Below are 112,659 nucleotides of genomic sequence, written 5' to 3'. Positions count from 1 at the left end.
TCCGCCACCAGCGCCTTGGGGTGGAAGGAGCCGGGCTCCTCCATCGCGGTCAGCGCGAGCAGCTGGAGCAGGTGGTTCTGGATGACGTCACGGGCTGCGCCGATGCCGTCGTAGTACCCGGCCCGGCCGCCGATGCCGATGTCCTCGGCCATGGTGATCTGTACGTGGTCGACGTACGACCGGTTCCAGATCGGCTCGAACATGGTGTTGGCGAAGCGGAGCGCCAGGATGTTCTGGACGGTCTCCTTGCCGAGGTAGTGGTCGATCCGGAAGACCTCGTCACGCGGGAAGACCTCGTGGACGACCTTGTTGAGCTCCTCGGCGCTCTTCAGGTCGTGCCCGAAGGGCTTCTCGATGACGGCGCGCCGCCAGGAGCCTTCCTTCTGCGCCAGACCGTGGTCCTTGAGCTGCTGGACCACCTTGGGGAAGAACTTCGGCGGGACCGACAGGTAGAAGGCGAAGTTGCCGCCCGTGCCCTGCGCCTTGTCCAGCTCCTCGATGGTCGCCTTCAGCGTCTCGAAGGCCTCGTCGTCGTCGAAGTCGCCCTGGACGAACCGGCAGCCCTGGACGAGCTGCTGCCAGACCTCCTCGCGAAACGGCGTGCGGGAGTGCTCCTTGACCGCGTCGTGGACCTCCTGCGCGAAGTCCTCGTCCTGCCACTCGCGACGGGCGAACCCGATCAGCGAGAAGCCCGGCGGCAGCAGGCCGCGGTTGGCGAGGTCGTAGACGGCAGGCATCAGCTTCTTGCGCGACAGGTCGCCCGTGACGCCGAAAATGACCAGGCCGGACGGCCCCGCGATGCGCGGGAGCCGCCGGTCCTGTGCGTCACGAAGCGGGTTCGCTCCGATCACCGTCAAAATACTCAGTCCTCCGCGGGGGCCAGGCGCACGAGCTCCGCCTCGGTCGACTTCAGCAGGTCGTTCCAGGACGCCTCGAACTTCTCGACGCCCTCGTCCTCCAGCTGCTGCACCACATCGTCGTACGAAATGCCCAGCTTCGCGATCGCGTCGAGCTCGGCGCGGGCCTGCTCGTAGGAGCCGCGCACGGTGTCGCCCGTGATCTGCCCGTGGTCGGCGGTGGCCTCCAGGGTGGCCTCGGGCATGGTGTTCACCGTGTTGGGCGCGACCAGGTCGTCCACGTACAGGGTGTCCTTGTACGCCGGGTCCTTGACGCCCGTGGAGGCCCACAGCGGACGCTGCTTGTTGGCGCCCACACGCTCCAGGGCGGCCCAGCGGTCCGAGGAGAAGACCTCCTCGTACGCCTGGTAGGCCAGACGGGCGTTGGCGAGCGCCGCCTTGCCCTTCAGGGCCTTGGCCTCGTCGGTGCCGATGGCGTCCAGGCGCTTGTCGATCTCGCTGTCCACGCGGGACACGAAGAAGGAGGCGACCGAGTGGATCTCGGAGAGGTCCAGGCCGGCGGCCTTGGCCTTCTCCAGGCCCGTCAGGTACCCGTCCATGACCTCGCGGTAGCGCTCCAGCGAGAAGATCAGCGTCACGTTCACGCTGATGCCCCGGCCGATGACCTCGGAGATCGCGGGCAGGCCGCCCATGGTCGCCGGGATCTTGATGAGCGTGTTCGGACGGTCCACCAGCCAGGCCAGCTGCTTGGCCTCGGCGACGGTGGCCGCGGTGTTGTGGGCCAGGCGCGGGTCGACCTCGATCGACACGCGGCCGTCCTGGCCGTCGGTGCGGTCGAACACCGGGCGCAGGATGTCGGCGGCGTCGCGGACGTCCGCCGTCGTGATCATGCGGAGGGCTTCCTCGACGGTGACCCGGCGGACCGCCAGGTCGGCGAGCTGCTGGTCGTAGCCGTCGCCCTCGCTGATCGCCTTCTGGAAGATCGACGGGTTGGTGGTGACACCGACCACGTGCGACTGGTCGATGAGCTCCGCCAGGTTGCCGGACGTGATGCGCTTGCGGGACAGGTCGTCCAGCCAGATCGCCACGCCTTCGTCGGAGAGGCGCTTGAGTGCGTCTGTCATGGGAATTGCATCTCCTACTGGGTCTTGTACCGGCGTCAGCGCGCGGCGGCGGCGATGGAGTCCCTGGCCGCCGCGGTCACGGCCTCGGGGGTGAAACCGAACTCGCGGAACAGCACCTTGGCGTCGGCCGAGGCACCGAAGTGCTCCAGCGAGACGATCCGGCCCGCGTCGCCGACGTAGCGGTGCCAGGTCAGGCCGATGCCCGCCTCGACCGCCACGCGGGCCTTCACGGACGGCGGCAGGACGCTGTCCTTGTACGCCTGGTCCTGCTCCTCGAACCACTCGACGGACGGCATCGAGACCACGCGCGCCGGGACGCCCTCGGCCTGCAGCGCCTCGCGCGCGGCGACGGCGAGCTGGACCTCGGAGCCGGTGCCGATGAGGAGCACCTGCGGCTCGACGGCCTCGCCCTCGGGACCCTCGGCGTCGAACAGCACGTACCCGCCCTTGGCGGCGTCCTCGTTGCGGTCGTACGTCGGCACGCCCTGGCGGGTCAGCGCCAGCCCGTGCGGGGCGCCCTTGCCGAACACCTTGGTGTGGCGCCTCATGATCTCGCGCCACGCGATGGCGGTCTCGTTGGCGTCGGCCGGGCGGACCACGTTCAGGCCCGGGATGGCGCGCAGCGAGGCCAGGTGCTCGACCGGCTGGTGCGTGGGGCCGTCCTCGCCGAGGCCGATGGAGTCGTGCGTCCACACGTAGGTCACCGGCAGGTGCATCAGCGCGGAGAGGCGGACGGCGTTGCGCATGTAGTCGGAGAACACCAGGAAGGTGCCGCCGTAGATGCGGGTGTGGCCGTGCAGGGCGATGCCGTTCATGGTCGCGGCCATGGCGTGCTCGCGGATGCCGAAGTGGATGGTGCGGCCGTACGCGTCGGCCTCCGGCAGCGGGTTGCCCACCGGCAGGAACGAGGAGGTCTTGTCGATGGTGGTGTTGTTGGAGCCGGCCAGGTCGGCCGAGCCGCCCCACAGCTCCGGGACGACCGCGCCGAGGGCCTCCAGCACCTTGCCGGAGGCGGCGCGCGTGGCGACGGCCTTGCCGGTCTCGAAGGCGGGGAGCTCGTCCTCCCAGCCCGCGGGCAGCTCGTTGGCGTTGATGCGGTCGAAGTCGGCCGCGCGCTGCGGATTGGCGGTGCGCCAGGCGGAGAAGTCCTTCTCCCAGGCGGCCTTGGCCTCGCGGCCGCGGTCGACCGCCTTGCGGGTGTGCGTCAGGACCTCGTCGGCGACCTCGAAGGTCTTCTCCGGGTCGAAGCCGAGCACGCGCTTGGTCGCCGCGACCTCGTCGTCGCCGAGCGCCGAGCCGTGCGCGGCCTCGGTGCCCTGGGCGTGCGGGGCCGGCCAGGCGATGATCGAGCGGGCGGCGATGAAGGACGGCCGGCCGGTCTCGGCCTTGGCGGCCTGGAGGGCGGCGAACAGTGCCTTCGGGTCGAGGTCGCCGTTCTCCAGCTGCTCGACGCGCTGCACGTGCCAGCCGTACGCCTCGTAGCGCTTGAGGGTGTCCTCGGAGACGGCCGTCTCAGTGTCGCCCTCGATGGAGATGTGGTTGTCGTCCCACAGCAGCACCAGGTTGCCGAGCTTCTGGTGGCCGGCCAGCGCCGACGCCTCGTGGGAGATGCCCTCCTGAAGGCAGCCGTCACCCGCGATCGCGTAGATCATGTGGTCGAACGGCGAGGTGCCCTCGGGGGCCTCGGGGTCGAACAGGCCGCGCTCGTAGCGCGAGGCCATGGCCATGCCCACCGCGTTGGCGACGCCCTGGCCCAGCGGGCCGGTCGTCGTCTCCACGCCGGTGGTGTGGCCGTACTCCGGGTGGCCCGGGGTCTTGGAGCCCCAGGTGCGGAACGCCTCCAGGTCCGCGAGCTCCAGCCCGAAACCGGCGAGGTACAGCTGGGTGTACAGCGTGAGGGACGAATGGCCCGCGGAGAGCACGAAGCGGTCGCGGCCGACCCACTCGGGGTCCGACGGGTCGTGCCGCATCACCTTCTGGAAGAGGGTGTACGCGGCGGGGGCCAGGCTCATCGCCGTACCGGGGTGGCCGTTTCCGACCTTCTGGACCGCGTCAGCGGCCAGGATGCGGGCGGTGTCGACGGCCCGCTGGTCCAGTTCGGTCCACTCGAGCTCTGTGGTGGTCGGCTTGGTGCTCACCGTGGGTCAGGGCTCCTCTCCACATGTCTGTTCCCGGTGACGAACGGTGCACCGGCGCGATTCCGAGCCTACCCCCGCCACGGCGTGCAGCTATTCGAGTGCCCGCGGTACGTCACCACGTCGGCAGCCCGCGTTCACCTGCCCGCCAGGGGGCCCGTCCGCCCTGCGTGGTTCGTATGCCCGGTCCGCCCGGTCCAACACGAGCCGACCCCCGCGCGGGGCGAGGTAAGCGCAACGTCTAGAGTGGCGTGGTACGCGCAAGCCCTTGCCGGGCCTTCATATCGGGGGCTCCCGGTCGGAGCTTGCTGGATTCTCTCTCAGGGGTGTGCGTGACGGCCGTCGAATCCCGTCCAGCGGGGGTGCTCGGGACGAGCCCCGGTCACCGGCCGTTCGGGGCCCGGGCCATGGCTTTCGTGGCACTGACGAAGCCGCGGATCATCGAGCTCCTGCTCATCACGACCGTGCCGGTGATGTTCCTCGCCGAGCAGGGCGTGCCGTCGCTGTGGCTGGTCCTCGCGACCTGCTTCGGCGGCTACCTCTCCGCGGGCGGCGCCAACGCGCTGAACATGTACATCGACCGCGACATCGACGCGCTGATGGACCGGACGTCGCAGCGGCCGCTGGTGACCGGCATGGTCAGTCCCCGCGAGTGCCTGGTCTTCGGCATCACCCTCGGGGTGGTCTCGACCCTCTTCTTCGGCCTGCTGATCAACTGGCTGTCGGCCGCCCTCGCGCTCGGCGCGCTCCTCTTCTACGTCGTCGTCTACACGATGCTGCTGAAGCGGCGCACCGCCCAGAACATCGTCTGGGGCGGCATCGCCGGCTGCATGCCGGTGCTGATCGGCTGGTCCGCCGTCAAGAACGAGGTCTCCTGGGCCGCGGTCATCCTCTTCCTCGTCATCTTCTTCTGGACGCCGCCGCACTACTGGCCGCTGTCCATGAAGGTGAAGGACGACTACGCGCGGGTCGGCGTGCCGATGCTCCCCGTCGTGGCGGGCAACAAGGCGGTCTCCCGGCAGATCGTCCTCTACAGCTGGGTGATGGTCGCGGTCTCGCTGCTGCTCACCCCTCTGGGGTACACCGGCTGGTTCTACACCTCGGTCGCGCTGCTCGCGGGCGGCTGGTGGCTGTGGGAGGCGCACGGGCTGAATACGCGCGCCAAGGCGGGCGTGACCGGCGCGAAGCTCAAGGAGATGCGCCTGTTCCACTGGTCCATCACCTATGTGTCGCTGCTCTTCGTGGCGGTCGCCGTGGATCCCTTCCTCCGTTGATTACCCGCCGGTAGCATGCTGTCCATGGCAGATACCGCACAGACCGCACAGGCCACCGGCGCCGAGGACAAGAAGCAGGGCCGCAAGGCGGCCAGGCTCGCCCGCCAGATCGGCGCGTTCGCCCGGGAGCACGGCGGCGCCGAAGGCCACCTGGCCCACATCGGCCAGGCCGGCACCCGCATCGTCCTCGTCGGCGCCGACGGCGCGTGGGGCGACCTGGTGGCCCCCGCCTTCCCCGTGGCGCAGCTGGCCGCCGAAAAGGCCGGCCTGACGCTCCACGAGGAGTTCGACGGGGAGTTCGCCGCACGCGTGCGCACCGGACCCTACGAGTGGACGCGGATGGCCGGCATCCAGATCGGCGGAGCCGCGAACCCGGCGGCCTGACCTGCACCGCCCGCCTCCCCCGGGTCCTTCCCTCCGCGGTCCCCGGAGCCCGGCCGGTCCTTGCCGCGGAAGGATTTCCCGGGCCCCGCTCGCCCGTGCGGGGGGCGGTCGGTCAACAGCGCGAGCAACACCTCACACCCCGCGCACCCGTTAGGACGTGTGGAAGCCCCTTCCTCACGTCCGCAACGGGATGCCCGGATGATCGAAACGCCGCCCCTGGTGGACCAGTACTGCCACGGATTCCTCCGTACGGAGCTGGGCCTGGGCACCTTCGAGGCCCAGCTGATCCGGTCGGCGGGTCCGCCCGCCGCCGGTACCACCTTCTTCGACACCCAGACCGGCTTCGCGGTGCGCCGCTGGTGTCCGCCGCTGCTCGGGCTGGAGCCGCACGCCACCCCCGCCCGCTACCTGGCCCGGCGGCGCGAGCTGGGCACCGCCGAGTCCGCGCGGCTGCTGCTGAGGGGCTCGCGGGTCGCCGCCTACCTGGTCGACACCGGCGTGCCCGGGGACCTCACCGGCCCCAAGGAGCTGGGCCTGGCCGGGGACGCCGACGCCTTCGAGGCGGTCCGGCTGGAGCTCCTGGCCGAGCAGGCCGCGGACACCTCCGGCACGGTGGCCGCCTTCCTGGCCAACCTCGCGCAGGCCGTGCACCACGCCGCCACCGGTGCCACGGCCTTCACCTGCGGCGCGGCCTCGGGACATCCGGCGACCCTGGCCTACGCCCCGGAGCCGCCCGATCCCGGCGAGGTGCGCGGGGCGGCCGACCGCTGGCTGGCCCGGCGGCGCCCGGGCGGGGCCGTACGGGACCCGGTACTGCTGCGGCACCTGATGTGGAGCGCGGTGGCGTCGGGGCTGCCGCTCCAGCTGCACACCGGCGCGGGAGCGGCGGAGCCGGGGCGGCGCCCGGACCGGTCCGACCCGGCGCTCCTGACGGAATTCGTACGGGCCACCGCCGGCGCGGGCACGCGGCTGGTGCTGCTGGGCGGGTACCCGTACCACCGGCACGCCGCCCAGCTCGCCGCGGCGTTCCCGCACGTCTACGCGGACGCGGGCGCCGGGCCGGGGCAGACGGGGGCGCGGGCCGCGGCGGTCCTGGGCGAGGTGCTGGAGATCGCGCCGTTCGGGAAGCTGTTGTTCTCCAGCGGCGGCGGGCAGTTGCCCGAGCTGCGCGCGGTGGGCGCCCTGGTCTTCCGGGAGGCGCTGGGCAGGGTGCTGGCCGGCTGGGTCGGCGAGGGGTCCTGGTCCTGGCGGGACGCGGGACGGGTGGCCGCCATGGTCGCGGCGGGCAATGCCCGCCGCGTCTACCGGCTGGACGAACGGAGCTGAGTGCTGCGACCGGGCCGGGCGGTTCCTCAGACGGCCGTGAGCTGCGGGTCGCCCTGGGCCGGGACCCCGGCCTGGTCGGCGGGCCGTTCGCGCAGGCTCAGCGCGACCCGGAGCACCGAGATCCACACCAAGCAGGAGCCGAGCATGTGGGCGGCGACCAGCAGCTCGGGCAGATCGGTGAGGAACTGCACGTAGCCGACGGCCCCCTGGGCGAGGAGCACGACCAGCAGGTCGCGGGCGCGGGCCCGGGCGTCGGCCGGGGCGTCGGCCACGCGCAGCACCAGCCACATGGCCACGGCCAGGGCGCACACCAGCCAGGCCGCCACGGCGTGCACGTGGGCGGTGGCCTCCCAGTCGAACGGCATCCGCCTGATCTCGCTGCTGTCGCCGGCGTGCGGTCCGGAGCCGGTCACCACGGTGCCGGCCGCGATCAGTACGAAGGTGACCGCGAGCATCGCCCACGACAGTGTGCGCACCGGGCCCGGCACGCGCGGACGGGGCGGGGTGTCGCCCTCCCGGGTGCGCTGCCAGGTCACCGTCGTCACCGTGATCAGGGAGGTGGCGAGCAGGAAGTGCCCGGCGACGCTGTAGGGGTTGAGGCCGGTCATGACGGTGATGCCGCCCAGTACGGCGTTGGCCATGACGATGGCGAACTGGACCCAGCCGAGCCGCGTCAGCACGTGCCGCCACGGCTTGGCCGAGCGTGCCGCGAGGATGCCCCAGCCCACGGCCGCGCAGAGCACGTAGGTGAGCATCCGGTTGCCGAACTCGACGGCCCCGTGGAAGCCCTGGGCGGGCGTCGCGACGAGGCTGTCGTCGGTGCACTTGGGCCAGGTGTCGCAGCCGAGACCGGAACCGGTCAGCCGCACCGCGCCGCCGGTGACGACGATGACCACGCTCATCAGGAGCGCGGCGGACGCGGCGCGCCGGACGATCCGGGGTGACGGGGTCCAGCGGCGGGCGATGTATGCGAAGGGGTTCAACACGGCCACTATCGTAAGCGGAGCCTTGTGCAAAGTTTCACGAGGGGGTGGCAGGTGGTGCGTCGCCCCCCGCGGACAGCCGGAACCGGGCCCCGGCCGGGTCGCCCTCCTGGTGCCACCACAGGAGGATGCGCCACGGGCGGCCGCGGCCCGGGTGATCGGCCGACTCCGTGAAGCCGCGCACCACTTCGGCCCCCACGTCGGCCGCTGTCCGGTCCCTCACCTCCGTGGCGCTGTGCCACGGATGTTCCAGTGCGGCCCACACCCCGTCGGGGCCGCGCACCTCCACCCGCCACACCGCGGTCCAGGGGGTGACCTCCAGCATCGTGCGCACCTGCTCGGCTTCCAGCCGCAGCCCGGCGGCGATGCCGGCCTCCTCCACGCCCTGGACGCGGGCGGCCACCACGGCCTGCGGCAGCAGCCGCTCGGGCAGCAGCCCCCGCGCGCGCAGGGCGGTCAGGGAGTCGAAGGACAGGTAGCGCAGGCGTAATTCCAGCTGCCGTCCGATGTGGTCGAGGGCCTCCTCGGCCTCCTGCGACGCCTGCGAGCCGTGCTCCGCGAGCAGCTGCCGGCGGAAGTCGCACTCCGCGTCCACGGCCCAGGCCACCGCCTCCTCGGCGTGGCCGAGCTCGGCGAGCCGGTCCCCGAGGAAGACCTTGGCCTGGGCGAGTCCCCTGCGGTTGACCGGATCACCCTGGTCGAGCCCCGCCCACACCTCGACGGCGGCCCGGGTCAGGTCGAGGGCGCGCTCGCCGGCCGCCCGCTCCATGGCGCTCGGGCCCTGCGAGGCGGCGGTGCCCAGTGGGTGCCGGGGCAGCCGGTCCCCGTCGCTCAGCGGCCAGGCCAGCCACACGCCGTGGTTGATCAGCCCGCGGGCGTACCAGCGCGCGAATTCGGGGGCGCAGGCAGCTGCCCGCTCGGAGCTGCGCAGTCCCTCCTCGATCGTGGCCAGGGCGCTCGCGCGGTCCCCCTCGGCGAAGCGCAGGGCGGCCCGGTCGGCGAGCCGCAGCCCGAGCAGCGCGGTGCACTCGGCGTCGTCGGGCCGTGTGCGCAGGGCGCCGATCAGCTCGTCGAGCAGCCGTTCGCGCTCCTGCGGCGGCGCGTGCGCGGCTCCCGAGCGGACGCGTGCCCACTGCTCGTCCAGCCGTAGCACGGCCTCTCGCTCCGCCATGTCCGCCCCCCGGCGTCGTGGTCGTACGCCTGCACGCTGTCATCGGTGAAGGGGTCCATAGTCGCGGGGGAGCGGACCTCAGTGGAAGGGTTTCATTCCCAGCGGAACAGGCGCGCGGCGGCGCCCAGCCCCAGCACCGCCCAGACCGCCAGCACGGCCGCGTCGCCCCACGGCATCCCGGCGCCGTGCCGCAGCACCTCGCGCAGACCGTCGGAGAGGGCGGAGACGGGCAGCAGTTCCAGTACGGACCGCACCCCCTCCGGGAACTTCTCCAGCGGCACGATGACGCCACCGCCCACGAGCAGCAGCAGGAACACCAGGTTGGCGGCGGCCAGGGTCATCTCGGCCTTGAGGGTGCCCGCCATCAGCAGGCCCAGCCCCGAGAACGCGGCGGTGCCCAGCAGCACCAGCGCGGCCACCCACAGCGGGTTCCCGTGCGGGGACCACCCCAGCGCCAGCGCGATCACCGTCAGCAGGGTGATCTGGAGCACCTCGGTGACCAGCACGGACAGGGTCTTGGCGGCCATCAGCGCCCAGCGCGGCAGGGGGGAGGCCCCGAGGCGCTTGAGGACCCCGTAGCGGCGGTCGAAACCGGTGGCGATGGCCTGGCCGGTGAAGGCGGTGGACATCACGGCGAGGGCCAGCACGCCCGGCGCGAGGAAGTCCACGGACTTCTCCCCGCCGCCCTGCGCCAGCGGCACCGTCACGATGTCCACGGCCGAGAACAGCACGAGCAGCAACGCCGGGATGATCACGGTCAGCAGCAGCTGCTCCCCGTTGCGCAGCAGCATCCGGGTCTCCAGTGCCGTCTGCGCCAGGATCATGCGCGGGACGGGGGCCGCTCCCGGGCGGGGGGTGAACGTGCCGGCGCTCATCCGCGCAGCTCCTTACCGGTCAGTTCCAGGAAGACGTCCTCCAGGGTGTGCCGCTCCACCGAGAGGCTGTCGGGCATCACGCCGTGCTGCGCGCACCAGGAGGCGACGGTGGCGAGCAGCTGGGGGTCGACGTCGCCGGAGACCCGGTAGACGCCGGGGCCGAGCTCGGCGGCGTCCGTGCCGTCCGGCAGCGCCTTCAGCAGCGAGGAGAGCTCCAGGCCGGGGCGGCCGGTGAAGCGCAGGGTGTTCTCGGCGCCGCCCCGGCACAGCTGCTCGGGGCTGCCGTGGGCGATGACCCGGCCGGTGTCCACGACGGCGACCTCGTCGGCGAGCTGCTCGGCCTCGTCCATGTGGTGGGTGGTGAGCACGACGGTGACCCCGTCGGCGCGCAGTTCGCGCACGAGGTCCCAGGTGGCCCGGCGGGCCTGGGGGTCCAGTCCGGCGGTCGGTTCGTCGAGGAAGACCAGCTCGGGGCGGCCGACGACGGCCATGGCCAGGGAGAGGCGCTGCTGCTGCCCGCCGGAGAGCCTGCGGTAGGCGGTGCGGCCGCAGCCGCCGAGGCCGAGGCGTTCCACCAGGGAGTCCACGTCGAGCGGGTCGGCGTACAGCCTGGCCATGTGGCGGAGCATCTCGACGGCGCGGGCCCCGGAGTAGACGCCTCCGGACTGGAGCATCACCCCGACGCGCGGACGCAGGGCCGGGGCCTGGGCGAAGGGGTCGAGGCCGAGGACGCGGACGGTTCCGGCGTCGGGGCGGCGGTAGCCCTCGCAGGTCTCCACCGTGGTCGTCTTGCCCGCGCCGTTGGGTCCGAGGACGGCGGTGACGGTGGCCGTACGGACGGTGAGGTCGAGGCCGTCGACGGCGGTCCTGGGCCCGTACCGTTTCACCAGTCCGCGGATCTCCACGGCGGGGTCGTTGCTCATGGTGGGTGAGTCTACGGAGCCGGGCGGGGGGTTCCCGGTCCCGGGGTCGGGCCGCGATCGGGGCTGCTGCGGGCCCGGTGGCCCCGGACGGCGCAGTGGCGCCCGGTGGTTTTTCCGCGCTGTGGCATGCCCCGTGCCGCGCGGCGTCGTGGGCGCGGGACCGCTGGTGGGGGCCCTCCAGCGGTTCGCCGGGGGGCGCGCGGGGGTGCGGAGCGTTACCCCCGGCGTGACTCTGCGTCGACAGATTAGGTAACCCTTAGTGATAGAGGCCACCAGGAGTGGCCTCCGTCACGGCTTGTCGGGGCTCGACTAATTACGCAACAATGGTGTTGTGAAATACGGCGAACGGCAGAGCGAGACCCCCCAGGGGGAACTCGCGACCGGGGAGCGGTCCACCCGCAACCGGGTCGCGCGCTCCGTCCTGGACCACGGTCCCTCCACCGTCGCCGACCTCGCGCAGCGGCTGGGCCTCACGCAGGCCGCCGTCCGCCGCCACCTCGACACCCTCGTCGCCGACGGCGTCGTCGAGCCCCGTGAGCAGCGCGTGTACGGCGCCCGCACCCGCGGCAGGCCCGCCAAGGTCTTCGCGCTCACCGACTGCGGCCGCGACGCCTTCGACCAGTCCTACGACGCACTCGCCGCGGACGCCCTGCGCTGGATCGCGCAGACCGTCGGCGGCGGCGAGCAGGGCGAGGCGGCCGTCGCCGCCTTCGCCAGGGCCCGGATGGAGACGCAGGCGCAGACCTACCGCGAGGCCGTCGAGGCCGCCGCTCCCGCGGAGCGCACCGAGGCCCTCGCCAAGGCGTTGACCGCCGACGGGTACGCTGCTACGGCGAAGAGCGCTCCCGGTCCGCAAAGCGGTGAACAGCTCTGTCAGCACCATTGCCCGGTGGCCCACGTCGCCGAGCAGTTCCCGCAGCTGTGCGAGGCGGAGACCGAGGTCTTCTCCCGCCTGCTCGGGACGCATGTGCAGCGCCTCGCCACGATCGCCCACGGCGACGGGGTGTGCACGACCTTCATCCCGCGTAGCGCGAGCACCACACAGACCGACACATCAGTATCTGCAAGTACGGCCGGGAGGAACCCCGCATGACCACGGAGACTGCTCACCCTGAGCTCGATGGCCTGGGCACCTACGAATACGGCTGGGCCGACTCCGACGCGGCCGGCGCGGCTGCCAAGCGGGGTCTGTCCGAGGATGTCGTCCGCGACATCTCGGCGAAGAAGTCCGAGCCGGAGTGGATGCTGAAGCTCCGCCTCAAGGGCCTCAAGCTGTTCGACAAGAAGCCCATGCCGAACTGGGGCTCCGACCTCTCGGGCATCGACTTCGACAACATCAAGTACTTCGTGCGCTCCACCGAGAAGCAGGCCGCTTCGTGGGAGGACCTGCCCGAGGACATCAAGAACACGTACGACAAGCTCGGCATCCCCGAGGCGGAGAAGCAGCGCCTCGTCGCCGGTGTCGCGGCCCAGTACGAGTCCGAGGTCGTCTACCACCAGATCCGCGAGGACCTGGAGGAGCAGGGCGTCATCTTCCTCGACACGGACACCGCGCTCAAGGAGCACCCGGAGCTCTTCCAGGAGTACTTCGGCACCGTCATCCCGGTCGGCGACAACAAGTTCGCCTCGCTGAACACCGCGGTGTGGTCCGGCGGGTCGTTCATCTACGTCCCCAAGGGCGTCAAGGTCGACATCCCGCTCCAGGCCTATTTCCGCATCAACACGGAGAACATGGGCCAGTTCGAGCGGACGCTGATCATCGTCGACGAGGACGCCTACGTCCACTACGTCGAGGGCTGCACCGCCCCGATCTACTCCTCGGACTCGCTGCACAGCGCCGTGGTCGAGATCATCGTGAAGAAGGGCGGCCGCTGCCGCTACACGACGATCCAGAACTGGTCGAACAACGTCTACAACCTGGTCACCAAGCGCGCCGTGGCGTACGAGGGCGCGACCATGGAGTGGGTCGACGGCAACATCGGCTCCAAGGTCACCATGAAGTACCCGGCCGTCTACCTGATGGGCGAGCACGCCAAGGGCGAGACCCTCTCCATCGCCTTCGCGGGCGAGGGCCAGCACCAGGACGCCGGCTCCAAGATGGTCCACATGGCGCCGTACACCTCCTCCAACATCGTCTCCAAGTCGGTGGCACGGGGCGGCGGCCGCACCTCCTACCGCGGCCTGGTGGAGATCGGCGAGGGCGCCCACGGCTCGAAGTCCAACGTGCTGTGCGACGCGCTGCTGGTCGACACGATCTCCCGTTCGGACACCTACCCCTACGTGGACGTCCGCGAGGACGACGTGTCCATGGGCCACGAGGCGACCGTCTCCAAGGTCTCCGACGACCAGCTCTTCTACCTCATGAGCCGCGGTCTGACGGAGTTCGAGGCCATGGCCATGATCGTGCGCGGCTTCGTCGAGCCGATCGCGCGTGAGCTGCCGATGGAGTACGCGCTGGAGCTGAACCGGCTGATCGAGCTGCAGATGGAGGGCTCGGTCGGCTGACCCGGCCGCCCGCTCCCGCAGCGGATTTCCCGACGTAGTCAGCGCTTTACAAGAGAGTGAGCAAGACGACAGCCATGGCTGAGGCTCAGAACATTCCGGCGGGCTCGACCACCGCCGGCGCGATCGCGGTGGCCGCCGAGTCCACCGTCGCCACCCGGATGAGTGCGCCCGCGTCCTTCGACGTGGCCGACTTCCCGGTCCCGCACGGCCGCGAGGAGGAGTGGCGGTTCACCCCGCTCGCCCGCCTGCGGGGCCTGCACGACGGCACCGCGGTCGCCGACGGCACCATGAAGGCCCAGATCGACGCCCCCGACGTCGTCACCATCGAGTCGGTGGAGCGCGACGACGCGCGCATCGGCAAGGCCGGCACCCCGGTGGACCGGATCGCCGCCCAGGCCTTCTCGTCCTTCACCAAGGCCACGGTCGTGACCGTGCCCAAGGAGGCCGTCCTGACCGAGCCCGTGCGCGTCTCGCTGCACGGCGAGGGCGGCACGACCTTCGGGCACACCGTCTTCGACGTGCAGGCGTTCGCCGAGGCCGTCGTCGTCATCGACCACACCGGTGACGGCGTGCGCGCCGCCAATGTCGACTTCCTGGTCGGCGACGGCGCCAAGCTCACCGTCGTCTCCGTGCAGGACTGGGACGACACCGCCGTGCACGTCTCCCAGCACAACGCGCTGATCGGCCGGGACGCGACCTACAAGTCGATCGTGGTCACCTTCGGCGGCGACCTCGTCCGTCTGCACCCGCGCGTCACCTACGCGGGCCCCGGCGGGGAGGCCGAGCTCTTCGGCCTCTACTTCACGGACGCCGGCCAGCACCAGGAGCACCGCCTCCTCGTCGACCACAGTGCCCCGCACTGCAAGTCGAACGTCGTCTACAAGGGCGCGCTCCAGGGGCAGGACGCCCACGCCGTCTGGATCGGTGACGTGCTCATCGAGAAGACCGCCGAGGGCACCGACACCTACGAGATGAACCGCAACCTCGTCCTGACGGACGGCGCGCGGGTCGACTCGGTGCCGAACCTGGAGATCGAGACCGGCGAGATCGTCGGCGCCGGCCACGCCTCCGCGACCGGCCGCTTCGACGACGAGCAGCTCTTCTACCTGCAGGCCCGCGGCATCCCGGCCGACGAGGCCCGCCGCCTGGTCGTGCGCGGCTTCTTCGCCGAGCTCGTCCAGCAGATCGGTGTCGACGACATCGAGGAGCGGCTGCTCACCAAGATCGAGACCGAGCTCCAGGGCTCCGTCTGATGAACTACGTCAAGGCCTGCGCGCTGAGCGAGCTGGAGGAGGACACCCCCAAGCGGGTGGAACTCGACGGCACGCCGGTGTCCATCGTCCGCGCCGAGGGCGAGGTGTTCGCGATCAACGACATCTGCTCGCACGCGAACGTCTCGCTCTCGGAGGGCGAGGTCGAGGACTGCATGATCGAGTGCTGGCTGCACGGGTCGGCCTTCGACCTGCGCACCGGCAAGCCCTCCGGCCTGCCCGCGACGCGCCCCGTACCCGTATACCCCGTAAAGATCGAAGGGGACGACGTGTTCGTCTCCCTCACCCAGGAGTCCTGAGGTATCCATGGCAACGCTTGAAATCCACGACCTGCACGTCTCTGTCGAGGCCGAAAACGGCGCCCGCGAGATCCTCAAGGGCGTCGACCTCACCGTCAAGCAGGGTGAGACGCACGCCATCATGGGTCCGAACGGCTCCGGCAAGTCCACCCTGGCGTACTCGCTCGCCGGTCACCCGAAGTACACCATCACCGGTGGCACCGTGACCCTCGACGGCGAGGACGTCCTGGAGATGTCCGTCGACGAGCGCGCCCGCGCCGGCCTGTTCCTCGCCATGCAGTACCCGGTCGAGGTCCCCGGCGTCTCGGTCTCCAACTTCTTGCGCACCTCGGCCACCGCCATCCGCGGCGAGGCCCCCAAGCTGCGCACCTGGGTGAAGGAGGTCAAGTCCGCCATGGAGCAGCTCCAGATGGACACGGCCTTCGCCGAGCGCAACGTCAACGAGGGCTTCTCCGGCGGCGAGAAGAAGCGCCACGAGATCCTCCAGCTGGAGCTCCTGAAGCCGAAGATCGCGATCCTCGACGAGACCGACTCCGGCCTGGACGTCGACGCGCTGCGCATCGTCTCGGAAGGCGTCAACCGCGTCCGCGAGACGGGCGAGGTCGGCACCCTGCTGATCACGCACTACACGCGCATCCTGCGCTACATCAAGCCCGACTTCGTGCACGTGTTCGCGAACGGCCGCATCGCCGAGTCCGGCGGCGCCGAGCTCGCCGACCAGCTGGAGGCCGAGGGCTACGACAAGTACGTGAAGGGTGGCGCGACCGCGTGACACAGCTGCCTGGCCTCCTCGACACCGAGGCGATCCGCAAGGACTTCCCCCTGCTGGATCGTGTGGTCCACGACGGGAAGAAGATCGTTTACCTGGACAACGCGGCGACTTCGCAGAAGCCGCGCCAGGTGCTCGACGCCCTGAACGAGTACTACGAGCAGCACAACGCCAACGTCCACCGCGGCGTGCACGTGCTCGCAGAGGAGGCCACGGCGCTGTACGAGGGCGCCCGCGACAAGGTCGCCGCCTTCATCAACGCGCCGAGCCGCGACGAGGTGATCTTCACCAAGAACGCCTCGGAGTCGCTCAACCTCGTCGCGAACATGCTCGGCTGGGCGGACGAGCCCTACCGGGTCGACCGCGAGACCGAGATCGCCATCACGGAGATGGAGCACCACTCCAACATCGTGCCGTGGCAGCTGCTCTCGCAGCGCACCGGCGCGAAGCTGAAGTGGTTCGGCCTCACCGACGACGGCCGGCTCGACCTGTCCAACATCGAAGAGGTCATCACGGAGAAGACGAAGATCGTCTCCTTCACGCTGGTCTCCAACATCATGGGCACCGTCAACCCGGTCGAGGCGATCGTGCGGCGCGCCCAGGACGTCGGCGCCCTGGTGCTGATCGACGCCTCCCAGGCCGCCCCGCACATGCCGCTGGACGTACAGGCCCTCGGCGCCGACTTCGTGGCCTTCACCGGCCACAAGATGTGCGGTCCGACCGGCATCGGCGTGCTCTGGGGCCGTCAGGAGCTCCTGGAGGACCTGCCCCCGTTCCTCGGCGGCGGCGAGATGATCGAGACCGTGTCGATGCACGCCTCGACCTACGCTCCCGCGCCCCACAAGTTCGAGGCGGGTACGCCCCCGATCGCCCAGGCCGTCGGCCTCGGAGCGGCCGTGGACTACCTCTCCGCGATCGGCATGGACAAGATCGCCGCGCACGAGCACGCGATCACCGAGTACGCGATCAAGCGCCTCGCCGAGGTGCCCGACCTGCGGATCATCGGCCCGACGACGGCGGAGGACCGCGGGGCGGCGATCTCCTTCGTACTCGGCGACATCCACCCGCACGACGTGGGCCAGGTGCTCGACGAGCAGGGCATCGCCGTCCGCGTGGGACACCACTGCGCGCGCCCGGTCTGCCTGCGCTACGGAATTCCCGCGACCACGCGGGCGTCTTTCTACCTGTACTCCTCTCCGGCCGAGGTCGACGCACTGGTCGACGGGCTGGAGCACGTACGGAACTTCTTCGGCTGAGGCCGGAGAGACGAGGGTGACGAGGACGACGGAGTCGCAGTGAAGCTGGATTCGATGTACCAGGAACTGATCCTGGACCACTACAAGCACCCGCACGGGCGTGGCCTGCGCGACGGCGACGCCGAGGTGCACCACGTCAACCCGACATGCGGTGACGAGATCACGCTGCGCGTGAAGTACGACGGCGAGACGCTGACCGACGTCTCGTACGAGGGCCAGGGCTGCTCCATCAGCCAGGCCAGCGCGTCCGTACTGAACGAGCTGCTCGTCGGCAAGGAGCTGGCCGAGGCGCAGAAGATCCAGGGCGTGTTCCTGGAGCTGATGCAGTCCAAGGGCAGGCTGGAGCCGACCGAGGAGATGGAGGAGGTGCTGGAGGACGCGGTCGCGTTCGTCGGCGTCTCCAAGTATCCGGCGCGTGTGAAGTGTGCTCTGCTGAGCTGGATGGCGTGGAAGGACGCGACGGCCCAGGCGCTGGGCGACGCGGAGAGGGAGACGGCATGACCGAGAACGCGACGCCCGAGGCGTCGATCAAGCCGGCCACCGAGGAGGAGGTCCGCGAGGCCCTCTACGACGTGGTCGACCCGGAGCTGGGCATCGACGTCGTGAACCTGGGCCTGATCTACGGCATCCACGTCGACGACGCGAACATCGCCACCCTCGACATGACGCTGACCTCGGCGGCCTGCCCGCTGACGGACGTCATCGAGGACCAGGCGAAATCGGCGACGGACGGCATCGTCAGCGAACTGCGCATCAACTGGGTCTGGATGCCCCCGTGGGGCCCGGACAAGATCACGGACGATGGTCGTGAGCAGCTCCGCGCGCTCGGTTTCAACGTCTGACGACGGCTCGCGGTCGAGGGCCCCCGGCACGGTCGTGCCGGGGGCCCTCCCTGTTTTCCGGCGCCGCCGCGGTGCCGTGGGCGCCACAGGGGCCGCGGCCCTGCTCCTCGCGGGGCTGACCGGCCCCGCGTACGCGGAGGGGGGATACGCCCCCGTGACGATCGCGCTGTCCGCCGCCCACCTCAGCGGTGCGGTGGGCGGCGCCGGCGGCCCGACCGTGACCGTGGACATCGAGCAGGCCGGCGTGCCGGCCGGATTGCTGAGGCTCCGGGTGATCGCCTCCAGCGACCCGGCGGTGGCCGCGGTGGGCGACGTACGGCAGGAGCGCACGCGGCAAGGCGACCGGAAGCTGACGGTCCGGGCCCGCGGCCAGGGCTGTACCGAGCTGACCCTCCAGGTCACCGGGCGCGGCGGGCGGACCGCCACGGCCGTCCTGTCGTACGCGGCTTCGGCCCGGGACGAAGCCGCGCACGCCACCCGCCACCGCACCGGCTCCGGTAGCGGGACCGGGGCCGAGGACCTGACGCATCCGGAGTGGAAGAAGGCGCGGGCGGCCTGGGTCGCCCTGAACTGAGCGGGGGCCGGGGCCGGGGCCTGGGGGCCCGCCGTCAGGCGGTCGCTGCCGCGCGGACCGCCGTCAGGGCCGTCCGGACGCTGCCCTCGATGTCCGTGATCGGGTAGATGACCTCGCGCACCGTCCGGTCCCGGTCCACCACCAGCGTCAGCCGCTTGAGCCGGCTCACCCCCGCGGCCCGGAAGGTCGGCAGCCGCAGCGCCGCGGTCAAGGTGAGCTCCGCGTCCGAGAGGAGCGGGAAGCGCAGTCCCTCCGACTGCGCGAACTCCTCCTGCTCGTCGGGCCGTTGGGTGGACACCCCGTGGACGGTAGCGCCCGCCTCCGTGAACTGCGCCAGCTGGTCGCGGTAGGTGCAGGACTCGAACGTGCAGCCCTTCGCCCCGGGGATCCCCGCCCACCCCGGCGGGTAGGACCCGGCCCGTGCGTACGCGCCGGGGAAGCCGTACAGGACCGTGAACGGGGTGTCCGCCACCGGGTCGCGCAGCTCGCCGAACCGGTCCGGCAGCAGCAGCTCGGGGACCGCGGTGCCGCGCAGCGCGTGGACCCGCACCGCCTCCCGCGAGGATTCACCGGTGGTGGCCGTCATGTCTCCCTCTCCCAGGACCCAGGTGTCACCCCAGTCCTGGAGGGCCACCAGGACCGGCAGCAGCCCCCGCCCGCGCGGGGTCAGCCGGTACTCGTGCCGTACCGGACGCTCCTGGTACGGCTCGCGCGTCAGCACCCCGGCCTCCACGAGCAGCTTCAGCCGCTCGGTGAGCACCTTGCGGGAGACGCCGAGCTCGCGCTGGAACTCCTCGAACCGGTGCACGCCGCGCGCGGCGTCACGCACGATCAGCAGCGTCCACCAGTCGCCCACGACGTCGAGGGCCTGGGCGATGGAGCAGTCCGCGTCACCGAGGGGCGTGCGCTGGGCCATGGGCACTCCTTTGTCCGTTGACCCCAGGCTGTCATGCTGCCATAGTCAGTTCCCAAAATGAACTGACTGGGTGGGACGGGGGCGGGCGGTCGTGCTCAAGGGGCTCAGGGACGTACCGAGGGTGGTGTGGCTGCTCGCGGCCGGGGTGTTCGTCAACGCCGTTGTCAGTTTCACCTTCGTATTCGTCTTCATGTACCTGACCGGACCGCGCGGCCTCGGAACCGCCCAGGCGGGATTGGCCGTCGGCGTCGGCGGCATCGGCATGGTCGCCGGGAACTTCACCGGCGGCTGGTACGGCGACCGCTTCGGCCACCGCCGGGTGCTGCTGGCCGCGGCGACCCTCGGCGGCCTCGCCCTGACGGCCCTGCCCCTGCTGTCCACCCCGCTGCTGTGCGCCGCCCTGCCCCTGGCCCAGTACGCCTCCGGAGTGATCCGCGCAGCCAACGCCGCGCTCGTCGCCGTCACCGTCCCCGAGGGGGCCCGCCGGCAGGCCTTCGCCGTCGTGCGGTGCGTCTCCAACGGCGGCTTCACGCTCGGCCCGCCCCTCGGAGCCCTGGTCGCGACCGTGCTCTCGTACGACTGGCTGTTCCTCGCCGACGGGATCGGCACCCTCGTCTTCGCCTGGTGGACCGCGCGGGTGGTCCCGGCCCGCGGCGCCTCCCGCGCACCGGCCGCAGGCGGGCCGGGGGGCCGCGGCCTCCGGGCGGAACTGCGGGCGCGGCCGGCGGTGGCGGTCCTGCTCGCGGCGGTCTTCGTCGTGGACCTCGTCTACCGGCAGCAGTACTCCACCTTCCCCGTCTTCCTCGCCGACCACGGCTTCGACGTGCGTGCGTTCGGCTTCGTCATCGCGCTCAACGGCGCGGTCATCCTGCTGCTGGAACTGCCGGCCGCCGTCGCGCTCCGGGAGCGCCCGCCGCTGGCGGTCGTCGGTAGCGGCCTCGTCCTGGTGGGAGCCGGGTACGCGGCGCTGCTCGCCGGCGCCGGAGTCGTGGAGGCGGCCGTGATGATGGTCCTGCTGAGCCTGGGGGAGATCCTCTACAAGACCACCGCCACCGCGTACGTCGCCGACCAGGCGCCGGAGCACGCGGCCGGGCGGTTCCAGAGCCTGTACGCGGGTGTCTCGGTCAGCGGGGTCGTCCTCGGTGCGCCGCTGGGCGGGGCGCTCTACTGCGCCGCGCCCGGGCTGCTGTGGCCGGCGTGCGCGGCACTGGCGGGCGGAGCGGGCGGGGCGGTGCTGTGGATGTCCCGGAAGGCGGAACGGCCGGGGGCGGGACGGGGGCCGCGACACGGGGCGGGACCGGCCGTGCCACACCCGGCCCCGGCGGGGCGCGTGACAGGGGGCGGGACCGGTGGCGCGACACTCGGCCGGGCGGGAGGCGCGACCGGCTCATGAGACCGGTTCGCGACCTCGGGCCGTCGCCGGTTAGGTTTCTGGCATGACTGCTACGCGTACCACCGGCGCCGTCGCCGCCGGACTTGCCACCATCACCCCCGACGGCACCGTCCTCGACACCTGGTTCCCGGCCCCCGAGCTCGCCGCCGAGCCCGGCCCGGCCGGCACCGAACGCCTCACCGCCGAGCGGGCCGTGGAGCTGCTGGGAGCCGCCGCGGCGAAGGCGATCCGCCAGGACGCGGTCCGCGGCGTCGAGGTCGTGGCCGTCCGTACGGTGATCTCCTCCCTGGAGGACAAGCCGCTCGACGCGCACGACGCGTACCTGCGCCTGCACCTGCTCAGCCACCGCCTGGTCAAGCCGCACGGCCAGAACCTCGACGGTCTCTTCGGCCTGCTGGCCAACGTCGCCTGGACCTCGCTGGGTCCGGTCGCGGTCGACCAGGTCGAGACCGTCCGCCTCCACGCGCGCGCCGAGGGCCTGCACCTCCAGGTCACCTCGATCGACAAGTTCCCCCGGATGACGGACTACGTCGCCCCCAAGGGCGTGCGCATCGCCGACGCGGACCGCGTCCGCCTCGGCGCGCACCTCGCCGAGGGCACGACCGTCATGCACGAGGGCTTCGTCAACTTCAACGCCGGCACCCTCGGCACCTCGATGGTCGAGGGCCGCATCTCCGCCGGCGTCGTGGTCGGCGACGGCTCGGACATCGGCGGCGGCGCCTCCACCATGGGCACCCTCTCGGGCGGCGGCAAGCAGATCATCTCGATCGGCGAGCGGACCCTGGTCGGCGCGGAGGCGGGCGTCGGCATCGCGCTGGGCGACGAGTGCGTCGTCGAGGCGGGCCTCTACGTCACCGCCGGCACCCGCGTCACCCTCCCGGACGGCCAGGTCGTCAAGGCCCTCGAACTGTCGGGCGCCGACAACATCCTCTTCCGCCGCAACTCGGTCACCGGCACCGTCGAGGCCCGCCCGTACAAGGCGGCCTGGGGCGGCCTGAACGAGATCCTGCACAGCCACAACTGACCCCTGCCGCGGGGCCCGTACGCGAAGCGCCCTCCTGCCCCGACCGGGGTGGGAGGGCGCCTTCGCGTACGGGGTCAGTTCAGGGGGAAGGTGCGGATCAGGCCCGCGAAGGCCTGCTGTTCGGCCTCGGTCAGCTCCACCGACTCCAACGGGTGCGCACCCGGGCCCCGCTGCGCCGGGATCACCGACAGGCTGTCCAGGGCGCCCGGCTCCGGCTGGTGGAAGCGGCCGTCCCACAGCATGTGGCCGAGACCGACGACCCCGGCGAGGGCGGCCACGAGCAGGATCGCGACGCCGATTTCCTGGGCGAGGGAGATGGAGGGGAACACGCGGTCCTCCGGGGTGTGCGGGGTACAAGGCGGTACAAGATCGGGCGTGCAGACACTCAACACCACAACCGGCCCATTCGGTAGGGGTGTGTCGAGCGTCACGCCACGCCCGAGAGGCGCCGTCGCATCCGTCACGGGGCCTCGGGGCGGCCGGGTCCCTCCCCGGGCGTGGTGCGCCTGGGGAGGGGGGCCGGGCGGCTGCCTCGCGGGATTACGGGCGCAGGCGCAGCACCTGCGGGTCGTGGTCGCTGTTCTGGGCCGCGAACTCGGCGTTGATGTGCACGCTGTCGTAGGTGAAGGACTTGATCCCCGGGCTGGTCAGGATCTGGTCCAGGACCTGGGCGTTGCCCTGGTAGACGTAGCTGTAACGTTCCGCCTTCGGGAGGGACTTGATCGCCGAGTACAGCGCCCCGCCGTCCTCCAGCGCCTGCGCCGTCCCCGAGAACTCGAAGTCGTTGATGTCACCGACCGCGAGGACGATCGCGTTCTTGTCGACGGCCAGGATGTCCTTGACGAAGCCGTTCACGGCCTGCGCCTGGAGCAGCCGCTTGGCCTCCGAGGAGCGCACCGGCGGCTGGTGGTGCGAGGCCAGGCCCTCGTCGCCGCCCTTGGAACCGAAGTGGTTGGCGATCACGAAGACCGTCTTGCCGCGGAAGGTGAACTCGCCCGCCAGCGGCTTGCGGCTGTCCGCCCACGCCGGGTTGGCGGGGTCGATGCGGCCGGGGGAGTGGGTCAGGGCGGCCTTGCCCTTCTCCTTGACCACACCGGTCGCCGTCACCGCGTCGCCCGGGGCGCGCTCGGTGAAGGAGACCCGCGCCGGGTTGAAGAGGAACACCTGGCGGATGTTGCCGCCGGGCTCGCCGCCGTCCTTCTTGTCCTCCGGGTTGATGGACCGCCACTGGTAGGCCGGGCCGCCCGCCGCCGCGATCGCCGTGGTGAACTTGACGAGGGTCTGCTCGGCGGAGACCGTGCCGTCGTTCTTGGCGCCGTTGTCGTCCTGGATCTCCTCCAGGGCCAGGATGTCGGGGGAGGCGAGGTTCTCCACGACGGCCTTCGCCAGCGCGTCGAACTTCTCCTGCGGGTCGGTCGGGTCGAGGTTCTCGACGTTGTACGTGGCCACGGCGAGCTCGTTCGCGGCCTGCGCCTTGGTCTTCTCCGGGGCCAGGGTGCCGGCCTTGACGGTGCCGAGGCTGCGGGCCACCAGGGTGTAGCCGCCGAACTGGTTGAAGTCCAGCGGGCCCTCGGTGGTGCCCGTCAGTTTGTCGCCGACGTTGGCCACCGGGAAGGGCTGCTGCGCGAGCGGCGCGAGCTGCTGGATCTGGAGGCGTCCGGTGTTCTGCGACTCGTAGGAGCCGTAGAGGGTGCCGCCGCGCTTGGCGGTGTTCTCCCAGCCCTTGACGGTGACCCACAGCTCCGCGTACGGGTCGGTGGCGCCGACCACGCGCGAGGTGCCGATCCGGACGTCCATGCCCTCCAGGGACTCGAAGTAGTCCAGGGCGTAGCGCGAGGGGTCCAGGGTCAGGCCGTTGATGCTGCCACCGGCGGCCGGGTCGCCGGCCGGGGTGTACTCGGCGGGCACGGTGTACTCGTTGACCGCGGTGGCCGCCGGGAGCGCGTTGCCTGAGGAGACCACCGTGACGGCCGGCTTCGCGATCTGGGTCACCGACTGGTTGCCGGAGGCGGCGCCGCCGGGGATGTACTCGCCCACGGTGCCGGAGACCTTGACCGCGTCGCCCACGGCGACGGTCGGCGCCGAGCCGGTGAAGACGAACACGCCTTCGCTGGTGGCGGCGTCGTCGTCGGCGTCCGGGTCCTGGATCCAGAAGCCGCGCGAGCCGTACGTCCGCACGCCCGTCACGATGCCCTCGACGTCGGTGACCTGCTTGCCGGCGAGCGGGGATATCCGGGTGGTGCCCTGGATGTCGTGGATGCGTACCGTCTCGGCGGCCGCGGAGCCTTCGGCGGCGTCGGCGGACGCGGAGCCCGCGAGCAGGCCGGTGGCCAGCGCGGTGGCGACGAGGGCCGCGACGGCGGCGGAACGGGGATGCGAGGAGCGCATGGGCGGGAACTCCGGTGTGGGATGAGGGAGACGGAGGGGAGTGCGGCGGGAGATCTGCGGGAGACTCGCGGCTCCCGATACATCTACGCGCGTCAATTTCCTTTGTGCCCGGCGAAGTTGTCAAGGCCTCCAGGGGATACGGCGGTGGACTGTGGGATGAACCAAAGGCGATGGCCCGCCGGACGCGCCCGAAATGCGTCTACGCTGGGACGCCGGCCGACGGTCCCGCCGTGGCCCAGGCCGGGGCCGGAGCGCGATCGCCCGGTCCGGTACCGCTCCACCCGCCCCCACCGCGCCCGCGAGGAGAACCGCCCCATGTCCGCAGAGCCGCACCCCACGCTGCCGCCGGTACGGCTGCACTCCGATGCGGAACTGGCCCGCGACGCCCTCGTCGCCCCGCTGTTCGCCCGCGCCGTGCGGCTGGCCCGCTGGGCCGGTCCCGCCACCCGCGTCGACACCGGCGGCGAACTCGTCGCCGACCAGCTCCCCGAAGCCGCGGCGGTGCTCGGCCTCGACACCGCCGACGCGGACTGCGTCGGGTACGCCGGCCATGCCTGGCGGGTGGCCGTGGACACCGGCCTGGTCGATGTGACCGAGCCGGAGGCGGACGGCGCCGGCGAGGACGGCCGTGACGAGGACGGCCGTGACGAGGACGGCGGGGGCGGGGGCGCGGACGGCGGCGCCGGGGACGCGCGCGGCGCCGGGGGGCGGTTCGGCACCGCCGCGCCCGGCGAGGACCTGGCGCTGATCACGGGCGGCGCCCCCGGGGACGTGCTCGACCTGTGGCTGGCCGCGCTGGACGCCGTGCTGGCGGATGCGGCCGTGCCCGACCTGGACGACCTCGTCGACGCGCTGGACGCCGGCGGCGAGATCGACTTCGACCGGCTGGACTGGAACCCGCGGCGCGAGGCGGACTTCCTCGACGGGGTCCTCGCCAACCTCTACCTGCTCACCGTCGCCGAGGGCGGGACGGCGGACGGCCCGGTCCCGCTGCCCGTGCTCGCCGCGTCCATGGTCGTGCCGGACGGCATGGGCGAGCCGACGGACGCGGTCCTGGAGCAGGTCTCGGACGCGATGATGCGCCTCGACGACCAGTTCCGGCAGCTGGAGCCGATCGGACTGGTCGAGTTCCGGCCCGTCGACGAGCAGCTGATGACGGAGGCGGACGACGAGGAACTCGCCGCCGGAGCGCCCGCCGACGCCGAGGAGGACGTCGCCCGCTACGGGATGGTCCGCCTGACGCCCCTCGGCCTGTACGGGGTGCGGGCCCGCATGCTGGAGGCCGGAGTCGAGGCCCCGGCCATCGGGGACCTGGCCGGCAAGGGCGCGGACGCCCTGCTGGACGCCGTCTCCTCCTACTCCGAGAGCGCCGCCCAGGCCGAGATCGAGGCCTGGATGACCGGCCGCGAGGTGCCGGTGGCCGTCGCCGAGCTGCTGGAGGCAGCGCGCGGGGACGACGAGGGCGGCCCGCTGCGCCGGCTGCGCTGCCAGCAGGCCCTCGCGCCGGCCGGGCCGGAGGCCGAGCCCGCGGTCCGCGCGGTCCTGGACGACGGGGAGCTCGGCGGGCTCGCCCGGGTATGGCTGACGGAGCGCGGGGTGGCCGACGTACCGGCTCCGGACAGCGCGATGGTGTTCTGGCTGACGGTCGACACGATCGCGGCGCAGCTCGCCGCCGACGGGGAGACCGAGGAACTGCCGCTTCTGATGGAGACCCTGACCGCGCACCACGCGGGCTTCTTCGACCAGGTGTGGCGGGTGGAACATCCGGCTACGGCCTATGTCCTGGAGGCGATGGGGCGTCTGCACCCGGACAGGAAGGCGGCGAAGGAAGCCCGCAAAGCCGCCTTCAGGGCCCGTTCCCGCCAGATCTGACCCGGGGCCCCGCCGGGCCGACGACTCACCGGGGCCGCGGCCTGGCCAGGCGCGCCTGGGTGGGGCGCGCCTGGGTGGGCCTATGACCTGGCGGCCTGGCGGCCTGGCGGCCTGGCGGCCTGGCGGCCTGGCGGCCGGGGCGGCCGGGGGCGTCTCGGCCGTCGGGCGGTGCGTCGAGTGCGCGGTGCGTCCGGTGTGCGGCGTGTCGGGCGAGGCGTGCGGTGTACCGGGCGAGCGCTGTGCCGGGCGGGCGGTGCGGCCGGTGTGCGGTGTGCCGGGCGGGTGGTGACAACGCGCCGTTCATGGTCCGGAGTTGGCCATTCCGGGCCCCGGCAAGGGGTCGGCTCCTCTTCGCGGGTAGTTCAGCGGCCGTTCACGTGCGGCCGGGAGCGTGTGCGCCGACGACCGCACGACAGGCGCACCACCTCCCCACCTCTGGAGACCCGATGCCGCTCAGCCGGAGAGACTTCACCGCCCGCACCGTGATCGCCGGCGCCGGAGTCGCGCTCACCGGGACGGTCGGCGCCCTCGCCACCGCCCCGGGAGCGCTGGCGGCCGACGACAACACGCGCCAGGACGCACACGGACGCCCCTGCGAGCCCGGTTACGGCCCGCTCGTCGCCGACCCGGCCGGCCTGCTCGCGCTGCCCGCCGGCTTCACCTACCGCGTGATCACCCACAGCGGGGTCACCACCCTCGAATCGGGCGAGACCACCCCCTCCCACCACGACGGAACGGCCACCTTCGAAGGCGGCCGCGGAGTCACCCTCCTGGTCAACAACCACGAGCTCAAGGGCAAGCGGTCCGGCTGGGCCCGCCCCGTCCCGCTCACCGAGGGCCTCGTCTACGACCCGGCCGCGGCCGGCGGCTGCACGGTCGTCGAGGTCCGCCGCGGCGGCGAGGTCGCCGAATGGGTGGGCGTCGCCGGTACCTCGACCAACTGCGCGGGCGGGTCCACCCCCTGGGGCACCTGGCTGACCTGCGAGGAGACCGAGGACCTGGCCGGCCGCAACGGCATGACCAAGGACCACGGCTACGTCTTCGAGGTCGACCCGCACGACCGCCGCGCCAACCGCGACCCGCGGCCCGTCAAGGCTTTGGGACGGTACGCCCACGAAGCCGTCGTCATCGACCCGCGCCAGGGCCACGCCTACCTGACCGAGGACGCCTCCGGCCCCAACGGGCTGCTCTACCGCTGGACCCCGCCCGCCGGCTTCCGCCACGGCCGCGGCAGGCTCCGTACGCTCGCGGACGATGCCGGCAAGCTCCAGGCCGCCAAGTGCGTCGACAGCGCGGGGCGGTTCGTCGACGACCTCTCGCGCGCGACGCGCATCGGCACCGTCTACGGGGTCGACTGGGTGGACGTGACCGACCGCGACGCGCGGACCGTGCCCGTGCGCAAGCAGTTCGCGGACGGCGCCGTGACGCGCGCCCGCAAGCTGGAAGGCATGTGGTGGGCCGACGGCGGCGCGTACTTCGTCTCCTCCTACGCCCGCGAGGAGAGCCCGGGCGCCGCGCACGACGGCCAGGTGTGGTTCTACGACCCGAAGCGGCGCACCGTCCGGCTGACCGTCCTGCTCGGGGTCAACGCCGATCCGGCGGCGGAGGGCGGCTATGACGGGCCCGACAACATCACGGTGTCCCCGTACGGCGGACTGGTCATCGCCGAGGACGGCTCGGGCCTGCAACACCTGTTCGGCGCGACCGCATCGGGCCGCACCTACCCGCTGGCGCGCAACGAGCTGAACATCGGATCGGCCGAGGAGCCGGAGTACTCCGAATTCACCGGTGTCTGCTTCTCCCCGGACGGGCGCACGCTGTACGCCAACATCCAGGACCCGGGCATCATGCTGGCCATCACCGGGCCGTGGCGCCGCGCACACTGAAGCGGCCGCGGCGGCGCGTCCGGTGACGCGCCGCCGCGACGGCTACTTGGCCGCGGAGACTTCCGCTTGGGAGGCCGTGGCCCACTCGACGAGGAGGAACTCATACGCCTCCGAGGGCCACTCGCCGTCCACCCGGGTCTCGACGAGGTGCCGGATAGCCTCGTTCGCCTCGGCGGCGGACGGGCGGGCGGGCCCCGCGGGATTGAATGACTCGTGCATGAGTTCAAGGCTACGGGCGGGCACTGACAGCCACCTCCGGATTACGCGTGGCATCCATCACCCGCTTTCCAGCCCCCGGGTGGCCCATCCGCCCGCCCACCTGCTCAGAGTGCCTGTGCGGCGGGCTTGACCATGCCGCGCACTGTGCGGGACTTCACAAACTCGCCCATCGCCGTCATCTCCCACTCGCCCGTGAACTGCTTGATGAGCTTCGCCATCATGACGCCGGTCTGCGGTTCGGCGCCGGTGAGGTCGAAGCGCACCAGCTCCTCGCCGCTCGCCGCGTCGATCAAACGGCAGTAGGCCTTGGCCACTTCGGTGAACTTCTGCCCGGAGAAGGAGTTGACGGTGAAGACCAGACCGGTGGCATCGGCCGGGAGCCTGCCCAGGTCCACCACGATCACCTCGTCGTCGCCGGCGCCCTCACCCGTGAGGTTGTCCCCCGAATGCTTGACGGCGCCGCCGAGGATGGACAGCTTGCCGAAGTAGCAGCTGTCGATGTGGTTGCGCTGGGGGCCGTAGGCGATGACGGAGGCGTCGAGGTCGATGTCGCGGCCGCCGAAGGCGGGCTCCCAGCCGAGGCCCATCTTGACCTGGGAGAGGAGCGGGCGGCCGCCCTTGACCAGGGAGACCGTCTGGTTCTTCTGGAGGCTGACCCGCCCCTTGTCGAGGTTGATCTTCCCGCCGGCGGGCGGGACGGGAGCGGCCGGGGGCGCCGGGGCCGGGGTGGGCGCGGCCGGGGTGGGCGTCGTACCGCCCAGCCAGGGGGAGACCGGGTGCACCGGCGGGGCCGGCGGCGCGGGCGGGGCGGCCTGCGCGGGGGCGGCGGCCGGGGCCGCGGCGGCCTCCTCGTCCACGGAGACCCCGAAGTCGGTGGCGATGCCGGCGAGGCCGTCGGCGTACCCCTGGCCGACCGCGCGCACCTTCCACACGCCGCCGCGCCGGTAGACCTCCACGACGACGAGCGCGGTCTCGGAGCCCAGCTGCGGCGGTGTGAAGGTGGCGATCACCGCTCCGCCGTCCGCGTTGCGCACGGTGGCGGTGGGCTCGACGCCCTGGAACGTCTGCCCGGCGGCATCGGGACTGGCCGTGACCACGATCCGCTCGATGCCCGGGGGCAGCGCGCCGGTGTCCACGGTGATGGAGTCCGGCGCCGAACCGCCGCCGGACCGGTAGCCGACGCCGGGCCCGGAGGGCTGGTTGTAGAAGATGAAGTCGGCATCGGAGCGCACCTTGCCGTCCGCCGCGAGGAGGAGTCCCGATACGTCGAGCCGCACCGGGGCCGCGACGTCCACCGTCACACGGACGGCGTCGAGCGGCAGGTTGGAACCAGGGGTCATAGCGGTCATGCCCGGAGAACGACCGGAGGTGCTTTGCCGTTCCCTTACCCTCGCGGGATATTTCAGCGCCGGTTGCGGGGGTGGTTCCGCGCCGTGCGCTCGTTGCCGATCTTGTACGCGCCGGTCCAGCGGGCCATCACCAGCTGCGCGTCGCCGGACGCCACCTGGGCGAGGAACGTGCCGGCCCGGGTCCCGCGCAGGGTGGCTGCGGTGCGGCCCTGGTGGGTGATGACGACGGAGTGGTCCTGGTGCTGTTCGTACGAGAAACCGTGGGGTTTGGCCATGATCCGCAGCCTGCCCCGCCCGGGGCGGAGGCGGCAACGGATTAACCCCCGTCCCGGCAGGCCGCCCGGCATCCCCCGGCGGGCGGCCCCACCGGACCGCCGGCCGGGGCCCTTCGCCCGGTCCCACAGCCGCAGGTCCCCCGGAGCCCGACAGGACGGGGGCCCGGCCGGACGAGTGCCCGGAGACCGAGCGCGCGGGGCCTGGCCAGCGGGGTGCGGGGCGTCGCCGGCTCACGCCTCGTGGCGACCCGGAGACCGGGCGCTGGGGCCTCGGGGCGACCCGGCGGACGCGGTGCGGGCCCCCCGGCGACCCAGAGGTCGGGCGCTGGACCCCGGCGACACGGCGGACGCGGTGCGGGGCCTCGGCGGTCCGGAGACCGGCGCGCGGGGGCTCAGCGGTGGCCCGGGGCCCGGTTCAAGGCCCCGGTCCGCCTCAGCCCCGTCACGCGTCGCCTCAGCCCCCCGTCACGCGTCGCGGCAGCCCCAGCGGGTTGGCCTCGCGCAGTTCGGCCGGGAGCAGCGCGTCCGGTACCGACTGGTAGGCCACCGGACGCAGCCAGCGCTCGACGGCCGTCGCGCCGACGGAGGTGGAGTGCGAGGTCGCCGCCGGGTAGGGGCCGCCGTGGTGCTGGGCCGGGGCCACCGCCACCCCGGTCGGCCAGCCGTTGACGACGATCCGCCCGGCCAGGCCCGTGACCTGCTCGATCAGCTCGGCGGCCGGACCCGGCCCGCCTTCCGTCTCGGCGGCCGACAGCTGGAGGGTGGCGGTCAGGTTCCCGGAGAGCCGCGCCAGCACGGCGGCCGCCTCCCGCTGGTCGGTGTAGCGCACGACGACGGTGACCGGGCCGAAGCACTCCTCCAGCAGCACCTCGTACGCGCCGCCGAGAGCGTCGTCGAGGAGACGGGCGGCCGGCACGGTCAGGTAGCCCGCGCCGACGGTGTGCTCCCCGCCGGAGCCCGGGGTGACGGGCGCCTCGACGCCGGGCAGCGCGGCCCGTGCGAGGACGCCGGCGACGAAGTTCTCCCGCATCCGGTGGTCGAGCAGCACGCCCGGCTCGGTCTCCCCGAGGGCCTTGGTGAGCGCGGTGGTGAGCCGGTCCCCGTCCGCGCCCCGCGGAACCAGTACGAGGCCCGGCTTCACACAGAACTGGCCCACGCCGAGGGTGACCGATCCCGCGAGGCCGCCGCCGATCTCCTCGGCCCGCTCGGCGGCCGCGGCCGGGGTGACGACGACGGGGTTGAGGGAGCCGAGTTCGCCGTGGAAGGGGATGGGCACCGGCCGGGCGACGGCCGCGTCGAACAGCGCCCGGCCGCCCCGGACGGATCCGGTGAATCCGGCGGCCGACACCAGCGGGTGGCGGATCAGCTCCAGACCGGCGTCGAACCCGTGGACCACGCAGACCACCTCCGGCGGGAGCCCGGTGGCCACGGCCGCGCGGCGCAGCAGGGAGGCGCAGAGCTCGGAAGTGGCCGGGTGGTCGGGATGCGCCTTGACGACGACCGGGCATCCGGCGGCCAGCGCGCTGGCCGTGTCCCCGCCGGGCACGGAGAAGGCGAGCGGGAAGTTGGAGGCGGCGTAGACGGCGACCACGCCCAGCGGCACCTTGTAGCGGCGCAGGTCGGGGCGCGGCGGGGTGAGGGAGGGATCGGCGCGGTCGATCCGGATGTCGAGGTGGGCGCCCTCGTCCACGATGTCGGCGAAGGCGCGCAGCTGGCCGGTGGTGCGGGCCAGCTCGCCGGTCAGCCGGCCCGGGCCGAGCGCGGTCTCGGCATCGGCCGCCTCGATGACGTGCGCGGCCGCGTCGTCGAGCAGTGCGGCGGCCGTCCGGAGGAAGGCGGCGCGGGCGCTGGCATCGGCGAGCGCGCCCCCGGCCGCCCGCGCGGCCCGTACGGCCCCGTCCACCTCCTGGGAGGTCGCCTCCACCGCGACCTGTTCCCGCTGCTTCCCGGTGCGGGGGTCCACACTCCAAACTGGTGTCGTTGTCATGGCCCACTGCCTCCTGGAACGTTCAGTATTCTGAACGCCGTTCCGGTGGATGAATGATCACATCTGCTGCGGACTCTATTTCCGCGTCCTTCGCGTGACAAGAGGCGACCAGAGGGGAAGCAGGCGTATGACGACGACCGAGTCGGGGGGCCCGGTTGCTGCGGCGCCGGTCAAATCGGCGGTGCGCACCGTGCTGTTGCTGGAGCACTTCGCGGCCCGGCCGGGGTTGCACAGCCTGGCCGACATCCAGAACGACCTGTCCCTGCCCAAGTCCAGCCTCTACATGCTGCTGCGCACGCTGGTGAACCTGGGCTGGGTGGAGACGGACGCCACGGGCACGCGCTACGGCATCGGCGTCCGGGCGCTCCTGGTCGGCAGCTCCTACATCGACGGCGACGAGGTGGTCGCCGCCGCCCGCCCGACCCTGGACCGGCTCTCCGACGACACGACGGAGACCATCCACCTGGCGCGGCTGGACGGGACCAGCGTGGTGTACCTCGCGACCCGCCAGTCCCAGCACTACCTGCGCCCCTTCACCCGGGTCGGGCGGCGGCTGCCGGTGCACTCCACGGCGCTCGGCAAGGCGCTGCTGGCCACGCACACGGACGACGAGGTGCGGGCGCTGCTGCCGCGGCGGCTGGAGGCGGTCACCGAGCACACCGTGACCGACCGGGAGCGGCTCATCGAGGAGCTGGAGCTGGTGCGGGAGCAGGGGTACGCGGTGGACCGGGAGGAGAACACGCTCGGGCTGCGCTGCTTCGGGGTGGCGGTGCCGTACCGGACGCCGGCCCGGGACGCGGTGAGCTGCTCGGTGCCGGTGGCGCGGCTGACGGCGGGGCACGAACTGGTCATCAAGGCGGCGCTCTTCGAGGCGCGCGACCGGCTGTCGGTGGTCACGCGCCGTATGTGAACGGGGCGGGGCGGCGGAGCAGGCGATTCCTCCCCCGTCCGGGGGAGGCGGTTCCCCTCTGAGGGGGAGGTGGCCGGGCCGCGCGCACGGGACCGTTGGGTCATGACCACACGAGGTGCGCACACGAGGTATGCGACGCGGCCCCCGGCTTCCGGCCCGGCGCCGGGGGCAGGCGCGGGGCGGCGGCTCCTGCAGGTGGCGGCCCTGGCCGCCACCGTGCCGTATCTGGCGCTCAAAGCAGCCTGGTTGAGCGGAAGTCACCTCGGGATACCGGCCGGCAGCCTGCTCCTTGAGCCCCGGCCGTTCTTCACCGTGCTCAACTCCCTCACCCTGGCCATGGACGCCTGCGTGATCCTGCTCGTGCTGGTGCTCACCCGGCCGTGGGGGAAGCGGGCGCCGTCCTGGCTGCTGATCGTCCCGGTGTTCGTCGCCACCGGGCTGCTGACCCCGATCGTCCTCGCGTTCCCCGGGCAACTGCTCATACGCGGTCTCGGCTTCGGCGCCGTACCGGCCGGCCGCGGTGGGCTGAAGCCCTTCCTGGACCCCTGGGTCTTCAACGTCGTCTACACGGGTTTCATCGTCCAAGGACTCGCCCTGGCCGGGCTGTTCGTGCCCTACGCGCGGCAGCGCTGGGGCCGGATCGGGCAGGGCGTGCCGGGGGAGCGGCTGCCGTCGTCCACGGGGGTGGTGGCGGCAGCCGCGGCGGCGGCCGGCCTGATGGTCGCGGGCGTGCACGCCTACTGGGCCTTCGGCGGTACGGCAGGATTGCAGGCCGACCGGGCGGCCGCGTACTCCGCACAGAGGGGCGTGGTGTCCGCGGTGCACGGGATGTGCGCGCTCGCCGCCGGACTGGGGGCCTGGCTCCTGGCCCGGGGCGGGAAGCGCCGGGCGCGGTGGGCGCCGGCCCTGGCGTGGACCGGTTCGGCGGCGACGCTGTGCTGGGGGCTGTGGATGCTGATCGGCTCCCTGGGACCGGAGTTGGACGGGGGCGAGGGGCCTTCCGCCGGGGTGCTGCTGATCTACGCTGGCCAGATGGTCACCGGATCGCTCGCCGTCCTCGTCCTCACGCGGTTCCTCGCCGCCCGCCGCGAGGGGTGATGCGAGGCGCCCTGATCCTGCTGCTGGGGGCACGGGCGCGGCTGCGCTGGGTCCACCTCGTACTCGGCGGGGCCCTGCTGATGCCGTACTTCCTCCTCGCCCAGGTGGTGGTGGGCGTGGCGGCCGGCGGGGTCAACGCCTTCAGCTCCCTGCCCGTCACCCTCGCCGCCTACGCCGCCGCCCTGCCGCTCGTCTCGGCCACCGCCTTCCTGTTCGGGCTGGTACGGCCGCTGTCCGTGGGGGCCGTCCGGGCCATGTGCGCGGTGCCGCAGGAACGGCTGGCCGAGGGACCTGCCCGGTCGTGGGCCGCGCGGGGGCGGGCATCCGCCTGGTGGACCCTGCACCTGGGGGTGGGGGCGCTCGTCAGCGGGGCGACCCTCGCGGTCCCGCCCATGGCCCTGGTCCTGATCTCGCTGCCCTTCGTGCCGGCGCTGCGGCAGGCCCGCAACGGGCTCGGCTGGTTCAGCACCGGGGCCGGTGTGTACGCCGCCCCGCCGGCCGGCCTCGGCCTGCTGGCCGGGCTCGTCCTGTGCGCCGCCGCGGCCGGGGCGATCCTGGCCCGGCTGGCGCCCGTACTGCTGGGGCCGACGGCCGCGGACCGGCTGGCGGTGGCCGAGGAGCGGGCCGCCGACCTGGCCGTGCGCAACCGGCTGGCCCGGGAACTGCACGACGCGGTCGGGCACGCGCTGAGCGCCGTCACCCTCCAGGCGGTCGCCGCCCGGCGGGTGCTCGACACCGACCCCGGCTTCGTCCGGGAGGCGCTGGCCGCGATCGAGGACACCACCCGGCGGACGGTGGGCGAGCTGGACGCCGTGCTGGGCCTGCTGCGCGACGGCGACCCGGGCCGGCCGGAGGCCGCGCCCGCGCCGACCCTCGCCGGCGACCTCGACGGGCTGCTGGCCCGCACCCGGGCGGCCGGCGTCGCCGTCACCGCCCGCCAGGAACCCGGACCGGCGGGCGACTGGGCGCGTCTGCCGGCGATCGCCTCCCGCGAGGCGTACCGGATCGTCCAGGAGGGCCTCAGCAACGCACTGCGCCACGGCGCGGGCCCCGTGGACCTGCGGATCCGCGTGATCGACGGGATCGACGGGACAGAAGGAGCCGACGGGGCCGACGGGATCGACGGGGCCGACGGGATCGGACGGGCCGACAGGGCCGAAGGAGTCGGCCGGGCCGGCCGGGACCACCGGGGCGAACAGGCCGACCGCGCTTCCGGCGCCGGACGCCGTGAACTGGAGATCACCATGACCAATCCACCCGCCCCGCCCGGGGACCGGGAGCCCCGCACCACCGGCGGCCGGGGGCTGCGCGGCGCGGCCGAACGGGCCGCGCTCCTCGGCGGCCGGGTCCAGGCCGGCCCACACCGGGGCCACTGGCGGCTGTGCGCCCGCCTGCCGCTCACCGGGGGCGGACTGTGACCGGGCCGGCGACCACTCCCCGGCCGCCGCTGCGGATCGTGCTCTGCGACGACGAGCGGATGGTGCGCACCGCCCTGCGGGTCATCCTCGAAGCCGAAACCGACCTGGAGGTGGTCGCAGAGGCGGCCACCGGCGCCGAGGCCGTCCCGCTGGTCCGTTCCCTCGCGCCCGACGTGGTGCTGATGGACGTCCGCATGCCCGAGATCGACGGGATCCGCGCCACGGAGCAGATCCTCGCCACCATGGCCGAGCCGCCCCGCATCGTGGTCGTCACCACCTTCGAGAACGACTCCTACGTCTACGGGGCGCTGCGCGCCGGAGCGGCCGGCTTCCTCCTCAAGCGCGCCGGCCCGGACGAGCTGATCGGCGCGGTCCGCCTCGTCACCCGGGGCGACTCCCTGCTCTTCCCCGCCGCCGTCCGCTCCCTCGCCGAGGCCCACACGGCCGGCGCCCGGCCCGCCGCGCCCTGGGTGGCCCGGCTCACCGACCGCGAGGCCGACGTCCTGCGGCTGATGGCCGCGGGCCTGTCCAACCACGAGGCGAGCGAACGCCTCGGGGTGGGCCCGCAGACGGTCAAGACGCACGTCGCCTCGGTCCTGGCCAAGACCGGCGCCCGCGACCGGACCCAGGCGGTCATCGCCGCCTACGAGGGCGGCTTCATGAAGAAAAGCTGAGAACCCGGCCACAATCGGGGCAGAGCGGAACGTCCGGAGGAGCCGGTGCGTCTTTCCGGGGGATGAACAAGACGATCAGGCGTGCGTCGGTCTTCTGTCTGCTTCTGGTGCTGGCCCTGCTGGTCCGTGTCACCTGGGTGCAGGCATACCAAGGCCAGGCCCTCGCAGACGACGAGCACAACCGGCGGAACCTCATCGGGCAGTACGAGAACCCGCTGGGCAACATCATCGTGGGCGGGGAGGCGATCACCGGCTCGGCCAGGACGGGCGGCAAGGACTTCGGCTACAAACGGACCTATGTCGACGGACCGCTGTACGCGCCGGTCACCGGATTCAGCTCGCAGGCCTTCGGCACGAGCATGCTGGAGGGCGTCTACAAGAACATCCTCAACGGCTCCGACAGCCGGCTGAAGACGATGATGGACATGCTCACCAACAAGCGTGCCGCCCCCGGCGACGTGCTGACCACCATCGACAAGGGCGTCCAGAAGGCCGCCTACGACGCGCTCCAGGGCAAGCAGGGCTCCGCCGTGGCCCTCGACCCGGCCACCGGTGAGATCCTCGCCCTCGTCAACAACCCCTCCTTCGACCCCGGGCGGATCGCCGGCGCCAACGACACCGCGGCCTGGACCGAGCTCTCGGCCGACAAGGGCAAGGCCATGGAGAACGTGGCGCTGCGCAAGCCGCAGGCGCCCGGTTCCACCTTCAAACTCGTCACCTTGACCGCGGCCATCGAGAACGGCCTGGTCACCAGTCTGGACACGCCGACCGGCATCCAGGACCCGTACACGATCCCCGGCACCCGCACCCCGCTGCCCAGCGAGGCGGGCTCGGCGGCCTGCAACAACGTCTCGGCGCGCACCGCCCTGCGGCTGTCCTGCAACAACGTCTTCGCGGACCTCGCCTCCAGGCTCGGCCAGGACACGATGCGGGCGACGGCCGAGAAGCTCGGCTTCAACACGCAGATCGACACCCCCGTCCGCACCAACCCGCCGAGCACGTACCCGTCGGCGAAAATGTCCGTCGACCAGGTCGCGCAGACCGGTATCGGCCAGTTCGACGTGCAGGCCACCCCGCTGCAGATGGCGATGGTCACGGCCGCGATCGAGAACGGCGGCAAGCTCGTCGCCCCGCACATGGTCTCCGAGGTCACCGACGCCAACGGCAACGTGCTGGAGAGCTTCAAGGACGCCGAGTCCCAGCAGGTGATGAACGAGAAGACCGCCTCGATGATCCGCGACGCCATGAAGACGGTGGTCGACGAGGGCGGCGGCAGCGGCGCCAAGGTCGGCGGCGCGGAGGTGGGCGGCAAGACCGGCACCGCCCAGCGCGGCGTCGCCAACAGCCTGGACCCGCTCGCATGGTTCACCTCGTACGGCAAGGCGGGCGGCAAGCAGATCGCGGTCGCCGTCGTGATCGAGAACTCCGACACGGACCGGTCCGAGATCGGCGGCGGCAGGCTGGCCGCGCCGATCGCGCAGAAGATGATGGCGGCGTGGCTGAAGTAGCGGCCGCGCCCACCGCACGGCCGGCGCTCCGGGAACCGACACGGTTCCCGGAGCGTTCCCCTTTCCGTGATCAGGACCGCGCGCCCCGCCGACCTCGACGCCATCACCGCCCTGCACGCCCGGGCCCGTGCCACCTACTACCGCGGCCGCGTCCCCGAGCAGGCCTACGGGGGCGGCGCCGGGCCCGCCCGCTCCCGCGAGGGCTGGTCCGCGGCCGTGGCCCGGGCCGGCGCCGGGGGCGGGGTCCTGTGCGCCGAGCAGGACGGTGTGCTCACCGGGGTCGCCGCCTTCCGCACCGCGGACGGTGAGACCACCCTGACGCAGCTCCACGTCGATCCGGCCCACTGGCGCCGGGGGACCGGAGCCGCCCTGCACGCGGCGTGCCTCGACGCCTGGCGCGCCGCCGGGATAGAGCGGGTCCGCCTGGAGGTCTTCGAGCACAACCTGCGCGCCCAGGCCTTCTACGCCGGCCACGGCTGGCTGCCGGCCCCGCGCCCCTCCCGATCAGGTTCCCACCGCACCCTGTGGCTGACGGTCGCGCGGCCGTCCGGGGAATGGGACGCGACCCCGGGTGGTTGAAGCGGTAACCGTTTTGCCCGTGCGAGAGAAGAAGGATCATGCGCGTCGAGATCTGGAGCGACATCGCCTGCCCGTGGTGCTACATCGGCAAGGCCCGTTTCACCAAGGGGCTGGCCGAGTTCGCCCACCGTGACGAGGTGGAGGTCGTCTTCCGGTCCTTCGAGCTCGACCCCGGCGGTCCCAAGGGCGTCACCACACCCGTCCTGGAGATGCTCGCCAAGAAGTACGGCCGCACCCTCGACGAGGCGCGCGGCATGGAGGAGCACGTGGCGGCGAGCGCCCGCTCCGAGGGGCTCGCCTACCGCACCGACGGGCGCGACCACGGCAACACCTTCGACATCCACCGGCTGCTGCACCTGGCCGCCGCCCGCGGCCGCCAGGAGCAGCTGCTCGACCTCGCCTATCGCGCCAACTTCGGCGAGGAGCGCTCCGTCTTCGACCCCGAGGTGCTGGTCGCCCTCGCCGTGGAGGCCGGGCTGGACGAGGCCGAGGCCCGCGCCGTCCTCGCCGACGGGTCCGCCTACGCCGACGAGGTGCGGGCCGACGAGCGCGAGGCCGCGGAACTGGGCGCAAGTGCGGTCCCCTTCTTCGTCCTCGACCGCCGCTACGGCATCTCAGGCGGGCAGCCGGCCGAGGTGTTCACCCGCGCGCTGGAACAGGCGTGGGCCGGCCGCGAGGTCGAGGACCCGGCGGGCGGAGCAGACGCGTGCGGCCCCGACGGCGCCTGCGCCGTCCCCCAGGCATAAGCAGGTCTTTGCCCCAACGCACAAAACCCGGCAATGGACTGCGGGTCGTTCCTGACGCAGAGTGGAACGCATGGACCTCCTGCCGGAAGCGGCCCGTGCCGAGTTCGCCCACTCCACCGCCTACCTCAACACCGCCACCTGCGGGGTGCTCCCACGCGCCGCCGTCGCGGCCGTACGCGAACTGGCCGAGGCGGCGGGGGCAGGGCTCCCCGCCGGATTCGGCGACTTCGACCGTGTGAACCGGGTCCGGGCCGCCTTCGCCCGGCTGACCGGGGTGGCCGTCGAGCGGGTGGCCCTCGGTTCAGCCGTGGCCACCCATGTCGGCCTCGTCGCGGCGTCGCTCCCGGCCGGCGCGGAAGTCCTCTGCCCGGAGGGCGACTTCGCCTCCGTGATGAACCCCTTCGTGGTCCGGGACGACCTCAAGGTCCGCTTCGCGCCGCTGGAGTCCCTCGCCGAGGCCGTCGGCCCGGACACCGTACTGGTCTCGCTGAGCGCGGTGCAGTCCGCGGACGGACGGATGGCGGACCTGGCCGCGGTGCGCGCCGCGACGTCCGCGCACGGCGCCCGGATGCTGGTGGACGCGACGCAGGCGGTGGGCTGGCTGCCCTTCGACGCCTCGCCCTACGACTTCACCGTCACCGCCGGGTACAAGTGGCTGCTCGGCGCACGCGGAGCCTCCTACATGACCTTGTCGAAGGAGGCGCAGGACAGCCTGACCCCGCTGCACGCCGGCTGGGTGGCGGCCGAGTCCATGTGGGACGCCACCTACGGCCCCGTGACGGAACTGGCGCACGGGGCCCGCCGCTTCGACGAATCCCCGGCCTTCCTCGCCTACCACGCCGCCGAGGTCTCGCTGGCGCTGCTGGAGCGCATCGGCATCGAGGCCGTCCACGCCCACGACACCGCCCTGGCCGCCCGTTACCGGGCCGGGCTCGCCCGCCTGGGCCACGAGCCGGTCCCGGGAGGGTCGGCCATCGTCTCGGTTCCGGGCCTCGCCGGCCGGCAGCCCGCCCTCCAGGACGCCGGCATCGCCACCTCGGCCCGGGCGGGCGCCCTGCGGGCGTCGTTCCACCTCTACAACACCGAGGCCGACGTGGACCGCCTGCTGGACGCCCTGTCCTGACCCCTGACCCCTGGCTTCTGACCCCTGACGCTCCCCGGGCCTGCGGGCCGCACCGGCGGCCGGTTCACCCTGCGGGCCGATCGTGTCCTGGCGGGCCGGTCCGGCCCCGTCGGTCACCCGGCCTGTGCGGTCACCCGGGCCTGTGCAGCCCCCCGGTCTGTGCGGCCTTCGGGGCCCCGGGCCTGGGCGGCCCCCCGGCCGGTCCGGCCCCCGTGGGTCACCCGGCCTGTGCGGCCCCCGGTCTGTGCAGCCCCCGGGCCTGCGTTGCCCCCCGGGCCTGTGCGGCCCCCGGCCCGTCCGGCCCTCGCGGGTCACCCGGCTCGGGGACCGGGCCCGGGCACCCGGTCCGGCCCAGCACCCGGTCTCGGCCCCGCGCGTCCGGGTTCAGCCCCGCGCGGCCGTCCAGGCCGACTCCGCCGCCGCGAGGGCCGGCGCCGCATCCGCCCCCAGGGCGGTCGCGAGGGCCGCCAGGGAGGCGCTGACCACGGGCAGCGCGGCCGCGGAGCCGTAGTGATTGACCCGGACCATCTCCCGCGCCAGCGCGCCGCCGCCCGCCGCCAGCGGGACCGACGGGTGGGCCGCCAGGGCCTTGGCCACCACCAGCGAGGCATCCGCGACCCGCAGGGTGGTGGCCACCGGGGCAGCCTCCGCGGCCCGGCCCACATACGGGGCCGCCCCGAGCTCGGCCGCACCCGCGCGGGTCGCCGCCGCCGCGGCCGCGTGCCGCGCCGTCACCGAGGTCAGGCCCTCGGCCGCGATGCGGTCCAGGCACGCCTCCAGCGCCAGCATCTCCAGCTGGGCCGGCGCGTGCAGCAGCGCCGTGCGCCCGCCGTCGATCCAGCGTTCCTTCCAGTCCAGCAGCGAGAGGTAGGAGCGGCGCGGGGCCGCCGGATTGTCCGCGAACCGGGCCCACGCGCGCTCCGAGACCGACACCGCGGACACACCGGCCGGCCCGCCCATCGCCTTCTGCGCGCCGATCACGCACAGGTCCACGCCCCACTCGTCCGGCAGCAGCGGCTCCGCGCCCACCGACGCCACCGCGTCCAGCATGAACAGCGCCCCGTGCGCCCGTACCGCCTCACCGATCTCCGCGACCGGATTCGTGTTGCCGGTCGCCGCCTCCGCGTGGACGAGCGAGACGAAGTCGATCTCCGGGTGCGCGGCCAGGGCCCGCGCCACCTGCTCGGCCGTCACTGCCGTGTCGAAGGGGACCGCCAGGTCCACCACGCTCGCCCCGCAGTCGCGCAGCCAGTTGCCGAAGGTGGTCCCGTAGGGCCCGGTGACGACGTTGAGCGCGGTCGAACCGGGCCGCGCGCCCGACCGGATGCACGCCTCCAGCGGCAGCAGCGCCTCTCCCTGGGTGATCACCACGTCCTGCCGGGTGGCGAGGAGGTCCGCGACCCCCCGCTCGATCGACGCGAAGCGCTCGGGGGTGAGCGCCGGGAGGTCCAGGAGGGGGTGCGTCACGGCGGTGCTCTCTTCGGCCGGTGGGTGTCCGGGGTACCCGCAGAGCCTACCGACCACGCACGTACAGTGCCGACATGAGCGATGTGCTGCACGTGAAGGGGCGGGTGCTGGCCGGGCCCCACGAGGTCCGCGACGAGCTCTGGGTGGTCGGCGGCCGCATCTCCTACGAGCCTCCGGTCGCGGCCGGTGAGGTCACCACGGTGACGGGCTGGGCCCTGCCCGGACTGGTCGACGCGCACTGCCACGTCGGGCTGGACAGCCACGGGCCGGTCGACGCCGGAACCGCCGAGCGCCAGGCCCTGACCGACCGGGATGCCGGTACCCTCCTCATCCGCGACGCGGGATCCCCCTCCGACACCCGGTGGATCGACGACCGCGAGGACCTGCCGAAGATCATCCGGGCGGGGCGGCACATCGCCCGCACCCGCCGGTACATCCGCAACTACGCCCACGAGATCGAGCCCGCCGACCTCGTGGCCTACGTGGGCCGCGAGGCCGTACGGGGCGACGGCTGGGTCAAACTGGTCGGCGACTGGATCGACCGCGAGGTCGGGGACCTGACGGCCTGCTGGCCGCGCGCCGAGGTCGAGGCGGCCATCGCCGAGGCCCACCGGCTGGGCGCCCGCGTCACGGCGCACTGCTTCGCCGAGGACGCGCTGCGCGACCTGGTCGAGGCGGGCATCGACTGCGTGGAACACGCCACGGGCCTCACCGAGGACACCATCCCCCTCTTCGCGGAGCGGGGGGTCGCGATCGTCCCCACGCTCGTGAACATCGCGACGTTCCCGAAGATGGCGGCGGGCGGCGAGGCGAAGTTCCCGCGCTGGTCGGCCCACATGCGCAGGCTCCACGAGCGTCGTTACGACACCGTCCGGGCCGCCTACGACGCGGGCGTCCAGGTGTACGTCGGCACCGACGCGGGGGGTTCCCTGCCGCACGGCCTGGTCGCGGCGGAGGTCGAGGAGCTGGTGAAGGCAGGGATCCCGGCGCTGGACGCCCTCTCGGCGACGACCTGGGCGGCACGCCAGTGGCTCGGCAGGCCGGGCCTGACCGAGGGGGCGCCGGCGGACCTCGTGGTCTACGGTGCGGACCCGCGGGCCGACGTACGCGCCCTCGCGCAGCCGCTGAGGGTCGTCGTCAACGGCAAGGTCCGGGCCTGAAGCGTGCGGTGACGTGGCGTGACGCCGACGGTCCGGCGGTCGTTAACAATGCCCGCTCGGGCGCCGGATCCGGAAAAGCAGGGAACTCCCGTTCCTCCTGAGGCGCTGCAATTCGAATACGTGCGCGGAAACCACCCTTTGGGGTGAAGTCACCTCAGGTGCCTGCCCGTTCACCCACAGTGCGTAAAAATTCCGGGGACGAGGCCGTCGGCGCGCGCACTGTCCCTCATCGGCGGCGCGGCGGCACCCATCTCCCCGGGGGTTCCACCACCTTGAACAGCAACACCTTCCGCATGCCCGCGGCCGTCCTGCTCGCCACGGGAGCGGTGGCCCTGCTGGCCGCTCCGCCCGCCTTCGCGACGGGAGGCGGCGCAGGAGGTGAGGGCAAGGCCGGCGCCGTCGTCCTGCGCACCGGACTGGACGTGAGCCTGCTCAACAAGACCGTGCACGTCCCGCTGAAGACGACCCTCAACGAGGTCAGCGCTCCGGCGAAGGCCGAGAAGACGGCGCTGACCGTCACCCTGGACGGCGTCGAGGGCGGCACGCCGGTCAGCGTGCTCCGCGCCGACGTGGCCACGTCCAAGGCGACCGCGGACAAGGGCCGGGCCGAGGCGGAGGTGAATCTCGCCAAGGCCCGGGTACACGTGCCCGGACTGCCGGCGCTCTCCCTCGTCGAAGTCGAGAAGGTCACCTCCAAGGCCGTCTGCGAGGCGGGCAAACAGCCCGTGGCCACCTCGAACGTCCTCGGGACGGTGACCGCCCTCGGCAAGCGGACCACCTTGACGGCGGGCGGTCCCACCAGGATCGAGGTGCCCGGGGTGGGTCTGGTCACCCTGGAGCTGTCCGGTACGCAGACCACCTCCACCACGGCCGCGGCGGCGGCCCTGCGCCTGAAGGTGTCGGTGAACCCGCTGAAGCTGAACGTCGCCGAGGTGGAGGGCGAGATCGTGCTCGCCGAAGCACACTGCGAGTCCCCTGCTGCGCCCGCACCCGCGCCGCCCCGGCCGGACGTCAAACCGCAGACCGCGACGGGGACCGGGACCGGGTCCGCCATCACCAAGGGCGCCAACCTGGCCGAGACCGGAGGCGGTTCGCCGACTCCGTACGTCGCGGGCGGCGCGCTGGTCCTGCTGGGGATCGGCGGTGGCGCGCTCGCCTTGACCCGGCGGAACAGGACCTCGTAGCGGGGCCGGGCGGCCGGCCCTGCCTGCCACCGCCCCGCCCCACTGCCCTGCCACCGCCCTGCCCGTCCCGGCCGTGGTCTGCGGCCCGCGACGTCGGTGACGTCCGGCCGACGCGGTCAGCGGGTGGCGTGTTCCAGGCCCTCCCCGGTCGCGCCGCGCGCCGTCACGGCCTCGGTGACCTGCCGGTCGATGCGCTCGTACTCGCTCCGCTTGTCCACCGGGAGGGTGGCGTCGGAGGCGGCGCAGGAGGCGCAGACGACCCGGAACGGCGGCCCCATGTCCGAATACTGGGTGAGGAACTCGGCCTTCACCACCTCCCAGCGGCCCGCGCCGGCCGCCGCCGGAGCGAAGGTGAACCGGGGGATCGACGACTGGTTCCCGCGCAGCTTGTCGGCCGGCACGAAGCTGGCGACCTGGTCGCCCATGCCGAAGACCACCCAGGTCCCGTTGATCTTCTCGTACGGCTGCGGCACGTGGTTGTGCGTGCCGAGGATCAGATCGATGTCGGGGAGGCCGTCGGCCCCGCGGGACGCGGTCAGCGCCTGCGCCAGTTCGCGCTGCTGCTCGTCGGGCGCCGTCTGCCACTCGGTGCCCCAGTGGACGCTGAGCACCACCACGTTCGCCCCGGCGGCCCGGGCGGCGCGGGCGTCGGCGATCATCCGGTCCTTGTCGATCAGGTTGACCGCCCACGGCTTGTCCGCGGGGAGGGGGATGCCGTTCGTGCCGTAGGTGTAGTCCAGCTGGGCGACCTTCGCGCCGCCGGCCGCGACCACCGCCGGGGCCTTGGCCTCCTGCGCGCTGCGGGCCGAACCGACGTGCGGGATGCCGACCCGGTCGAGGTGGTCCAAGGTGCGGACGAGGCCGTCGTAGCCGTCGTCCAGGGTGTGGTTCGAGGCGGTGGAACAGCTGTCGTACCCGGCGTCCTTGAGGGCATCGGCCAGCTGGTGCGGCGCCTTGAAGGTGGGATAGCCCGTGTAGGGGCCGCCCGGGCGCCCGTACGGTATCTCGTGGTGGCACACCGCCAGGTCGGCGGCCGAGACCAGGGGCTTGATGCCGGCGAGTATCTTGCGGAAGTCGTACTCCCCGGCCTTGCCCGCGTCGTCCGCCGAGCGCTGGATGATCGACGGGTACGGGATGATGTCGCCGGTCGCCACCAGCGTGAACGGCTTCCCCCCGGGAGCGGCGTTCTGCTCCGGGCTCTGCCCGCCCGCGCCCGCGCCCCCGCCCCGCCCGCTGCCCTGGAGGCGCTGCTGCGTGGCGGGTGCGCCGCCGTCGAGCAGTCGCGGTACGGCGTAGATCCCGCCGCCCACGACCGCCAGTGCGGCCAGGGCCGCGCCCGTCTTGGCCGATGCCTTCATTCCCAACCCCCGATGTCACATGGTCCGCTGCGCGGAGCCGTGCCAGGCCCCGCCCCCGCGGGCATCGTAGACAGGGCCCGGGCGGGGCCCGCACCGGATCGGCACGGTTCTGCGCAGGTCAGGACGCAGGTCAGGACGCGCGCCAGGACGCAGGTCAGGACGCAGATCAGGACGCAGGCCAGCGCACCGGCCGGGACACGGGCAGGCCACCAGTGGCGAGTCGGCCGGAGTCGGCACCGCGGCCGGCGCGATCGGCGCGGCCGCGGCGCCGGCGGCGCCGGTCAGGTGCGGCCGGCGAGGGCCAGCGCGTGGTCCAGGGCCTGGAGCAGCCTGCCCGTCGTGGCCCGGTCGCGGACCGCCAGCCGCAGCCAGGAGTCGTCCAGGCCCGGAAAGGTGTCCCCGCGGCGTACGGCGAAGCCGAGCGCGCGAAGCCGGGTGCGGACCTCCGCGCCGCCCGCCACCCAAATGAGGACGAACGGCCCCTCGGCGGTCCCCGCGACCGTGACCTCGTCGAATTCGGCCAGCCCCGCCAGCAGGTGCGCCCGGTCCACCGCGATCCGCCGCGCGGCCTCCTCCGCCTCGGCCAGCGCCGCGGGAGCCACGCACGCCTCGGCCGCCACCAGCGCCGGGGTGGACACCGGCCACAGCGGCTGCGCGGCGGCGAGCTTCGCGACGACCTCCGGCTCGGCCAGCACGTAGCCGATCCGCAGCCCCGCCAGGCCCCACGTCTTGGTCAGGCTGCGCAGCACCACCAGCCCCGGCAGGTCGGTCCGGCCCGCCAGGGCCTCCCGCTCGCCCGGGACCGCGTCCATGAAGGCCTCGTCCACCACCAGGATCCGGCCGGGCCGGGCCAGCGAGGCGAGCGCCGCCGCCGGGTGCAGGACCGAGGTCGGGTTGGTCGGGTTGCCGACGACCACCAGGTCCGCCTCCTCGGGCACCGCCGCCGGATCCAGCCGGAAGCCGTCCGCCGCCCGCAGCACCACCCGCTCCACCCGGTGGCCCGCGTCCCGCAGGGCCGCCTCGGGCTCCGTGAACTGCGGATGCACCACCACGGGCCGTACGGCCTCCAGGGCCCGGGCGATCAGGACGAACGCTTCCGCGGCTCCGGCCGTCAGCAGCACCCGCTCGACCGGCAGGCCGTGCCGCTGCGCCACCGCCGCGCGGGCCCGGCGGCCGTCAGGGTAAGCGGAGAGGTCCCCGAGGGAGCGGGCGATCCGCTGCCTGAGCCAGTCCGGGGGCGTGTCCGCCCGTACGTTGACCGCGAGGTCCACCACACCGGATCCGCAGTCCATCACCTCCGCGTCCCCGTGGTGGCGCAGGTCGTGCCGCGCCCGGGCCGTGGCCACCGCGCACGTCGCCGCCACCGACCGCCGTTTCGGGACGAGGAGTTCACCGCCCGCCGCGAGCGCCGCCGCTTCCGCCACCGAGGCGGTCCCCGTCGCGGTGTGCGACGCCTCCGAAGGGTGCGGCACGGTGATCGCGGCCAGCTGCCGCGCGGGGTAGGCGACCAGGGGCACGCCGAAACGTTTCGCCGCGCCCGCTATCCCCGCCTCGCCCGCCTTCGCGTCCACCGTGGCCAGCGCCGTCACCGACTCCGTGGCCAGCCCGGCTCCCCGCAGCGTCTCCTCGACCAGTGCGCAGACCTCCGCCACGGAGACCCCCGCGCGTCCGCCGACCCCGACCACCAGCTGCGTCGCGTACTCGCCCACCGGGGGTCCTCCCTCCGTAGTCACCGTCACCGGTACGTCACCGCCACCGGTCCGTCGTCAACACTCCGACCCCGGCCACCCGCGCGCGGACGTGCGTGCGGGGCGAGGAATCGGTATCCAGGGGCACATGGCCGTGATCGTGGCGTTGGGCGCCTTCCTGATGACCCTGGCGGGCGGCTGGACGGCGCAACGCGTCACCGACCGCCGCCACCTCGTGCTGGGCCTGGCCGGCGGGCTCATGCTCGGCGTCGTCGGCCTCGACCTGCTGCCGGAGGCCCTGCACGCGGCCGGATCCGAGGTGTACGGCGTCCCGCTGGCCCTGCTGCTGTTCGTGGGCGGCTTCCTGGTCGCGCACGTCGTGGAACGGCTCCTCGCCGTGCGCCAGGCCTCGCACGGCGCCGGCGAGGGCCCGGGGGACGGCGCCCGCGTCCCCCGCGTCGGTCTCACCGCCGCCGCCGCGATGGTCGGCCACAGCCTCGCCGACGGCGTCGCCCTGGGCGCCGCCTTCCAGGTCGGCGGCGGGATGGGGGCAACCGTGGCGCTGGCCGTCATCACCCACGACTTCGCCGACGGGTTCAACACGTACACGCTCACCAGCCTCTACGGCAACGCCCGCCGCAAGGCCCTGCTGATGCTCTTCGCCGATGCCGTCGCCCCCGTCGTCGGCGCGGCGTCCACATTGCTGTTCACCCTTCCGGAGGAACCGCTCGGCGCGTACCTCGGCTTCTTCGGGGGAGTACTGCTGTACCTGGCCGCAGCCGAGATCCTCCCCGAGGCGCACCACGAGCACCCGGCCCTGTCCACGCTGATGTGCACGGTGGGCGGGGTGGCCGGGATCTGGCTCATGGTGGGGATCGCGGACTGAGCGCAGCGCTCTCACCTGGCCCGTGCCACCGGGGACGGGCCAGGTGCCGGACCCGCCGCCGGGACCGCCCCGGACCGGGGGCCGGACCGCGCCGCCGACTCGACGAAGCGCCGGGCGACGGACGGCTCCGCCGCCCAGTGCGTGTGCAGGTAGCTGGCGTGCACACTTCCCCGTACGAAGCCCTCGACAAGGCGTTCCGGGTGCGTGAACCCCCACGCGGGCGCCTCCCCGGCACCCGGTTCGATCACCGTGCGGTGGAACTCGTGCCCGCGCAGCCGGGTCCCGGCCGCCGCGAGCGCGCTGTCCGACAGCGCCACCGCCTCCCGGTAGCCCAGCGTGAGCCGCTCCGACATCCGTGCGTCGGCGTCGAGCACCCCGCACATCGGCTTCCCGTCCAGGGACCGCGCCAGGTACAGCAGCCCGGCGCACTCGGCGGCCACCGGGCGGCCCGCCGCGGCGAATCGCGCCACGGCCGCGCGCAGCGCGCCGTTGGCCGACAGCTCGGGCGCGTACACCTCGGGGAAACCGCCGCCGATCACCAGGCCGGCGGCGCCGTCCGGCAGCGCCTCGTCCCGCAGCGGATCGAAGGTGACGACCTCGCCGCCGGCCGCGGTGAGCAGCTCGGCGTGCTCGGCGTAGGAGAACGTGAACGCGGGCCCGCCCGCGACGGCGACGAGCGGCCGGCGGCCCGTTCGCGGGCCGGACTGCTGGCCGGCGCCCCCGGCGGCCGCCAGCGCGCCCCGGGGCGACCACGGCTCGCAGTGCAGCGGCGGAGCCGTGCGCGCCAGCGCCATCAGCGCGTCCAGGTCACAGCCCGCCCGCACCTGTTCGGCCAGCGCCGCCACGGAAGCCAGCGCGTCCGCCCGCCGCTCGGCGACCGGCACCAGACCCAGGTGCCGCGAGGGCGCGGCCACCTGCGGCGCCCGGCGCAGCACGCCGAGCACCGGCATTCCCGCCTCCTCCAGCGCCTCCCGCAGCATCACCTCGTGCCGGTCGGAGCCGACCTTGTTCAGGATCACGCCGCCGAGGCGCACCTGCGGGTCGAAGGAGGCGAAGCCGTGCACCAGCGCCGCCACCGACCGCGACTGCGAGGACGCGTCGACGACCAGCACCACCGGCGCCCGCAGCACCTTGGCGACCTGCGCGGTCGACGCCAGCTCACCACGGCCCGCGGCCCCGTCGTACAGGCCCATCACGCCCTCGACCACGGCGAGGTCGCAGCCCGCGGCCCCGTGCGCGAACAGCGGGGCGACCAGCTCCGGCCCGCACATGAAGGCGTCCAGGTTGCGCCCCGGACGGCCCGTGGCCAGCGCGTGGTAGCCGGGGTCGATGTAGTCGGGGCCCGCCTTGTGCGGGGACACGGCGAGGCCGCGCTCCGAGAAGGCCGCCATCAGACCGGTGGCGACGGTGGTCTTGCCGCTCCCCGAGGACGGGGCGGCGACGACCAGCCGCGGCACGCTCGACGACGTCACCACTCGATGCCCTTCTGACCCTTCTGGCCGGCGTCCATCGGGTGCTTCACCTTGGTCATCTCGGTGACCAGGTCCGCGAACTCCAGCAGCTTGTCCGGCGCGTTGCGCCCGGTGATCACCACGTGCTGGGTGCCCGGACGGGCCCGCAGCACCTCGATGACCTCGTCGACGTCGATCCAGCCCCAGTGCATCGGGTACGCGAACTCGTCGAGCACGTACAGCCGGTGCGTCTCGGCGGCCAGGTCGCGCTTGACCTGCTCCCAGCCCTCCTTGGCCGCCTGCTCGTTGTCGAGCTGGGCGTCCCGCTGGACCCACGACCAGCCCTCGCCCATCTTGTGCCAGACGACGCTGCCGCCCTCGCCGGATGCGCCCAGCACCTTGAGCGCGTTCTCCTCACCGACCTTCCACTTGGCCGACTTGACGAACTGGAACACCCCGATCGGCCAGCCCTGGTTCCAGGCCCGCAGCGCCAGCCCGAAGGCCGCCGTGGACTTGCCCTTGCCCGGTCCGGTGTGGACGAAGACGAGCGGTCGGTTGCGGCGCTGACGCGTCGTGAGTCCGTCGTCCGGAACGACGGTCGGCTGTCCCTGCGGCATTACGCGGCCCTCCTGTTGCTGTTGCTCGCGGGTGCGGTGGCGCTCCCCGCGGTACGTACGTTCTTCACCAGGCCGGCCAGCGAATCCGCCCGCAGCCCGTCCAGGGAGACGGCGGGCCCGCCGAGGTCGGCGGCCAGCACCCCGGCCAGTCCCAGCCGGACCGGCCCCGACTCGCAGTCCACGACCACGGAGGCGATCCCCCCGGCCTGCAACAGCCGCGCGCTGCGCGCGGCGAGCTCCCGCGGCGTGCCCGGGGCCCGGCCGCCGGCGGCGCCGGCCGAGGTGGCCCGGCCGTCGGTGACGACCACCAGCAGGGGGCGCCGGCTCGGATCCCGCAGCCGCTCGACCCGCAGCACCTCGTGGGCCTTCAGCAGCCCGGCGGCCAGCGGGGTGCGGCCACCGGTCGGCAGCTGCTCCAGCCGGGCCGCGGCCGCGTCCACCGAGGAGGTGGGCGGCAGAGCCAACTCGGCACCCGAGCCGCGGAAGGTGATCAGGCCGACCTTGTCCCGGCGCTGGTAGGCGTCCAGGAGCAGCGACATCACCGCGCCCTTGACCGCGCTCATGCGCCGGCGGGCGGCCATCGAGCCCGAGGCGTCGACGACGAACAGCACCAGGTTGCCCTCGCGGCCCTCGCGGGTGGCCTGACGCAGGTCGTCCTTGCGGATGACCAGCCCCCGCCCGCTGCGCCCGCGCGCCTTCTGGTGCGGCGCGGCCGCCTGCACGGTGGCCGTCAGGTGCAGCCGGGTCAGCCGGCCCCGGGGGTGCTGGGATCCGGTGGTCCGGCCGTGCGCGGTGCGGGCGCGCGAACGCCGCCCCGCTGCGCCCTCGCCCAGGCCCGGCACGCTCAGCGCCTTGGTCCGGAACGGCTCGGCGGCCCTCACGGCGGCCTGCTCGGGCCCGCCGGCCTCCCCGGCGGAGGGCTGCGGCGCCTCCGGGGTCCGCGGCCCGTCGGGCGCGTCCGGCGTCTCGGGGGCCTGCGACCGCTCTTCGGGGGCGTCGGGGCCCTCGGGGGCGCCGCCCTGGGGCGGGACCCCGCCACCGCCGTCGGGGCCGCCCCCGTCGTCCGGGCCGTCGCCCCCGGAGCCCGCGTCGCCCGGACCGGCGTCGTCGGGGCCCTGCGGCCGTGGCTCCGGGTCGGGTTCGGGCTCCTCGTCGGGGAACCGGTCGAGGATCTCGTCCAGCATCTCCTCGTCCAGGCCCGGCGCGTCGAAGGGGTTGCGCCGCCGCCGGTGGGGGAGCGCCAGCAGCGCGGCCTGCCGCACGTCCTCCTTGCGCACGGAGCTCCGCCCCGCCCACGCCGCCAGCGCCGTCGCCGTCCGGGCCATCACGATGTCGGCCCGCATCCCGTCGACCTCGAAGGCGGCGCAGGTCGCGGCGATCTGCAACAGCGCCGTGTCGCCGAGCGCGACCTTCGGGAGCAGCGCCCGCGCGGCCACCACCCGGGCGCGGACCTCGTGTTCGTCATCGGCCCAGCGCACGGCGAAACCGGCCGGATCGTCCTCGTAGGCCAGCCGGCGGCGCACCACCTCGACGCGCTGGGCGGGCTCGCGGGAGGCGGCGACCTCGACCGTCAGCCCGAAGCGGTCCAGGAGCTGCGGGCGCAGCTCGCCCTCCTCCGGGTTCATCGTGCCGACCAGCAGGAACCGCGCCGCGTGGCGGACGGACACGCCTTCGCGCTCCACGTAGGAGGCGCCCATCGCGGCGGCGTCCAGCAGCAGGTCGATCAGGTGGTCGTGGAGCAGGTTGACCTCGTCGACGTACAGGATTCCGCGGTGCGCGTCGGCGAGCAGCCCGGGTTCGAAGGCCTTCACGCCCTCCGCCAGGGCCCGTTCGATGTCGAGGGCGCCGACCAGCCGGTCCTCGGAGGCGCCGACGGGCAGCTCCACCATGCGGGCGGGCCGGGCAGCGCCCGGGCCGGGCTCGTGCGGGCCGTCCGGGCACGCCGGGTCCGGCGCACCGGGCGCGCACGAGAACCGGCACCCGGGCACCACGTCCACCTCCGGCAGCAGCGCCGACAGCGCGCGTACGGCGGTGGACTTGGCGGTCCCCTTCTCACCGCGCACCAGCACACCACCGACCGCCGGGCTCACGGCGTTGAGCAGGAGCGCCAGCCGCAGGTCGGACTGGCCGACCACTGCGGTGAACGGATAGGGCGTGCTCATGCGTTGCTCACTCCTTCAGTACGGATGTGCCTGCGGCGGCCCGGCTCCGGCGGGCCGGGAGGGACCGGCGCACGGAACCTTCCGCGCACCTCCCCTCCCCGGTGACGGGCGGGCCGGGGGAGGGCCGCCCGCGGGCCCGCGGCCGTCACGGCGCCCCCGGCGGGAGGAACGGCAGCCCCGCCGGCGCCCCGCCCTCGATGAGGCGCAGCAGCGCGTCCGTGTCGGCGTGTTCCTCGATCAGATCGCCGAGCAGGTCGAGCTGACCCTCCCGCAGCGCCTCGAACGACGTGTCCGGGGCCGGTACGAAGCGCCGCCCGGCGGTGGCCGCGACCTCGCGCAGGAAGGCCCGGCGGAAGCCGTCGGACTCCAGCGAGCCGTGCCAGTGCGTCCCCCACACCGCCCCGACGCGGCAGCCGTCCAGGAAGGGCTCCCCGCCCAGCACCTCGGCCACGCCGTGGTGGATCTCGTACCCCTCGACGGGTTCGCCGAGCGCCGCGCCCACCGGGCGGGCGAGGGTCTTCTCCCGCGCGAAGCGGACGCGCACCGGCAGCAGCCCGAGGCCCGCCACCGACCCCGCCCGTGACTCGACCTCGTCCTCGATGTGCTCACCGAGCACCTGGAACCCGCCGCAGACGCCCAGGACCGGCCGTCCCTCGGCGGCCCGCCGCAGCAGCGCGTCCGCGAACCCCCGCTCCCGCAGCCACGCCAGCGCCTTCACCGTGCCGCGCGTCCCGGGGACGACGACCAGGTCGGCGTCGGCCAGTTCCTCGGCCCGGTCCACGAAGCGCACCACGACCCCCGGCTCCGCCGCGAGCGCGTCGACGTCCGTGAAGTTCGACATCAGCGGCACCGCGCAGACGGCGACCCGCAGCACGTCCTCGCCCACCGGGGCAGCCACCACGGACTCCCGCACCGCGCCCCGCAGGGAGACCCTCAGGCCGTCCTCCTCGTCGATGCCGAGCCCGTGCCGGAAGGGCAGGACCCCGTACGTGGACCGGCCGGTCAGCCCGCGCAGCATCTCCATGCCGGGCTCCAGCAGCGAGACGTCGCCGCGGAACTTGTTGACCAGGTACCCCGCGATCAGCGACTGGTCCTGCGGCGACAGCAGCGCCGTCGTCCCGAAGAAGGACGCGAAGACCCCGCCCCGGTCGATGTCGCCCACGACGACCACCGGGAAGCGCGCGGCCCGCGCGATGCCCATGTTCACGATGTCGGTCCGGCGCAGGTTGATTTCGGCCGGGCTCCCCGCCCCCTCGCAGATCACGGCGTCATACGTGCCCCGAAGCTGCTCCAGGCAGTCCGTGACGATGCCCAGCAACTGCTCCTGGCGCCCGCCGTGGTAGCCGCGCGCGCTCATCTCGCCCACCGGCTTGCCCAGCAGCACCACCTGGCTGCTGCGATCACTGCCCGGCTTGAGCAGCACCGGGTTCATCAGCGCGATCGGCTCCACGCGGGCGGCCTGCGCCTGCATCGCCTGGGCGCGGCCGATCTCGGCGCCCTCCCGCGTGACGAAGGAGTTCAGCGACATGTTCTGCGCCTTGAAGGGCGCCACCTTCACGCCCCGGCGGGCCAGCCAGCGGCAGATGCCGGCCGTGACCACGCTCTTGCCCGCGTCCGACGTGGTTCCCGCGACCAGCAGTCCGCCGCCGCGCTTCGCGCCGCTCATGCGCGTCCCTTCCTCGTGGTGCGGGAGACAAGCGTCCGGGCCGCCACGCAGGCGCCCAGGGCGAGCCAGGTGACCTGCCGGGACAGCCGGACCGCCCGTTCGATGTCGGCGGCCTCCACCGGCCGGCCGGCCGCGCCGTTCAGCACCGCCCGGTGTTCGACCCGTCCCGCGTAGGCGAGGGTGCCGCCCAGCCGGACGCCGAGCGCCCCCGCGAACGCCGCCTCCACGGGCCCGGCGTTCGGGCTCGGATGCCCGGCGGCGTCCGCGCGCCAGGCCCGTACGGCCCCCCGCCGGTCGGGCCCGGCCAGCACGGCGGCCAGCGCCGTCAGCCGGGCACCGGGCCAGCCCGCGAGGTCGTCCAGGCGGGCGGAGGCCCAGCCGTAGCGCAGGTAGCGCGGCGACTTGTGGCCGACCATCGCGTCCAGGGTGTTCACGGCGCGGAAGGCCAGCAGTCCGGGGACGCCGGCGACGGCGCCCCACACCAGGGCGCCGACCACCGCGTCGGAGGTGTTCTCGGCCACCGATTCCACGACGGCGCGGGCCATCTGCTGCTCGTCCAGGGAGTGCGGGTCGCGCCCGCACAGGTGCGGCAGCCGCTCCCGGGCGGCCTCGGTGTCCCCGGCGGCCAGGGCGCCGCCGATGGTGCGGGCCTCCCGGCCCAGCGAGGTGCCCCCCACCACGGCCCAGGTGGCCGCGGCCGTCAGGGCGACACGGGCGGCCGCGGGCCCGGAGCGCACGGCGCGGGCGCCCAGGGCTCCGACGGCGGCCGCGCCCCCGGCGCACAGGAGGGTGTGGACGACGCCCCGGGCGCGGTCGTCGCGCCACAGGGCGCGTTCGACGGCGGCGGCGGCTCGTCCGAAGGCGGCCACGGGGTGCCCCCGGCGCGGATCCCCGAGGATCCGGTCGCCGATCAGGCCCGCCGTGACGCCGTACGCGAAGACGCGGTCGGCACGCATGGTGGCAGGTATGTCCTCACTCAGGGTCCGCGCCCTGGTTCGACGTGTCCGGCGGCGAGAGTTCCTGGCTCCCGGGGCGCACCCGCGCGGGTGCTCCCCGGTGACAGTGGCGGGACCGCGCCGGATTCGCACCGGACTTCCTCTCCATGCCGCCGTATTGGCCCGGGCAGTCCACCACGCACCGCGAACGCCCGTCAACTTGCGGTTGACCTGCGGCGGGGAATGCGAAAGCTCCCCCCGGAGGACCCGGAGGGAGCCTTCACCCGCAAGTGCCTCAGGCGACGATCAGGAAGATCCCGTACCCCACGGCCGCCGCGACGAGCGCGAAGCAGGCGTAGGCACCGCTGCGGGCGAGGGGGGCGGCGCCGCCCTGCCCGGTGGCGGTCTCGTGCTTGGACAGGCCCACCAGGCCCAGGGTGAACAGGGCCACGAGCGCGACGGTGGCGGAGAGGCTGACCCCGAAGACGGAGCCGAGTGCTGCCCAGTCGATCTTCATACTGCCGTTCCTCTGTGTGTCTCGGTCAGACCGCGGCGGCCGGAGCCGCCGGGGTGGTCGTCGCGGCCGGGATGGTGGCCTTGAGGTCCGCGTCGGTCACGGCGGCGGTCGTACCGGCCGCGGCGGTGGTCGGCGGGACGGTGACGGCGGCCATGGCCGTGGTGACGACACCCGGCTCCTCGGCCCCGTCCTGCTCCAGGACGTTGACGTTGTGGTGGTCGACGACCTGGCGGCGCGAGATGACCCAGATGGCGAAGCAGGCGGCGACCAGGAAGACCGCGACGGCGGCGACGCCGATGTCACCCGACCGCATGACCAGCTCCGCGCCGGAGGCGACCAGGGCCGCGGCCGGCAGGGTCAGGCCCCAGGCGACGAACATGCGGGTGGCGGTGGACCAGCGGACCACGCCGCCCTTGCGCCCCAGGCCCGCACCCATGACGGCGCCGGAGCACGCGTGGGTGGTGGAGAGGGAGAAGCCGAGGGTCGAGGAGGCCAGGATGACGCTGGCGGCCGAGGTCTGGGCGGCGAAGCCCTGCTGCGGCTGCAGGTCGGTCAGGCCCTTGCCCATGGTGCGGATGATGCGCCAGCCGCCCAGGTAGGTGCCCATGGCGATGGCCGTGCCGGCGCAGACGATGACCCAGACCGGCGGGTTGGAGCCGGGCGCGAGGGCGCCGCCGGCGACGAGCGCCAGCGTGATGATGCCCATCGTCTTCTGCGCGTCGTTGGTGCCGTGCGCGAGGGAGACGAGACCCGCCGAGGCGATCTGGCCGGTGCGGTAGCCCTTGGTGGAGGTCTTCTCGCCGACCTTGCCGCCGAGCTTGTAGGTGAGCCTGGCCGCCAGCATCGCGGCCACGCCGGCCACGATCGGTGCGGCGACGGCCGGGATGAGGACCTTGGTGACGACGACGCTGCCGTTGACCGCGCCGAGGCCGGCGGAGGCGACCGCGGCGCCGATCAGGCCGCCCATCAGGGCGTGGGAGGAGCTGGAGGGGAGACCGACCAGCCAGGTCACGAGGTTCCAGAGGATGGCGCCGACCAGCGCGGCGAAGATCACCTCTGGCTGGATGCCCTCTTCGTTGACCAGGCCCTTGGAGATCGTCTTGGCGACCTCCACGGACATGAACGCGCCGACGAGGTTCAGCACGGCGGACATGGCCACCGCAGTCTTGGGCTTGAGGGCGCCGGTCGAGATGGTGGTGGCCATCGCGTTGGCCGTGTCGTGAAAACCGTTCGTGAAGTCGAACACGAGAGCGGTGATGATCACGATCCCGAGGAGAAGCGTTATGTGCTCCATTTACCCAGGCTTCTGTTTGGCGTCAGTGGCTAGGCGAACGTAGGCAACCTGGATGAACGGAAGGTGAACTGACCCGGGCGGACCGGTGTACTGGTGCGGCGCCCCATCGGCCCCTTCGTCCCGGTTGATTCGCAGATACATCGATTAATGCACGTCAAAGTCGGGTGAACGCACCACTCCGCCCCCGGCCGGAAGTCCTGCGGGCGGTCCGCCGGCGCCCCTGAAGTGAGTGAGATCACTCCGCCTAGGCGCCGCGCCGGACGATTTCCTCCGGTGGCCCTCGCGACCGTGCCCCACGACACTGGAGCGGTGCGAACCGCGACAGCGACGGCAGCGGCCGTCACCACGAGCCTCCTGGGCGCCGGCGCGGCCGCGGTCGCGGCCGGCCGGTACGCCGCCGCCGCGGCCCTGCGGCCCCGCCCCGGTCAGCCCCTGCCCGGCGGACCGCGCCTGAGCGTCCACCGCGCCACCGGCGACCGGGTCACGCTGACGCGCTCGCTCGCCTCCCTGGCTCCCGGAACCCACGGACTGGACGCCCCCGGGGTGCACGCCGTCGTCGGATCCGTCGTCGAGGACGCCGACCACGGTCCCGACACCGTCGTCCGCCGGCTGCTCGCCGTCACCCACGGGCGCCTCGGCCCCGGAACCCGGGTCACCCTCACCCCCCGGATCCACGTCGGCGACCCGCGCACCGCCCTCGGCCTCGACCACGCCGACGTCGACGTCCCCGGCGAGCTCGGCGCCCTGCCGGCCTGGTTCGTACCCGAGGTCCGCGACACCTGGGTGATCGCCGTGCACGGGCTCGGCGGCACCCGGGAGAACCCGATGGCGGTCATGCCCTTCCTGCGCCGCATGCGGCTGCCCGTCCTCGACCTGGCCTACCGCGGCGACCTCGGCGCCCCCGACTCCCCGGACGGCCTCGGCCACCTCGGCGCATCGGAGTGGCGGGACCTGGACGCGGCCATCCGCTACGCCCTGCGCTACGGCGCCCGGAACGTCGTCCTGCACGGCTGGTCCACCGGCGCCACCATGGCGCTGTACGCCGCCGAGCGCTCGGCGCTGGCCGACCGGATCGCCGGCCTGGTCCTGGACTCGCCCGTGCTCGACTGGCACACCACCCTGCGCGGGCTCGCCGCGTCCCGCGGCACCCCGGCCGCCCTGCTGCCGCTCGCGGTGCGGGCCGCCGAGAGCCGCGCCGGACTGCGCGCCGACCACCGCGGCCCCGGTGCGGACCCCGGCGCGCTGCGCGTCCCCGCCCTGGTCTTCCACGGCCCCGACGACACGCTCGCCCCCTGGGGGCCCTCGCGCCGGTTCGCCGCCGCCCGGCCCGACCTCGTCACTCTGCACACGGTGCCCCGGGCCGGGCACGGGGCGATGTGGAACGCGGACCCCGCCGCCTACGAGGAGCGCCTGCGACGCTTCCTCACCCCCCTGCTGTGACGGCCTGTTTGTGTGAAGGGCGTGTGGCGGGAGAGACGCCATGGGCGGCTTGCCCCGGTCTGTGCTGAGGGCGGGCAGCGGTAACGGCCGGTTCCGTTTGGGCTTTCGGCCAGTGACGGGCGAGACTGCTTCCGTGACGTCCCGAAAGCCTGATGAGCAGTTGGCTCGCGACTCCAGACTCCGACTCGTCTCCCCGCGGTCCGTCGCCGCGGCCCGCAAGGCGGTGACGGACCGGCGCACCCGGCCCGCCCCGAGGCCCCCGGCGGGCACCCCCGCCACGGCCGACCTCGCGAACCGGGCACGGGCCTCGCTCGCCGACGCCGTACGCCTGACCCGCTGGGCCGAGCGCAACCTCGGTGCCGGCGACGGCGGCCGGCCCGCGCCCACCGGCGCCCTGGCCACCGCCGACGTCGAACGCGCGGCCGGGGAGCTGAACCTGACGCACGGCCAGATCAGGGTCGGCTGGGACCGCGCCCGCCTCGCCGGCCTCGTCGAGGTCCACGGCGGCGACGCCCGGCCGGGCTGGCGACTGCGCGCCTGGGACCGTGACGACACCGCCGTACTGCGCGGCTGGGTCGCCCTCTTCGACGCCTGGTCCCTCGTCCACCCCGCCCCCGCCGACATCGCCCCCGCGGCCGTCGCCGAGGTCGTGGAGGCGATGCCCCAACTCCTCTCCCTGCTCCAGCTGTCGGCCGGGCCGGTGACCGTCCCCGACCTCCTCGACCTGCTCGGGCAGCGCGTCACCGAACTGCGCGACGAGCGGTGCGAGGTCCCCTACGAAACGGAACCCGCTGCGGCCCGGCCCGAGGACGGCCCGGACGGCGGCCCCGACGGCCGTCGCGGAGCCGGTCCTGAAGCCGGTCCCGACGGTGGCCCCGAGGCCGGTCCCGACGGCGGCCCCGAGGCCGCTCCCGGACCCTCCGGCGCCGCCCCCGCCGAGACCCGGCCCCTCCCGCTCGCCCGGCTGCTGCGCTGGGCGCTCGGCGGTCTCGCCGCCGTGGACGCCGTCACCCTCGGCCCCGCGCAGGCCGCCCTCACCCCGCTCGGCAGCTGGGCGGTCTGGGTCAAGCTGGAGCAGATCTGCGTCGCCGCCCAGAGCCACGCGGGGAACATCGAGCAGTCCGCCGCCGCCATGCTGCGCGGCTGCGCCCGGCTCACCCCCGGCCCGGCCCGCGCCGAATACCAGGCCTGGCTCGCCGCCCGGCCCGTGCGCCACGCGGTCGCCGAACTGCTGCACGCCGCCCGCGGCGAGGACGCCCTGACGCGCGGACTCGCCTTCGAGGCGCTGCGCGTGGTCGGCGCCCCCGCCGAGCCCGAGGTGCGCGCCGCGGTGCGCGAACCGGCTCTGCGCCCCTACGCCCTGCTCTGGCTCGCCGAGCACGACGGGATCGACCCCGAGGAGGCGCAGGACGTCCTCACCCCCGAGGAGTCGACCTGGCTCTGGGTGGACACCGCCGCGGCCATCGCCGACCACGGCGAGGCCGACCTGCTGGCCCGGCACCTGGACTCGGCCGTCCGGACCACCGTGCCCCGGCTGCTGGACGAGGTCCGCGCCGTCGGCCACCCGCGCACCGTGCAGGTCCTGGTCGCACTGGCCGCGGCGCATCCGGACCCCGCCCTGGCCAAGGCGGTCCGCCGGGCCGCCTTCCAGGTGCACACCGGCGGCATGTGACGGCCGGCCCGGGCGCTCCTCGCGGGGCGCCCGGGCCGGCGGCGGCGCCCCCCCGCACCCGAAAGACCCGCGCATCCGGAAGCCCCGCGCACCCGGAAGCCCCTCGCGCGCGTACGCGCCGCCGGCGTCAGACCTGCGGCGCGTACGTCCCGAAGCTCCAGATGTTCCCCTCGCCGTCCCGGGCCATGTAGTCGCGCGACCCGTAGTCCTGGTCGGTGGGCTCCATGAGGATCTCCACGCCGTGCTCGGCTGCCCGCCGGTGGTGGCCGTCCACGTCGTCGACGACGACGTACACCCCCGAGGGCCCGGCGCTCTCCATGGCCTTGTCGAAGACGCCGCCGCGGCCCTTGCTGCCGAGCATCACCGCGCCGTTCCCGTAGGAGAGCTCCGCGTGCATCACGGCGCCGTCGTCCCCCTCGTACACCGCGACCTGGGTGAAGCCGAACGCCTCCGTCAGCAGCTGGATGGCGGCCTTGGCGTCGCGGTAGAGCAGAGTCGGGACGATGGACGGAACACCTGCCATGACGGTCACTCCCTCTCGGTGCGGACGGGCCGGTGCACGACCGTGCGTGTGACCCGCACCACAGCATGGCAGGCGTCGCCGACAGTCAGCGGAAGGTGTTGCACTGGGCCATGTCGCCGGTCCGGTAGCCCTGGTAGAACCACTGCTGGCGCTGCTCGGCCGAGCCGTGCGTCCAGGACTCGGGGGACACCCGCCCCTGGAACTTCTCCTGGATCCGGTCGTCGCCCACGGCGGCCGCCGCGTCGAGGCCGTCCTTGATGTCCGCGTCGGTCAGGCTGGTGATCAGCGGCCGTCCGGTGGACTCGTCGGGGGTCTTCGTCGCGTTGTGCGCCCAGACCCCGGCGTAGCAGTCGGCCTGCAGCTCGACCTTGACGGCGTTGCTGTTCGCGCCCTGCTGCCCGTCCTGGGACCGCTGGAGCGTCCCGGTCAGGTTCTGGATGTGGTGCCCGTACTCGTGCGCGACGACGTACGCCTGGGCGAAGGGGCCGCCGCTCGCGCCGAACTTCGTCCGCAGCTCTTGGAAGAAGCCCAGGTCCAGGTAGACCTTGCGGTCACCGGGGCAGTAGAAGGGGCCGACAGCGGAGGTGGCCGACCCGCAGGCGGTCCCGACCCGGCCGGTGAAGAAGACCGTCTGCGCCGGACTGTACTGGCCGCCGCGCCGGGTGAGGTCCTGCTTCCAGAAGTCCTGGGTGCTGTTGACCACGGCGACCAGCCGGCAGTCCTCCCGTGCGTTGGCGTCCTGCCCCGTCCTGCACGACTGCTGCACCTGGTTGACGGAGGAGGCGGCCGGGTCCGGTTCCCGGTCGCCGGAGGACAGCCCCAGCTGGTCCGGGCCCACACCGAAGAACAGTCCGACGAGCAGCACGACGAAGCCGACGATGCCGCCGCCCACCGTGGCCCTCCCGCCGGGGATGCGGCTGCCGCGCACATCACTGACCTCGGACGTGTCCAGATCGGCGTCGTCGTCGAACTGCATCCCGCACCGCCTCGCATCCACGTGTCCGCCATTGCGGCGAGTATCGACCCGACCGTCCTCGTGCGCGTCCCGGACCGCCGGTGCGATCCGTGGACCCGACGGGGGGACGGGCAGGGGCGGGCCCTGGCCGCCCGCGCCTTCCGCTGGTGCCCCGGAAAGTGGTTGCGCACCCCCGGTAGAATGACTCCCATGGCAAATCTCCTCGCGGATTAGCGGCGTCGAAGCATCGCGTCCTGCCCCCCTTCCGCCGTCCCCACCGCTCTGGAGTATTTCCGTGATCACCGCAACCGGCGTCGAACTGCGCGCCGGCGCCCGAGTCCTCATCGAGTCCGCCTCCTTCCGCGTCGCCAAGGGCGACCGCATCGGCCTGGTCGGCCGCAACGGAGCCGGCAAGACGACCCTCACCAAGTGCCTCGCGGGCGAGGGGCAGCCCGCCGCCGGCAGCATCACCCGCTCGGGGGAGGTCGGCTACCTCCCGCAGGACCCGCGCACCGGTGACCTGGACGTCCTGGCCCGCGACCGGATCCTGTCCGCGCGCGGCCTCGACGTCCTGATCAAGAAGATGCGGATGAACGAGGAGCGCATCGCCACCGGCGCCGGCGGCACCCGTGAGAAGGCGCTGCGGCAGTACGAGCGCCAGGAGACCGAGTTCCTCACCAAGGGCGGGTACGCCGCCGAGTCCGAGGCCGCCACGATCTCGGCCGCTCTCGGCCTGCCCGACCGGGTCCTCGGCCAGCCGCTGCACACCCTCTCCGGCGGCCAGCGGCGCCGCGTCGAGCTCGCCCGGATCCTCTTCTCGGACGCCGACACCCTGCTCCTGGACGAGCCCACCAACCACCTCGACGCCGACTCCATCGTCTGGCTGCGGGACTACCTGAAGAACTACCGCGGCGGCTTCATCGTCATCTCCCACGACGTGGACCTCGTCGAGACCGTCGTGAACAAGGTGTTCTACCTGGACGCCAACCGCGCCCAGATCGACGTCTACAACATGGGCTGGAAGCTCTACCAGCAGCAGCGCGAGGCCGACGAGAAGCGCCGCAAGCGCGAGCGCCAGAACGCGGAGAAGAAGGCCGCGGCCTTGAACTCGCAGGCCGACAAGATGCGCGCCAAGGCCACCAAGACGGTCGCAGCGCAGAACATGGCCAAGCGCGCCGACCGGCTGCTCGCCGGCCTGGAGGCCGTCCGCGTCTCCGACAAGGTCGCCAAGCTGCGCTTCCCGGACCCGGCGCCCTGCGGCAAGACCCCGCTGACCGCCGAGGGCCTGTCGAAGTCCTACGGCTCCCTGGAGATCTTCACCGACGTCGACCTGGCCATCGACAAGGGCTCGCGCGTGGTCATCCTCGGCCTCAACGGCGCCGGCAAGACCACCCTGCTGCGCCTGCTGTCGGGCACCGAGAAGCCGGACACCGGCGTGGTGAGCGCGGGCCACGGCCTCAAGCTCGGCTACTACGCCCAGGAGCACGAGACCCTGGACCCGGAGCGCACGGTCCTGGAGAACATGCGGTCCTCGGCCCCCGACCTGGACCTGGTCGCCGTCCGCAAGACGCTCGGCTCCTTCCTCTTCTCCGGGGACGACGTCGACAAGCCCGCCGGGGTGCTCTCCGGCGGCGAGAAGACCCGCCTGGCCCTGGCCACGCTGGTCGTCTCCTCGGCGAACGTGCTCCTGCTCGACGAGCCCACGAACAACCTCGACCCGGCCAGCCGCGAGGAGATCCTGGGCGCCCTGCGCACCTACAAGGGCGCGGTCATCCTGGTCACGCACGACGAGGGCGCGGTCGAGGCGCTGGAGCCGGAGCGGATCATCCTGCTCCCGGACGGCGTCGAGGACCTGTGGGGTCCGGACTACCGGGACCTGGTCGCCCTCGCCTGATCCAGATCCTTATGGATCATTCGGCTCAGCCGTGATCCATCATCTGAGTGAGACGGTCTCGTATCGTCGCGCGTCGTACGACGGCTCCGGCCGCGCCCGCCAGGGCGCGTGACCGGGGCCGTTCGTCCTTCCTCGCCCCGCCCCTGACCTGCCGGTTCCCGGCGGAAGCGGGGAAGTGTGACGGACGTCATGCAGCGGAGGGGCGGATTCCGCTCTGGTCGGGCGTCCACCACTCGGCACATGCGGCCGCACCGACCTTGCTGAATGGGTGGCCAGGAAGCGTGGGAGGGGTGATCATGAGAAGTCCAGAGCGCACTTCCCACGAGGAGGCACGGGTGGCCGAGACTCTGAAGAAGGGCAGCCGGGTAACCGGCGCCGCGCGCGACAAGCTCGCGGCAGACCTGAAGAAGAAGTACGACTCCGGTGCGAGTATCCGGGCGCTGGCCGAAGAGACCGGCCGGTCCTACGGATTCGTCCACCGGATGCTCAGTGAGTCCGGGGTGTCGCTGCGCGGTCGCGGAGGCGCGACACGCGGCAAGAAGGCGGCCACCGCCTGACCCCGGGCCCAGCGGTTCCGACGCTCCAAAGGCTCCACATGGTCCCACGGTTCCTTCGGTGACCCCCGGTCGGCCTCCCGGTCGGCTGGGTGGTTACTGTGCAGTCACTTAGGCCGGTACCGCGGCCGACTGCACACCGGAGGCACACGGATGACTCTGCTCGACAAGGACGGCGTACGACTCACCGTCGACGACTCGGTCGCCACGGTGACACTGACCAATCCGGCCAAGCGAAACGCCCAGTCCCCCGCGCTCTGGCGGGCTTTGGCGGAGGCCGGAAGGTCGTTGCCGGGCACCGTCCGGGTCGTCGTGCTGCGCGGTGAGGGCCAGTCCTTCTCCGCCGGGCTCGACCGGCAGGCGTTCACCCCCGAAGGTTTCGAGGGCGAGCCGTCCTTCCTCGACCTGGCACGCGGTTCGGACGAACTGCTCGACTCCACGATCGCCGAGTACCAGGAGGCATTCACCTGGTGGCGGCGCAACGACATCATCTCCGTCGCGGCCGTGCAGGGGCACGCGATCGGCGCCGGCTTCCAGCTCGCGCTCGCGTGCGACCTGCGCGTGGTCGCGGACGACGTGCAGTTCGCCATGCGCGAGACCAGCCTGGGCCTGGTGCCCGACCTGGCCGGTACCCAGCCCCTCACCTCCCTCGTCGGTTACGCCCGCGCCCTGGAGATCTGCGCCACGGGCCGCTTCGTGCACGCCGAGGAGGCCGAGCGGACCGGCCTCGCCAACCTCGTGGTCCCGGCCGGCGAGCTCGACGCCGCCGTCCAGGACCTCACCACCGCCCTGCTGGCCCCGGCGCGGGACGCCGTCGTCGAGACCAAGGCACTGCTGCGCGGTGCGCAGGACCGTCCCTACGACGACCAGCGTGCCGCCGAGCGGGCCGCCCAGGCCCGCCGCCTGCGCGACCTGGCGGGTCTCTCCGACTGACGCCCCGGCCCGGGTCCCGCCCCCTGCCGTACGCCGCCCCGCTTCCGTGACCGGAGGCGGGGCGGCCGCATGACCGGCCCGACCGGGGGCAGGCGGTGCCCCGAACAGGTTCCCGCCGACCGGCCTAGTCCCCGGGCACGGCCGGGTCCACACGCTTACCGTGGTGGGGAGTCCGTACCGCGCCGAGGGCGCTCGATCCCAAGGACATGCGATGACCGAATCCGTATCAGGGAGCCAGGGCAAGCCCCCCGCCGAACGGGGCCGCACCTCCATCGCCGACGGTGTCGTCGAGAAGATCGCCGGACTCGCGGCGCGCGAGGTCGTCGGCGTACACGCCATGGGCAGCGGCAGCGGCCTCTCGCGCACCTTCGGCGCCGTCCGCGACCGGGTCCCCGGCGGGACGAAGGCCTCCGTCAGCCGCGGGGTCAAGGCAGAGGTCGGCGAGGTCCAGACGGCCCTCGACCTGGAGATCGTCGTCGACTACGGCGTGTCGATCCGGGCCGTGGCACGGGCCGTCCGTGAGAACGTCATCTCGGCGGTTGAGCGGATGACCGGCCTGGAGGTCGTCGAGGTCAACATCGCCGTCAGTGACGTCAAACTGCCCGACGAGGAAGACGAGGAGCCGGAGTCCCGGCTCCAGTAGCCGTGAGGAGACCCGCAATGAGCATGGCTGTCGTCGGCCTGGTGGCCGGCATGGCACTCGGGTTCGCCGGGTACTTCGGCGGTTTCGGAGCCTTCCTCCTGGTGGCGGCGCTCGGCGCCGTCGGATTCGTCCTCGGCCGCTTCCTCGACGGCGACCTCGAACCGGGCGACCTGTTCCGCCCGCGCGGGCGCGACCGCGACGACCGGCGCCGGTGAGGCGCCGATGAGCACACCCCCGGCCACCGCCCCCCGGGCCACCCCGCCCCGGGTCGCGCCCGCCGAGCGCGGCGCCACCCGCATCGCCGACCGGGTCGTCGCCAAGATCGCCGCCCAGGCCGCCCGCGAGGCGCTCGCCGGGCGGTCCGAAGGAGTCCCGGATCCGCACGCCGCCGTCACCGTCCACCACGACGTCGCCCGCGTACGGGTGAGCCTGGAACTCGACTACCCCGCCGACCTCGCCGACCAGTGCGCGGCCGTACGCCGCCGGGTGGCCCAGCGCATCGAGGAGTGCGCCGACATGTCCGTACCCGAGGTGGACATCGACATCGAGCACCTGCACGCCACCCCCGCCCGGCCCGCCGGGCGCGAGCGGCGGCTGCGGTGAAGGACGCCCCCCGCATCTCCCGCTTCCGCTCCGCCCGCCGCATCCCGGCCGCGCTCACCGCCCTCGCCGTGCTGGCCGTGGCGGGGCTGTTCCTGTACGACCTGGCCGCCGTACGGGCCCACCGGCCCGGCATGCAGTGGCGCCGCGACCTCGCCCGCCAACTGGACCGGCACACCCCGGATGAGACCGGCGTCCTGCTGGCGGGCGGGGTCCTCGCCCTGGCCGGGGCCGTGCTGCTGGTGCTGGCGCTCACCCCCGGACTCCGCCGGATCCTGAGCATGCGGGCCCCCGGGACGGCCGCGGACCCCGGCATCCGGGCCGGCATCGGACGCAAGGACGCCGCACGCGTGCTGCGGGACCGGGCCATGGAGGTGTCCGGGGTGCGCTCGGCCCGGGTCACGGTGAGCCGCTCCCGCGTCGCGGTACGCGTCACCTCCCACTTCCGGGAGCTGGAGGAGGTCCGGCGCGACCTGGACGAGGTGCTCACCGCCGGCGTCGGCGAACTGGGCCTCGCGCACCCGCCGCGGCGGCGCGTGCGGGTCGGGAGGTGACGGCCGGCATGCTCGGGGCGGTGAACAGGACCCTGCTGGCGCTGGCCGGACTGGCCCTGCTGGCGGCCGGGGTCTCGGTGCTCACGGCGTCCTGGCCGTTCGCCGGCCGGCACGCGCCGCTGCTCACCGCGGCGGCCCGGCGCCGTCACTGGCACGCCGAGGGCTGGTGGTGGTGGGCGGTGGCCGCCGGCCTCGCGCTGTGCGTCCTGCTGGCGCTGTGGTGGCTGCTGTCCCAGCTCAGGCGCTCCCGGCTGCGGGCGGTGGCCGTCGACACCGGGGACGGGGCCTACGCCCTCCTGCGCGGGCGCGCACTGGAGGAGGCGGTGGCCGCGGAGACCGGCGCCCTGGACGGCGTCGCCCGGTGCCGCGTCGCCCTGCGCGGCAGACGCGGCTCGCCGGCCCTGCGACTGGTGGTGGAGCTGGAGCCGCACGCGGTGCCGGCCGATGTCCTGGCCGCCCTCGCGGGCCCGGTGCTGACCCACGCCCGCGCCGCGGCGGGGCTCGCCGACATGCCCGCGGAGGCCCGCCTGAAGGTGACCCCGCACCGCGCGGAGCGGGTGGTCTGAGCCCGGCCGAAACCGCGCCGCCCGGCCGCGCCCCGGGAGGCGGCGGGCCCCCACCGCCCCGCGCGTGCCCGGTCAGAAGCCGTGCCGCGAGCCCCCGTCGACCGGGACCATGATGCCCGTCAGGTAGGAGGCGGCGGGGGAGAGCAGGAACGCCGCCGTGCGGCCGAACTCCTCCGGAGTGCCGTAGCGCCGCAGCGGGATGCGGGACTCGTTCCCGGCCCGCGCCGCCGCCGCGTCCCCGGACAGCGCGTCGAGCTCGCGCACGCGGTCGGTGTCGATCCGCGCCGGCAGCAGCCCGAGGACCCGGATGCCGCGCGGGCCGAGATCCACCGACAGGGACTTCGCGAAGCCGGCCAGGCCCGGGCGCAGACCGTTGGACAGGGTCAGCCCCTGGATCGGCTCGTGCACGGAGCCCGACAGGACGAAGCCGATGACCCCGCCCTCGCCCAGCTCGGCGGCGGCCGCCCGGGCGAGGCGGACCGCACCGAGGAAGACCGACTCGAAGGCCGCCGACCACTGCTCGTCGGTGTTGTCCGCCGCGAGGCCCGGGGGCGGGCCGCCGACGCTGATGAGGATGCCGTCGAGGCGCCCGAAGTGCTCGCGCGCGGTCGCGACCAGCTGCCCGGCCGCCGCGGGGTCGGCGTTGTCGGCGGCCACGCCGACCGCGTCCGGGCCCAGCTCGGCGGCGGCCTGCGCCGCGCGCTTCGCGTCGCGGCCGGTGACGACGACCTTCGCGCCGTCGGCGGTCAGCTCCCGGGCGGCGGCGAAGCCGAGCCCGCGGGTGGCGCCGGTGACGATGTAGACACGGTCCTTCAGTCCAAGATCCATGCCGACACGCTACGCCGTGGCGGGCTCCCGCTCGGCGCCGGAGGCCGCTCGGGCCGCCTGCTGTTCGCGGTCGCGCTTCTCGCGCCGTACGAGGACGACCCATCCCAGCGGCACCGCGGCCGTGAAGAGCCACCACTGGACGGCGTAGGCCATGTGCGGGCCGATGGAGTCGTGGTCGGGCTCGGCGACGGCCTCGGGGCTGCCGCCGGCGGGGACCGGGGCGGTGAGTTCCAGGTAGCCGCCCAGGACGGGCCTGCCCAGGTACTCCGCCTGCCGCGCGCTGTTGATCAGCATTACCTGACGGTCCGGCAGCCCCTTGCGGTCCTTGATGCCGCTGCCGCCGCTGGTCTCGTCCGCCTTCAGCCGGCCGGTGACGGTGACCTCGCCCGAGGGAGCGGCCGGCACCGGCGGGTAGGCGCGGGAGTCGTCGCCCGCGGGCACCCAGCCGCGGTTGACCAGCACCACCCGGCCGTCGGAGAGCACGAGGGGGGTCAGGACGTGGAAGCCGACCTTGTCGTCGTTGTCGGTGCGCATCCGGACGACGACCTCGTGGGCGGTGTCGTATGTGCCGGTGGCGGTGACCGCCCGCCAGAAGTCGGCGCGGGGGACGCGGTGGCCGGGGGAGGTGACCTCGGTCATGGGGACCGGCTTCGCCCGCAGGTTCGTCTCGATCAGCCGGTTCTGCGCGACCCGGTGCTCATGGCGGTGGAACTGCCAGAACCCCAGCTTGATCATCGCGGGGATGAGGGCGAGGGCGATCAGGGTGAGGCACACCCACTGCCGGGTCAGTACAAAGCGGTACACGCCCACGACGGTACCCCCAGTGGACCGGCCCCGGACGGCCGGGTGGCCGGTCCGGGGCCGCCGGTGCGGGTCGCCGGTGCGGCGAGGGGGAGCGGGGCGGGGGACTCAGGCGTGGTCCTTGATGCCCACCTTCCCTTCCGCGCGGGCGCAGTGCGCCCCGCAGAACCACTGCCCCCCGACCTCGACGCCCTGTCCGATGATCTGGACCCGGCAGTGCTCGCAGATGGGCGCCATGCGGTGAATGGCGCAGGAGAAGCAGTCGAAGACGTGCACGGCGCCCTGCGCGTGCACTTCGAAGGACATCCCGTAATCGTTTCCGCAGACCTCACAACGTGCCATGCGCCGCATGCTCCGCACGGAGGCGGACCGGAACAAGATCCCTCGGGGTGAGTCGCGGCGCCGACACCCGCCCGGCGCAACGCGCCGGTTCAGTCCCCGGCCGGGGCCACGTCCCGCAGCAGCTGGGTGAAGGCCGCCTCGTCGACGACCGGCGTGCCGAAGGACTTCGCCTTGAGCGTCTTGGAGGTCGCCGAATCCGGATCGTTCGTCACCAGCAGGCTGGTGAGCCGCGACACACCCGTCGCGATGTGCAGGCCCGCCTCGACCGCGCGGTCCTCCAGCAGCTCCCGGTCCACCGAGGTGTCACCGGAGAAGGCGATGCGCATGCCCTGCTTCAGGGGCTTGCCGTCCTCGAAGCGCCCCGGATTCGGGTGCGGGCAGGGCGGCCGCCTGCGCGAGGGCCGCCAGCCGCCGCCCCGGTAGGAGGCCTGCTGGCCGATCCGCGGCGTGACGGGGGAGTCCGACCACTCCGTCAGCGGCCGGCACTCCAGCAGCGGCAGCCGTACGCCGTCGCGGGCGGCCGCGTGGAGCGAGGGTCGGAACGCCTCCGCCAGTACCCGGGCGTCGTCGAGCGCGTGGTGCGCGCGCTGCTGGACCACACCGAAGTGCGCGGCGAGCGACTCCAGTTTGTGGTTGGGCAGCGGGAGGTTCAGTTCCTTCGACAGGGCGATCGTGCACAGCCGCTGGCGGACCGGGGCGGTCTCGGCGGCACGCGCGTACTCCCGGGCGATCATCTGCCAGTCGAAGATGGCGTTGTGCGCGACCAGCACCCGGTCGGCGAGGCGTCCGGCGAACTCCTCGGCGATGTCCTTGAAGAGCGGCGCGTCCTGCAGCAGGTCACTGGTCAGGCCGTGGATCCACACCGGCCCCGGATCGCGCTGCGGGTTGACCAGGGTGTACCAGTGGTCCTCCACATTGCCCTGCGCGTCGAGCCGGTAGACGGCGGCGGAGACTATCCGGTCGTCCCGGGCGAGCCCGGTGGTCTCCACGTCGACGACCGCGTACCCCTGTGGGTACGCGGTCGGCCACATCGTCTCTGCGGTCGTACGGTCGTCGAGCATGGTCACAGAGGATATCGGCACCGACTGACAGCCGGTGCCCGATGCCCCATCAGCCCAGTTCCGCCACCAGGTCCCCGGCGCTCACACGGGCGAAGGATCCGGCCACTTCGGCCGGCCCGGGGAAGAGCCGGTACGCGGTCCCCGAACCCCCTTCCGGGGCCACGCTCGCGTACACCGTGGCCAGGAACGCCCGCCTGCCCGCGGCCACTTCCGCGGCGGCCGCATCCGCATCGGCGGGCTCCAGGCGCTCCTGCGGCTCCTCCAGGGCGCCGATGCGGGAGGCGAATCCGGCCGCGGACTCCTCCGCCCCGGCCCGGTACAGCCACAGCTCGTCGGGCCGGGCGCAGTGGACGCCCCGGCGCAGGACGGCCACCTCGCGGGAGCGGGCCGCGGCCCGCCACACCGCGAGGTCCCACAGGGTCGTCCGGGCGCCGGAGCCGAAGTGCTCCCACACGTCCCGGGCCACGGCCGCCAGCCGGTCCCCGTGCGAGCGCACGCTCTGGAAGCCCCCGGCCGGCGGCAGGTGGACGTCCGTCCACAGCGCCCTGCGGGCGGCCAGGTCCACGACCATCGGCATGCACACCCGGGACTCGCCGGCCAGGTCGAAGCGCTGGCGGACGGTGCGCGGATCGTACGAGGAGTCGTGCGGGCCCCCCGGGGGCAGCGCCATGAAGCCCGCGAAGGCGTCCGGCAGCTCGTCGAAGGGCACGTTGTTGAAGCTGAAGACCAGGGGCACGGCGAAGGCGTCCCCGTTTCGCGCGAGCGCGGCCGGGTCCAGGTCCACGTACTCGGTGGCGCCGGCGGGCGCGGGGGCCGAGGTGAGGTCGCCGGAGTGCGTGGCGGCGCCCCGCGGCCCGTGCCGCAGGGAGGTGTAGTCGCACAGGCCCGTGAAGTTCCATCCGGCGTCGAAGAAGGCGACGGACAGGTCCAGGTCGGTGCGGTGGCCCTCCGGCTCGGTCCAGTGCAGGAACAGTCGCAGCACCTGACCCTCCGGCAGGCTCTGGGCGCTGCCGCGCGGCACGGCCACCAGGGCCCGGGCGGCGGCGCTCTCGGCGAAGGGCACGGTCAGGTCCGCGAGTCCCGAGTCCAGGACGGACACGTCGTACGGTGCGCCCCCGGCGGCCCCGAACCGGCGCAGCACCTCCGCTTCCAGCAGGCCCGTGACCCTCCCGACGAGCGGGCCGGGCAGCGGCGGGCGCGTCTCGGCCACCGACTGGGCCCGGCTCACCGCTCCGCGCGGGAAGAAGACCCGGCGGCCGTCCGTACGGTCCTGGGCCCGGATCCGCAGCGCGCCGAGCGCGGACAGCAGCGGGCCCGCGCCGACGGCGGGCAGCCCGCGCACCAGGGCCTTCTCCAGTTCGGGGGCGGGCTCGGCCCCGGAATGCAGGCGCAGCAGGTGGTCGAGGCGGCGTACGAGCTCACCCGGCCGCTGCCCGGCCAGCGCGGCGGCCGCCCCCGGGTCCCCCTCCGCCAGGGCGTGTTCGAGCCGGCCGCCCCAGGAGGCGGCCCGGATCCGGTCTCCGTCCACCCGTACGGCCCCGGGGTGCGCGAGCGCGGTCTCCAGCAGGGCCGCGCCGAGCGGGGTACCGGGTGACACGGTGGTGTCCCGGAGCACGGCGAAGGCGAGCGCGGCGCGCGGGTGCCGGGTGTGCCGCTCGAACGGGTGCAGGGTCTCGGCGGCCCGCTTCCAGGCCGTCGGGTGCCGCAGCAGGTCCTCGACCAGGTTCCCGGTGGGCAGCGCGTCGAGCAGGCCGAGCAGTTCCCGGCGCAGGGGCCGTCCCGGGCTGTCGAACCGCGGCAGCGTGAGCAGGCCCGGGTGGCCGCCCGACCGGACGGCGAGCACGCGCAGCACATCGGTGGCGGTGGTCAGGTGCCGCAACAGTGCACGCAGCGCGGGACCGTCCGCGGGGCCGTCGCCGAACGCCCCGCCGAGCAGGGTGCCGACGACGAGCGCCTTGGTCTCGCGCACCGGGATCTCCTCGGGCAGCCATCCGAGGTCCGGCGGAGCGACGGGCAGCAGTACGGTCAGGTCGTCGTGGTCCTGGGGCGGGAGCGGGGTCCGGTGGGCGAGCAGGGCCTTGACGACCGACAGCGCGTCGGCGGTCCGGTCCGTGCCGTGCCGCAGCAGCCGCAGCGGGTGCGGGCCGGCCGTCCGGGCCGCGCCCACGGCCCGGACGGGACGAAGGAAGGGGTCGCCCGGGTCGATCCGCCGGTGGCACAGGGGGCAGGCCGCGTAGTCGGCGCCGTCCCAGCACAGCCGGCACACCAGGTGGGCGCAGGGGGACACGGGCAAGACGGTGCGCTCCTCGCCGCAGAGCACGCACGGCTGCTCCGGCTGCTGGAGGAGGTGGGCGAAGACCCGGTCGGTGTAAAGCCGTTCGGTGTCGCGCGGGACGAAGCCCGGGAAGCGGCGGAAGAGGGGGACGTGCGTGCGGTCGGAGCCGAGCAGTTCGTCGACGAGGCCGACCAGCCGGGTGTGCGCGGCGGCGAGCTCCCGCGGGGGCAGGACGCCGAGGGCCGCGTGGAGGCCCGGCGCAAGGGTGTGGCCGCGGCCCAGGAGCTCCGCTTCGAGCCTGCGCAGGGCCGGACCCGGGCCGGGCCGGGAGCCCTCGGGAGCCTGGTCGGCGTAGACGGTCTGCAGCCGGCGCAGCAGCACGGCCTCGATTCCGGACATGCGTGATTCCCCTCCGCGTACGAGAACGGGGGCGGAGAGTGGGCGCGCTGATTCGTCGGAAGAAGGGAGAAGGAAGCGCGCCGGGGAGCCGCCCCCGTACGGCAGATCCCATCACGGCGCGGGCCGCCTGCCAACCGGTTTGTCCGCCGGGGCGGCCAGCAGGGCCGCGACCAGGGCGCGCACGGAGAGCAGGAAGAGCCGCTCGGGATCGGCGCGGCGGGCCAGCGCGCGGGCGAGCGCAGGATCGTCGGGGGCGGCCGCCGGGTCCCAGAGCTCGCTCTCGGCCGGGGACTGGGCGGGGGAGCGCTCCCGATTGCGCTCGACGAGGAGGAAGCCGATGATCTGGAACTGGACCGCGCGCACCGCGTCGGCCGCCCGGGCGCCGCGCAGGCCGGCCGCGTGCACCTCGTGGACGAGTGCCTGCTGCGCGGGCAGGAACATCCGCTCGGTGAGGCCGCGTTCGTGGACCATCGCGATCAGGTGCGGGCGTCGGTGCAGCTCGCGGCGCAGGGTGCGGGCCACGGAGAGGATCCGGTCGGCGGGGGTGCGGCCGGCCGGCCGGATCGCGCCCACCTCCTCCACGGTCCGCTCCACGAGGGCGTCGAGCAGCGATTCCCGGTTGCCGACGTGCCAGTAGATCGAGGTCACCGCCGTGCCCAGCTCGGCGGCCAGCTTGCGCATGGTCAGAGCGGCCGGACCGTGCTGCCCGACCAGGGAGGCAGCGGCGTCCAGGACCTCCCGGCGGGTCAGTGTGCTTCTGGCCATCTCCGCTCTCCGCCAATCTGTTGCCTCGTCAATTCCTGTGCGCGCAAGGGCCTTTACCCTTCATCGAGCACGGTGTAACTGTGTTACAGACCTGCCCCGGCTGCCGCCGGGAGGGTCCCCAGAAGGGTGGTGCGATTCATGGCACGCGTACGGTACGGAGCGCGCACCGAGGCCGAGATCGCGGCGTCGCGCGAGAAGGCTTCCACGCTCCCCGCCATCTGGTCCACCGGCGTGGTGGCCGTGTGGGAGAGCGACCCGGACGTGGTGGCGGCCGTGTTGCCGCCGCCCCTCAAGCCGGGGGAGCGGCCCCTGGTACGGGCCGGCATCAGCAAGGTCGACCTGCCCGGCTACCCCCTCGGCGCCGGGTCGGTGGCCGTCGCCGCCCGGCACGGCGGCGTCGAGGGCTGGTACCCGCTCGTCATGCCGATGACCCACGAACGGGCCCTGATCGGCGGCCGCGAGGTCTTCGGCGAGCCGAAGAAGCTCGGCGAGGTCACCGTCGAGCGCGACGGCCTCGTCGTACGGGCGGCCCTCGCCCGGCACGGCATCGCCTTCGTCGAGGTGCGCGGCGCGGTGGACCGCGCACTGCCCCTGCCCGGCCCCGCCCGCAAGACGGACTTCTACTTCAAGTTCCTCCCCGCCGTGGACGGTTCGGGCTTCGAGGCCGACCCGGTCCTCGTCCACTGCACCCGCAACGAGAAGGTCCGCAAGCTGGAGCACATCACCGGTGACGTGGTGCTCCGCGAGTCCATGTTCGACCCGGTCGCCGACCTTCCCGTCCGCCGGACCGTGGAGATCACCATCGGGGAGAAGACCACCGACCAGAGGGGCCGGGTCGCCGAGCGGGTCAGCGCCCATGCCCTGCTCCCCTACCTCCACCAGCGCTACGACGACCCGATGCAGATCCTCGACGGGCCGCCCGAGGGGAGGGTGTGACATGCGACTCGAACCGGGACAGGTGGCCGTCGTCACCGGCGCCGCCGGCGGCATCGGCCTCGCCATGGCCCGCCGCTTCGCCGCCGAAGGGCTGAAGGTCGTCCTCGCCGACGTCGAGGAGGGCGCCCTGCGCAAGGCAGCCGACGACCTCGCCGCCGACGGCGCCCGGGTCCTCGCCGAACGCGTCGACGTCGGCGACCGCGACGCCGTCGTCTCCCTCGCCGACGCGGTCTACCGGACCTTCGGCGCCGTGCACGTCCTGTGCAACAACGCGGGCGTCGGATCCGGGGCGGAGGGCCGCATGTGGGAACACGAGCCCAACGACTGGAAGTGGGCCTTCTCCGTCAACGTCTGGGGCGTCTTCCACGGCATCCAGGCCTTCGTCCCCCGCATGATCGCGGCCGGCGGACCCGGCCACGTGGTCAACACCTCCTCCGGTGACGGCGGGATCGCCCCGCTGCCCACCGCCTCCGCGTACGCCGTCACCAAGGCGGCCGTGGTCACGATGACCGAATCGCTCTACGCCCACCTCAAGGCGGAGGGCGCGCCCATCGGCGCCTCCGTCCTCTTCCCCGGCCCGCACATGCTGCGCACCGGCCTGTGGGAGTCCCACCGCAACCGGCCCGAGCGCTACGCGAAGCAGCGCCCGCGCAGGACCCCGTACCGCAGCCTGGACCAGTACGAGGCCGCGATGAAGCGGGCCGGACACGAGGTGGACTTCACCCCGGTCGAGGAGGTCGCCGGGCACGTCGTCGACGGCATCCGCGCCGACCGCTTCTGGATGCTCCCGGCGAGCGGGCACAGCGACCGGCAGATCCGCGCCCGGGCGCAGTCGATGCTCGACCGCGCCAACCCCGCCTACCTGGAAAGCTTCATCCTCGACTGAGGGGCCCGCCGTGCCTGACGACACGTACGAAGACCCGTACCTGATCATCTCCTCCGACTGCCACGCGGGCCTGCCGACCGAGCAGTACCGCCCCTACCTCGACTCCCGCTTCCACGCGCGGTTCGACGAGTTCCTCGGCGAGCGCGACGCCCGCCGCGCCGAGGCCACCCGTCTCGGCGTGCGCAACGAGGCCTTCGCCGCGAAGTGGTTCCACGACCACGAAGAAGGTCTCAGGGGCGGCTGGGACCCCGGGCAGCGCCTGAAGGAACTCGACGGCGACGGCGTGGCCGCCGAGGTCGTCTTCCCCGACGCGGACGCCGTCGACAGCCGGACCGCGGCCCCCTTCGGCGTGGGCCTGGGCCTCTCCGGCGACCAGGACCCCGAGCTGGGCATGGCCGGCGCGCAGGCCCACAACCGCTGGCTCGCCGAATTCGTGTCCGGTCAGCCGGAACGCCACTGCGGCGTGGCCCTGCTGCCCATCACGGGCGAGCCGGCGAAGGTCGTCGCGGAGATCCACCGGGCCAAGGCATCCGGGCTGGGCGCGCTGATGATCCCCGCCATGTGGGTGGACAAGGCCCCCTACCACGACCGCCGCTACGACCCCGTCTGGGCAGCCGCCGCCGAGACGCGGATGCCGGTCGTCACCCACTCCGGATCCTCGCCGCGCCACGAATACGGCGACCACCTGGGCATCTTCGTCTCGGAGGTCACCTGGTGGCCGTCCCGCCCGCTGTGGTTCCTGCTCTGGTCCGGCGTCTTCGAACGCCACCCCGGCCTGACGTTCGGCATCGCCGAGTCCGGCTGCTGGTGGCTGCCCAACCAGCTGTGGTTCATGGACCGCCTCTACCTCGGCGCCCACGGCGGCAAGAAGCTCTCCCCGTTCCAGGAGCTGCGCCGCCCGCCCAGCGAGTACCTGGACCGGCAGGTCTTCATCTGCGCGACGAACACCAAGCGGCGCGAACTCGCCCAGCGTTACGAGATCGGCGTGGACAACATCCTGTGGGGGTCGGACTTCCCGCACCCGGAGGGCACCTGGCCGCACACGCGGAGCTGGCTGAGCGACACCTTCCACGACATCCCGGTCGCCGAGAGCCGCCGGATGCTCGGCCTGGCCGCCGCCGAGGTCTTCGGCTTCGACACCGACCGGCTCGCCCCCCTCGCCCGCCGGATCGGCCCCACCCCCGCCGAGCTGGGCCAGTCCCCGGACCAGACGGCGGTGGCGGCCTCCTGGTCCCGCTCCCGCGAGGCAGGCCGGCACTGGCTGAGGGGCCGCGACTTCCCGGTCCTGGGGGTGAACCCGTGACGTCCGGCGCGGACCGCTACACCGTCATCTCGGCGGACTGCCACGCCGGCGCCGACCTCCTCGACTACAAGCCGTACCTGGAAAAGCGCCACCACGAGGAGTTCGACGCCTGGGCCGCCGCCTACGTGAACCCCTACGAGGACCTCCTCGCCGACACGGCGGACCGCAACTGGAACTCCGGCCGGCGGCTGTCCGAGCTGGAGGCGGACGGCATCGTGGCGGAGGTCCTTTTCCCCAACACCATCCCGCCGTTCTTCCCGAGCGCCTCGCTGATGGCCCCCGCCCCGACGGCCGCGGAGTTCGAGCTCCGCTGGGCCGGCCTGCGGGCCCACAACCGCTGGCTGGCGGACTTTTGCGGGCAGGCCCCCGGCCGGCGGGCGGGCGTGGCGCAGATCCTGCTGAACGACACGGACCGGGCGGTCGCGGAGATCCGCCGGACCAAGGAGGCGGGCCTGACCGGCGGCATCCTGCTCCCGGGCGCCCCACCCGGATCGGGCGTCCCCGAGCTCTACTCCGGCGCCTACGACCCCTTGTGGGCGGTCTGCGCGGAACTGGACGTCCCGGTCAACCACCACGGCGGCTCCGCCTCCCCGCCGCTCGGCGACGAGCCGGCGGCCCGGGCCGTCTTCATGGTGGAGACCACCTGGTTCTCCCACCGCGCCCTGTGGCACCTCGTCTTCGGCGGCGCCTTCGACCGCCATCCGGGCCTCAGGCTGGTCCTCACGGAACAGGGCTCCGGGTGGATCCCGGGCGTGCTGGACATGCTGGACTACTACCACGGCCGGCTGGTGGCGGCGTCGGCCACGGCGGAGTCGAAGTTCGGCGCGGGCCTCGCGGCCTCCATGGGCAGGGGTCCGAGCGAGGTCTGGCGCGAGCACTGCTTCGTGGGAGCGAGCTTCATGCGCCCCCACGAGGTCCCGCTGCGGGAGCGGATCGGCCTCGACAAGATCATGTGGGGCAGCGACTACCCCCACGACGAAGGCACCACGCCCTTCTCCCGCGAGGGCCTGCGCATCGCCTACGCGGGCCTCCCGCGCGAGGAGGTCGCCGCGATGGCCGGCGGCAACGCGGCCCGCGTCTACGGGTTCGACCTCGGCCCGCTGGACGCGCTGGCCGCGAAGTGCGGCCCCCTGGTCTCGGAGATCGCACAACCCCTGACCGAGATCCCCCCACGGGCCACGAGCCCGGCCTTCGCGCCGGGGGGCTCGGTCCGCGTCTGGTAGCACGGGGGCGCCTCGGACCGCGCGGACCGCGGGCGCCCCGGAGGCCGGGCCTGTACCGACGGTAACGCGGACGGATACCGATCGGTAACAACCCCTAGCGGCACCCCCGGGAGCGCCTCTATGGTGCGGTCATGCCGAACCTGCCCGATGTCGTGCTGTGGTCCATACCGGCCTTCGTGCTGCTCACCGTCATCGAGGTGGTGAGCTACCGGCTGCATCCCGACGAGGGCGCCACCGGGTACGACACCAAGGACGCGGTCACGAGCGTCACCATGGGGATCGGCAGCATCGGGTTCGACCTGCTGTGGAAGATCCCGGTCGTCGCGGTGTTCACGGCCGTCTACGAACTCACCCCGCTGCGCGTGCCGTTCCTGTGGTGGACCGCCCTGCTGATGCTCCTCGCCCAGGACTTCCTCTACTACTGGCAGCACCGCGGCCACCACGTCATCCGCATCCTGTGGGCCTGCCACGTGGTCCACCACAGCAGCCGGCGGTTCAATCTGACGACCGCCCTGCGCCAGCCCTGGACCAGCGCCACGACCTGGTGGTTCTACCTGCCGATGGTGGCCCTCGGCGTGCACCCCGCGGCGATCCCCTTCTGTTACGGGATCAACCTCCTCTACCAGTTCTGGGTCCACACCGAGCGCATCGGCAAGCTGCCCCGCGCCTACGAGTACGTCTTCAACACCCCCTCACACCACCGCGTCCACCACGCCTCCCAAGGCGGTTACCTGGACCGCAACTTCGGCGGGATCCTGATCGTCTGGGACCGGATGTTCGGCTCCTGGGTCGGGGAGACGGAGCGGCCCGTCTACGGGCTCACCAAGAACATCGACACCCACAACCCGCTGCGCGTGGCCACCCACGAGTACGCCGCCATCGCCCGCGACGTCCGCGCCGCCTCCAGCTGGCGCGAGCGTGCCGGCCGGGTCTTCCGCGGCCCGGGATGGCAGCCGTCGCCGCCCGCGGCCGCAGCGCCGCCCGCCTCCGCAGCGTCGTCCGACGCCTCCGCGACGCCCGCCTCCGCGCTGCCGGCCGCGCAGACCCCCGACGCCTCCGCCCCGGCCGCCGCCCCCGCCCCGTCCGCGCAGACCCCCGGCGCGCACACCACGACCCCGGAGCACGCCGCGTGAGCGCGACCGAGTCCCGCACGCCCTCCTGGGCCGTCCGCCCCGTCGCCGCCGGATCCGGCCCCGCATCCCGCGTGCTGCTCGCCGCCTTCGGCGCGGCCGCCGCCGCCGACCTGGTCTCGCTGCTCGCCGGCTGGCACCTCGGGCACCTCCTCGCCAAGCCGCTGCTGATGCCGCTGCTGGTGGCCTTCGTCCTCACCCTCCGGCCCCCCCGACTGCTCGTCGCCGCCCTGCTCTTCGGCTGGGGCGGGGACGTCGCCCTGCTCTTCGACGCCGAGCCCGCCTTCCTGATCGGCATGGGCTCCTTCGCCGCCGGCCACGTCTGCTACCTCGTGCTCTTCGGCCGCCGCGGCACGAACCCGCTCCTGGGCGGCGCCTACGCCCTCGCCCTGCTCGGTACCGTCGCCCTCCTGTGGCCCGACCTCCCGGCCGGCCTGCGCGTCCCCGTCGCCGGCTACAGCCTGCTGCTCACCGCCATGGCCTACCGCTCCAGCGCCCTCGGCCGCGCGGCCGGGGCCGGCGGGGCGCTGTTCCTGCTCTCCGACACGCTCATCGCGACCGGGGTCGCCCAGTGGCCCCAGCTGCCCCGCCCCGACTTCTGGATCATGGCCACCTACCTCGCGGCCCAGTACCTCCTGGCCATGGGCGCACTGGCGCCGGCGCAGGCGTACCGTAGGCGGGTCATACAAGACTGAACCAACCCCCTGATCGGGAGGGCTGCACCACCATGCGTGCCACCGTCATCCACGCCCCGCACGACATACGCGTGGAGGAGGTGCCCGACGCTGCGATCCAGCGCCCCGAGGACGCCGTCGTCCGCGTCCTGCGCGCCTGCATCTGCGGCAGCGACCTGTGGGCCTACCGCGGCGAGGCCGCCCGCCGGCCCGGCCAGCGCATCGGCCACGAGTTCCTCGGCGTCGTCGAGGAGACCGGCTCCGCCGTCGGCGGCCTGCGCGCCGGCGACCTGGTCGTCGCGCCCTTCATGTGGTCGGACGGGACCTGCGACTACTGCACGGAGGGCCTGTTCACCTCCTGCGCCGACGGCGGTTTCTGGGGCTCGGTCGGCCACGACGGCGGCCAGGGCGAGGCCGTGCGCGTGCCGCACGCCGACGGCACCCTGGTGAAACTGCCCGCCGAGGCCGTCTCCGACGACCACCTGCTGACCGGGCTCCTCGCCCTGTCGGACGTCATGGGCACCGGCCACCACGCGGCGCTGGGCGCGGGCGTGCGCAAGGGCTCCACCGTGGCCGTCGTCGGTGACGGCGCCGTCGGCCTGTGCGGCGTCCTCGCCGCCAGGCGCCTGGGCGCCGAGCGGATCATCGCCCTGGGCCGCCACACCGTCCGCACGGACATCGCCCGGCTCTTCGGCGCCACCGACGTCGTGGCCGAGCGCGGGGAAGCCGCCGAGGCGGCCGTGCGCGAACTCACCGGCGGCCAGGGCGCCCACGCCGTCATCGAGGCCGTCGGCACCGAGCAGTCCATGCGCACCGCCGTCGGCATCACCCGCGACGGCGGGTCCATCGGCTACGTCGGTGTCCCCCACGGCAGCGGCACGGGGCTCGACCTCGGCGTGATGTTCGACCGCAACCTGACCCTGCGCGGCGGCGTGGCCCCGGTCCGCGCCTACATCCCGGAGCTGCTGGCGGACGTGCTCAGCGGCGCCATCGACCCGGCGCCCGTCTTCGACCGCGCCGTCAGCCTGGACGAGGTCCCCGACGGCTACCGCGCAATGGACGACCGCAGTGCGCTCAAGGTGCTGATCAAGCCCTGACCCCGAGCGCGCCGGCAACGCCGGAAGGGGCCGGCGGGAGATCCCGCCGGCCCCTTCCGCGTGCGGGCCCCTTCCGCGTGCGGGCCGGCGCCGGAGGCTCCGGGGGCGGCCGGTGCTCACGGAGCCACCGGTCCCGCCCCCGTCCCCGCCCCCGGCGCCGGTGGAGGCACCCGAGCCGTCCGTGCTACCGGACGGCCTTCAGCGCGTCGACCACGCCGTATCCGTAGTAACCGGTCTGGCCCCACTTGCTGTTGCAGGTGGCGGCGTCGACCAGCGTGCCGGCCGCGTCGTAGATCTTCTCCGGGCAGGCCGCCTTCGTCGCCTGGGCCTTCAGCATCGCCTGGAGCTGCGACGGCGTGGCGTAGGGGTGCGCGCTCTTGAGCAGGGCCGCGACACCGGCGACGTGCGGACCGGCCATCGAGGTGCCTTGCTTGTAGCCGTAGCCGCCGCCCGGCAGGGTGGACAGCACGCGGCCGTTGGCGTCCGGGGTGCCCGGGACCTGGTACTTGTCGCCGCCGGGGGCCGCGACGTCCACGACGCCCAGGCCGTAGCTGGAGTAGTACGACTTGAAGCCCTTGTCGCCGGTCGCGCTCACCGTGACGACACCCGGCAGCTGGGTGGGCATGTCCAGGCAGACCTTGGGGTCGATGGTGCGCGTCACCGCAGTGCTGTCGTTCGGGCTGGTGGTGTCCTCGATGGAGGCGGCCGCCAGGTCGTGGTCGGAGTTGCCGGCCGAGGCCACGCTGAGCACGCCCTTGCGCTCGGCGTACTTCGTCGCCCGGGTGAGGGCCTCCACCAGCGCCTTCTGGTCGTCGTCGTTCTTGCAGGTGTAGTTCCAGGGGTCGACGTAGTAGCTGTTGTTGGTCACCTCGATCCCCTTCTCGGCGGCGAACATGAAGCCGCAGACGACGGCCTCGGTGTAGAAGAGGCTGGTCGCGGGCTCGCTCACCTTGATCGCGGCGACCTTGACGCCGGGTGCGACACCGGCGACGCCTATCCCGTTGCGCGCGGCCGCGATGGTGCCGGCCACGTGCGTGCCGTGGTCGCTGCCGTCCGCGTAGGGCCGCCAGGCGCCCGCGGAGGTGTCGGCGACACCGCCGACGCAGTTGGCGGACTGGTCCGCGGAGAAGTTCGGCGCCAGATCGGGGTGGGTGTCGTCCACGCCCGTGTCGATGACGCCCACGGTGACGTCACGGCTGCCGTCGTTGATCTTGTGGGCCTGGTCGGCCCTGATCGCCCGCAGGTCCCACTGGTTGGGCTCCAGCGGCTCCTCACCGGGTGCGGCCTGCGCCGCGGCCTTGGCGGCGTCCGCCGCGCTCAGCGTCTGCGTCGTGCCCTCTTCCTTCGTCTGCACCGGCGACAGCGGGGCCGTACGCGAGGCGCCCACGGACACGAAGAGGGCGCGCTGCGTCCGCAGCTGCTTGGCGAACTCGGGGTTGCGGGAGTGAGCGACGACGACCCCGATCTGCTCGTGGGCCGTCACCACCGTTCCACCCGCGCGCTCGATGGCCTTCTTCGCCTGCTTCACCGTGCCGTAGGCGGTCAGGTTCGCCACGTACGACAGTTCGGGGCCCGTGGGGTCGGCCTTCGAGGCCGCCGCCGTGTCCGCCGTGTTGCCGAGGGGAGCGGCCGAAGCCGCCACCGAGGGCAGGAAGGCGAGCGAGGCGGTGAGCGCCAGGCCGACCGGAACGGCGTATGCACGCCGGCGGCCGGATCCCAGATGAGCCATGGGTTCTCCAGATCATCCTTGGAAAAGCCGTCCGGTCGCGGTCACGTCGGACGGGTTCATGACACGCGAACCTAGCCTTGACGTTCCCCTCTGCGCCATCAGTTCGAGAAATCAGTTCCCGCTAAATCAATGGGGGTTGAACCGTCCCGACACGCGGGCCGTGCCGTTGACAAGGGGGTATCAGCGTCAACGTCCCCCGACACGGAGGTCGTTTTGTCCGTCGTCCCCACCGCACCCGCGTCACAAGGAGAACCCCCCGTGACCACCGAAGCAGTGCCGCCGCAGGCCGGCGAGGCGAAGCCCCCGGCAGGCCCCACCGCCGAAGAGTTCGGTCGGGTCCAGCAGAGCCCCGAATTCACCGAACTGCGCCGTTCCTACCGGTCCTTCGCCTTCCCCCTCACCGTGGCGTTCATCGCCTGGTACCTGCTCTACGTCCTGCTGTCCAACTACGCGGGCGGCTTCATGGGGACCAGGCTCTTCGGCAACATCAACGTCGCCCTCGTCTTCGGGCTCGCCCAGTTCGCGACCACCTTCCTGATCGCCTGGCTGTACTCGCGGCACGCCGCGCGCAGGCTCGACCCCATGGCCGCGGCCATCAAGGCACGGATGGAGGCCGGGGAATGAGCGCCGCCCTGCACCTGACGACCGTTGCGGCCGGCGCCACCGAGCACCGCCCGCTGATCATCACGCTGTTCGGACTGTTCGTCGTCGCCACCCTGATCATCACGATCCGGGCGGGCCGCCAGACCAAGGACGCCGCCGACTTCTACGCCGGCGGCCGCCAGTTCAGCGGCTTCCAGAACGGCCTGGCGATCTCCGGCGACTACATGTCCGCCGCGTCCTTCCTCGGCATCGCCGGAGCCATCGCCCTCTTCGGCTACGACGGCTTCCTCTACTCCATCGGCTTCCTCGTGGCCTGGCTCGTAGCCCTGCTGCTCGTCGCCGAGCCGCTGCGCAACTCCGGGCGCTACACGATGGGCGACGTCCTCGCGTACCGGATGCGCCAGCGGCCGGTCCGCACCGCAGCCGGTACCTCCACCATCGTCGTCTCGATCTTCTACCTGCTCGCCCAGATGGCCGGCGCGGGCGTCCTCGTCTCCCTGCTCCTGGGCATCACCAGCGACGGCGGCAAGGTCGCCGTCGTCGCACTGGTCGGCCTGCTGATGATCCTCTACGTGACCATCGGCGGCATGAAGGGCACCACCTGGGTCCAGATGATCAAGGCCGTCCTGCTGATCGCGGGCACCCTGCTCATCACCTTCCTGGTGCTGCTGAAGTTCCACTTCAACATCTCCGACCTGCTGGGCCAGGCCGCCGAGAACAGCGGACAGGGCGCCAAGTTCCTGGAACCGGGGATGAAGTACGGCAAGGACGCCACCACGAAGCTGGACTTCCTCTCCCTCGGCATCGCCCTCGTCCTCGGCACAGCCGGACTGCCGCACATCCTGATCCGCTTCTACACCGTCCCCACCGCCAAGGCCGCCCGCAAGTCCGTGAACTGGGCCATCGGCATCATCGGCGCCTTCTACCTGATGACCATCGCCCTGGGCTTCGGCGCCGCCGCACTGCTCAAGCGCGCCGACATCCTGGCCTCCAACAAGGCCGGCAACACCGCGGCCCCGCTGCTCGCCCAGGAGATCGGCGGCGGCGCCGGATCCACCGGCGGCGCCGTCCTGCTCGCCGTGATCTCCGCGGTCGCCTTCGCCACCATCCTCGCGGTGGTCGCCGGCCTTACCCTGGCCTCCTCGTCCTCCTTCGCGCACGACCTCTACGTCAACGTGATCCGCAAGGGGAACGCCACGGAGAAGGAGGAAGTGCGCGCCGCCCGCTGGTCGACCGTGGTCATCGGCGCCGTCGCCATCGGCCTGGGCGCCCTCGCCCGCGACCTGAACGTCGCCGGACTGGTCGCCCTCGCCTTCGCGGTCGCCGCCTCCGCCAACCTCCCGACCATCCTCTACAGCCTCTTCTGGAAGCGCTTCACCACCCGGGGCGCTCTCTGGTCCATCTACGGCGGCCTGGTCTCGGCGGTCGGCCTGGTGCTGTTCTCCCCGGTCGTCTCCGGCAAACCCACCTCGATGTTCAAGGACGCCGACTTCTACTGGTTCCCGCTGGAGAACCCGGGCATCATCTCCATCCCGCTCGGCTTCCTCCTCGGCTGGCTGGGAACCGTCCTCTCCAAAGACAAGGCCGATGCCGCCAAGTTCGCCGAACTGGAGGTCCGCTCCCTCACCGGAACAGGGGCGCACTGAGATCGTCCGAACACCGTGCGTGGCCACGTCGTACGTCCCTACGACGTGGCCATGTCGCGTCTCGTTCGTTCGGGCGCCCCTACGAGCCTCGGCCGTCGCGTAGGCTCGAACACAGCGCATGCGGCTCGTCCACAGCTGCGCGAACCTCTACGGAAACCGGACAGGGAGGGGGCCCACCGTGCTTCTCGACACTTACGGCCGCGTGGCCACTGACCTGCGCGTCTCGCTCACCGACCGGTGCAACCTACGGTGTACTTACTGCATGCCCGAAGAGGGCCTGCAATGGCTCGGCAAGTCCGACCTGCTCAGCGACGACGAGATCGTCCGGCTGATCCGCATCGCCGTCACCGCGCTCGGCGTCACCGAGGTCCGCTTCACCGGCGGCGAGCCGCTGCTGCGCCCGGGCCTGGTCGGGATCGTCGAGCGGTGCGCGGCCCTGGAGCCCCGCCCCCGGATGTCCCTGACCACCAACGGCATCGGCCTCAAGCGTACGGCGCAGGCCCTGAAGGCCGCCGGCCTGGACCGGGTAAACGTTTCTCTGGACACGCTGCGACCCGAGGTGTTCAAGACCCTTACCCGCCGCGACCGCCACAAGGACGTCATCGAGGGCATGGCAGCGGCCCGCGACGCAGGCCTGACCCCCGTCAAGGTCAATACGGTCCTGATGCCGGGCCTGAACGACGACGAGGCCCCCGACCTGCTCGCCTGGGCCGTGGAGAACGCCTACGAGCTCCGCTTCATCGAGCAGATGCCGCTGGACGCCCAGCACGGCTGGAAGCGCGACGACATGATCACCGCCGGCGACATCCTCGCCTCGCTGCGCACCCGCTTCACGCTCACCGAGGAAGGGGCCGACGAGCGCGGCTCCGCTCCCGCCGAGCGCTGGGTGGTCGACGGCGGCCCGGCCACGGTCGGCGTCATCGCCTCCGTCACCCGGCCGTTCTGCGGAGCCTGCGACCGCACCCGGCTCACGGCCGACGGCCAGATCCGTACCTGCCTGTTCGCCACCGAGGAGTCGGACCTGCGGTCCGCCCTGCGCTCGGGCGCCCCGGACGAGGAGATCGCCCGGCTCTGGAAGGTGGCGATGTGGGGCAAGAAGGCCGGGTCCGGTCTCGACGACCCGTCCTTCCTCCAGCCCGACCGACCCATGTCGGCGATCGGCGGTTGACCGGCGGCCGACCAGTGGCCGACCAGTGGCTGACCGGTCGCCGAGCGGCGGCAGACCGCTCAGATGCGTTCCGAGCCCTCGGGCCGGACCCACTCGCCGAACGCCACGACGTCCTTCAGGAAACCGCGGACCCCGAGGAAGTGGGAGAGGTGTTCGCGGTGCTCCTCGCACGCCAGCCACGTCTTGCGCCGCTCCGGCGCGTGCAGCTTCGGGTTGTTCCACGCCAGGACCCAGACGGCGGCGTCGCGGCAGCCCTTGGCGGAACAGGTGGGGGCCTCGTCAGGGGAGCCGGGGGACCCGGCGGAACCGGGGAGATCAGTGGCATTCACGGGCTCAACCCTAGAACGGAAAGGCGACGCCGAGCAGCCACGGGGGGAGCTGCCCGGCGTCGGTCCGTCGCTCCGACGGGGGATGCGGAGCGCGTAGGCAGTATGTCACGCAGGACCCGGTGCGGTGCACCGGAACTTCACGATTGATCTGAGCTTTTCCTGAGGTTTCCCGCGTCCAGCGCAGGCCGCACCGGAGCCGGAATGAAGTGCGAGGGCAGCGAGGGCGCCGACTCGCGCCCGGCGTTGGCGATGACCACGGCGACGTACGGCAGCAGGGCGCCCGCGACCAGCGTCACGACGGCCACGGGGCGCTGTACGTTCCACAGGAGAACCGTCGCGATGACCGACAAGGTCCTGACGGCCATCGAGACCACATAGCGCCGCTGGCGCCCTCGCACGTCCTCGGCGAGCCCCATCCGCGCACCGGTGATCCGGAAGACCTCGGCCCCGTTCGGCTTCTGCCGCTTCGTCCGCTCCACGCTCCACCACCCGATCGACCGCCGGACGCTCCCGGTCCGGACTCCCTCCACGGTACGCCGCCCCGAAGGCGGCGGGCAGAGCGGGTGCCCCCGAACGGGCCCGTCCGGCATGCGCCCTTCCCCCACCCGTCCGACACTGGCCGGACATGCGCACAGCGCGCCGTGAGGAGGCGACATGCATTGGTTGTGGGCGATCATCGTCGGTCTGGTGCTGGGTCTGATCGCCCGGGTGATCCTCCCGGGCAAGCAGCACCAGCCCCTGTGGCTGACCGTGATCTTCGGCATCATCGGCGGTGTCCTCGGCAATGCCGTCGCGACCTGGATCGGTGTCAACGACACCAAGGGCATCGACTGGATCCGGCACCTGCTGCAGCTCGCCGGAGCGGTCGTGCTCGTCGGACTCGGCGACATGGCCTACATGGCCGTGCGGGGCAACAGGCGAACGGTCTGACGGGCCCGGCGGGGGCGCCCCCGGCCGGGGCGCCGGCCGGAGGCCGCGCGGCATGGCGAAGGGGCCGGTGCGGACGCGTTCGTCCGCACCGGCCCCCGCGTCGATGCGTGGCGGGTCAGCCGGTGACCTCGACCGCCGCCAGGTTCTTCTTGCCCCGGCGCAGCACCAGCCAGCGGCCGTGCAGCAGGTCCTCCGCGGCCGGGACCGCGTCCTCGGCGGTGACCTTCACGTTGTTCACGTAGGCCCCGCCCTCCTTGACGGTCCGCCGGGCGGCCGACTTGCTGGCGACCAGGCCGGTCTCCGCCAGCAGGTCCACGACCGGGCCGAGCTCGGCCACCCGCGCGTGCGGCAGTTCGGACAGGGCCGCGGCCAGCGTGGCCCCGTCCAGGTCCGCCAGCTCGCCCTGGCCGAAGAGCGCCTTCGACGCGGCCATCACGGCGGCGCACTGGTCGGCGCCGTGCACCAGGGTCGTCAGCTCCTGCGCCAGCGCCCGCTGCGCGGCGCGCGCCTGCGGCCGTTCGGCGGTCTGCGCCTCCAGCGCCTCCAGCTCCTCACGGCTCTGGAAGGACAGGATCCGCATGTAGGTGGAGATGTCCCGGTCGTCCACGTTCAGCCAGAACTGGTAGAACGCGTACGGCGTGGTCATCTCCGGGTCCAGCCAGACGGCCCCGCCCTCGGTCTTGCCGAACTTGGTGCCGTCCGCCTTGACCATCAGCGGCGTCGCCATCGCGTGCACGACCGCGTCCGGCTCGACCCGGTGGATCAGGTCGAGGCCGGCGGTCAGGTTGCCCCACTGGTCGGAGCCGCCCTGCTGGAGCACGCAGCCGTGGCGCCGGTAGAGCTCCAGGAAGTCCATGCCCTGGAGCAGCTGGTAGCTGAACTCGGTGTAGCTGATGCCCTGGTCGGACTCCAGCCGCTTGGCAACGGAGTCCTTCGTCAGCATCTTGTTGACGCGGAAGTGCTTGCCGATGTCCCGCAGGAACTCGATGGCGGACATGCCCGCCGTCCAGTCCAGGTTGTTCACCAGGACCGCCGCGTTCTCGCCCTCGAAGGTGAGGAACGGCTCGATCTGGGAGCGCAGCCGGCTCACCCACTCCGCGATGACCGCCGGGTCGTTCAGGGTCCGCTCGGCGGTCGGGCGCGGGTCGCCGATCTGCCCGGTGGCCCCGCCGACCAGCGCGAGCGGCCGGTTCCCGGCCAGCTGGAGCCGGCGCATGGTGAGCACCTGCACCAGGTGCCCGACGTGCAGCGAGGCCGCGGTCGGGTCGTAGCCGCAATAGAACGTGACAGGACCGTCCGCGAACGCCTTGCGCAGCGCTTCTTCGTCGGTGGACTGGGCGAAGAGCCCGCGCCACTTCAGTTCGTCGACGATGTCCGTCACGGTTCTCTCGACTCCTTTGGTACGGATGAATGCAGGGCTCAGTCTAGGTGGGTCAGACCCCCTTGCTGACCGAGCTCATGTTGAAGTCCGGGATGCGCAGCGCCGGCATCGCGGCCCGGGTGAACCAGTCGCCCCACTCGCGCGGCAGGGTCTTCTCGGTCCGGCCCGCCTCCGAGGCCCGCGACAGCAGGTCCACGGGGGACTCGTTGAACCGGAAGTTGTTGACCTCGCCGACGACCTGGCCGCCCTCCACCAGGTACACGCCGTCCCGGGTCAGGCCCGTGAGCAGCAGGGTGGCCGGATCGACCTCGCGGATGTACCACAGGCAGGTCAGCAGCAGGCCCCTCTCGGTGCCCGCCACCATCTCCTCCAGCGACTTGTCGCCGCCCCCCTCCAGGAGCAGGTTGCCGAAGGCGGGGGAGAGCGGCAGTCCGGTCAGCGCGGCGCTGTGCCGGGTCGTCGTCAGCCGCGCCAGCTCACCGTCCTTGATCCATTCGGTCGCGGGGACCGGCAGGCCGTTGTCGAAGACGGACGCGTCGTCCCCGGAGCTGTGCGCGATCACGAACGGGGCGGACTCCAGGCCCGGCGCGTCCGGGTCGCTGCGCAGGGTCAGCGGGAGCGCGGACAGCCGCTCGCCGACCCGGGTGCCGCCCCCCGGCTTGGAGAAGACCGTACGGCCCTCCACCGCGTCCCGGGCGCTCGCCGACCACATCTGGTAGATCAGCAGGTCCGCCACCGCGGTCGGCGGCAGCAGGGTCTCGTACCGCCCGGCGGGCAGCTCGATCCGGCGCTCCGCCCAGCCCAGCCGTACGGCCAGCTCCGCGTCCAGCACGGTCGGGTCCACGTCCTTGAAGTCCCGGGTGGCGCGGCCGGCCCAGGCCGAGCGCTGCCGGTCCGGAGACTTGGCGTTGAGCTCCAGCGTGCCCTTCGGCTGGTCGTGGCGCAGCCGCAGGCCCGTCGAGGTGCCCACGTAGGTGGAGACCAGCTCGTGCTGGGCGAAGCCGTACAGCTCCCGGCCGCCCGCCCGGGCCCGGGCGAAGGCCTCGCCGAGGGCCGGTGCGAAGTCCCCGAAGACCGCCGGGGAGGTCTCCGCCGGGGCGTCCGTGAAGTCCGGCGAGGCCGCGGTCCCCGTCACCAGCGGCCGGGCGTCCTCCGCCGGGCCCGCTCCGCGCGCGGCCGCCTCGGCCGCCCGCACCAGCGGCTCCAGGTCCGCCGCGGTGACGGCGGAGCGCGAGACGACCCCCGAGGCCGTGCCCTCCCTGCCGTCGACCGTGGCGATGACCGTGAGCGTCCGGCCGCGGGTGACGCCGTTGGTGGTGAGCGCGTTGCCCGCCCAGCGCAGGTTGGCGCTCGACTCCTCGTCGGCGATGACGACACAGCCGTCCGCGGTGGACAGCTCCAGCGCCCGCTCGACGACCTCGTGCGGCTTGCTGCGTCCGTTCGAAAGCGTGCTCATCGGCCGGCCTCCTGCGTGGTGTTCAGGATGTTGACGTCGCGGAACAGCGCGGACGGGCAGCCGTGCGAGACCGCCGCGACCTGGCCGGGCTGGGCCTTTCCGCAGTTGAAGGCGCCGCCCAGGACGTAGGTCTGCGGGCCGCCGACCTTCTCCATCGAGCCCCAGAAGTCGGTGGTCGTGGCCTGGTAGGCGACGTCGCGCAGCTGCCCGGCGAGGCGCCCGTTCTCGATGCGGAAGAACCGCTGCCCGGTGAACTGGAAGTTGTAGCGCTGCATGTCGATCGACCAGGAGCGGTCGCCGACCACGTAGATCCCGCGCTCCACCCCGCCGATGAGGTCCTCGGTGGACAGCCCGCCGGGATCCGGCCGGAGCGAGACGTTCGCCATGCGCTGGACGGGCACGTGCGCCGGGGAGTCGGCGTAGGCGCAGCCGTTGGAGCGTCCGAGACCGGTCAGCCGCGCGATCCGCCGGTCGAGCTGGTAGCCGACCAGGGTGCCGTCCTTGACCAGGTCCCAGCTCTGCGCCTCGACGCCCTCGTCGTCGAAGCCGACCGTGGCCAGCCCGTGCTCGGCGGTGCGGTCACCCGTCACGTTCATGATCGGGGAGCCGTACTTCAACGTGCCCAGCTGGTCGAAGGTGGCGAAGGAGGTCCCCGCGTACGCCGCCTCGTAGCCCAGCGCACGGTCGAGCTCGGTGGCGTGGCCGATGGACTCGTGGATGGTGAGCCACAGGTTGGAGGGGTCCACCACCAGGTCGTAGCGCCCGGCCGCCACGCTCGGCGCCCGCATCTTCTCGGCGAGCAGTCCCGGGATCTGCTCCAGCTCCGCCTGCCAGTCCCAGCCCGTGCCGGTCAGGTACTCCCATCCGCGCCCGGCGGGCGGGGCGATGGTGCGCATCGAGTCGAACTCGCCCGTGGAGGCGTCCACGGCGACCGCCGTGAGCTGCGGGTGGATGCGGACCCGCTGCTGGGTGGTCGAGGTGCCGGCCGTGTCGGCGTAGAACTTGTTCTCGTGCACGGCGAGCAGCGAGGCGTCGACGTGCGCGACCCCGTCGGCCGCCAGCAGGGAGGAACTCCAGTCGGCGAGCAGCGCCGCCTTCTCGGCGTCCGGCACCTCGAAGGGGTCCACGTCGTAGGCGGAGATCCAGGTGCGGTCCGCGTGCACCGGCTCCGCGGCGAGCTCGACCCGCTCGTCCGAACCGGCCGCCCTGATCACCTGGGCCGACAGCTTCGCCATGGCCACCGCCTGCGAGGCCACCCTGGCGGCGGCGTCCATGGTCAGGTCCACACCGGAGGCGAACCCCCAGCTGCCCCCGTGCACCACACGGACCGCGTACCCGAGGTCGGTAGTGTCGGACCCGCCGGAGGGCTTGGCGTCGCGCAGCCGCCAGGAGGCGCTGCGGATCCGCTCCAGCCGGAAGTCGGCATGGTCGGCGCCCAGGGCGCGCGCCCGGGCCAGAGCCGCGTCGGCGAGCGCGCGCAGGGGAAGCGCGGTGAAGGCCGCGTCGATGGAATGGGGCACGGAAGTCCTCCCGGGGTCGGGGCCGGTCGCCCCGATCATGTCGCGCCCCGGGGCCTCGTGCCTACATCTTTCTGTAGGGACTCGACAGAGCCCGTCCCGAGGCCCTGTCGGAGGTCGATTCTCCGTCCGAGCGCAGTGGCCTATAGGTTTTCGGTATTCAGACCGCTAGCGAAAGGGTGATCCGTTGAGCCGCTCGGTTCTCGTCACCGGAGGAAACCGGGGCATCGGCCTCGCCATCGCCCGTGCCTTCGCGGAGGCCGGAGACAAGGTCGCGATCACATACCGGTCGGGGGAGCCGCCCGAGGCGCTCACCTCGGCCGGCGTCCTGGCGGTCCGGTGCGACATCACCGACTCCGAGCAGGTGGAGCAGGCCTACAAGCAGATCGAGGACGCGCACGGCGCGGTCGAGGTGCTCGTGGCCAACGCGGGCATCACCAAGGACACGCTGCTGATGCGGATGTCCGAGGAGGATTTCAGCTCGGTCGTCGACACCAACCTCACCGGCACCTTCCGGGTCGTCAAGCGGGCGAACCGTGGCATGCTGCGTGCCAAGAAGGGCCGCGTCGTCCTGATCTCCTCGGTCGTCGGACTGCTGGGCTCGGCGGGACAGGCCAACTACGCCGCCTCCAAGGCCGCGCTGGTCGGCTTCGCCCGTTCGCTCGCCCGCGAGCTGGGCTCCCGCAACATCACCTTCAACGTGGTCGCCCCCGGTTTCGTGGACACGGACATGACGAAGGTGCTCACCGACGAGCAGCGCGCGGGCATCGTGGGCCAGGTGCCCCTCGGCCGCTACGCGCGTCCCGAGGAGATCGCGGCAGCCGTGAGCTTCCTGGCGTCCGACGACGCCGCGTACATCACCGGAGCCGTCATTCCCGTTGACGGCGGATTGGGCATGGGTCACTGATCACCATGAGCGGAATTCTCGAGGGCAAGCGCATCCTCATCACCGGGGTGCTGATGGAGTCCTCCATCGCTTTCCACACCGCCAGGCTGGCCCAGGAGCAGGGCGCCGAGGTCATCCTCACGGCGTTCCCGCGCCCGACGCTGACCGAGCGCATCGCGCGCAAGCTGCCCAAGCCGGTCAAGGTGATCGAGCTCGACGTCACGAACGACGAGCACCTGGGCCGCCTGGAGCAGCTGGTCCGTGACGAGCTCGGCGGCCTCGACGGGGTCGTGCACTCCATCGGCTTCGCCCCGCAGGACGCCCTCGGCGGCAACTTCCTGAACACGCCGTTCGAGTCGGTCGCCACCGCCATGCACGTCTCGGCGTTCTCCCTGAAGTCGCTGACCATGGCCTGCAAGCCGCTGTTCCCGCAGGAGGGCGCGGCCGTGGTCGGCCTCACCTTCGACGCGCAGTTCGCCTGGCCGCAGTACGACTGGATGGGCCCGGCCAAGGCCGCCCTGGAGGCCACCAGCCGTTACCTGGCCCGTGACCTGGGCAAGGAGAACATCCGCTGCAACCTGGTCTCGGCCGGTCCGATCGGCTCCATGGCCGCGAAGTCCATCCCCGGCTTCTCGGAGCTGGCGGACGTCTGGAACTCGCGCTCCATGCTGGAGTGGGACATGAACGACCCGGAGCCCGCGGGCCGGGGCGTCGTGGCCCTGCTCTCGGACTGGTTCCCGAAGACCACGGGCGAGATCGTCCACGTGGACGGCGGCCTGCACGCCATGGGCGCCTGACGGGCTCCTGCCTCCGTACGGCGGCGGCCGCGCCTTCCTTTCCGGGAGGGGCGGCCGCCGCCGTTTTCGCGTGTCCCGGCCGGTCCTCGGTGCCCACCTCGATCGGATGTTCGCCCTCCGACCGGATCTTCCCGAGTCGAAAACCACGACAGATGCCTGCAAACTGACCGAGCCGGGATCTGCCCGGCTCCTGCGGGGAGGAGGTACGGGAGTGCGTGCCAGGCCGAGCCGAGCGGTATCTCTGCTGTTCACCTCGCTGATCCTCACCGGGCTCCTGGGCCCGGGCGCGGTCGCGCAGACTTCCGGCAGCGAGCCGGAGCCGGGGCCCGAAGCGGCCGCGCCGGCCGTCGTGGACCTCGCGGAGATCGCCGCCGAGCCACCCGTACAGCCCGCCCGGCCCGCCCCGCGTGACCTATTCGGCGCCGACTGCGACACCGAGATCTCCGGCTCGCAGGTGACGGCGTACTGCCACAACGGCTACCCGGAGACCGACCTGGTGCGGCTGCACGTCGAGTGCGACCGCTGGTGGGACGTGGACGGGGACGGCGCCGCCGTGGCCGTGGACCCGGCGGGCAGTGTCGACCTCGTCGCCCGCTGCTGGAAGGAAGTCCGCTCGGCCTGGGTCAGCCACCAGCGCCGGTGACCGCAGCCCCGGCGCCGGAGTCCTTGCCGAGGCAGGCGAAGGGATAGCCGGCCGCCTCCGAGGCGGCCGCATCCGCGTCCCCCCGGCGGATCGCCTCGATCAGCCGCGCGTGGTCGAGGTGGGCCGAGGGCAGCAGCTCGGTGCCGACGTCCGCCCGCAGCCAGTCCGCCACCAGATCGCCGAGGTCCGCGTACAGCTCGATCAGCACCTCGTTGTGCGACGCCGTCACCACCGCCATGTGCAGGCTCACGTCCGCCGCGACGAAACGCTCCGCGTCCCCGCCGGCCCAGGCCTCCTCGCGCCGCGCCAGCAGCGCCTCGAGCTGTACGAGGTCCCGCCCGGTCCGCCGCTCCGCCGCCAGGCGGGCCGCCGAGGACTCCAGCATCGACCGCAACTCGGCGATGTGCCTGGGATCGGCGCCGGCGAACCGGCGGTGCATCACCCCGGCCAGCTCACTGGTGGCGATCACGTACGTGCCCGACCCCTGCCGGATGTCGAGGAGCCCGTTGTGCGCCAGCGCCCGGACGGCCTCGCGCACCGTGTTGCGGGCGACGCCGAGCAGCTCCACCAGCTCGGGCTCGGTGGGGACGCGGGATCCGACGGGCCACTCGCCGGAGGTGATCTGGTTCCGCAGCTGGGCGATCACCTGATCGACGAGGGCGGAGCGCCGGGGCGAGGTCAGCGGCATGGGTTCCTCTCGAGAGCAACTGGACAGCCAATCATCCCATGATTCTATGATGGTTCAATGTCCGACGAAGAAATCCAGACCCTCAACCGCCCGCAGGTCGTGCGCCCCGCTTCCGGCCGGCCCCTTCCCGCCCCCGCCCACGTCGCCCCCACGTGGCTCGGTCCGGTGCTCATCGTCGGAATCGTGCTGGCCGCCCTCAACCTGCGACCCGCCATCACCAGCCTCGGCGCCCTCTTCGAGGAGACCCGCACGGGCCTCGGCATGAGCGGCACCGTCGCCGGACTGATCACCTCCGTCCCCGCCCTCTGCTTCGCCGTCTTCGGCGTCACCGCGCCCCGCCTCTCCCGCCGCTTCGGACCGGCCGCCGTCGTCTGCGCCGGCATGGCCGCCGTCGCCGCGGGCCTGCTCATCCGGCCCTTCGCGAACAGCGCCGCCGGTTTCCTCGCCGCCAGCGCCCTGTCCCTGGCCGGCATAGCCCTGACCAACGTCCTGCTCCCGGTGATCGTCAAGCGCTGGTTCCCGGACCGGGTCGGCACCATGACCGGCCTCTACTCCATGGCCCTGGCCGCCGGCACCTCGCTCGCGGCCGCCGCGACCGTCCCGCTGACCGGCGCCCTCGGGGGCAGCTGGCGCACCGGCCTGCTGATCTGGGGCGGGCTCGCCCTGGTCGCCGTACTGCCCTGGCTCCCCATAGCCCGCGCCTCCCGGCGCGCGGCACGGGCCGAGACCGCGCAGGCCGCCGGCGGGGGCGCCGGGCGGGCCGACACCGGGCCCGCCGTCCTCCGCAGCCGCACCGCCTGGGCCCTGGCCGGCTACTTCGGCCTCCAGGCCACCGGCGCCTACATCACCATGGGCTGGCTCCCGCAGATCTTCCGTGACGCCGGGGTCTCCGCCTCCACCGCCGGGGTCCTGCTCGCCGTCACCATGGTCATGGGCGTCCCGCTCGCCTTCGTCATCCCGGGCCTGGCCGGCCGGATGAAGAACCAGGGAGCCATCGCCGCCACGCTCGGCCTCTTCGGCTTCGCCGGCTATCTCGGGCTCTACCTGGCTCCCGCCGCCGGCGCCTGGGCCTGGGCGCTCATGCTCGGCGTCTCCAACTGCGCCTTCCCCCTCGTCATCACCCTCATCGGGCTGCGCGCCAAGTCCCAGGTCGGCGTGGTCAGGCTCTCCGCCTTCGCCCAGAGCGCCGGCTACCTCATCTCCATCCCGGGCCCCCTGCTCATCGGCACGCTCTACCAGCACAGCCGGGGGCACCTCCCGGCGGCAGCCGGGGGAGCCTGGGACCTGCCGCTGGCCCTGATGGCCGCACTGCTCGTCCCGCAGATCGCCCTGGGCGTCCTGGCCGGCAGGGACCGCACGATCGAGGACGAATGCGGCATGCGAGACTGACCGGCATGTCGCCCGTACTTGAACCGAACCCCCAGAACGGCCACAGGAAGCTCGGCCTCGTGCTCGGCGCGATGCTTGCCGTCAGCGTGATCATCGCCGTGATCGCCACGATCGCCTCCCCGTGACGTAAGGGTTGGTAGGGGTAACCCCACCAACCCCCAGGGGGGAAGGGTCAGGGTGAAATGGGGTGCGCCCCGGATGGGACCCTCCGTGTCGGATCCGTAGGTTCGACACAGCGAGCAGCCAGTCCCGTCAGCACCCCGGAGGCGGCCATGTCGGCCCCCACGCACCCCCGCACCCTTCCGCCCGGCACCCTGCCGTCCGTCCGGCACCTGACCGGGCCCCGGCACGAGACGTCCACCGGGCACGAGACCCGTACGGGGCATGACGCCCGGACCCGGCTGACCGGCGGCGGTGCCCGGCACGGCGCCGACGCCCGCCTGCACTGGTGGGCGCTGGCCCTGCCCGCGCTCGCCTTCGCCCTCCTCCTGCTCCTCCTGGCGGGATCCGGGCAGGCCCAGGCCGCCCCCGCGGAGCCCTCGGGGCTCGTCCACGTCACCCAGCAGCTCCTGCGCGCCGTCAGCTGATCCCGCGCCCGCGGCGCGTCCCACCTGCGGGTGCGGGCCCCCCAACACCCTGCGCCCCGTACCCCGTTTCGTGGGAAGCTGGGAGTCATGAGCGCCGACACACCCCGCAGGATCGCCCTCCTCCGGCACGCCAAGGCCGACTGGCCCGAGGTGGCCGACCACGACCGCCCGCTGGCGGACCGAGGCCGCAAGGACGCGCCGGCCGTCGGTCTGAAGCTCGCCGAAACCGGCATCGCCTTCGACCTGGCCCTCTGCTCCACAGCCGCCCGCACCCGTGAGACCTGGAAGCTCGCCGTCCAGGCAATGCCGCACCGGCCGAAGACCTCGTACGAGGAACGGCTCTACGACGCGTCGCCGGGAGAGCTCATCGCCCTGCTGAACGAGACCCCCGAAGAGGTCTGCGACCTCCTCGTCATCGGCCACAACCCCGGCATGCACGCCCTGGCCGACGCCCTCTCCGGGCGCGCCGAGGGCGACACCCTGGCCCGCATGAGCCGTACCGGCTTCCCCACCGCGGCCCTCGCCGTCGTCTCCTTCACCGGCACCTGGAAGTCCCTGGAGCACGGCGTGGGCACGCTGACCGACTTCTGGACCCCCAAGGAGCACTGACCCGGGGCGACCCCCGAGCCGATCAGCCGCAACCGGCTGACGACCCGCTCGCGACCTGGCCCCGGCGGGCCCCACACGGCCGCCGGGGCCCCTGCGCGCCCTCCCGCCACGGGCACGGCCGCGCGCCCCGCGCGACGCCGCCGGTCAGGCCAGGTCCGCAGCCTCGATCTCCTCGCGGGTGATCCCCAGCAGGTACAGCACCGCGTCGAGGAAGGGCACGTTCACCGCGGTGTGCGCGGCCTCGCGGACCACCGGCTTGGCGTTGAAGGCCACGCCGAGCCCGGCCGCGTTCAGCATGTCCAGGTCGTTGGCGCCGTCGCCGATGGCCACCGTCTGGGACAGCGGTACGTCGGCCTCCGCGGCGAAGCGGCGCAGCAGCCGGGCCTTGCCCGCCCGGTCGACGATCTCGCCGGTCACCCGGCCGGTCAGCTTCCCCTCGACGATCTCCAGAGTGTTGGCGGCGGCGAAGTCCAGCCCCAGCCGCTCGCGCAGGTCGTCGGTGACCTGGGTGAAGCCGCCGGAGACCACTCCGACCTGGTAGCCGAGCCGCTTGAGCGTGCGGATCAGGGTCCGGGCGCCGGGGGTCAGCTGCACCTCGGCGCGGACCTTGTCCACGACGGAGGCGTCCAGGCCCGCCAGCAGGGCCACGCGGGCGTGCAGCGACTGCTCGAAGTCCAGCTCGCCGCGCATGGCCCGTTCGGTGACCTCGGCGACCTCGGCCTCGCAGCCGGCGTGCGCGGCGAAGAGCTCGATGACCTCGTCCTGGATCAGCGTCGAGTCCACGTCCATGACCACCAGGCGCTGGGCCCGGCGGTGCAGGCCGGACGCCACGACGGCCACGTCCACGCCGATGTGCTTGGCGGCGGTGGCCAGCGCGGTGCGCAGCGGCTCGGTCTCGGTGCCGGAGACGGCGAACTCCACCGCCGTCACCGGGTACTTGGCAAGCCGGAAGATGCGGTCGATGTTGCCGCCGGTCGCGGTGATCCTGGCCGCTATGGCGGCCGTGGACTCGGCGGTCAGCGGGTGCCCGAGCACGGTGACGTGGGAGCGGCCGCTGCCGCGCGGCCGGTTGTCGCCGGTGCCGGAGAGGATTTCCGCCTGCAGCTTCAGCGAGTCGGCCCAGCTGTGGACGGTGGCCCGCAGCTCGCCCTCGGAGGCGCCGACCGGCTGGGTGACCAGGGCGCACAGGACGATGCGGCCACGGGTGACGACCTGCTCGATGTCGACCACGTCGACGGAGTAGGCGGCGAGGGTGTCGAACAGCCCGGCGGTGATCCCGGGACGGTCCTTGCCGAAGATCTTGACGAGGAGGGTGGGGATGTCGGAGGTCTGCGATGCGCTCATGGTGTTATCACCGTATCCGCCCGCCCTGCGGGACAGGACCCCCGTCCCACCTCTTGAACGTCCGGCGGTCTCCTTCCGCCCGGCCCCGGCCCGCCGGACGGCCCGCCGCAGGGGGCGGAGACGGCCCGGGCAGAAGCACGCGGCGGCCCCGCGATCCGCGTCCGGGCGGGTAGGCCAACCAGGGTGCGGCCCCGCGCTCCCGCGGTTCAGGCCGACCGCATCCGCGGCGGTCCGTCCCTGGCGTGGGACGCGGCGGACGTGGTGGACGTCATGGACGCGGCGGGCGTCATGGACGCGGGGGACCGGGGTGGCGAGAAGTCCCCTATCGCACTCTCCGGGGGGCTTTCGACCCCGCCGAAGGGCCGTCGCGAGGGTCCCGGCCCCGCCCGGATTCCACATGTGGCCCCGGGCCTGAAATAGTTCCCCCGGATGTTCGCCATCCCTAGACTCCCTGACGTCATGGGGGATTCTCGGGGGACCATAAGTGGGGCTGGAGTGCCGGAACTCGTACTGGAATTGAACGGAAGGACCTGGACGCTTGATCCGTCCAGGTCGTACTCACTGGGGCGTGATCCCCAGGGAGATGTGGTGATCGACGACGCCCGTGTGTCGTGGCGTCACGCCACCATCAGCTGGAACGGCCGTGGTTGGGGAATCGAGGACCACGGCAGCACCAACGGCACCTATGTGCACGGGGCTCGGGTGCAGCATGCCGAGCTCGTGCCCGGCACGCCGGTCCACCTGGGCAACGCCACGGACGGTCCGCGGCTGAACCCCGTCGCCGCCGCGGCGCCCCAGCCGGCCGTGGCTCAGCAGGCACAGCAGGCCCCTGCGTACGCACAGCCGCAGGCCCCGGCCTACCAGGCCCAGCAGCAGCAGCCGCCGCAGCAGGGCTGGGAGCAGCAGCACGCGCAGCACCAGCAGCCGCAGGCGTACCTCCCGCACCAGTCGGGCGGCGGCCCCGCCGCGTCCCGCCCGGCGCCGGACGCCGCCCACCAGCACGGGGGTGACCGCAGCCCGACGACGTTCCACCAGCTCTCGCTGGGCCACGTCATGCGGATCGGCCGTGCGCTGGAGAACGAGCTGGTCGTCTCCGACCTCCAGGTCTCCCGCCACCACGCCGAGTTCCGCTCGATGCCCGGCGGCCGCTTCGAGATCCACGACCTCGGCAGCCACAACGGCACCTACGTCAACGGCCAGCCGCTGGCCAAGTCCGGCACCGCGCTGCTCGGGCCGAACGACATCGTCGGCGTCGGCCACTCGACCTTCCGGATCGTCGGCGACCGGCTGGAGGAGTTCGTCGACACCGGCGAGGTCTCCTTCTCGGCCCGCCACCTCACGGTCACGGTCGACGGCGGCAAGCAGATCCTCAAGGACGTCACCTTCGGCGTCCCGGAGAAGTCGCTGATCGGCGTCATCGGCCCGTCCGGCTCCGGAAAGTCGACCCTGCTCAAGGCGCTGACCGGCTACCGGCCCGCCGACCAGGGCGACGTCCTCTACGACAACCGCAACCTGTACAAGCAGTTCGCGGAGCTCCGCCAGCGCATCGGCCTGGTCCCGCAGGACGACATCCTGCACAAGGAGCTGACCGTCCGCACCGCCCTGAAGTACGCGGCCAAGCTGCGCTTCCCGGGCGACACCGCCGACTCCGAGCGCGCCGCCCGCATCGACGAGGTGCTGCGCGAGCTCAAGCTCGACATCCACAAGGACAAGAAGATCACCTCGCTCTCGGGCGGTCAGCGCAAGCGCGTGTCCGTGGCCCTGGAGCTCCTCACCAAGCCCTCGCTGATCTTCCTGGACGAGCCGACCTCCGGCCTCGACCCGGGCATGGACCGCGACGTCATGCAGCTGCTGCGCGGCCTCGCCGACGACGGCCGCACCGTCCTCGTCGTCACCCACTCGGTCGCCGAGCTGGCCATCTGCGACAAGCTGCTGGTCATGGCCCCGGGCGGTTCGGTCGCGTACTTCGGTCCGCCGGACGAGGCGCTGAACTTCTTCGGCTACACCACCTGGGCGGACGTCTTCTCGGCCTTCGAGAACTACCGCGACTACGACTGGGCCGGCCGCTGGAAGGGCTCGCAGCACTACCAGCTGTACGCCGCCGACATCGACTCGGTCGCCCCGCAGTCCGTCGCGATGCCCCCCGCCCAGCAGATGCGGCCGCCGAAGCCGCAGGGCTGGGGATCCCAGCTCTTCACGCTGATCCGGCGCTACGTCTCGGTGATCGCCTCCGACCGCGGCTTCCTCGGCCTGATGCTGATCCTGCCGGCCGTCCTCGGCGTGGTCTCCACGGTCATCCCGGCCACCTTCGGCCTCGCGCCGCCGACGCCCCCGTCGCAGTTCAACGGCGACGCCGGCACGATCATGCTGATCCTCTGCGTCGGCATGTGCTTCTCCGGCGCCGCGAATTCGGTCCGCGAGCTGATCAAGGAACGGGTCATCTACGAGCGGGAGCGCGCCACCGGCCTGTCCCGGTCGGCGTACCTGATGTCGAAGGTGATCGTCCTCGGCGTCATCACGGCCATCCAGGGCGTGGTCATCTGCGGGATCGGCTTCTTCCCGCGCGACCTGCCCACGGACGGGCTGCTGATGCCCCCGGCCGTCGAGCTGTGCCTGTCGGTCACCGCGCTCGGCTTCACGTCGATGATGTTCGGGCTGGTCATCTCCTCGCTGGTGAAGACCGCCGAGAAGACCATGCCGCTGCTCGTCATGTTCGCGATCGTCCAGGTCGTCTTCACCGGCATCCTCTTCCAGGTCTACGACTCCCCGGGCCTGGAGCAGTTCGCCTGGCTGATGCCGTCCCGCTGGGCCGTCGCCGCCGCAGGCACCACGCTGAACCTCGGCAAGCTCATGCCCCCGTGGGACCGCGACAACCCGACCAACACCGACCCGCTCTGGGACGCCACGGTCGGCCAGTGGAGCCTGGACATCGCCGTGCTGCTGCTCCTCGGCATCGCCTGCGGGTTCGCGGTCCAGCACCTCCTGCGCCGTCACGAGCCCGAGGTCATGCGCGCCGGCAAGTAGTCGCGGGCTCCGTACGCCCCACCGCACGAAACGCCTCAGGGCGGCACCCGGATCGCGGGTGCCGCCCTGAGGCGCATGGGGGCTTGGGTACGCCGGTGGCCTAGTAGGCGCTGTTGACGTTGTCCATCGAGCCGTACCGGTCGGCGGCGTAGTTGCACGCGGCGACGATGTTGGCGACGGGGTCGTACAGGTCGAACTTGGTGCCCTTGACGTGGTACGTCGCGAAGGTGGGCGCAATGACCTGGAGCAGGCCCTTGCTGGGGATGCCGTTCTGGGCGTTGATGTCCCAGTTGTTGATGGCGCGGGGGTTGCCGCTCGACTCACGCATGACGTTGCGGTGGATACCGGCGTAGGTGCCCGGGATCCCCTCGCGCTTCATGATGAAGAGCGCTTCCTTGATCCAGCCGTCCAGGTTGTTCGCGAAGACGGGGGTGCGGGCGGCGGAACGGCTCGCGGCCGTCTTCGCGTCGCGGTCCTTCTTCGCGGCGGCCGCGGCCTTGGCCTTGGCCTTCGCCGCGGCGTCCGCCGCCGCCTTGGCGGCGACGGCCTGCTGCGCGGAGAGGTGCTGCTGTACGGCCTTCGCCTGGACACCGTCGACGGCCTGGGTCCAGGCGACGGGGGCGGCGGAGACGAGCGTGTCGCCCTCGGCGGCGCCGGCCGGGACGAGGGAGAAGGCGAGCGCGGCGGCGCCAAGGGTGGCGACACCGGCAACGGACAGCTTGTGTGCCTTCGTCAGACGACTGTGACCGGGAGTGCTGGAAGCAGACATGGCGGGGCAACCTCTTCGAATCGCGGGAGCCGCAGGAGAGCGCCGCGGGATCTGGGATCCGCGGCGCTGTGCGACGGGAGCAATTCTTAGCGGTGGCAAAAACGCCTGGCAACGGTGTGACGTACGATCCCGCTTAGTGGATCAGGGGCGGCGGCGCGGGCCCGAGCGCGGGACCCGGCGCTAGGCGCGCCCGTGCTGACGGAGCCTTTACCTGTCCACTAGGGAGCTTCGTAAGTGATGTGGGTCCTATGCGCGGGCTCACATCGGGCGGGTAACAATCTGACCGTCCGTTGCGGAAGCAACGCACCGGGTCACCGGTCTCGTCATCGGGTGCGGGCGGGCGCCGCCGGGGCGGTCCCCGCGGGCGGAGCCGGTCCTGCCCACCCCGTCCCGCGTACCCGGGACGCGCGGTCCTACACCCCGGCGGCCGCCCCCGTCGCTCGCCGCCTCGTCGTCGCCGCCGCCCCGTCGGTCGCGCGCTGCCGGCCGGCCCGGGCCACGCGCCGGCCGGAAAGACCGAGGCGGAATGTCCCTTATATACAGCCCCTCTTTCCGCGCCCCCACAGCCCCCACAACCCGCGGCGCCCCCGGCGCCCCCGGCCCCCCGCGCCGCACCCCACGCATCGACCACCGCATCGGCCGCCGGACCCACCCCCCGGGGTCCGACAGACCTACGCCCCCGGCCCGATCCCGCAGGTCGCGGCCGCGAGTACGGTGAGGCCCATGACCGGTAGCCCCCCGCACGGCGGACCGCCCCGCGGCCTCGCCGCCGTGAGCACCGCACTGCTCGCGATGAGCCGCCGCCTGGAGGTCCGCGACGTCCTGCGCACGATCGTGGTGTCCGCCCGCGACCTCCTCGACGCCGAGTACGCGGCCCTGGGCGTCCCCGACGATCACGGCGGCTTCGCCCAGTTCGTCGTCGACGGCATCAGCCCCGAGCAGTGGCGCCGCATCGGGCCGCTGCCCCGCCAGCACGGCATCCTCGCCGCGATGCTCCACCAGGACGACCCCCAGCGCCTCGACGACGTACGCGAGGACCCGCGCTTCGGGGGCTGGCCGGCCGCCCACCCCGAGATGTCCGACTTCCTCGGCCTGCCCGTCAGGGACGGCGAGGAGACCCTCGGGGTCCTCTTCCTCGCGAACAAGCGCCGTGCCCCCGGCCGCGAGCACGGTTTCACCGACGAGGACGAGGAACTCCTCTCCCTCCTCGCCCAGCACGCCGCGATCGCCCTCACCAACGCCCGGCTCTACGAGCGCAGCCGCGAGCTCACCATCGCCGAGGAACGCTCGCGCCTCGCCCACGAGCTCCACGACGCCGTCAGTCAGAAGCTCTTCTCCCTCCGCCTCACCGCCCAGGCCGCGACCGCCCTCGTCGACCGCGACCCGGCCCGGGCCAAGGAGGAGCTCCACCAGGTCGCCGCCCTGGCCGCCGAGGCCGCCGACGAGCTGCGCGCCGCCGTGACCGAGCTGCGCCCGGCCGCCCTGGACGAGGACGGCCTGGCCGCCACCCTGCGCACGCAGGTCCACGTGCTCGACCGGGCCCACACCGCCCGGGTCACCTTCACCTGCGACGGCGTACGGGCCCTGCCCGCGACGCAGGAGGAAGCACTCCTGCGGGTCGCCCAGGAGGCCCTCCACAACGCCTTGCGCCACTCGGGGGCCGACCGGGTCGAGGTCACCCTGGCCCGGGCCCCGGGCGGGGGAGCGGGGGCGGTGCTCAAGGTCGTCGACTCCGGCAGCGGCTTCGACCCCCACGCGGTCCGCAGCGCAGGCCGCCATCTGGGCCTGGTCTCCATGCGCGACCGCGCGAGCGGAGTCGGAGGCCGGCTCACCGTGCACTCGGAGCCCGGCAGGGGCACCGCGATCGAGATGGAGGTCCCCGGTGGCTGACCACGACCCGAGCCGGATCCGCGTCCTGCTGGTCGACGACCACCAGGTGGTCCGCCGCGGGCTGCGCACCTTCCTGGAGGTCCAGGACGACATCGAGGTCGTCGGCGAGGCGTCCGACGGAGAGGAGGGCGTGGCCCGTGCCGAGGAGCTGCGGCCCGACGTGATCCTCATGGACGTCAAGATGCCGGGCACCGACGGCATCGAGGCACTGCGCAGGCTGCGCGAGCTGGCGAACCCGGCGCGGGTGCTGATCGTCACCAGTTTCACCGAGCAGCGCACCGCGGTCCCCGCCCTGCGGGCCGGGGCGGCGGGGTACGTCTACAAGGACATCGACCCCGACGCCCTGGCCGGTGCCATCCGCTCCGTGCGTGCCGGGCACGTCCTCCTCCAGCCGGAGGTGGCGCAGGCCCTGCTCTCGCAGGAGGCCCAGAGCTCCGCCGCGGGCCGTCCGGGTTCGCTGACCGACCGGGAGCGGGAGGTCCTCGGCCTCATCGCGGACGGGCGCTCCAACCGGGAGATCGCCCGCGCCCTCGTCCTGTCCGAGAAGACGGTCAAGACCCACGTCTCGAACATCCTGATGAAACTGGACCTCTCCGACCGGACCCAGGCCGCGTTGTGGGCGGTCAGGCACGGAATCGGGGAGTGATCGGACCGGCTCCGTCCGGTGTGAGATTCATACGGTCGGGTGTATGTAGCCCACATGGCGTATCCGGGAGGGGGGGCCAGGCGTTCTCCATGGCGTGCCGCGACGGCTGGTCGCGGCAGACGCACTGGAGGACGAGAACGTGAAGAACTTCAAGAAGGCCGCAGCCGTCACCATGGTCGCGGGCGGTCTCCTCGCCGCCGGCGCCGGTGTCTCCTCGGCGCACGGCGGCGCGCAGGCGCAGGGCGAGGCCCTGAGCTCGCCCGGCGTGGCCTCCGGCAATCTGGTCCAGGTCCCCGTGAACGTCCCCGTGAACGTGGTCGGCAACGCGGTCACCGTGGTCGGCCTGCTGAACGGCGCCTTCGGGAACGCCGGCGTCACCGCCTGACGCACCCGCGCCCTGTTCCGCACCCCGGGGGCCGGGCCGGATCTCCTCCGCCGCCCCCTGACCCTCACGCGACAGGGCCACCCACACCCCCGGCCCCGCTTCCCCCTCTCCCCGGGAAGCGGGACCCGGCCACACCCCGGCCCGCCCAGCCACGCCTGAAGCCCCGGCGCCCCCCGAACAGCGCCACCAGGGCCGGAGCCCCCGCTCGGAAACCCAGCCCGAAAACCCCGCCCGGGGCATACCCCGCCGGTGGGCGCGCACCTGCGCCTCCCGTCCGCCCCCGGAGGGACCCCGGGGTCAGTTCCGCTCCCGCTCCTCCACCGCCGCGTTGTAGGCCGCGACCAGCGCTCGCCGTGCCACCCGCTCCACCGGCCGCAGGGCCTCGGTCCGCGCCGCCATCTCCGAAGCCGCGACGGCGCCCCCGGGGCCGTTCTCGTACGCCAGCGACACCAGCAGGTCCACCCGCTGCGCCAGCGCCAGCACCCGCACCGCCCGCGGCGGGTACCCCGGCGCCAGCACCTCCCGGCCCGCCTCCGCCCGCGCCCGGTACGCCGACAGCGCAGCCTCCGCAACCGGCCCGGAACCCGCCACGTCCAGGCGCGTCAGCACAGCGGTCGCCTCGCGCAGCGCCTCCGCCAGCTCCCGCTCCGCCTCGCCCAGCGACGGCACGTCCGCCGGGGGAGCCTCCCGCACCGGCAGACAGTGCCACACCACCGCCACGTGCACGTCCCCCGCCGGCCCGGCCTCGACCACCTCCGGCACCAGCCCCAGCGCCGCGCCCACCGCGACCACCGCCTCCTCGGCGTCCAGCGCCCGCGCGTTGAATTCCGCCGGTCCGCTCAGCCCCAGCGGGTGCCCCGGCGCGGGCAGCGCCACCCGCAGCCCGGTCACCCCCAGCCCCCGCATCCGGCCCAGCGCCAGCGTGAGCCCCACCGGACCCCCTTCCCCGGGCAGCCCCGCCACCCGGTGCACGGCGTCCTCGCCCACGATCGACGTCGCGGCCTCGTCGGGCGAGACCAGACCGGCCAGCAGTGCGTTCCCCCAGGCGGCCAGGCGCCCTGAACGTGGTTCGAAAAGCATCCCCCAACTCTACGGACCCACCCCCCGGCCCGGCCCCGGCCCCGGCCCCCTCTCCGAGTGGCGTAGGTTTTCCCCTGGGGCTGCGCCTGCCGGCGCACACAGAACCGTGACTGCAAGGGGTGACAACACGCTCATGAGCGATGTTCTGGAGCTGGTGGACGTATCCGTGGTCCGCGAGGGCCGGGCTCTGGTGGACCAGGTCTCCTGGTCGGTGAAGGAGGGGGAGCGCTGGGTGATCCTCGGCCCCAACGGCGCCGGCAAGACCACCCTGCTGAACCTCGCCTCCAGCTACCTCTTCCCGACCAAGGGCGCCGCCACCATCCTCGGCAGCACCCTCGGCAAGGTGGACGTCTTCGAGCTGCGCCCCCGCATCGGCATCGCCGGTATCGCGATGGCCGACAAGCTGCCCAAGCGGCAGACCGTCCTGCAGACCGTCCTCACCGCCGCCTACGGGATGACGGCGACCTGGCAGGAGGAGTACGAGGACATCGACGAGCAGCGCGCCCGCGCGTTCCTCGACCGCCTCGGCATGACGGACTACCTCGACCGGAAGTTCGGCACCCTCTCCGAGGGCGAACGCAAGCGCACCCTGATCGCCCGCGCCCTGATGACCGACCCCGAGCTGCTGCTCCTCGACGAGCCCGCCGCCGGCCTGGACCTCGGCGGCCGCGAAGACCTCGTACGCCGCCTCGGCCGCCTCGCCCGCGACCCGCTCGCCCCCTCCATGGTCATGGTCACGCACCACGTCGAGGAGATCGCTCCCGGCTTCACCCACGTCCTGATGATCCGCCAGGGCAAGGTCGTCACCGCGGGCCCCATCGACCTCGAACTGACCTCCCGCAACCTCTCCCGCTGCTTCGGCCTCCCCCTGGTCGTCGAGCGCAACGACAGCGACCGCTGGACCGCCCAGGGCCTCCCCCTGCGCTAGTACGCCCCTTCGCACCCTGTCCCGACCGCGCCCGCCCGACCTACCATGACCACGTGGACATCGACGCATGGGTGTGGTGGCTCATCGGCGCGGTCGGACTGGGCATCCCCCTCGTCCTCACCGCCATGCCGGAGTTCGGCATGTTCGCCGTCGGAGCGGTGGCGGCGGCCGTCACCGCCGCCCTCGGCGGGGGAGCGGTGGCGCAGGTCCTGGTCTTCGTCGTCGTGTCGGTCGCGCTCATCGCCGTCGTACGGCCGATCGCGAACCGGCACCGCGACCAGCGGCCGCAACACCGCACCGGAATAGACGCGTTGAAGGGCAGGAGCGCCGTCGTCCTCGAACGCGTCGACTCCGGCGGCGGCCGGATCAAGCTCGCCGGCGAGATCTGGTCGGCGCGCACCCTCGACGCGGACACCAGCTTCGAACCCGGTCAGTCCGTGGACGTCGTCGAGATCGACGGGGCGACCGCCGTCGTCATGTGACAAGCAGCCGACTCGCGGCCCCCGGGTCTGCAAGACTCCGCTCAACGGGGCAGCACAGACAGCCGGAAGGGCACGGGGGAACCGCATGCAACCGATCATCATCGTCCTGATCATTCTGGTGGTTCTGGTCTTCATCGCACTGGTCAAGACGATCCAGGTGATCCCGCAGGCCAGCGCCGCCATCGTCGAACGTTTCGGCCGCTACACCCGCACCCTCAACGCGGGCCTCAACATCGTCGTCCCGTTCATCGACTCCATCCGCAACCGGATCGACCTGCGCGAACAGGTCGTGCCGTTCCCGCCGCAGCCGGTCATCACCCAGGACAACCTGGTCGTCAACATCGACACCGTCATCTACTACCAGGTGACCGACGCCCGCGCCGCGACCTACGAAGTGGCCAGCTACATCCAGGCCATCGAGCAGCTCACCGTCACCACGCTCCGCAACATCATCGGCGGCATGGACCTGGAGCGCACCCTCACCTCCCGCGAGGAGATCAACGCGGCACTGCGCGGAGTCCTCGACGAGGCCACCGGCAAGTGGGGCATCCGCGTCAACCGCGTCGAGCTCAAGGCCATCGAGCCGCCGACCTCCATCCAGGACTCGATGGAGAAGCAGATGCGCGCCGACCGCGACAAGCGCGCCTCGATCCTGCAGGCCGAGGGTGTCCGCCAGTCCGAGATCCTGCGCGCCGAAGGCGAGAAGCAGTCCTCCATCCTGCGCGCCGAGGGTGACGCCAAGGCCGCCGCCCTGCGCGCCGAGGGCGAAGCCCAGGCCATCCGCACCGTGTTCGAGTCCATCCACGCCGGCGACGCCGACCAGAAGCTCCTCGCCTACCAGTACCTCCAGATGCTCCCGAAGCTCGCCGAAGGCGACGCCAACAAGCTCTGGATCGTGCCGAGCGAGATCGGCGACGCGCTCAAGGGGCTCTCCGGCGCCATGGGCAACTTCGGCCCCATGGGCGCCGGATCCGGCTTCAACCCGCAGGACACCGGCAAGGACAACGGCACCACGGTGAACGGCAGTGGAAACGGCACCGGCAACGGAAACGGCCACGGGAACCCCGGCGGCAAGACCGGCCCCGACCGCCGCGAACAGCCCCCCATCGACTGAACCCGCCCTCCCCTCCTGCATGATCAGTGGGACCCCTCGACCTTCATGGCGGGGAGGCGACCCACTCATGCAAAGGGGATGGCGCAGTCCATGTCTGTGCTCTCGATGTCTCTCTGGGAATCCCTCGCGGTCTTCGCCGCCGGTATCGGCGCCGGCACCATCAACACCATCGTCGGCTCCGGCACCCTGATCACCTTCCCGGTGCTGCTCGCCACCGGACTGCCCCCGGTCACCGCCAACGTCTCCAACACCCTCGGCCTGGTGCCCGGTTCCATCAGCGGGGCCATCGGCTACCGCAAGGAGCTCCAGGGCCAGCGCGCCCGCATCCTGCGGCTCGGCGCCGTGTCCCTCATCGGCGGATTCGCGGGCGCCGTCCTGCTCCTCACCCTGCCGTCCGACTCCTTCGACACGATCGTGCCCGTCCTCATCGCGGTCGCCCTCGTCCTCGTCGTCCTCCAGCCCCGGCTCGCCGCCGCCCTGCGCCGCCGCCAGGACAGCGCGGAAGGCCCCGTCGGCCATCCGGACGGCGGCCCCGCCCTCCTGACCGGCATGCTGCTGTCCAGCGCGTACGGAGGCTACTTCGGGGCAGCCCAGGGCGTGCTCTACGTCGGCCTCATGGGCCTGCTGCTCCGCGATGACCTCCAGCGCATCAACGCCGCGAAGAACGTCATCGCCGCCATGGTGAACGGCATCGCCGCCGTCGTCTTCCTCTTCGTCGCGGAGTTCGACTGGACGGCCGTCGTCCTCATCGCCGTGGGCTCCACCATCGGCGGACAGATCGGTGCCAAGATCGGCCGGCGCCTGTCGCCGACCGCCCTGCGCGCCGTCATCGTGACGGTCGGCCTCATCGCCATCGTCCAGTTGCTGGTCCGCTGAGCGACGTAGCACGGGTACGCCGCCCAGCGCGCCGGCCCGCGCCGCAGGCGGGGCACACGACCCACGGGGGCTATGCGGAGCGCTCCAGCCACTGCGGCAGCGCCTCGCGCCCGGCCACCCCCAGGGCGAGCAGCATGGCATCGGCCGGAGACGGCACGAAGGGCTTCCGCAGGAGCGGCATCCCCGCCTCCTCCGGAGTCCGGGCCGCCTTGCGGTGGTTGTCCTCCGCACAGGAGGCCACCGTGTTCAGCCAGGTGTCCCCGCCCCCCTGGGCCCGCGGCAGTACGTGGTCCACGGTCGTCGCGCGCTTGCCGCAGTAGGCGCACCGGTGCTGGTCCCGGACCAGCACCCCCCTGCGCGACCAGGGAGCATGTCTTCGGAAGGGCACCCGCACGTACCGGCAGAGCCGGATCACCCGGGGCATCGGCAGCTCCATGGTGGCGGCGCGCACACGCAGCTCGGGATGTGACTGTTCGACGACGGCCTTGTCCTGGAGCACCAGGACCACGGCCCGGTTCAGCGTCACCGTCGACAGCGGCTCGAAGCTCGCATTCAGCACCAGCGTGTCCCGCATCTCGCCCACCTCCCGTGTGCAGGCCCGCGACCTCCCTGGCGGCAGGGCCCGCGACCACTCTGGCCGCGCGGGCCACGCGGGACAACGCAATAAAAATGCCCGGTCCAGGCCGTCTTTAGACCAGGACCGGGCAAACGCACGGGGAACTGTCAGCCCGCCGGCGCCTCGTACTCGCCGATGAGCTGAGCACGCCCGAGCGTGTGGAAGCGCAGATTGAACCCGACCACCGCCGCAGACGCCTCCGCGCCGGGGCCGAGCGTCTCCTGGTCCACCGCGTACACGGTGAACACGTACCGGTGCCGCTCCCCGGCCGGCGGAGCCGCTCCGCCGAAGTCTCTGGTGCCGTAGTCGTTGCGCGCGTGCACCGCCTCGGCGGGCAGCCCCTCGAACTTCCCGCTGCCCGCCCCGGCCGGCAGCTCGGTGACCGAGACCGGCAGGTCGAAGAGCACCCAGTGCCAAAAGCCACTGCCCGTGGGCGCGTCCGGATCGAAGCACGTCACGGCGAAGCTCTTCGTCCCCTGCGGGAACCCCTCTCACCGAAGCTGCGGCGAGAGGTCCCCGCCCGACTTGACCTGCGCCTCACCGAGGTCGGCACCCGGAGCCAGATCCGTACTGGTCACGGTGAAGACGTCCACCTCGGGGTGGAAGTCGTGCGGAAGAGGCGGCCTGCTCTGCTCGGTCACTGCTGACCCTCCTGGTCGGGTACCGGATCGGAACACGTGTCCCGGCCACGAGCCTAGGAGGCTAGAGCCAGTTGCGCTGGGAACCCACCGAGGCGATCCACTGGTTCAGGTACGCCGCCCAGTCCGTGTCCTGGTAGGACTGCAGACCCACCTGGAAGCAGCGGTAGGTGTCGCTCCCCTCGCTGAACAGCCCCGGCTTCTTGTCCATCTCCAGGACGACGTCCATCTCCCGGCCGTCCGAGACGAAGGTCAGCTCCACCTGGTTCAGCCCCCGGTACTGCGACGGCGGCACGAACTCGATCTCCTGGTAGAACGGCAGCGTCTGCCGCGTCCCGCGGATGTGCCCGCGCTCCATGTCCGCACTGCGGAAGGAGAAGCCCAGCTGCCGGAACGCGTCGAGGATCGCCTGCTGCGCCGGCACCGGGTGCACGTTGATCGGGTCGAGGTCGCCCGCGTCCACCGCTCGCGCGATCTCCAGCTCGGTGCTGACCCCGATGTTCATCCCGTGCAGGTGCCGGCCACCGAAGTGGGTGACCGGGGTCTCCCAGGGGATCTCCAGCCCGAAGGGCACCACGTGCAGCGCGCCGGCCTGCACCTGGAAGGCACCGCCGAGACGCTGCTTGGTGAAGACGACGTCCTGCTTGTACTCCTGGTCACCGCCCTCGACCTCGACCCGCGCCTGGAGCCCGACGGACAGCCCTTCGATCTGCTGCTCCACGGACCCGCCCTGGATCCGGACCTCACCCTGGACGATCCCGCCGGGCACGACGTTCGGCTCGGTGATGATCGTGTCCACCGAAGCACCACCGGCACCCAGGCTCGCGAACAGCTTCCTGAACCCCATGCTCAAACTCCCCTGATAAGGATCTGCGGATCTGCGACTACCCCTTACAAACGCGGAACCTCAGGCCCCGGTTGCAAGCACGCGCGTTCCAGTACGCTCGACCGGATGAGCGCGCGACCCGACCGTACGCCCCTGGCCCGGTCCTTCTTCGACCGCCCGGTCCTGACCGTGGCCCCCGACCTCCTCGGACGCACCCTGGTGCGCAACACTCCCGAGGGCCCCATCGAACTGCGCATCACGGAGGTCGAGGCGTACGAGGGTGAGTCGGACCCGGGCTCCCACGCCTTCCGCGGCCGTACCGCACGCAACGCGTCCATGTTCGGCCCGCCCGGACACGCGTACGTCTACTTCATCTACGGCATGTGGTTCAGCCTCAACCTGGTGTGCGGCCCGGACGGGCACGCCGGCGGTGTCCTGATACGGGCGGGCGAGATCACGGTGGGCGCTGACCTGGCCGCCAAACGGCGGCTTTCCGCCAAACATCCGCGAGAACTGGCCAAGGGTCCGGCGCGGCTGGCCACGGCCCTGGACGTGGACCGCTCCCTCGACGGCGCCGACCTCTGCGCCGACCCGCCCTCCCCGCTGTCCGTCCTGGCCGGCACCGCGACCCCGGCCGACCTGGTCAGCAGCGGTCCGCGCACCGGAGTCGGCGGAGACGGCGCCACCCACCCCTATCGCTTCTGGCTCACCGACGACCCGACGGTGAGCCCGTACCGCGCCCATGCGCCACGCCGCCGCTCAACTTGACTCGACCTCGCCGGACGCCTAACGTAGTCCGAGCCGCGTGAACGGGGCCACTGCCATCAGCAGACCCTGGAGCGGCCAACCCACTACCTACGACTTACCCCTGGCGGGGTTCTATTCGGCATTCCCGAATTCCCGGCCGGCAGCTCGATTATGAGCAGCACGGGTAAAGCGCTAACGTAGCGGAGCGCCGAAAGGCACAGGCCTTCCAACGGCCGCCGAATTCAAATCCAAGCCAAACGGCACGGAAATGATCTGGTAGGTTGGAACCGCCGGAAAGGGAAAGCGCGAAAGCGCAGGACCTGGAAAGCACCGAGGAAATCGGGCCCGAAAGAGTCTGATAGAGTCGGAAACGCAAGACAGCAGAACAGAACGAAGCCCGGAGGAAAGCCCCAGTAGTGATACTGCGGTGAGTACAAAGGAAGCGTCCGTTCCTTGAGAACTCAACAGCGTGCCAAAAATCAACGCCAAAAGTTGATACCCCGTCCATTTCGGTGGATGAGGTTCCTTTGAAAAAGACCTGTAGGGCTCCGGTTTCGGGGTGCT

107 protein-coding genes, 2 pseudogenes and 1 riboswitch (1 of these 110 only partly in view) are annotated in these 112,659 nt (G+C 72.9%); of the genes and pseudogenes, 64 read left to right on the top strand and 45 right to left on the bottom strand.

From position 1 onward, the window contains the following. The 3 genes in view from zwf to tkt are tightly spaced (at most 35 nt apart) and all read right to left on the bottom strand, a layout consistent with a single transcriptional unit that may run on beyond the window. Nucleotides 1–860, bottom strand: the 5' portion of a protein-coding gene (gene zwf, locus AMK16_RS13130; protein ID WP_199885452.1) for a glucose-6-phosphate dehydrogenase. Its footprint begins 670 nt before the window's first position; only the first 860 of its 1,530 coding nucleotides appear in the window; it begins with the start codon at nt 858–860; the stop codon falls past the left edge of the window. 2 nt (nt 861–862) lie between these two features. Beyond that, the gene (tal, locus tag AMK16_RS13125) at nt 863–1,981 is read right to left on the bottom strand and encodes a transaldolase (RefSeq protein ID WP_073914037.1); all 1,119 of its coding nucleotides are present in this window, start codon (nt 1,979–1,981) and stop codon (nt 863–865) included. 35 nt (nt 1,982–2,016) lie between these two features. Then, the gene (tkt, locus tag AMK16_RS13120) at nt 2,017–4,119 is read right to left on the bottom strand and encodes a transketolase (protein ID WP_073914034.1); all 2,103 of its coding nucleotides are present in this window, start codon (nt 4,117–4,119) and stop codon (nt 2,017–2,019) included. A gap of 323 nt (nt 4,120–4,442) precedes the next feature. On the opposite strand from tkt, the gene AMK16_RS13115 reads away from it, so the two are divergent. The 3 genes from AMK16_RS13115 (at nt 4,443) to AMK16_RS13105 (ending at nt 7,100) form a co-directional block, all read left to right on the top strand. Continuing rightward, nucleotides 4,443–5,390 carry a heme o synthase gene (locus tag AMK16_RS13115; RefSeq protein WP_073914032.1) on the top strand — a complete coding sequence of 316 codons (948 nt, stop codon included), beginning with the start codon at nt 4,443–4,445 and terminating at the stop codon, nt 5,388–5,390. A 15-nt stretch (nt 5,391–5,405) separates the two neighbouring features. After that, nucleotides 5,406–5,774, top strand: coding sequence for a hypothetical protein (locus AMK16_RS13110; RefSeq protein WP_073914029.1), 369 nt, complete (start codon nt 5,406–5,408; stop codon nt 5,772–5,774). Nucleotides 5,775–5,972: 198 nt separating this feature from the next. Further along, nucleotides 5,973–7,100: an amidohydrolase family protein gene (locus AMK16_RS13105; RefSeq protein WP_073914025.1), complete on the top strand. Its 1,128-nt coding sequence runs from the start codon at nt 5,973–5,975 to the stop codon at nt 7,098–7,100. A gap of 26 nt (nt 7,101–7,126) precedes the next feature. Here the strand turns inward: AMK16_RS13105 and AMK16_RS13100 are convergent, their stop codons facing one another. From AMK16_RS13100 to AMK16_RS13085, 4 genes are all read right to left on the bottom strand, one after another. Further along, a complete protein-coding gene (locus AMK16_RS13100; protein ID WP_073915877.1) occupies nt 7,127–8,095 on the bottom strand; it encodes a COX15/CtaA family protein in 969 nt (322 codons plus the stop codon). 25 nt (nt 8,096–8,120) lie between these two features. Next, nucleotides 8,121–9,254: a hypothetical protein gene (locus AMK16_RS13095; protein WP_073914022.1), complete on the bottom strand. Its 1,134-nt coding sequence runs from the start codon at nt 9,252–9,254 to the stop codon at nt 8,121–8,123. Between the two features lie 92 nt (nt 9,255–9,346). Continuing rightward, nucleotides 9,347–10,129: an ABC transporter permease gene (locus AMK16_RS13090; protein WP_073914019.1), complete on the bottom strand. Its 783-nt coding sequence runs from the start codon at nt 10,127–10,129 to the stop codon at nt 9,347–9,349. Beyond that, nucleotides 10,126–11,052: an ABC transporter ATP-binding protein gene (locus tag AMK16_RS13085; protein ID WP_073914016.1), complete on the bottom strand. Its 927-nt coding sequence runs from the start codon at nt 11,050–11,052 to the stop codon at nt 10,126–10,128. The genes AMK16_RS13090 and AMK16_RS13085 overlap by 4 nt, the downstream gene beginning before the upstream one ends. A 331-nt stretch (nt 11,053–11,383) precedes the next feature. On the opposite strand from AMK16_RS13085, the gene AMK16_RS13080 reads away from it, so the two are divergent. From AMK16_RS13080 to AMK16_RS13040, 9 genes are all read left to right on the top strand, one after another. Beyond that, nucleotides 11,384–12,145, top strand: coding sequence for a helix-turn-helix transcriptional regulator (locus AMK16_RS13080; RefSeq protein ID WP_073914012.1), 762 nt, complete (start codon nt 11,384–11,386; stop codon nt 12,143–12,145). Beyond that, entirely contained in the window at nt 12,142–13,557 is a 1,416-nt protein-coding gene (gene sufB / locus AMK16_RS13075; RefSeq protein WP_073914009.1) for a Fe-S cluster assembly protein SufB, read from the top strand. Before AMK16_RS13080 ends, sufB begins: the two co-directional genes overlap by 4 nt. A 74-nt stretch (nt 13,558–13,631) precedes the next feature. Next, nucleotides 13,632–14,810, top strand: coding sequence for a Fe-S cluster assembly protein SufD (gene sufD, locus AMK16_RS13070; RefSeq protein WP_073914007.1), 1,179 nt, complete (start codon nt 13,632–13,634; stop codon nt 14,808–14,810). Further along, nucleotides 14,810–15,127 carry a bifunctional 3-phenylpropionate/cinnamic acid dioxygenase ferredoxin subunit gene (locus AMK16_RS13065; protein ID WP_073914004.1) on the top strand — a complete coding sequence of 106 codons (318 nt, stop codon included), beginning with the start codon at nt 14,810–14,812 and terminating at the stop codon, nt 15,125–15,127. Before sufD ends, AMK16_RS13065 begins: the two co-directional genes overlap by 1 nt. A gap of 7 nt (nt 15,128–15,134) precedes the next feature. Further along, a complete protein-coding gene (gene sufC / locus AMK16_RS13060) occupies nt 15,135–15,899 on the top strand; it encodes a Fe-S cluster assembly ATPase SufC (RefSeq protein ID WP_073914001.1) in 765 nt (254 codons plus the stop codon). Next, a complete protein-coding gene (locus AMK16_RS13055) occupies nt 15,896–17,152 on the top strand; it encodes a cysteine desulfurase (protein ID WP_073913998.1) in 1,257 nt (418 codons plus the stop codon). Before sufC ends, AMK16_RS13055 begins: the two co-directional genes overlap by 4 nt. Nucleotides 17,153–17,191: 39 nt before the next feature. Beyond that, nucleotides 17,192–17,653, top strand: a complete 462-nt coding sequence (gene sufU, locus AMK16_RS13050) for a Fe-S cluster assembly sulfur transfer protein SufU (protein WP_073913996.1) — start codon at nt 17,192–17,194, stop codon at nt 17,651–17,653. Then, on the top strand, nt 17,650–17,994 hold the full coding sequence (locus AMK16_RS13045) for a metal-sulfur cluster assembly factor (RefSeq protein ID WP_073913993.1): 345 nt from the start codon (nt 17,650–17,652) through the stop codon (nt 17,992–17,994). Before sufU ends, AMK16_RS13045 begins: the two co-directional genes overlap by 4 nt. A gap of 76 nt (nt 17,995–18,070) precedes the next feature. After that, nucleotides 18,071–18,568 carry a hypothetical protein gene (locus tag AMK16_RS13040; RefSeq protein ID WP_073913991.1) on the top strand — a complete coding sequence of 166 codons (498 nt, stop codon included), beginning with the start codon at nt 18,071–18,073 and terminating at the stop codon, nt 18,566–18,568. A 34-nt stretch (nt 18,569–18,602) separates the two neighbouring features. On the opposite strand, the gene AMK16_RS13035 is transcribed toward AMK16_RS13040, so the two are convergent. Next, nucleotides 18,603–19,484: a winged helix-turn-helix transcriptional regulator gene (locus AMK16_RS13035; RefSeq protein WP_073913988.1), complete on the bottom strand. Its 882-nt coding sequence runs from the start codon at nt 19,482–19,484 to the stop codon at nt 18,603–18,605. Nucleotides 19,485–19,554: 70 nt separating this feature from the next. Between AMK16_RS13035 and AMK16_RS13030 the strand changes: the two genes are divergently transcribed. Next, on the top strand, nt 19,555–20,877 hold the full coding sequence (locus AMK16_RS13030; protein ID WP_242438716.1) for an MFS transporter: 1,323 nt from the start codon (nt 19,555–19,557) through the stop codon (nt 20,875–20,877). A 43-nt stretch (nt 20,878–20,920) separates the two neighbouring features. Then, nucleotides 20,921–21,901: a 2,3,4,5-tetrahydropyridine-2,6-dicarboxylate N-succinyltransferase gene (gene dapD, locus AMK16_RS13025; protein WP_073913986.1), complete on the top strand. Its 981-nt coding sequence runs from the start codon at nt 20,921–20,923 to the stop codon at nt 21,899–21,901. Nucleotides 21,902–21,975: 74 nt separating this feature from the next. On the opposite strand, the gene AMK16_RS13020 is transcribed toward dapD, so the two are convergent. Together AMK16_RS13020 and AMK16_RS13015 are read right to left on the bottom strand one after the other, a co-directional pair. Next, the gene (locus AMK16_RS13020; protein ID WP_073913983.1) at nt 21,976–22,230 is read right to left on the bottom strand and encodes a hypothetical protein; all 255 of its coding nucleotides are present in this window, start codon (nt 22,228–22,230) and stop codon (nt 21,976–21,978) included. Between the two features lie 211 nt (nt 22,231–22,441). Continuing rightward, nucleotides 22,442–24,289, bottom strand: a complete 1,848-nt coding sequence (locus AMK16_RS13015) for an endonuclease/exonuclease/phosphatase family protein (protein WP_073913981.1) — start codon at nt 24,287–24,289, stop codon at nt 22,442–22,444. A gap of 315 nt (nt 24,290–24,604) precedes the next feature. Between AMK16_RS13015 and AMK16_RS13010 the strand changes: the two genes are divergently transcribed. Both AMK16_RS13010 and AMK16_RS13005 read left to right on the top strand, forming a co-directional pair. Then, on the top strand, nt 24,605–26,161 hold the full coding sequence (locus AMK16_RS13010) for a hypothetical protein (protein WP_073913978.1): 1,557 nt from the start codon (nt 24,605–24,607) through the stop codon (nt 26,159–26,161). A 446-nt stretch (nt 26,162–26,607) separates the two neighbouring features. Next, nucleotides 26,608–28,047: an alkaline phosphatase PhoX gene (locus tag AMK16_RS13005; RefSeq protein ID WP_073913975.1), complete on the top strand. Its 1,440-nt coding sequence runs from the start codon at nt 26,608–26,610 to the stop codon at nt 28,045–28,047. 42 nt (nt 28,048–28,089) lie between these two features. On the opposite strand, the gene AMK16_RS36610 is transcribed toward AMK16_RS13005, so the two are convergent. From AMK16_RS36610 to AMK16_RS12990, 4 genes are all read right to left on the bottom strand, one after another. Further along, entirely contained in the window at nt 28,090–28,266 is a 177-nt protein-coding gene (locus AMK16_RS36610; protein WP_199885434.1) for a hypothetical protein, read from the bottom strand. Between the two features lie 104 nt (nt 28,267–28,370). Next, the gene (locus AMK16_RS13000; RefSeq protein ID WP_242438715.1) at nt 28,371–29,615 is read right to left on the bottom strand and encodes a TerD family protein; all 1,245 of its coding nucleotides are present in this window, start codon (nt 29,613–29,615) and stop codon (nt 28,371–28,373) included. Nucleotides 29,616–29,668: 53 nt separating this feature from the next. Then, nucleotides 29,669–29,890, bottom strand: coding sequence for a hypothetical protein (locus tag AMK16_RS12995; protein ID WP_073913970.1), 222 nt, complete (start codon nt 29,888–29,890; stop codon nt 29,669–29,671). 454 nt (nt 29,891–30,344) lie between these two features. After that, nucleotides 30,345–31,877 (bottom strand): aldehyde dehydrogenase (NADP(+)), encoded by a 1,533-nt coding sequence (locus AMK16_RS12990; protein ID WP_073913967.1) that lies wholly within the window; start codon nt 31,875–31,877, stop codon nt 30,345–30,347. Between the two features lie 127 nt (nt 31,878–32,004). On the opposite strand from AMK16_RS12990, the gene AMK16_RS12985 reads away from it, so the two are divergent. From AMK16_RS12985 to AMK16_RS12950, 8 genes and pseudogenes are all read left to right on the top strand, one after another. Then, nucleotides 32,005–32,787 (top strand): IclR family transcriptional regulator, encoded by a 783-nt coding sequence (locus AMK16_RS12985; RefSeq protein WP_073913964.1) that lies wholly within the window; start codon nt 32,005–32,007, stop codon nt 32,785–32,787. A 246-nt stretch (nt 32,788–33,033) separates the two neighbouring features. Beyond that, nucleotides 33,034–33,885, top strand: coding sequence for a hypothetical protein (locus AMK16_RS35005; protein WP_143196814.1), 852 nt, complete (start codon nt 33,034–33,036; stop codon nt 33,883–33,885). After that, nucleotides 33,885–35,303: a sensor histidine kinase gene (locus AMK16_RS12975; RefSeq protein ID WP_079191543.1), complete on the top strand. Its 1,419-nt coding sequence runs from the start codon at nt 33,885–33,887 to the stop codon at nt 35,301–35,303. The genes AMK16_RS35005 and AMK16_RS12975 overlap by 1 nt, the downstream gene beginning before the upstream one ends. 29 nt (nt 35,304–35,332) lie before the next feature. Continuing rightward, nucleotides 35,333–35,977 carry a response regulator transcription factor gene (locus AMK16_RS12970; RefSeq protein ID WP_073915868.1) on the top strand — a complete coding sequence of 215 codons (645 nt, stop codon included), beginning with the start codon at nt 35,333–35,335 and terminating at the stop codon, nt 35,975–35,977. 62 nt (nt 35,978–36,039) lie between these two features. Beyond that, nucleotides 36,040–37,485 carry a penicillin-binding transpeptidase domain-containing protein gene (locus AMK16_RS12965; protein ID WP_073913958.1) on the top strand — a complete coding sequence of 482 codons (1,446 nt, stop codon included), beginning with the start codon at nt 36,040–36,042 and terminating at the stop codon, nt 37,483–37,485. Between the two features lie 39 nt (nt 37,486–37,524). After that, nucleotides 37,525–38,064 (top strand): annotated as a pseudogene (locus AMK16_RS12960) (GNAT family N-acetyltransferase); the annotation flags it as partial. Between the two features lie 38 nt (nt 38,065–38,102). After that, nucleotides 38,103–38,810, top strand: a complete 708-nt coding sequence (locus AMK16_RS12955) for a DsbA family oxidoreductase (RefSeq protein ID WP_073913951.1) — start codon at nt 38,103–38,105, stop codon at nt 38,808–38,810. 70 nt (nt 38,811–38,880) lie between these two features. Then, a complete protein-coding gene (locus tag AMK16_RS12950; RefSeq protein ID WP_073913948.1) occupies nt 38,881–39,933 on the top strand; it encodes an aminotransferase class V-fold PLP-dependent enzyme in 1,053 nt (350 codons plus the stop codon). Between the two features lie 384 nt (nt 39,934–40,317). Here the strand turns inward: AMK16_RS12950 and AMK16_RS12945 are convergent, their stop codons facing one another. Beyond that, the gene (locus AMK16_RS12945; RefSeq protein ID WP_073913944.1) at nt 40,318–41,400 is read right to left on the bottom strand and encodes a pyridoxal-phosphate-dependent aminotransferase family protein; all 1,083 of its coding nucleotides are present in this window, start codon (nt 41,398–41,400) and stop codon (nt 40,318–40,320) included. 74 nt (nt 41,401–41,474) lie between these two features. Between AMK16_RS12945 and AMK16_RS12940 the strand changes: the two genes are divergently transcribed. Together AMK16_RS12940 and AMK16_RS12935 are read left to right on the top strand one after the other, a co-directional pair. Continuing rightward, nucleotides 41,475–42,560, top strand: coding sequence for an amidohydrolase family protein (locus AMK16_RS12940; RefSeq protein ID WP_073913941.1), 1,086 nt, complete (start codon nt 41,475–41,477; stop codon nt 42,558–42,560). Between the two features lie 272 nt (nt 42,561–42,832). Further along, the gene (locus AMK16_RS12935) at nt 42,833–43,744 is read left to right on the top strand and encodes an SCO1860 family LAETG-anchored protein (protein WP_073913938.1); all 912 of its coding nucleotides are present in this window, start codon (nt 42,833–42,835) and stop codon (nt 43,742–43,744) included. 116 nt (nt 43,745–43,860) lie between these two features. Here AMK16_RS12935 and AMK16_RS12930 read toward each other — a convergent pair whose 3' ends face one another. Both AMK16_RS12930 and cobC read right to left on the bottom strand, forming a co-directional pair. Next, nucleotides 43,861–45,102 (bottom strand): CapA family protein, encoded by a 1,242-nt coding sequence (locus AMK16_RS12930; RefSeq protein ID WP_073913935.1) that lies wholly within the window; start codon nt 45,100–45,102, stop codon nt 43,861–43,863. A 281-nt stretch (nt 45,103–45,383) separates the two neighbouring features. After that, nucleotides 45,384–46,811, bottom strand: coding sequence for an Rv2231c family pyridoxal phosphate-dependent protein CobC (cobC, locus tag AMK16_RS12925; RefSeq protein WP_242438714.1), 1,428 nt, complete (start codon nt 46,809–46,811; stop codon nt 45,384–45,386). A 127-nt stretch (nt 46,812–46,938) separates the two neighbouring features. On the opposite strand from cobC, the gene AMK16_RS12920 reads away from it, so the two are divergent. Further along, nucleotides 46,939–47,676, top strand: coding sequence for a ZIP family metal transporter (locus AMK16_RS12920; RefSeq protein ID WP_073913932.1), 738 nt, complete (start codon nt 46,939–46,941; stop codon nt 47,674–47,676). 11 nt (nt 47,677–47,687) lie between these two features. Here AMK16_RS12920 and AMK16_RS12915 read toward each other — a convergent pair whose 3' ends face one another. From AMK16_RS12915 to AMK16_RS12885, 7 genes are all read right to left on the bottom strand, one after another. Further along, on the bottom strand, nt 47,688–49,151 hold the full coding sequence (locus AMK16_RS12915; RefSeq protein ID WP_443333561.1) for a cobyrinate a,c-diamide synthase: 1,464 nt from the start codon (nt 49,149–49,151) through the stop codon (nt 47,688–47,690). Beyond that, nucleotides 49,145–49,744: a cob(I)yrinic acid a,c-diamide adenosyltransferase gene (cobO, locus tag AMK16_RS12910; RefSeq protein ID WP_073913928.1), complete on the bottom strand. Its 600-nt coding sequence runs from the start codon at nt 49,742–49,744 to the stop codon at nt 49,145–49,147. The genes AMK16_RS12915 and cobO overlap by 7 nt, the downstream gene beginning before the upstream one ends. Continuing rightward, entirely contained in the window at nt 49,744–51,906 is a 2,163-nt protein-coding gene (locus AMK16_RS12905) for a putative cobaltochelatase (RefSeq protein ID WP_073913925.1), read from the bottom strand. The genes cobO and AMK16_RS12905 overlap by 1 nt, the downstream gene beginning before the upstream one ends. 145 nt (nt 51,907–52,051) lie before the next feature. After that, the gene (locus AMK16_RS12900; RefSeq protein WP_073913921.1) at nt 52,052–53,572 is read right to left on the bottom strand and encodes a cobyric acid synthase; all 1,521 of its coding nucleotides are present in this window, start codon (nt 53,570–53,572) and stop codon (nt 52,052–52,054) included. Beyond that, the gene (locus AMK16_RS12895; protein WP_073913917.1) at nt 53,569–54,528 is read right to left on the bottom strand and encodes a cobalamin biosynthesis protein; all 960 of its coding nucleotides are present in this window, start codon (nt 54,526–54,528) and stop codon (nt 53,569–53,571) included. Before AMK16_RS12895 ends, AMK16_RS12900 begins: the two co-directional genes overlap by 4 nt. A gap of 58 nt (nt 54,529–54,586) precedes the next feature. Next, a riboswitch (cobalamin riboswitch) is annotated at nt 54,587–54,671 on the bottom strand. Nucleotides 54,672–54,802: 131 nt separating this feature from the next. After that, entirely contained in the window at nt 54,803–55,024 is a 222-nt protein-coding gene (locus AMK16_RS12890) for a hypothetical protein (RefSeq protein WP_073913913.1), read from the bottom strand. 25 nt (nt 55,025–55,049) lie between these two features. Then, a complete protein-coding gene (locus AMK16_RS12885; RefSeq protein ID WP_073913909.1) occupies nt 55,050–56,318 on the bottom strand; it encodes an inorganic phosphate transporter in 1,269 nt (422 codons plus the stop codon). Between the two features lie 309 nt (nt 56,319–56,627). Here AMK16_RS12885 and AMK16_RS12880 point away from each other — a divergent pair, with 309 nt between their 5' ends. Together AMK16_RS12880 and AMK16_RS12875 are read left to right on the top strand one after the other, a co-directional pair. Beyond that, nucleotides 56,628–57,758 carry an alpha/beta hydrolase family protein gene (locus tag AMK16_RS12880; protein WP_073915856.1) on the top strand — a complete coding sequence of 377 codons (1,131 nt, stop codon included), beginning with the start codon at nt 56,628–56,630 and terminating at the stop codon, nt 57,756–57,758. 133 nt (nt 57,759–57,891) lie between these two features. Then, nucleotides 57,892–59,430 (top strand): hypothetical protein, encoded by a 1,539-nt coding sequence (locus AMK16_RS12875; RefSeq protein ID WP_443333560.1) that lies wholly within the window; start codon nt 57,892–57,894, stop codon nt 59,428–59,430. Between the two features lie 127 nt (nt 59,431–59,557). On the opposite strand, the gene AMK16_RS12870 is transcribed toward AMK16_RS12875, so the two are convergent. Both AMK16_RS12870 and ypfJ read right to left on the bottom strand, forming a co-directional pair. Next, nucleotides 59,558–59,953 (bottom strand): VOC family protein, encoded by a 396-nt coding sequence (locus AMK16_RS12870; RefSeq protein WP_073913905.1) that lies wholly within the window; start codon nt 59,951–59,953, stop codon nt 59,558–59,560. Between the two features lie 85 nt (nt 59,954–60,038). After that, on the bottom strand, nt 60,039–60,929 hold the full coding sequence (gene ypfJ, locus AMK16_RS12865; protein WP_073913901.1) for a KPN_02809 family neutral zinc metallopeptidase: 891 nt from the start codon (nt 60,927–60,929) through the stop codon (nt 60,039–60,041). Between the two features lie 274 nt (nt 60,930–61,203). Here ypfJ and AMK16_RS12860 point away from each other — a divergent pair, with 274 nt between their 5' ends. From AMK16_RS12860 to amaP, 8 genes are all read left to right on the top strand, one after another. Next, entirely contained in the window at nt 61,204–62,802 is a 1,599-nt protein-coding gene (locus tag AMK16_RS12860) for an ABC-F family ATP-binding cassette domain-containing protein (protein WP_073913899.1), read from the top strand. 335 nt (nt 62,803–63,137) lie between these two features. After that, on the top strand, nt 63,138–63,359 hold the full coding sequence (locus AMK16_RS12855; protein ID WP_030010789.1) for a helix-turn-helix domain-containing protein: 222 nt from the start codon (nt 63,138–63,140) through the stop codon (nt 63,357–63,359). Nucleotides 63,360–63,509: 150 nt separating this feature from the next. Then, the gene (locus AMK16_RS12850) at nt 63,510–64,289 is read left to right on the top strand and encodes an enoyl-CoA hydratase/isomerase family protein (protein WP_073913895.1); all 780 of its coding nucleotides are present in this window, start codon (nt 63,510–63,512) and stop codon (nt 64,287–64,289) included. 211 nt (nt 64,290–64,500) lie between these two features. Then, entirely contained in the window at nt 64,501–64,932 is a 432-nt protein-coding gene (locus AMK16_RS12845) for an Asp23/Gls24 family envelope stress response protein (protein ID WP_073913893.1), read from the top strand. 17 nt (nt 64,933–64,949) lie between these two features. Continuing rightward, nucleotides 64,950–65,147: a hypothetical protein gene (locus AMK16_RS12840; RefSeq protein ID WP_073913890.1), complete on the top strand. Its 198-nt coding sequence runs from the start codon at nt 64,950–64,952 to the stop codon at nt 65,145–65,147. Nucleotides 65,148–65,154: 7 nt separating this feature from the next. Continuing rightward, the gene (locus tag AMK16_RS12835; protein ID WP_073913887.1) at nt 65,155–65,535 is read left to right on the top strand and encodes a hypothetical protein; all 381 of its coding nucleotides are present in this window, start codon (nt 65,155–65,157) and stop codon (nt 65,533–65,535) included. Beyond that, on the top strand, nt 65,532–66,086 hold the full coding sequence (locus AMK16_RS12830) for a DUF6286 domain-containing protein (RefSeq protein ID WP_073913884.1): 555 nt from the start codon (nt 65,532–65,534) through the stop codon (nt 66,084–66,086). The genes AMK16_RS12835 and AMK16_RS12830 overlap by 4 nt, the downstream gene beginning before the upstream one ends. An 8-nt stretch (nt 66,087–66,094) precedes the next feature. Next, the gene (gene amaP / locus AMK16_RS12825; protein WP_073915834.1) at nt 66,095–66,652 is read left to right on the top strand and encodes an alkaline shock response membrane anchor protein AmaP; all 558 of its coding nucleotides are present in this window, start codon (nt 66,095–66,097) and stop codon (nt 66,650–66,652) included. Between the two features lie 72 nt (nt 66,653–66,724). Here amaP and AMK16_RS12820 read toward each other — a convergent pair whose 3' ends face one another. The 6 genes from AMK16_RS12820 to AMK16_RS12795 all read right to left on the bottom strand — a co-directional run bounded on the left by AMK16_RS12820 (nt 66,725) and on the right by AMK16_RS12795 (nt 73,123). Further along, entirely contained in the window at nt 66,725–67,480 is a 756-nt protein-coding gene (locus AMK16_RS12820; RefSeq protein ID WP_073913881.1) for an SDR family oxidoreductase, read from the bottom strand. A gap of 9 nt (nt 67,481–67,489) precedes the next feature. After that, nucleotides 67,490–68,284 carry an SURF1 family cytochrome oxidase biogenesis protein gene (locus tag AMK16_RS12815; protein WP_073915831.1) on the bottom strand — a complete coding sequence of 265 codons (795 nt, stop codon included), beginning with the start codon at nt 68,282–68,284 and terminating at the stop codon, nt 67,490–67,492. Between the two features lie 105 nt (nt 68,285–68,389). After that, the gene (locus AMK16_RS12810) at nt 68,390–68,623 is read right to left on the bottom strand and encodes a hypothetical protein (RefSeq protein WP_073913878.1); all 234 of its coding nucleotides are present in this window, start codon (nt 68,621–68,623) and stop codon (nt 68,390–68,392) included. Between the two features lie 89 nt (nt 68,624–68,712). Further along, the gene (locus tag AMK16_RS12805; protein WP_073913874.1) at nt 68,713–69,690 is read right to left on the bottom strand and encodes a DEDDh family exonuclease; all 978 of its coding nucleotides are present in this window, start codon (nt 69,688–69,690) and stop codon (nt 68,713–68,715) included. 43 nt (nt 69,691–69,733) lie between these two features. After that, entirely contained in the window at nt 69,734–72,358 is a 2,625-nt protein-coding gene (locus tag AMK16_RS12800) for an MXAN_6230/SCO0854 family RING domain-containing protein (RefSeq protein WP_073913870.1), read from the bottom strand. A gap of 111 nt (nt 72,359–72,469) precedes the next feature. After that, nucleotides 72,470–73,123 carry a TetR/AcrR family transcriptional regulator gene (locus AMK16_RS12795; protein ID WP_073913867.1) on the bottom strand — a complete coding sequence of 218 codons (654 nt, stop codon included), beginning with the start codon at nt 73,121–73,123 and terminating at the stop codon, nt 72,470–72,472. 138 nt (nt 73,124–73,261) lie between these two features. Between AMK16_RS12795 and AMK16_RS12790 the strand changes: the two genes are divergently transcribed. The 7 genes from AMK16_RS12790 (at nt 73,262) to AMK16_RS12760 (ending at nt 80,372) form a co-directional block, all read left to right on the top strand. Further along, a complete protein-coding gene (locus AMK16_RS12790; protein ID WP_073913863.1) occupies nt 73,262–74,059 on the top strand; it encodes an acetoacetate decarboxylase family protein in 798 nt (265 codons plus the stop codon). Nucleotide 74,060: 1 nt separating this feature from the next. After that, on the top strand, nt 74,061–74,945 hold the full coding sequence (locus AMK16_RS12785) for an SDR family NAD(P)-dependent oxidoreductase (protein ID WP_073913859.1): 885 nt from the start codon (nt 74,061–74,063) through the stop codon (nt 74,943–74,945). 10 nt (nt 74,946–74,955) lie between these two features. After that, the gene (locus tag AMK16_RS12780) at nt 74,956–76,248 is read left to right on the top strand and encodes an amidohydrolase family protein (RefSeq protein WP_073913855.1); all 1,293 of its coding nucleotides are present in this window, start codon (nt 74,956–74,958) and stop codon (nt 76,246–76,248) included. Beyond that, nucleotides 76,245–77,471 carry an amidohydrolase family protein gene (locus AMK16_RS12775; protein WP_073913852.1) on the top strand — a complete coding sequence of 409 codons (1,227 nt, stop codon included), beginning with the start codon at nt 76,245–76,247 and terminating at the stop codon, nt 77,469–77,471. Before AMK16_RS12780 ends, AMK16_RS12775 begins: the two co-directional genes overlap by 4 nt. A 131-nt stretch (nt 77,472–77,602) precedes the next feature. Then, the gene (locus AMK16_RS12770) at nt 77,603–78,604 is read left to right on the top strand and encodes a sterol desaturase family protein (protein ID WP_073913848.1); all 1,002 of its coding nucleotides are present in this window, start codon (nt 77,603–77,605) and stop codon (nt 78,602–78,604) included. Continuing rightward, complete coding sequence (locus AMK16_RS12765) at nt 78,601–79,296, top strand: lysoplasmalogenase (RefSeq protein WP_073913844.1); 696 nt, start codon at nt 78,601–78,603, stop codon at nt 79,294–79,296. Before AMK16_RS12770 ends, AMK16_RS12765 begins: the two co-directional genes overlap by 4 nt. A gap of 32 nt (nt 79,297–79,328) precedes the next feature. Then, nucleotides 79,329–80,372 carry a zinc-dependent alcohol dehydrogenase family protein gene (locus AMK16_RS12760; RefSeq protein WP_073913840.1) on the top strand — a complete coding sequence of 348 codons (1,044 nt, stop codon included), beginning with the start codon at nt 79,329–79,331 and terminating at the stop codon, nt 80,370–80,372. Nucleotides 80,373–80,556: 184 nt separating this feature from the next. Here AMK16_RS12760 and AMK16_RS12755 read toward each other — a convergent pair whose 3' ends face one another. Next, the gene (locus AMK16_RS12755; RefSeq protein WP_073913837.1) at nt 80,557–82,101 is read right to left on the bottom strand and encodes a S8 family serine peptidase; all 1,545 of its coding nucleotides are present in this window, start codon (nt 82,099–82,101) and stop codon (nt 80,557–80,559) included. Nucleotides 82,102–82,359: 258 nt separating this feature from the next. On the opposite strand from AMK16_RS12755, the gene AMK16_RS12750 reads away from it, so the two are divergent. The 3 genes from AMK16_RS12750 to moaA all read left to right on the top strand — a co-directional run bounded on the left by AMK16_RS12750 (nt 82,360) and on the right by moaA (nt 85,518). After that, nucleotides 82,360–82,725: a DUF485 domain-containing protein gene (locus AMK16_RS12750; protein ID WP_073913833.1), complete on the top strand. Its 366-nt coding sequence runs from the start codon at nt 82,360–82,362 to the stop codon at nt 82,723–82,725. Then, nucleotides 82,722–84,350, top strand: a complete 1,629-nt coding sequence (locus tag AMK16_RS12745; RefSeq protein WP_073913830.1) for a solute symporter family protein — start codon at nt 82,722–82,724, stop codon at nt 84,348–84,350. Before AMK16_RS12750 ends, AMK16_RS12745 begins: the two co-directional genes overlap by 4 nt. 178 nt (nt 84,351–84,528) lie before the next feature. Further along, nucleotides 84,529–85,518, top strand: a complete 990-nt coding sequence (gene moaA / locus AMK16_RS12740; protein WP_073913827.1) for a GTP 3',8-cyclase MoaA — start codon at nt 84,529–84,531, stop codon at nt 85,516–85,518. A gap of 59 nt (nt 85,519–85,577) precedes the next feature. On the opposite strand, the gene AMK16_RS12735 is transcribed toward moaA, so the two are convergent. Continuing rightward, complete coding sequence (locus tag AMK16_RS12735; protein ID WP_073913824.1) at nt 85,578–85,847, bottom strand: hypothetical protein; 270 nt, start codon at nt 85,845–85,847, stop codon at nt 85,578–85,580. A gap of 137 nt (nt 85,848–85,984) precedes the next feature. Further along, nucleotides 85,985–86,263, bottom strand: coding sequence for a DUF3099 domain-containing protein (locus AMK16_RS12730; RefSeq protein ID WP_443333571.1), 279 nt, complete (start codon nt 86,261–86,263; stop codon nt 85,985–85,987). Nucleotides 86,264–86,501: 238 nt separating this feature from the next. Here AMK16_RS12730 and AMK16_RS12725 point away from each other — a divergent pair, with 238 nt between their 5' ends. Then, complete coding sequence (locus AMK16_RS12725) at nt 86,502–86,777, top strand: GlsB/YeaQ/YmgE family stress response membrane protein (protein WP_073913821.1); 276 nt, start codon at nt 86,502–86,504, stop codon at nt 86,775–86,777. Between the two features lie 115 nt (nt 86,778–86,892). On the opposite strand, the gene tyrS is transcribed toward AMK16_RS12725, so the two are convergent. The 3 genes from tyrS to AMK16_RS12710 are packed head-to-tail and all read right to left on the bottom strand — an operon-like array spanning nt 86,893 to nt 91,173. Further along, nucleotides 86,893–88,158: a tyrosine--tRNA ligase gene (gene tyrS, locus AMK16_RS12720; protein WP_073913818.1), complete on the bottom strand. Its 1,266-nt coding sequence runs from the start codon at nt 88,156–88,158 to the stop codon at nt 86,893–86,895. A 52-nt stretch (nt 88,159–88,210) separates the two neighbouring features. After that, complete coding sequence (locus AMK16_RS12715; protein WP_073913815.1) at nt 88,211–89,614, bottom strand: metallopeptidase TldD-related protein; 1,404 nt, start codon at nt 89,612–89,614, stop codon at nt 88,211–88,213. Next, entirely contained in the window at nt 89,611–91,173 is a 1,563-nt protein-coding gene (locus AMK16_RS12710) for a TldD/PmbA family protein (protein WP_443333559.1), read from the bottom strand. Before AMK16_RS12710 ends, AMK16_RS12715 begins: the two co-directional genes overlap by 4 nt. Nucleotides 91,174–91,318: 145 nt before the next feature. On the opposite strand from AMK16_RS12710, the gene fabG reads away from it, so the two are divergent. From fabG to AMK16_RS12695, 3 genes are all read left to right on the top strand, one after another. Then, a complete protein-coding gene (gene fabG / locus AMK16_RS12705) occupies nt 91,319–92,038 on the top strand; it encodes a 3-oxoacyl-[acyl-carrier-protein] reductase (protein ID WP_073913812.1) in 720 nt (239 codons plus the stop codon). Between the two features lie 5 nt (nt 92,039–92,043). Continuing rightward, nucleotides 92,044–92,814 (top strand): enoyl-ACP reductase FabI, encoded by a 771-nt coding sequence (gene fabI, locus AMK16_RS12700; protein WP_073913809.1) that lies wholly within the window; start codon nt 92,044–92,046, stop codon nt 92,812–92,814. A 211-nt stretch (nt 92,815–93,025) separates the two neighbouring features. Then, nucleotides 93,026–93,457: a hypothetical protein gene (locus tag AMK16_RS12695; protein WP_073913806.1), complete on the top strand. Its 432-nt coding sequence runs from the start codon at nt 93,026–93,028 to the stop codon at nt 93,455–93,457. Here the strand turns inward: AMK16_RS12695 and AMK16_RS12690 are convergent. Then, complete coding sequence (locus tag AMK16_RS12690; RefSeq protein WP_073913802.1) at nt 93,438–94,145, bottom strand: FadR/GntR family transcriptional regulator; 708 nt, start codon at nt 94,143–94,145, stop codon at nt 93,438–93,440. The genes AMK16_RS12695 and AMK16_RS12690 overlap by 20 nt on opposite strands. Before the next feature lie 57 nt (nt 94,146–94,202). Between AMK16_RS12690 and AMK16_RS12685 the strand changes: the two genes are divergently transcribed. The 4 genes from AMK16_RS12685 (at nt 94,203) to AMK16_RS12675 (ending at nt 96,730) form a co-directional block, all read left to right on the top strand. Next, complete coding sequence (locus tag AMK16_RS12685) at nt 94,203–95,534, top strand: CynX/NimT family MFS transporter (RefSeq protein WP_073913799.1); 1,332 nt, start codon at nt 94,203–94,205, stop codon at nt 95,532–95,534. A gap of 5 nt (nt 95,535–95,539) precedes the next feature. Continuing rightward, nucleotides 95,540–95,659, top strand: a complete 120-nt coding sequence (locus AMK16_RS38085; RefSeq protein WP_274535359.1) for an SGM_5486 family transporter-associated protein — start codon at nt 95,540–95,542, stop codon at nt 95,657–95,659. Between the two features lie 147 nt (nt 95,660–95,806). Then, nucleotides 95,807–96,121, top strand: coding sequence for a hypothetical protein (locus AMK16_RS38510; RefSeq protein ID WP_443333558.1), 315 nt, complete (start codon nt 95,807–95,809; stop codon nt 96,119–96,121). Nucleotides 96,122–96,208: 87 nt separating this feature from the next. After that, entirely contained in the window at nt 96,209–96,730 is a 522-nt protein-coding gene (locus AMK16_RS12675) for a SixA phosphatase family protein (protein WP_073913796.1), read from the top strand. A gap of 144 nt (nt 96,731–96,874) precedes the next feature. On the opposite strand, the gene serB is transcribed toward AMK16_RS12675, so the two are convergent. Continuing rightward, a complete protein-coding gene (serB, locus tag AMK16_RS12670; protein ID WP_073913795.1) occupies nt 96,875–98,074 on the bottom strand; it encodes a phosphoserine phosphatase SerB in 1,200 nt (399 codons plus the stop codon). 459 nt (nt 98,075–98,533) lie between these two features. Here serB and AMK16_RS12665 point away from each other — a divergent pair, with 459 nt between their 5' ends. Beyond that, nucleotides 98,534–101,098 carry an ABC transporter ATP-binding protein/permease gene (locus AMK16_RS12665; RefSeq protein WP_199885433.1) on the top strand — a complete coding sequence of 855 codons (2,565 nt, stop codon included), beginning with the start codon at nt 98,534–98,536 and terminating at the stop codon, nt 101,096–101,098. Between the two features lie 100 nt (nt 101,099–101,198). On the opposite strand, the gene AMK16_RS12660 is transcribed toward AMK16_RS12665, so the two are convergent. Further along, nucleotides 101,199–101,867 carry a transglycosylase SLT domain-containing protein gene (locus tag AMK16_RS12660; protein WP_073913789.1) on the bottom strand — a complete coding sequence of 223 codons (669 nt, stop codon included), beginning with the start codon at nt 101,865–101,867 and terminating at the stop codon, nt 101,199–101,201. Between the two features lie 723 nt (nt 101,868–102,590). Here AMK16_RS12660 and AMK16_RS12655 point away from each other — a divergent pair. The 3 genes from AMK16_RS12655 (at nt 102,591) to AMK16_RS12645 (ending at nt 104,788) form a co-directional block, all read left to right on the top strand. Beyond that, on the top strand, nt 102,591–103,757 hold the full coding sequence (locus AMK16_RS12655; RefSeq protein WP_073913786.1) for a GAF domain-containing sensor histidine kinase: 1,167 nt from the start codon (nt 102,591–102,593) through the stop codon (nt 103,755–103,757). After that, nucleotides 103,750–104,403: a response regulator gene (locus tag AMK16_RS12650; protein ID WP_073913783.1), complete on the top strand. Its 654-nt coding sequence runs from the start codon at nt 103,750–103,752 to the stop codon at nt 104,401–104,403. The genes AMK16_RS12655 and AMK16_RS12650 overlap by 8 nt, the downstream gene beginning before the upstream one ends. A gap of 139 nt (nt 104,404–104,542) precedes the next feature. Then, entirely contained in the window at nt 104,543–104,788 is a 246-nt protein-coding gene (locus tag AMK16_RS12645; protein WP_073915818.1) for a chaplin family protein, read from the top strand. 297 nt (nt 104,789–105,085) lie between these two features. On the opposite strand, the gene AMK16_RS12640 is transcribed toward AMK16_RS12645, so the two are convergent. Beyond that, nucleotides 105,086–105,868 carry a hypothetical protein gene (locus tag AMK16_RS12640; protein ID WP_073913780.1) on the bottom strand — a complete coding sequence of 261 codons (783 nt, stop codon included), beginning with the start codon at nt 105,866–105,868 and terminating at the stop codon, nt 105,086–105,088. Nucleotides 105,869–106,001: 133 nt separating this feature from the next. On the opposite strand from AMK16_RS12640, the gene AMK16_RS12635 reads away from it, so the two are divergent. The 4 genes from AMK16_RS12635 (at nt 106,002) to AMK16_RS12620 (ending at nt 109,268) form a co-directional block, all read left to right on the top strand. Further along, nucleotides 106,002–106,796, top strand: a complete 795-nt coding sequence (locus AMK16_RS12635; RefSeq protein WP_073913777.1) for an ABC transporter ATP-binding protein — start codon at nt 106,002–106,004, stop codon at nt 106,794–106,796. Between the two features lie 53 nt (nt 106,797–106,849). After that, nucleotides 106,850–107,278: an NfeD family protein gene (locus tag AMK16_RS12630; protein WP_073913774.1), complete on the top strand. Its 429-nt coding sequence runs from the start codon at nt 106,850–106,852 to the stop codon at nt 107,276–107,278. An 85-nt stretch (nt 107,279–107,363) separates the two neighbouring features. Continuing rightward, nucleotides 107,364–108,392: an SPFH domain-containing protein gene (locus AMK16_RS12625; RefSeq protein ID WP_073913771.1), complete on the top strand. Its 1,029-nt coding sequence runs from the start codon at nt 107,364–107,366 to the stop codon at nt 108,390–108,392. Nucleotides 108,393–108,497: 105 nt separating this feature from the next. Then, nucleotides 108,498–109,268: a sulfite exporter TauE/SafE family protein gene (locus AMK16_RS12620; RefSeq protein WP_073915815.1), complete on the top strand. Its 771-nt coding sequence runs from the start codon at nt 108,498–108,500 to the stop codon at nt 109,266–109,268. 70 nt (nt 109,269–109,338) lie between these two features. On the opposite strand, the gene AMK16_RS12615 is transcribed toward AMK16_RS12620, so the two are convergent. From AMK16_RS12615 to AMK16_RS12605, 3 genes and pseudogenes are all read right to left on the bottom strand, one after another. Further along, complete coding sequence (locus tag AMK16_RS12615) at nt 109,339–109,842, bottom strand: HNH endonuclease (RefSeq protein ID WP_073915811.1); 504 nt, start codon at nt 109,840–109,842, stop codon at nt 109,339–109,341. Nucleotides 109,843–109,991: 149 nt separating this feature from the next. Next, nucleotides 109,992–110,525: pseudogene (locus AMK16_RS12610) on the bottom strand (YbhB/YbcL family Raf kinase inhibitor-like protein). A gap of 61 nt (nt 110,526–110,586) precedes the next feature. Further along, nucleotides 110,587–111,369: a sporulation protein gene (locus AMK16_RS12605; RefSeq protein ID WP_073913768.1), complete on the bottom strand. Its 783-nt coding sequence runs from the start codon at nt 111,367–111,369 to the stop codon at nt 110,587–110,589. 105 nt (nt 111,370–111,474) lie between these two features. Between AMK16_RS12605 and AMK16_RS12600 the strand changes: the two genes are divergently transcribed. Further along, nucleotides 111,475–112,116 (top strand): DNA-3-methyladenine glycosylase, encoded by a 642-nt coding sequence (locus AMK16_RS12600; RefSeq protein ID WP_073913765.1) that lies wholly within the window; start codon nt 111,475–111,477, stop codon nt 112,114–112,116. Nucleotides 112,117–112,659 lie beyond the last annotated feature (543 nt).

This window comes from Streptomyces sp. CB00455 (genome assembly GCF_001905445.1).
Classification (GTDB): Bacteria; Actinomycetota; Actinomycetes; order Streptomycetales; family Streptomycetaceae; genus Streptomyces.
This window is presented reverse-complemented; position numbering and strand designations above follow the sequence as displayed.

Bases quoted from the DNA above. Each gene is read 5' to 3' on its own strand.
- AMK16_RS13015 (WP_073913981.1), bottom strand. From the start codon at position 24,289: ATGCGCTCCTCGCATCCCCGTTCCGCCGCCGTCGCGGCCCTCGTCGCC.
- AMK16_RS13065 (WP_073914004.1), top strand. From the start codon at position 14,810: ATGAACTACGTCAAGGCCTGCGCGCTGAGCGAGCTGGAGGAGGACACC.
- AMK16_RS12940 (WP_073913941.1), top strand. From the start codon at position 41,475: ATGAGCGATGTGCTGCACGTGAAGGGGCGGGTGCTGGCCGGGCCCCAC.
- AMK16_RS12685 (WP_073913799.1), top strand. From the start codon at position 94,203: ATGTCCGACGAAGAAATCCAGACCCTCAACCGCCCGCAGGTCGTGCGC.
- AMK16_RS12850 (WP_073913895.1), top strand. From the start codon at position 63,510: ATGACTCTGCTCGACAAGGACGGCGTACGACTCACCGTCGACGACTCG.
- AMK16_RS12795 (WP_073913867.1), bottom strand. From the start codon at position 73,123: ATGGCCAGAAGCACACTGACCCGCCGGGAGGTCCTGGACGCCGCTGCC.
- AMK16_RS12870 (WP_073913905.1), bottom strand. From the start codon at position 59,953: ATGGCAGGTGTTCCGTCCATCGTCCCGACTCTGCTCTACCGCGACGCC.
- AMK16_RS36610 (WP_199885434.1), bottom strand. From the start codon at position 28,266: ATGCACGAGTCATTCAATCCCGCGGGGCCCGCCCGCCCGTCCGCCGCC.
- AMK16_RS12975 (WP_079191543.1), top strand. From the start codon at position 33,885: ATGCGAGGCGCCCTGATCCTGCTGCTGGGGGCACGGGCGCGGCTGCGC.
- sufB (WP_073914009.1), top strand. From the start codon at position 12,142: ATGACCACGGAGACTGCTCACCCTGAGCTCGATGGCCTGGGCACCTAC.
- AMK16_RS12920 (WP_073913932.1), top strand. From the start codon at position 46,939: ATGGCCGTGATCGTGGCGTTGGGCGCCTTCCTGATGACCCTGGCGGGC.
- AMK16_RS12885 (WP_073913909.1), bottom strand. From the start codon at position 56,318: ATGGAGCACATAACGCTTCTCCTCGGGATCGTGATCATCACCGCTCTC.
- AMK16_RS13090 (WP_073914019.1), bottom strand. From the start codon at position 10,129: ATGAGCGCCGGCACGTTCACCCCCCGCCCGGGAGCGGCCCCCGTCCCG.
- AMK16_RS13045 (WP_073913993.1), top strand. From the start codon at position 17,650: ATGACCGAGAACGCGACGCCCGAGGCGTCGATCAAGCCGGCCACCGAG.
- AMK16_RS12905 (WP_073913925.1), bottom strand. From the start codon at position 51,906: ATGAGCACGCCCTATCCGTTCACCGCAGTGGTCGGCCAGTCCGACCTG.
- AMK16_RS12605 (WP_073913768.1), bottom strand. From the start codon at position 111,369: ATGGGGTTCAGGAAGCTGTTCGCGAGCCTGGGTGCCGGTGGTGCTTCG.
- AMK16_RS12755 (WP_073913837.1), bottom strand. From the start codon at position 82,101: ATGGCTCATCTGGGATCCGGCCGCCGGCGTGCATACGCCGTTCCGGTC.
- AMK16_RS12725 (WP_073913821.1), top strand. From the start codon at position 86,502: ATGCATTGGTTGTGGGCGATCATCGTCGGTCTGGTGCTGGGTCTGATC.
- AMK16_RS12730 (WP_443333571.1), bottom strand. From the start codon at position 86,263: ATGGGGCTCGCCGAGGACGTGCGAGGGCGCCAGCGGCGCTATGTGGTC.
- AMK16_RS12845 (WP_073913893.1), top strand. From the start codon at position 64,501: ATGACCGAATCCGTATCAGGGAGCCAGGGCAAGCCCCCCGCCGAACGG.
- cobO (WP_073913928.1), bottom strand. From the start codon at position 49,744: ATGCCGCAGGGACAGCCGACCGTCGTTCCGGACGACGGACTCACGACG.
- AMK16_RS12745 (WP_073913830.1), top strand. From the start codon at position 82,722: ATGAGCGCCGCCCTGCACCTGACGACCGTTGCGGCCGGCGCCACCGAG.
- AMK16_RS12655 (WP_073913786.1), top strand. From the start codon at position 102,591: ATGACCGGTAGCCCCCCGCACGGCGGACCGCCCCGCGGCCTCGCCGCC.
- AMK16_RS12615 (WP_073915811.1), bottom strand. From the start codon at position 109,842: ATGCGGGACACGCTGGTGCTGAATGCGAGCTTCGAGCCGCTGTCGACG.
- AMK16_RS38085 (WP_274535359.1), top strand. From the start codon at position 95,540: ATGTCGCCCGTACTTGAACCGAACCCCCAGAACGGCCACAGGAAGCTC.
- AMK16_RS13035 (WP_073913988.1), bottom strand. From the start codon at position 19,484: ATGGCCCAGCGCACGCCCCTCGGTGACGCGGACTGCTCCATCGCCCAG.
- AMK16_RS12660 (WP_073913789.1), bottom strand. From the start codon at position 101,867: ATGTCTGCTTCCAGCACTCCCGGTCACAGTCGTCTGACGAAGGCACAC.
- AMK16_RS12900 (WP_073913921.1), bottom strand. From the start codon at position 53,572: ATGAGCGGCGCGAAGCGCGGCGGCGGACTGCTGGTCGCGGGAACCACG.
- AMK16_RS12835 (WP_073913887.1), top strand. From the start codon at position 65,155: ATGAGCACACCCCCGGCCACCGCCCCCCGGGCCACCCCGCCCCGGGTC.
- AMK16_RS12600 (WP_073913765.1), top strand. From the start codon at position 111,475: ATGAGCGCGCGACCCGACCGTACGCCCCTGGCCCGGTCCTTCTTCGAC.
- AMK16_RS13005 (WP_073913975.1), top strand. From the start codon at position 26,608: ATGCCGCTCAGCCGGAGAGACTTCACCGCCCGCACCGTGATCGCCGGC.
- AMK16_RS12840 (WP_073913890.1), top strand. From the start codon at position 64,950: ATGAGCATGGCTGTCGTCGGCCTGGTGGCCGGCATGGCACTCGGGTTC.
- AMK16_RS12955 (WP_073913951.1), top strand. From the start codon at position 38,103: ATGCGCGTCGAGATCTGGAGCGACATCGCCTGCCCGTGGTGCTACATC.
- AMK16_RS38510 (WP_443333558.1), top strand. From the start codon at position 95,807: ATGTCGGCCCCCACGCACCCCCGCACCCTTCCGCCCGGCACCCTGCCG.
- AMK16_RS13000 (WP_242438715.1), bottom strand. From the start codon at position 29,615: ATGACCGCTATGACCCCTGGTTCCAACCTGCCGCTCGACGCCGTCCGT.
- AMK16_RS12995 (WP_073913970.1), bottom strand. From the start codon at position 29,890: ATGGCCAAACCCCACGGTTTCTCGTACGAACAGCACCAGGACCACTCC.
- AMK16_RS12625 (WP_073913771.1), top strand. From the start codon at position 107,364: ATGCAACCGATCATCATCGTCCTGATCATTCTGGTGGTTCTGGTCTTC.
- AMK16_RS12635 (WP_073913777.1), top strand. From the start codon at position 106,002: ATGAGCGATGTTCTGGAGCTGGTGGACGTATCCGTGGTCCGCGAGGGC.
- AMK16_RS13010 (WP_073913978.1), top strand. From the start codon at position 24,605: ATGTCCGCAGAGCCGCACCCCACGCTGCCGCCGGTACGGCTGCACTCC.
- AMK16_RS12890 (WP_073913913.1), bottom strand. From the start codon at position 55,024: ATGAAGATCGACTGGGCAGCACTCGGCTCCGTCTTCGGGGTCAGCCTC.
- AMK16_RS13105 (WP_073914025.1), top strand. From the start codon at position 5,973: ATGATCGAAACGCCGCCCCTGGTGGACCAGTACTGCCACGGATTCCTC.
- AMK16_RS13110 (WP_073914029.1), top strand. From the start codon at position 5,406: ATGCTGTCCATGGCAGATACCGCACAGACCGCACAGGCCACCGGCGCC.
- AMK16_RS12950 (WP_073913948.1), top strand. From the start codon at position 38,881: ATGGACCTCCTGCCGGAAGCGGCCCGTGCCGAGTTCGCCCACTCCACC.
- AMK16_RS12820 (WP_073913881.1), bottom strand. From the start codon at position 67,480: ATGGATCTTGGACTGAAGGACCGTGTCTACATCGTCACCGGCGCCACC.
- AMK16_RS13085 (WP_073914016.1), bottom strand. From the start codon at position 11,052: ATGAGCAACGACCCCGCCGTGGAGATCCGCGGACTGGTGAAACGGTAC.
- tal (WP_073914037.1), bottom strand. From the start codon at position 1,981: ATGACAGACGCACTCAAGCGCCTCTCCGACGAAGGCGTGGCGATCTGG.
- dapD (WP_073913986.1), top strand. From the start codon at position 20,921: ATGACTGCTACGCGTACCACCGGCGCCGTCGCCGCCGGACTTGCCACC.
- AMK16_RS12620 (WP_073915815.1), top strand. From the start codon at position 108,498: ATGTCTCTCTGGGAATCCCTCGCGGTCTTCGCCGCCGGTATCGGCGCC.
- AMK16_RS12710 (WP_443333559.1), bottom strand. From the start codon at position 91,173: ATGATCGGGGCGACCGGCCCCGACCCCGGGAGGACTTCCGTGCCCCAT.
- AMK16_RS12715 (WP_073913815.1), bottom strand. From the start codon at position 89,614: ATGAGCACGCTTTCGAACGGACGCAGCAAGCCGCACGAGGTCGTCGAG.
- AMK16_RS12965 (WP_073913958.1), top strand. From the start codon at position 36,040: ATGAACAAGACGATCAGGCGTGCGTCGGTCTTCTGTCTGCTTCTGGTG.
- AMK16_RS12665 (WP_199885433.1), top strand. From the start codon at position 98,534: ATGGGGGATTCTCGGGGGACCATAAGTGGGGCTGGAGTGCCGGAACTC.
- AMK16_RS12810 (WP_073913878.1), bottom strand. From the start codon at position 68,623: ATGGCACGTTGTGAGGTCTGCGGAAACGATTACGGGATGTCCTTCGAA.
- AMK16_RS12895 (WP_073913917.1), bottom strand. From the start codon at position 54,528: ATGCGTGCCGACCGCGTCTTCGCGTACGGCGTCACGGCGGGCCTGATC.
- AMK16_RS12690 (WP_073913802.1), bottom strand. From the start codon at position 94,145: ATGCCGCTGACCTCGCCCCGGCGCTCCGCCCTCGTCGATCAGGTGATC.
- AMK16_RS12760 (WP_073913840.1), top strand. From the start codon at position 79,329: ATGCGTGCCACCGTCATCCACGCCCCGCACGACATACGCGTGGAGGAG.
- AMK16_RS12770 (WP_073913848.1), top strand. From the start codon at position 77,603: ATGCCGAACCTGCCCGATGTCGTGCTGTGGTCCATACCGGCCTTCGTG.
- fabI (WP_073913809.1), top strand. From the start codon at position 92,044: ATGAGCGGAATTCTCGAGGGCAAGCGCATCCTCATCACCGGGGTGCTG.
- AMK16_RS12640 (WP_073913780.1), bottom strand. From the start codon at position 105,868: ATGCTTTTCGAACCACGTTCAGGGCGCCTGGCCGCCTGGGGGAACGCA.
- serB (WP_073913795.1), bottom strand. From the start codon at position 98,074: ATGAGCGCATCGCAGACCTCCGACATCCCCACCCTCCTCGTCAAGATC.
- AMK16_RS12785 (WP_073913859.1), top strand. From the start codon at position 74,061: ATGCGACTCGAACCGGGACAGGTGGCCGTCGTCACCGGCGCCGCCGGC.
- amaP (WP_073915834.1), top strand. From the start codon at position 66,095: ATGCTCGGGGCGGTGAACAGGACCCTGCTGGCGCTGGCCGGACTGGCC.
- AMK16_RS13095 (WP_073914022.1), bottom strand. From the start codon at position 9,254: ATGGCGGAGCGAGAGGCCGTGCTACGGCTGGACGAGCAGTGGGCACGC.
- AMK16_RS12790 (WP_073913863.1), top strand. From the start codon at position 73,262: ATGGCACGCGTACGGTACGGAGCGCGCACCGAGGCCGAGATCGCGGCG.
- sufC (WP_073914001.1), top strand. From the start codon at position 15,135: ATGGCAACGCTTGAAATCCACGACCTGCACGTCTCTGTCGAGGCCGAA.
- AMK16_RS12800 (WP_073913870.1), bottom strand. From the start codon at position 72,358: ATGTCCGGAATCGAGGCCGTGCTGCTGCGCCGGCTGCAGACCGTCTAC.
- AMK16_RS12930 (WP_073913935.1), bottom strand. From the start codon at position 45,102: ATGAAGGCATCGGCCAAGACGGGCGCGGCCCTGGCCGCACTGGCGGTC.
- AMK16_RS12675 (WP_073913796.1), top strand. From the start codon at position 96,209: ATGAGCGCCGACACACCCCGCAGGATCGCCCTCCTCCGGCACGCCAAG.
- ypfJ (WP_073913901.1), bottom strand. From the start codon at position 60,929: ATGCAGTTCGACGACGACGCCGATCTGGACACGTCCGAGGTCAGTGAT.
- sufD (WP_073914007.1), top strand. From the start codon at position 13,632: ATGGCTGAGGCTCAGAACATTCCGGCGGGCTCGACCACCGCCGGCGCG.
- AMK16_RS12990 (WP_073913967.1), bottom strand. From the start codon at position 31,877: ATGACAACGACACCAGTTTGGAGTGTGGACCCCCGCACCGGGAAGCAG.
- AMK16_RS12985 (WP_073913964.1), top strand. From the start codon at position 32,005: ATGACGACGACCGAGTCGGGGGGCCCGGTTGCTGCGGCGCCGGTCAAA.